This is a genomic window from Tumebacillus sp. BK434, assembly GCF_004340785.1.
Taxonomy (GTDB): Bacteria; Bacillota; Bacilli; order Tumebacillales; family Tumebacillaceae; genus Tumebacillus_A.
Map to the genome: position 1 here is coordinate 143944 of NZ_SLXS01000003.1, position 115051 is coordinate 258994.

Sequence of the window (115051 nt, forward strand, 5' to 3'; positions counted from 1 at the left end):
ATTGAACCACTGCGATGTGCGTCTTGGAGTGTCTGAACAAGGTCATGAGCTGACGTGAAGTAGACCGTCTTTCGTCGGCTGATTGCTTCCATGGCCAAAGCTACCGCTAGGTGAGTCTTCCCTACACCGGGTGGACCCAGAAGTATGACATTCTCCTGATGCTCCACAAACCGTAAGGTAGCCAGATCCCGAATTCGCCGTTCATCAATGGATGGTTGAAATTCGAAATCAAACTGATCCAATGTCTTATGGTAAGGCAGTTTCGCTAAGCGTGTCCTAGTCTTAAGATATCGCTCGTGTTTCGCCGCTAACTCCTCTTGAAGAAGCTTGTCTAGAAACTCTAAATACGTTAGATTGTGTTTAGCTGCTTCTTCCGCATGGGCATGGAGGGTGTCGGGAATCCGTACCCATCCAAACTGTTGAAAGGCAGCCTGCAGGCGCTCTTGTATGATCATGAGCGCATCACTCCCTCGTCCATAAGCTGATCATAGGCGGCGAGAGGGCGTACAGCCACTTCAGGTATTGGATTGGACATAAGTCGAGGTGATGGTTGGCCGACCGGTTTCTCGACGCTGTCTTTTCGAATTCCGTTGAAGTGGTTTTTATTTTGTACAACTTCTCGGTGTCCTGTAGCCTTTCTGTGCTCAGCGATGACTTTACCTTCGTGATAGATATGAATGCCGCCGCGACGATCATCCTTGATACTTACCAGATGACCTACAAGGCGAATTGGAACCGAGTAGCGATTTCCTTCGTAGGAAATGAGCGTGTCTGACGACACTTTACGAACCTGATAATCCACGTAGTCAAAAGGTTCAACTGCGGGCGATTTCAAATGCTCACGGATGAGACGGTCAACAGGTCGTTCTTGCGTGGTGCCGTGCAGGCGCACATTGGAAACTGTATTCAGCCACTTGATCGCTTGTTCATTGAGATTCTGGAGATCCGTGAATGTCTGAACCCTCTGCCAGAAGTTTTTTCGTACATAGCCCACTCCGTTCTCTACCTTTCCCTTCGTTCTAGCCCGATAGGGGCGACAGCGGCGCAACAAGAAACCATGATGGGAAGCGAACCGAGCGAAACGATCATTCCAAACAACTTCCCCTTGATCGTCAGTCCCCGAAACGACCGTTTTCATGTTGTCGTAGAGGCACGTTTCAGTAATGCCGCCAAAGTATCTCATCGCCCTTTCATGGCAACCGATTAAAGTCTCAAGACGCTGATCCTCCGTAAACTCCACGTACATCATTCGAGAGTAACCCAACACCATAACAAACGCATAAAGACGTTTCTTCTTACCGTGCCAATCTACACGAAACTCGCCCCAGTCCACTTGTGCTTGTCTTCCAGGCGGGGTTTCAAATCGAACCGTTGCCTTTGAAGCAACTTGGGGTCGAAGTGGTCGCATAAAATCTCGAAGAATGGTAATGCCACCGGTATAGCCTGCGGCTCGAATCTCGTCCAGAATAACAACCGCATTCAAACACCCTTCTTCCATCCTCTTTCGAACGTAAGCTTTGAAAGGTGCTAACTTCTCAGGCATTACTGTTGTCCGCTGGTAAGTTTCAGGGTACTCCTCGCGTAACCACCTACGTATCGTCTTACGATCACGGCCAAGCTCTTTCGCAATGGCCGTGATGCTCATTCCTCGTTGTTTCATCTCTTTGATCACAAAAAATTCCCCGTTCTTGACCATAATTTCTCTCCTCTCGGAGAGATTGTCCGTTGGAAGTGGGGAATTTTCAACCGTTTATATTGGGTATTTTACAACCGTTGCTCACAAAATCGAAAAGGCAACCCTTCAGGTTGCCCATTTGTTCCCTAAAGAGCAGGAGCCGATTTAAATATAATTTCAATAAGCAATAAATAAAATGACCAGTTTCATACCTTCTCAGCCCTTCACATTTGCCTTGTATTAAGTTTATATATCGGCGAGGTACATCTGTGAACCCTTTGATCATAAATTGAAAACAGCGCCAAAATTGGATAATTTCCATCTACTCTGCTGGCAATTTGTTTTGACAGTTGAGACTTTTCTCTAGGTAATCATTCATCATTGTACCTATATATATTAACCTATCTATGAATTCTTCAGTTATTTCGTTGATAATTAAATCCATCAGCACCGATGGATATATCTCTTCTCCATATTCAAATCCACGAAAGGAGATCCCAAAGATGTTTTCATCTCTTTTATCAAATTGCAATTTAACATACGCCTCTACCATTTTCCTGTGTTTCAAAACATTCACAAACCCTGCAACGAAGCGAAATTCATCAGAGTTTTTCATTTGTTGAATTGCATCAATTACTTGATGAACCTTATTCTCATGATTGATCCTTCGTGACACCTTGCTAAGCGTAACCGCATCTTCAGGGAATTTTTCACTCAGAGCAACAGAATTAATTATTTGAGCCATTATATCCGCCATTGAATACAAAGAGTAAAGAGATGATTCGACATGTGATTCGTAAGCGAATATAGCTTCTCCAAAAGACTCCTCACTGAATTTGATCTTACCGTTCTTAGAGAGATAATAATCTTTCCATACATCTTTAGCTAATCTACCATAGAATCTTGTTCTTCTATTTTTCAATTCTAACGAAGATAAAAATACAGATGTATCCGGTAGATCAAGTCGAACACAATGTTGTCGAAATGCTTCTACATTCCATTCCATGTTAGTTCCCCCTAAGTTTTTCACAAGTTACATTCTACTGTTCACTTTGTCACTTGCTATCGATCTTGGCCACAAATTGACGAACTTGTTTGACCGCGTAAAATACATAAGAGAATGGCATATTGCCACTCCCTGATTTTTCGGCATGCTATACAACCTTTATCGCATATGGTTTTGCGGAGCATGGTCTATCTCTCTTGTATAAAATATATAATAATATTGTTTCCTTTATTTCTCATCAAATCTATAGTTCTATATCGAAGTAGTCTAGGGTTTTTACTACCTACAATAGTATATAGGTAGTAAAAACCCTGTGGTACATTGATAGACTCAGTGCATTAAAAAGACCTTCGATCAGTATAAATTGTACGCTTTTGATATGAACCATTGCTGCTTTCAAGAAATACGCTGTTCCCTACCCTAACCATCAACAACACCCTCTCAACCCTTCATATTTGACCTGTATTGCGTTTTTGAGTGGAGGGTGTTACCTTGGTTCAGGCTTGAATCTAAAAATCTGATACAGAGCAATAATGGTTATTTTTGATACATATTGCTGCTAGTCGCTTTGTCCGTCTGCTGACAATCTTGACCGTTGCTGTCGATTCAACATGACAGTGGTCCCCAACTATAGAAAAAGGAGTAGCACAATGCTACTCCAATAAAAAAAGGGAAGAGATTCCCCCTCCCTCACATGTCCAGTGCTGTACTGAGCTCCTTACAGTACCGTAATGGTCTTATAACGGATTATGATCTTTCCCTCTTGCGTCAATTTCAAGATTTTTGGATGCTTCAAATAGTCTGAGAAATGTGGCTGATCTATTCCATTTGCTTCTCGGATCGACTTCTTGCTGTATTCACCCATTGGCAAACCCTTAAGGTAATTCGCAAGTTCAGTAGCGCGTAAACTTCGGGTTTCCGTTCTTTCCTCATCCTGCTTTACCTTGAAATCAAAATGTAGGACTTCTCTATTGATTGAGTTTTTAAAGCTGCTTAGCACCTTTGTCACAATCTCATCATTATTGAGGACAAGGTTGAACTCACCGTGTGGTACCGATACACGCTGTATCCGCTTTAGAGCTTGGTAAATTTCTGCAGAGACAAAGCCAAGCTGTACACTATGAAATGTATCATTCGTAAACCGTCCAGCGTGAAGTGCCAGCCCCTTCTTCCCCCAATTAATATTCGAATATTGAAGATAATGTAACAAGTAATGCTCAAAAGGGAGATTTGGTGTCCCAATCAGCCAGCATTTGTTGAATAGGCTGTAATCGTTTTTTCCCACAAGGTTTCCGTACCAATTGATGACTATCTGTTCCCCTCCGTACTCTTTTTCCTTTTCATGAACTAGAACGTCATCAAGCCCGACTTCATGCAAGTACCGATTCAGTTTTTCGGCATTTTCCTTATGACAGATCAGAAGGATACGGTCTTCAGCTTGCAAGTTTAGTTGAATTTTTTGCACAACTTCAGCTAACATGTGTTCCTGATTTTTACGGATGTTGCTCTTACTAGAATTGAATTGATAGATATTGAAGATGCAGTTGCTGTGATCAATTACATTTCCTTGATTGATAATCCTAAACTTGTTTTTATCAAGCTTATAGGCACCATCAATGTTGGCTGAAGCGTCCAAAATGATGTTATTGTACATTCCCCAATGCTTGTACCTTGGGTCGGAGCCGGAGATGTTCCCGCTGTTGAATGCGCATTTAGTCCCGTACCAAATGTCTATACCTTGTAAAAAATGATCAACCTCTTGGCGCTCCTTAATCGCTAGCGAGGACAAGTATGGCTCGACGATACTTTTAAAGTTTGAAATTGTTGCAGGGTGTATATTTGCCTTAACGCGATTACATTGGTTTTTTTGATCTTCGAGCTTGTCGAGCCAATGTAACAACGGATCGCAGACTTTATCATACTCTTTCTGGAGAGGTCGCGGAAAATAAGCTCTAATTTTATCGTACTTCGCTTTGTTGAAAGTATGGATTGGGAAAACAACTTTTTCATCAATGATTAAAACGTGTCTACCTTCCATGAAATACTTCCGATCATCGCTTAGACAGAGTTTTATGTATCGTTCGTGGCTAATAAATATCACGCGAACATTTTTTAAAGAATCTGGTTTTTTTGCCCACTCAGAAGTCCAATTCTCAGAGGTGAGCCCAACAACCGAAAAATGTCCGCGACCAGTCAAATAATTTGCTGATTTCTCAATCTCTTTGTTGAACTTTTTCACTATAAGGAAATTCATTTTACTCTCGTCCTGTGAGAGGTAACGGTCTAACACTCGCAAAATGTGAAGCGACTTTCCCAATCCTCCCTCAAAATTGAGGACATTAAAACATTCATTACCTGTCTCATAGTTGAGCATAACATGTTCAAGATATTGCATTTTTGCAACATATGCTGAGCCATATTCTAAAGCATATTCATCATTAGTAAATTCATCTGGCAGCATACCGTCCATAGACGCTGATCCCCCCTCGCGTAGCTCATATTGTAACGGCTGATAAGTCAATCAAAGATGAAAACGTCGTTTTCATTTGATGCAGAATGCGTACGCGCATTTCGCGTGTTGTTCTTCTTCTACTTCATTTCACTTCTTCAATTATATTATATAGTAATAATCGTGAGATCGTAGATAAACGTTGAAAAATAAGGCGAGAGAATCAGTATTCTCGAAAAAGTTAGACCATAGTTTTGTGATTAATGAACATAGAAAGAGCAGATCGAATTGACCTGCTCTTTTGATTCTTATATGGGGAATCTTGATTATCTCTTTGCACGAGCCCTTTTTGACATTAGTGACAGAATAGGGCTATGCTGTGCATGCTTCATTCGTAAATCTTCAGTGTTTAATTGAATATACTTTCTCACCATGTGAAGTGTCGAATGACCTAAGATTCTCTGTAAAGAGAACGCATCTCCTCCACTCAAAATGTACATTTTGGCGAACGTATGTCTAAAGGTATGTGGAGATACTCTCGCGTCGTCAATGCCTGCTTTTGCACCGTACTTACTGATATTTGAGTAGGCAGTAAAGTAACTCATTGGATTCCCGTCACTTGATACAAAAACAAGATCAATCGAAAAATGTTGCTTCGTCTCACATACTAACTCATGGAGCAGTTTTGCGGTGTGTTTTGTTATTGGAATTACTCGTGCGCGTTTGTTTTTACTTTTCCCTCCCTCAATCGTAATTTGACGTTGCGCGAAATCCATATTTTTTACCTCTAGCGACAGAACTTCATTGATGCGTATTCCCGTGTCTAGCATCAAAGTCATCATGACATAATCACGAAATCCATAAAAAGTACGTTGGTCAGGCTGTGCAAGCAATGAAGTGACCTGTTCTTCTGAAAAAGCCCCTATCGTATCCTCTGGCTCTCGAACTTTGCGAATTCTTTGAAGAGGATTTGTTGGCAGCAGTCCTTCCTCAAACAGAAAGTTGAACATCGTTTTGATTGTAGTCAATCGTGTATTGACTGTAACTGGAGAATATTTGTCAGACATATAGGCGATGTAAATACGAAATATGTTCACATCCAATTCGTAAGGTGTCATGTGATCCCGCTCCGTTGTTTCGAGCCAAAGGATGAAATACCTGTAATGGTCATGATAATCCTGAATCGTGCGGCTAGACGACCCCTCAGCTTTTTTGGAGGCAATAAACAAGTCAAACAACTGTTGGAGCGAAAATTTCTTCTGCGTGATTCCTGTTACTTCTTGTGTTGCACCCTTGCGTAAAGTGACACGTTTTTTGGACATAAGAAAAACCCCCTGTGTTTTGGCATCAGGAGGTTATGACTCTCGAATCACCACAACGAACTAGCATTTTCGTCAAACCGAACTCAACATTTTCCTGTCTAGTTCGTTGTAGAAAAGCTCTCTACGCGCCCCACAAACAAGCACTACGCCTGCTTCTGCAACTCACTCTCATCATACACCGCAACCCAGCCATCTTTGCTTTCAAAGATACGGATCGCCTTCACCTTGCCCAGCTCGGTCAGCGTGAACCAGTGACGGGTATTGGTCGGCACGGAGATCAGGTCGCCCGGGTATAGGAACACGTCATAGTACGTGTCATCGTTCGGCCCTTTCAGGGTGAAGATCGCTTCGCCGTCGACGATAAAACGCACTTCGTCTTCGGTGTGGTGGTGCTCATCTTTAAACTTGGTGAGCAGGTCTTCCAGATTCGGGGTCTGGTCGGACAGTACCACGATGTCGGAAGACTTGTAGCCGCGCTTCTCAGACAGGGCATCGATCTCCGGGCGGAAGGTTTTCAGAATCGCTTCTTGCAGCTCCGGAGTAACTTGATAGTCTTCTTTCAATTGCTGCGGGAGCTTGGAAATATCCCAGTGCTCATAGACGATGCCTTGGGTCTTGAGGTACTCGGACACTTGCTCCAGCCCTTCGATGCGTTCGTTGGTTTCGACAAAACGGATGGACGGCATGATAATTCCTCCTCGAGATCAGTAATCGGTTCGATGCTCTGCTTCTAGTTTAACGCAAATTTCCAACAACTGCAGGCTCAACACCGGCGGAACGCTGGAACTGCAGGTACTTGAACAGGTACTCAAACATGAACTCGAACGCCTGCACATGGCGTTTCGCAGCGGCCACGCTGTCGCCCCAGGCGTAGATGCCATGCTTGCGAATCAGCACACCGGGCACGCGCGGGTCGAGGCGCTTGCCGATCTCGGCTGCCAGCTTCGGGATGTCCGCGAAGTTCTCCACGATCGGCACCTCAATCGTCGCCCCCTCTTCCCAGATGTTCAAGCCTTTGATCAGCTCCATGTCGGAGATGACCACCGAACCCTGCTCAGCGAAGATCTCCGAGATCAGGTTGTTGTAAATCGTGTGCACATGCAGCACCGAACCGGCCTCGGCCCCGATGCGCTTGTACACTTCCGCATGCACCAGCGTCTCGGCGGACGGCTTCAACTGCGTGCTTTCCAGCGCTTTCGAATCTCCGTCAACGAACAAGATGTCGTGGATGGTGAGGTACTCTTTGTCTTTGCCGCTTGCGGTGACGCCAAACGTCAGTGGCTCATGGCTCAGCTTGACCGACAGGTTGCCGCTCGTCGCCGGGAACCAGCCTTTGTTCGCGAAGTTTTGGGATACGTTGACAAGTTGCTCCGCGATGCGGTAGCGCTCTTCTTGCAAGAATGTTTGGCTCATGACAGAACCTCCCCCTTTTGTTCGTTAATGAGTGTTTTCAGTGCTGTGATGCAGTCGTAAAACGTCGCAAATTCAGCGTGCTGAAGTCCCAGCTCCTGACACTGCTTCAGCAAAAACGCTCTCGCCAGAACGAAATCGGCCTGCTTCGCCGCCTGCAAGTCGGTGATCGAATCGCCGATCACGACTTTGTACACCTCTTCATCCGGGAACTTGCGCATCACCGATGGCTTGCACATCCCGCAGCCGTTGGTGCAGTGCTCGTCACACGCGTTCGGCCAGAGGATTTCGATCTGCTCACCGGTAAAGGAGCTGGCGTTGCTGTAGATCGGGTTGTTGATCCCGAACGGGGCGAGCAGCGGGTGGACGAAGAAGTCGATCCCGCCGCTGGTGACCCAAAAGTCGATGTTTTGCTCTTCACAAAACGTAAGGAACTCTGCAAACCCGGCGCGGATCACCGCGACCTCCTGTGCGAAGGCCACGATGTCGTCCCGCTTGTCAGAAGAAATCCCGGCGAAAAGCTGGCCGACGCCGGTCTGGATCGCGATCTCTTGGCCGAGAATCTGATCCTTGATCCTCTCCCATCCCGGAGCGCCGAACCGCTCCATGATCGTGATGATCATATCGCGCTCTGTTATCGTGCCGTCAAAATCACAGAAGATCGTGATGCGTTTGCTCATGGCTGCCTGTCTCCTTTTATCCAAACTCTATTTGTTCCACAGCTCCAACGCTGTTTTCAATTCCGGGGCATGCTCCGCCGCTTCGGCCAAAGTCTTGCCTGCCACCACCGCGTCGATCGCCGCGACGAACGCGCGTCCGCCCGCTGCCGATCCGCCCGGGTGGCCGTGTACGCCGCCGCCCGCGTTGATGATCTGGTCGTTGCCGAGATCTGCATACAACTTGGTGACCAGACCCGGATGGATGCCGGCCGACGGGACCGGGAAGGAGCGGTTGAGGCCGCTGTGTTCGGTGCGCAGCGCTTCGGCGATCTTCAAAGTCTCACCGCGCTCCATCGCGACCGAGCCGTACGCCGACGGGTAGAGCACGAAGTCGGCGCCTGCGATGCGCATCAGCTTGCCGAGCAGGACCGGCGCTGCGATGCCGTACTGTTCAGACGGATACATCGCGCCGGCCATCGCCGGGTGTGCCATGATCGGCACGGTGATCTTCGGGTCGGCTGCCAGGCGATGCAGCACGTCGTAGCCGTAGGTCAGCACGTTCAGCAGCAGGGCGTTGGCGCCAGCATCGACCGCACGGTGCGCTTTGTCGAAAATCTCGGTGACCGGTCCGGTCAGGTTGGCCGCGTAGAGCGTGAATTTGCCGGTCTGCTCTTTCGCGCGCTCCGCTGACAGGCGGCATGCTTCGATGCGCTTTTCGAACGGCGCGTACGTTTCGTCAAAGAAGATTTCGTCATCTTTGACCAGATCTACGCCGCCGAGCGCTTGCTGGTAGAACGCTTCGGCCAGCGCGTCGATGTCATAGCCGATCACCGATTTGAAAATGCTCATCAACAGCGGCCGGTTCTCGATGCCGAGCTGTTGGCGGATGCCGTCGATGCCGTATTTCGGACCCGGGAATTTGCTTTGGAATGCCGGGGGCAATTCGATGTCGACGAGGCGGATTTTGCCGTCCATCGACAGCTTGCCGAACACGGAGGTGAGCAGCGCCGGAATGTCCGGGGTGAAGTTGATCGTCGGATAGGCGACGGTGAGCAACGCTTGGCTCAGGCCGTGTGCGTCCTGCCCGATCTCCTCAGCTCGCACCGCGTGGCCGAGGTGTTTTTGCATCGCGTCTTTGCGCGCTTCCGGAAGGTCGGTCCAGGAGCCGACGGTCAGACCGACAGCGATGCCTTGTGCTTTCTTCTGCCAATCGGTACCCGGCTTGCCGTGCGCCAGGTAGGTAACGTGGACGAATTCTTGTGTAGTCACAGGGCGGATGCTCCTTTGCTGATCGTTAAAATATAAAAAGCCTCTTTCTACTTAAAGAAAGAGGCGACAGAATGTCTGGGTTCGCCTCTTATCTCTCAGGATATTTCCTGTAGGAATTAGCACCGTGTGATCATCATCTGTGAAAACCGGTTGCCGGGCATCGTAGGGCCAGTCCCTCCGCCTGCTCTGGATAAGAGTTGTCTCATATGTGTGAAAAGTTCTGTAGACGATATTACAACCAACAGGGGTGTGTGTCAATCACTTTGCCGGAAGTTTTTAAATGGAAATCTTGCACATCCGGTCGACCGCTTCCTGCAAGCGCTCTTCGCTGGTCAGGAGCCCGACGCGGACATACCCTTCCCCGCTCGGGCCAAAGCCGACACCCGGCGCGACCATCACGTGCGCCTGTTCGAGCAGCGTGTTCGAGAACTCGACCGAGGTGAAGCCTTTCGGAACGGGCACCCAGGTGAAGAAGGAGCCTTTCGGGTTCAGCACGTCCCAGCCCGCTTGGCGCAGTCCGCCGACAAACACGTCGCGGCGGCGCTGATAGGTGGCCGCCAGCTCATGCACGCAGTCTTGCGGCGAGGTCAGCGCCGTGACGGAAGCGCGCTGGATGAAAGCCGGCAAGGAGACGTAGTAGTGGTCTTGGATCAGGTTGATCAAAGAGATGACGTCTTTGTTGCCGAGCGCAAAGCCGACGCGCCAACCGGCCATGTTGTACGTTTTGGACAAGGTGTAGAACTCGACGCCGACTTCTTTCGCGCCCGGCGTCTGCAGGAACGAGACCGGCTTCTCCCCGTCGAATCCGATCGCGCCATACGCGAAGTCGGAGGCAACGACGATGTTGTGCTGTTCGGCAAAACGGACGGTGTCCTCGTAGAAGGAGGCCGGCGCGGTCGCCGAAGTCGGGTTGTTCGGGTAGTTGAGGAACATCAGCTTGGCTTTGGCCAGCTTGTCCGCCGGGATCTGGCTGTAGTCGGGCAGGAAGGCGTTGTCGCGCAGCAGCGGCATCATCGTCATCTCCGCGCCGGACAGCGCGACGCCCGACCAGTAATCCGGGTAGCCCGGGTCCGGCACGAGGCAGACATCGCCCGGGTTGAGCAGGCATTGCGAGATCTCGACGAGGCCGGTCTTGCCGCCAAAGAGGATCGCGACTTCGGTCGCCGGGTCAAGGTCGACGTTGAACTCCGTTTTGTACCAAGTGGCGATCGCCTGTTTCAGCTCGAACAGGCCGGAGAACGGCGGGTATTTGTGCGTCACCGGGTCGAGCACTTCGTGGCGCAGGGATTCGACGATGTGCGGCGGCGTCGGCAAGTCCGGGTTGCCTTGGCCGAGGTTGATCACATCATGCCCGGCGGCAATGTAGGAGTTGACTTTTGCGACCATCGTGGAGAAAAACTGCGTGGGCAGCCCCTGCAGACGGTCAGCCGATTTTATGTTCATGGGTAAAGACCCCTTTCATAAAAAATAACGATAGCAATCACTAAGTAAATACTATACAGCCAATTGAAATCGAAAGACAAGTCAAAAAAGACACTCCGCAGAGTGTCTTTTGATTTTCGCATATGCAAATTAAGACGGCATCGGCGTCGGGGTCGGTTTCGCGTAGCCTTCTTTGTACTTGTTGTCGATGATGGTGCGGATCTCTTTTACCGTCTTGCCCTCTTTTTTCAGCTCGGCCGATTCCAGCGCGATGTTCATGCAGGTATCGCAGCGGGTGCCGTGGTCGTCCCAGACCACTTCGCCGTTGGCGCGCACGTCTTTGACGAAGCATTCTGCATTGCTCTTGTGGCCGGCATGGTCACCGCAGCCGCAGTAGCACGGCATGTTTTTCAGCACGTCGAGGTTGTCGATCGCCGCCGCGTACGACTGCTTGATCTTGGTGTTTGTTTTAATCAGGAACTGCGGGTAGGACTTGGCGCCCGCCGTCACTTCCTGGATGTCGCCGATCGCGGTCAATTTGACCGATTCGCCGACTTTCAGCGCTTTGTAAGCTTCTGCTTGTGCACCGGCGGGGTGCTGGCCTTTGACCGGGCCGGTTTGCCCGTGGTCGGAATGACCCGCGTGTTCATCGGACGTCGCGGTGTCGGCCCTGCCGCAGCCGGTGGCGAGGGTCATCGCCATCAGGCCGGCAAATACAATCTTGGTCATCTTCTTCATTCGTTGCTGCCTCCCTCTCTGATTGTGGTTAACGTTGTTTGATCAGTCTCATGCCGTTTAAGATGACGAGCAGCGCCGCTCCTGTGTCTGCAAACACCGCCATCCAGAGATTGGACAGACCGGCGACGGTCAGGAGCAGGAACGCCAGTTTGACAAGCAGTGAGAACCAGATGTTTTGCTTGATGATGCGCAGCGCTTTGCGGCTGAGGCGGACGATAAACGGCAGTTTGCCGATGTCATCCGACATGAGCACGATGTCTGCAGTCTCCAGTGCGATGTCCGTTCCGGCGCCGCCCATGGCGATCCCGATGTCGGACGCGGCGAGGGCGGGCGAGTCGTTGATGCCGTCCCCGACCATGGCGACCAGGCGGTGACGCTGTTTCAGTTCGGTGATGCGAGCGAGCTTTTGCTCAGGGAGCAAGTCGCCGTGGTACTCGCCGATGCCCGTCTGCTGGGCGATCGACTTGGCGATGCGGGCGTGGTCTCCGGTCAACATCACTGTATATGCGATGCCCGCCTGTTTCAGTCTGGTAATCGTGATTTCGCTGTCTTCTCGCACCGTGTCGGCGACGGCGATCAGGCCGATCACTTGGCGCTCATCGGCGATCAGCATCACGGTACGGCCCTGTTCGTGTTGCACAGACAGGACGGTCTTGAGCTTCTCGGTGCCTGCGTAGCCGAGCTCCTGCATCCAGGACGGCTTGCCGATGCGGTAGAGGCTGCCGTCGATCTGGCCTTGCGCGCCTTTGCCGGCGACGGCCTGGAACTGCTGCACGGGCAGCTGGCGGATGCCTTGTTCCGCGCTGAGCTTGGTGATCGCGCGGGCCAGCGGATGCTCGGAGCGCGCTTCGATCGAAGCGGCGAGGGTGAGCAGGCGCGCTTTGTCGGTGCCTTGGAACGGCTCGACAAAGACGACGACCGGCTTGCCTTGGGTCAACGTGCCCGTCTTGTCGAACGCGATGGCGCGAATCCGTCCCATCAGTTCGAGAAAGGCGCCGCCTTTGATCAGCACGCCTTGCTTGGCCGCGTTGCCGATGGCGGCGACGATGGCGACAGGCGTGGAGATGACAAGAGCGCACGGGCAGGCGATGACGAGCAGGGCAAGCGCCCGGTAGATCCATTCGCTGAACGGGTCGCCGGTAAACAGCGGTGGCAATACGGCGATCAGCAGGGCGAGCAGCACGACGATCGGGGTGTAATAGGTGGCAAAGCGGTCGACAAACTGCTGCGACGGCGCTTTCTGTTCTTGTGCTTCTTCCACCAAGTATATCATGCGGCTGAGGGTGGAATCTTGAACTTTTTTGGTCACTATCACTTCCAGACCGCCCGTTTCATTGAGCGTGCCTGCGAATACTTCGTCTCCCTGCTGTTTCAGCACGGGGATCGATTCGCCGGTAACGGGCGCCTGATTGACGGTCGAGGAACCCGCCTGCACGGTGCCGTCCATCGGGATGCGCTCGCCGGGGCGGACGAGGATCAGGTCGCCGATCCGGAGGTCGTCGACGGGGATGGTGCGTTCGGCGCCGTCTCGTCTGACCAGCGCTTCTTTCGGGGCAAAGCCGATCAGGGAGCGGATCGAGCGGCGTGTGCGCTCCATCGTGCTCGCCTGTAGCCAGTTGCCGACGGAGAAGAGAAAGACGACGGTGGCGCCTTCCGACCACTCGCCGATCGCTGCCGCTCCGATGGCGGCGACGGTCATCAGGAAGTTCATGTCGAGCGTAAATGATTTCAAGGCATAAAATCCGGCCCGGGCAGCGTAGAAGCCGCCGGTGAGGATGGCGATCGTATAGAAGATGATCGAAAGCAGTTCTGACCACGATGCGTATTCTGTGAGCAGGCCGGCCCCGAGGAACAGGCCGGAGACGGCGGTGAGGATGGCGCGCTTGTTGCGCTCCCAGTAGGAAGGCTGTGCGGTGTCGCCATTTGCTTGAACGGGGACGCCCGGGTCTTGCAGGGTCGTGTCGAGCACGGTGGCGCGGTAGCCGACATCGCTGACCGTTTTTTGGATCGCGTCGAGGGCAGCGGTGTGAACGACTGTCATTTTCGTCGTGTTGAAGCTGACCGCCACTTCGCGGACGCCGTCCAGCTTGTGCATCACGCGCTGCACCGTGCGCGCGCACTCCCCGCAGTCCATGCCGTCCACCCGAAACACAGAGCGCGCTTCGCCCGGCTGCAAATCGCCGGCAGAAGGCGCTTCCAGCGGAGCATCGGCGAGCATCGTCACCTCTTCAAAGTCAGACCCATGCCCGCAGCAGGCATCCCCTTCTGCCGAGCAGCAGCTCGACGCAGTGTCCGAGAGCATGATAAGTTCATCAGTTCCGTGCGCATGCCCATGTGAGCCAGCGTGATCATGAGGAACTGCATGGCTGTGTCCATTGGCATGGTCTTGACAGCATGCATGATCGTGCCCGCCTGCATGGTCATGTCCGCTTTCATGGCGGTGTCCATCTGCAGGATCATGGTCACCCGAGTCACCCGAAAAGCCCTTTTTATGATCTTCCCTGTGTTGGTCCGGCATATGTGTGCGGTCCTCCTCTCATTCGGTGCGGCTATCGATGGGAGACATGCTCGAGACCGGTTTTGAAGAGTGTCAGGATGTGGTGGTCGTCGATGCTGTAGTAGGCCACGCGGCCTTCTTTGCGGCGCTTGATGATGCGCAGATTGCGCAAGGTGCGCAGTTGGTGGGAGATCGCCGACTGGGTCATGCCGAGCACGGCGGCCAGGTCGCAGACGCACATCTCCGACTGGACCAGCGCATGGATGATCCGCACACGCGTCGTATCCCCCAGCGCCTGAAAGATCGTCGCCAGCTCCGACACCTGCTCCTCCGGCAGCTCCGCCGCCTTGACTTTGTCCACAGTATCCTCGTGGATCACATTGCAGCACGCTTCCGTCTTGGCTTCCACGCGAGAATTCCTCCTTTGTCCAACCACTATATGACGATATATGAGCAAGTGTTCATGTATTTGCCCTAAACATATCGCACCCTTCTCAATCTGTCAATGATTTGCCTATTTTTACAAATCTCACTGCAAAATCAGCAGACGCGGAATGCTTGTCAAATGCACTTTTCGTAAAATGTCGTAAAAGCATAAAGGAGGTACTGCTATGGCAATCACGTATAGTCACGCACGCGGCTATCTCGGCAAAACGGTTGTCGCTCAATGTCGCGACGGCCGTCACGTCGGTGTGGTGCGCAATGTCACACGCGACGGCATCTGGCTGCAGCGCACGGGTGGACAGGTCTCGGCCGAACCCGGCATGCTGAACGTCGAAACGGCCGACCGCGCTTCGCAAGTGGACGCCCAAGAGGTGTTCTGGCCGCTGCTGTTCCTGCCGTTCTTCACGCTGCTCGCCCTCGCCCCTTGGTATCGCTATGGCTATGGCTACCCCGGCTACTACTGGTAATCCCGGTGCCTAGCAACAAAGACCAACGCGCTCTGACGCGTTGGTCTTTTTCTAGGTTTTACTCCGACTTGTTCCCCGCCTTCGGGTCCGGCACAAAGGAAGGCTGGTAGCCCTCATACTTCACCGTGGTCATCATCCCCGCCGCCGCATGGTGCAGGTCGTGGCAGTGGAACATCCAGTTGCCGTCATTGTCGGCGACAAACGCCACGACGTACGTCTCGCCCGGCTTCACGTTCAGCGTGTCTTTCAGCAGCGGATTACCTTCCAGCGGACGGCCGTCTTTTTGCAAGACCTGGAAGAAGTGCCCGTGCAGATGCATCGGGTGGTCGCTTGTGCCTTCGTTTGTCATCGTGACTTTCACCTGCTGCCCTTTTTTCACCTGCAAAGGCGGAATGTCCGGGTGGATGTTGCCGTTGATCGTGTAGACTTCCTGCGCCGCGCCGTCTTTCTGAATCACTTTGTTGTTGAGCAGCAGGGTCGTCTCCACATCGTAGTTGACGTTTATGTTGACCGGCGCTGCTTTGCCGTACGCTGTGATGTCGAGCGGCGACAGTTCCACGGCCGGCGCTGCATAGTCGTGGCTGTCGTTGCCATCCACCTCGACGTGCACGGCCATGTCGCCTTTCGCTTGCGAATCGTTGGCACAAAGGATGCCAAAATTCGCCCCGGCGGTCAGCTCCACATCATAGCGCTCTCCCGGCGCGATGGCGAGCAGAGAACCGCTGACATCCGGGCTGCTCTGCAAGGCCTGCCCGTCGATGTGGGTGATCTTGAACGTCTGGTTGGTCAGGTTGAGCTGATGCGTCTGGTACCCGGCATTGATCAGCCGGAGCTTGATCTTCTCGCCCTTTTTCACCTGCAGCGGCTCGACTTCGCTGCCCGCCTTGCCGTTGACGGTGAAGATGCTGTACATCTGCTTCATCATCTTATCGTGGCTGATCACCGGGGTGGATGCGCCGCCGTTGTCGCCACTATGTGCGCTGTGATCCGTTCCGGCATGACTCCCACTGCCTTGCTTGCCAGAATCGTCTCCTTTACTGCCCCCGCCGCCATGCCCGCCGTGATCGGTACCCGCACCACTCGCCGCGAACATCTCCGGCGACCACTCATCGAGCAGCAGCGTAAACTCGCGGTCGTACTTCACCTTCTGCTCTTTTGGCTCGACGACCAGCGCACCGTAGAGACCGCGGTCAACTTGGTTCGCGCTGTCCTGATGCGAGTGGTACCAGTAGGTCCCCGGCTCCGACGCTGTGAACTCATACGTGAACGACGCACCGGGCTGCACCGCGTTTTGCGTCACGCCGGGGATGCCGTCCATCGCGTTTGGCACCGGGTAGCCGTGCCAATGGATGCTCACCGGCTGCTGCAGCTTGTTTTTCAAGACGACTTTCACCCGCTTCCCTTCCTGCACGCGGATCTCCGACCCCGGCACCGCCCCGTTAAACGTCCACGCTGTGATCTCCGCGCCCGCTTTCAACTCCCAGTTCGCTTCCCGCGCCTCGACCACATATTCTTGAAATGCGCCTTTCTCATCTTGCTTCTCCACGCCCTGCAGCACTTCGCTGCTCGGCTGCCCGTTCCACAACCCATAACCTCCATACGCCGCCGCAATGACAGCAAGCCCGCTGAACAGCGAGAGCATGACCGTTTTTCGCATTTTATTCATCCTGAAGCCTCCATTTCCCGTGATCTTCTGCCTCTAGCATATCCGGCAATTGTGTTGAAATCGTGTACATTTCGGTCATGCAGCACGAAAAGATACCGTATACATAAAGCACTTCTCACGGTGAAGGGGGACACAACGTATGGTCATTCCCAAGATCATCATCCAACTCTGCCTGATGCTCGTGATCGCCCGCTGCGGCTATGTCGGTTTCCAACTGATCAATCACGCCAAGAAAAAATGGCTGGAGATCCTGTTCCACTTCGCCGTCGCCATCATCGCGCTCGACATTCTCTTATAAACACAGAAAATGCCGAATCCAACTGCGCGGATTCGGCATTATTTCCCCGGAAATCTTCTTCATTCGACAGACGAACGACTCGAAGCCAAGGGCACAGTGAAGAAAAACGACGTGCCCTTGCCCGCTTCGCTCCCCACCCAGATCTGGCCGCCATGGCGGTCGATGATCCCTTTCACGATTGACAAACCCAAGCCCATCCCGCCATTCGCCCGGTTGCGGGATTTGTCGACCCGGTAAAAGCGGTCAAACACATGCGGCAGATCCCGGGCCGGAATGCCGATGCCCGTATCCTGTACCCGCACTCGCAGATCGTCCCCGTCCGCCTCATACTGCACCCGGACAAGCCCGCCCTGCGGCGTGTACTGGATGGCGTTGGTCAGCAGATTGAACAGCACCTGCTCCAGCCGGTCCGGATCACCGATCACAAAAAGCGCTCCTTGCTGCCCCCGTTCGATCCGCAACTCAATCCCTTTTTCCTGGGCGGCCGGCACGAGCTTGGCATACGCCTCCCGGACCACTTTTTGAAAATCTGTGCGGATCAGCACCACCTTCATCCCTTCCCCTTGCGCTCCGGACAGGTCGGTCAACTCACTGACCAGCCGCTGCAGGCGCTGCGATTCGCGGACGATCAGGGCGAGGTATTTCTGGCGCTCCGCTTCGTCCTGCACCCAATTCTCCGCCAAGACCTGACTGTAGCCTTGGATATAGGACAGCGGCGTGCGCAGCTCATGCGTCACGTCGGCCAGAAATTCCTGCTGCTGCTCCTCATGATGCTGCAGACGGCTGGCCAACTCGTTGATCGACTGGGCCAGTTGCCCGACTTCATCCTCCCCGCTGGCCACCACCCGCGCTTCGTAGTTGCGGTTGGCGAGCGAGCGAGTGACGTCTTTCATCTTCAAGAGCGGCGCGACCATCTGCCCGGCCATCGTATAGAGCAGCCAGCCGGCCAGCACCAACGCACCCGCCGACAGCGTGGTGATCATCACGCGAAACTTGTCCACCGCCGCATGGACCGGCTCCATCGAAGCGAACAGCAGCAAGGCGCCGTGAATCTCTCCTGCCGTCCCATGAATCGGCCGGGCGGTGAAATAAAACAGCTCCTCTTGCCCGGACGGAGCCTGCCTGCTGTTGCCCACGGCGCCGCGCAGCACGTTTTGCACCATCTCCCGTCCGAGCAGGTCCTGCGTCGTCAAGGAGGACAGCGTGGAGATCACCACCTGCCCGTCTGCGTCGAGCAGCAGGTAGTCGCGAATCGACACTTCACTCAGCGACTGGATGATGCTTTGCAGATGGTGCTGCCGATCATCATCGGGCAGTTGGCTGAGCTTGTCGCTCTCCTCGTTCAGTTCATCGATCAAATGTTCCATATACAGGTCGCGCACCTGCTGATCGACCAGCAGCGTCAGCGGGATCAGCACGGCCAAAAAGATGGCGAACTGCATCAGCATCACTTTGTAGCGGATGTTCATGTGGCTGCACCTTCAAATTTGTAGCCGAAGCCCCACACCGTCGCGACCCAGTTGCCGTCGCCGCCCGCCTCGCGCAGCTTGAGGCGCACCTTTTTGATGTGCGTGTCGACCGCCCGCAGCTCGCCCGTGTAATCGTAGCCCCAGAGCCGGTCGACCAACTGCTCGCGGGAAAACACCTGGCCGGGATGCAGCGCCAGGAATTCCAGCAGCTCATACTCTTTTGGCGTCAACTCCAGCAACTGCTCTTCCACCCGCACTTCTTTCGAGGTGCGGTCGAGCACGAGGCTGCCGCGGCGGAGCAGTTCTTTGCTCTCCTGGCGGCGCAACAGCGCCTGCACGCGGGCGATCAGCTCGCGCATGTCGAACGGCTTGAGCAGGTAGTCGCTCGCGCCGAGGTTCAGCCCTTTCACGCGGTCTTCCACCGCGCCGCGCGCCGACAAGATCAGCGTCGGCGTCTTGCCGCGCACTTCCTGCAGCACCTGCCAGCCGTCGACCTCCGGCATCATCAAGTCCAAGATCAGCACATCGACCGCTTCCCGCCGCAGCAGGTCGATCACCCGCGCGCCGTTTTCCGCTGCCAGCACCTCATAGCCCTGACTCTTCAGCGCAATCGTCAGCAGCGTCCGCATGTCCGCTTCATCATCGGCGATCAAGATTCGCTCCGCCACACGTCTTCCTCCTAAAAAAGGCTGCCTCAGGCAGCCTTCTCCGATTTATTCAAAAGACCAACCGCCGTCAGCAAGAGCCAGAGCCACTGCACAGACGCCAAACCGAACTGCGTGTGGGGATGCACTTGCAAGAGCGACAGCAAGAGCAGCCCGCCGCCAAGCAGCCCCAGCGACAGATAACCGCTTCGGCGCAGGGCGAGGATGAGCAGCGCCAGCAGCGCCTGATACAGATTGAGCGGGTGATACGTGCTCTCGCCGAGCGTGACCGCCCAAGGAAGCGAAGTCTGCATGCCTGCTTCCGCGTAACACAAGGCATACACGACGAATCCGCAGACAAAAGCCTTGGCGACCGCCTCCCCTGCTGCCCACAGCGGAAACCGGTGCTTGCGCTGCCACCACACGCCGGCCAGCAGCGCAGCCGTCGCGCCGAGCCAGCCGCCGTATGGCACTTCGCCGTTCACCAGCGTCAGGATCGGATGCGCAAACGACTCGGCCGGCGCATAGAGAAACGACAGCAGGCGCGGTGTGAACACCCACGCCGCCCCCATCCAGCACAAGGCGTCGGTCAGCTTGTCGCCGTCGCCGCCCCGCTTGGCGAACTCCCGCTTCCCCACATAAAGAAACACAACAAAAGCCAGCAGAATGCCGAGCGGGCCCGAATCATCGAGCGCGATCGGTCCGATGTGCCAGCCAACCGGCAAGATCGACATCGGCCGCCCCTACTGCTTGGCGCCAGCGACGAGGCGCTGCAGCATACCGTCCATGACCACTTTGTTGATCTGGCCTTTGTGAATCTCGCTGATGATGCCGTTCTGGTCGACCGCGTAGGTCATCGGGATCGAGAACGTGCGGTAGTTCTGTGCCGTCTTCTCGTCGCTGTCCATCAGGCTCGGGAAAGTCACGCCCATCTCGCCCATGAACTTTTTCGCGTTCTCCAGATTGTCCTGCGAGGTCAGGTTCACGCCGTAAAAATGCACCTGGTCGCCGTACTTCTTGTGCATCTCCTCCAGGTCGGGCATCTCATTGCGGCACGGACCGCACCACGACGCCCAGAAGTTCAGCACGACAGGCTTGCCCTGCAGGTCGGCGAGCTTGACCGTCTTGCCGTCAAACGTCTGCAGTTCAAACGACGGCGCGCGGTGCCCGACGGCCGCCATCTCGGCGATGTCTTGCTGGCCGGCCTTGCCGCCTTGGTTCGCTTCGTCGACCGGGGTGCCGCCCATGTTGCTCAAGTATGCCGCTCCGGCGAGCACGCCGATCACGGCGACGCCAAGCAGCAGTTTCGAAGTGCGATTCAATGGTCTCTGCCTCCTTAGAAGCCGGTGAAGCCGCCGAACAGCGGAATCAGCCAGGTGGTGATCTTGGTCAGCGAGTCGGTCAGCAGCAGCACGCCCATCAGGATCATGCCGATGCCGCCGATCTTCGAGATCGTGTTCGCATATTTCATCAGCCAGCGCACCGAGCCGAGCGTATAGGCCATGATCAAGAACGGAATGGCGAACCCGATCGAGTAGAACAGCATCAGGCTCATCCCGCTCACCGGGTTGGAAGCGGCGATCAGCAGCACGGAAGCGAGGATCGGCCCGATGCACGGGGTCCAGCCCGCCGCAAAGGAAATGCCGACGATCACCGCGCCGAGGTAGCCGGCCGGCCGCCATTTCAGCTGCAACTGCTTCGTCGAAAGCAGGGCGCCAATCTTGAGGAACCCGGCCAAAAACAGACCCATGACGATGATCAGAATCCCGCCGATCTGGCGGATCAGATCCCCATAGTTGGAAAACAAAGCGCCGATCGTGCTCGCCGACATGCCGAGCACCACAAAGATCAGCGAAAAGCCCAGCACGAAAAACAGCGAATAGGTCAGCGCCCGGCGGCGCACGGCGCGCTGGTCACGGTGCTCGTACATCTCCTGATACGATACGCCTGTGATGTAAGTTAAGTAAGACGGATACAGCGGCAGACAGCACGGGGATACGAACGACAACAGCCCCGCGAAAAAGGCCACGATAAACGTCGGATTGGCCGCATCTAACACTCGCGTCTCCTCCTTTATGTTCACCTTCTATCATACAACACCTGTCCCTGAGAACGCACGTCAGCCACCTTACAAAATCGACACTCTTGTGTCAGACCCGCATGTACGCTTTCCGCTTGTGGCAAGGTAAGGAGGAGGTGATCCCACCATGGCAATCCTGCCAAAGCTCGGACGCGCCATCTATGTACTGCTGGGCGGCATTTTGTTCACCCATCTCGGGTCGTACATGCTGCTGCCGTTTTTCGCGATCATCCTGTCCACCGAAAAAGGGCTGTCGCTCGGCGCGACAGGGCTCGTGCTCGGCGCCGGCTCGATCGCATTTTTGACCGGAAGTCTGCTCGGCGGCTTTCTGTCCGACCGCTTCGGGCGGCGGATGACGATGGTCAGCGGCCTGTTGATCCGCGGGGCCGGGCTGCTTGGCTTCATCTGGGGAGCGTCTTTTTCCTCGCTGTTTCTGACCAACCTCGTGGCCGGGGTCGGCGGCGGCATTTACGCGCCGGGCGCGAAAGCGGGCATCGCGGCGCTGGCCTCGCAAGGCACGAAGACGACCGCCTTCTCCTACCGCGGGGTGGCGGCGAACATCGGGGTAACGATGGGCCCGCTGCTCGGGACGTATCTGCACACGAAGAGCTCCACGCTGCTCTTTGGCGGCTCGGCGGTCGTCTATTTTGTCTTGGCCCTGTCACACCTGCTGCTCTTGGAGCGCGACTGCCGCGGGGAAGATTGCCCGAAAGTCGACCGCCAAGGCATCAAGCAGATCTTGACCGACCGGCCGTTCTTGTATTTTTCGGTGGTGACGATCTTTGTCTGGGCGCTGTTCACGCAGTTCGCCTTGTCGCTGCCTCTGCGCGCCGCCCAGATCGATAGCGCACGCAACATCGGCCTGCTCTTCACCGCGTCGGCGGTGCTGGTCATCTTGCTGCAGGGCACGGTGACGCGCTTTTTCACGAAACACCTCCACCCGTTGGGGACGATGGCGATCGGCATCTTGTTGATCGGCACCGGGCTTGGCTCGGTGGCGCTGTCCACCTCGTTCTGGCATCTGGTCGCGAGCGCAGTCGTCGTCACATTCGGCCAGATGTTTGTGATGCCGACGTCTGACGCCATCGTCGCCGACCTGGCCAAGCCGGAGCAGATCGGGAGCTATTTTGGCGTGGCGGCGTTCGTCTTTGGCGCAGGGGAGGCGCTCGGCAACATCGCAGGCGGCCAACTGATGGAACTGGCGGTAGCGATCGATTATCTGGCCCTGCCCTGGCTGCTCTACGGTGCGGTCGGGCTGCTGCTCGGCGGGACGTATTACCTGCTCCGGTTGTGGCAGCCGCTGGCCCGGCCGCTCGCACCCGTGACGGAAGAGCGGACGGAACACAACACGGGCCGCTGGCGACCGAAACAAAAAACGTAGCATGCACTGGCACAGTCGACGCAAACGAGACTGTGCCACTTTTTTCAAAACATGATATGCTGATGGTAAAGATAGAAAGGAGTGACTTATGAAACCGAATCGTTTGCTTATTTTGTTCTTATCAATCAACATCATCAACTATGTCGACCGCCAGATCTTGTCCGGCGTGTTCCCGCTCTTGAAGGATCATTTTCTGCTGTCTGACGCAGCGCTCGGCCTGCTCGGTTCGGCGTTTATGATCACCTACTCCCTCACCTCGATCCCGTTTGGCAAATGGGCCGACCGCTGGCTGCCGCACAAGGTCGCGGCGATCGGCGTCGCCGTTTGGAGCTTGGCGACCGTGTCGTCGGCGCTGGCCTGGTCGTTTGCCTCCCTGTTCGTGTTCCGCGCGCTGGTCGGCATCGGCGAAGCGGCGTACGTCTCGACGGCCGGCACGATCCTGTCGAACGCCTACCCGGAGCGCAAGCGTTCGGCGATCCTCGGGCTGTTCAACCTCGGCATGCCGATCGGCGGCGCGCTGGGCGTGGTGCTCGGCGGCTGGCTGGGCGCAAAATTCGGCTGGCAGTGGGCGTTTTTCATCGTCGGGGTGCCAGGCTTGCTGCTCGCCTACCGGGCATGGAAACTGCCGCTGCGCAAGCAGGCGGTGACAGAGCAGCAGCCGAGGTTCGGCATGGATGACCTGATCCGTCTGTTTTCGAAAAACCGGCCGTTCCTGTACACCTGCCTCGGCTACGCAGGCATCTCCTTTGCTTTTGGCGCGATCGTGCTGTTCGTGCCGACGTTCTTCGAGCGCTCGTTCGGCTACTCGCTGGAAAAAGCGACGCTGCTCGCCGGCGGCCTGCAAGTCGGCGCGGGCCTGCTCGGAGCGCCGCTCGGCGGTTGGATCGCCGACCTCTGGCTGAAGCGCACGGGGCGAGGACGAGCCTACACGCTGGTCATCTCGATGCTGCTCTCCGCCGTCTTCTTGTGGGTCGGGCTGTTTATGGAAAGCTTCCTCGCGTTCTTCCTCTCCGCGTTCTTCATGCTCTGGCATGTCGGCGTGGCGACGGCGCTGGTGTTCGACGTGACCGACAAAGCGATCTGGAACACGGCCGCTGCGGCGGCGATGTTCGTGATGCACTTCCTCGGCGACATCCCAAGCCCGTATCTGGTCGGCCTGATCTCCGACCACACGTCGCTCCTGTTCGCCTTCTCGCTGCTGCCGATCCCGATGCTGCTCGCCTCGTTCTGCTTCTGGAAAGCGGGCACGTACCTGCAGCGGAGACCTGCCTGAAAAGCCAACTCCTCATGAGTTGGCTTTTTTGTGCGATCTTGTAACTTTTGCTCCAATCATTTCGACTACTTGGCAGAAACGAAAACGAAAAGGAAGGAGGGGCTCGGTTGGAAGAAGAGATTCAGGAGATCTACCGACTGCATTTTGAAGATGTTTATCACTTTCTGCTCTATTTCACAGGGGATGTCAACGATGCGGAAGATTTGACGCAAGAGGTGTTTTTGCGGCTGCTCAAGTCGCTGCAGACGTTCGACCACCGCTCGACGCTGAAAACGTGGATCTTGTCGGTCGCCAAGCATGTCGCCCTCGATCACTACCGCAAGAAACGGCTCACCTCGTGGTTCCCCGATCTGTTGCTGCACCGGCTGCAAGCACAAGACGGACTGCCGGAGGAACTGCTGTCCACGAAAGAGGAGCGCCGCGAGTTGATGCAGGCGATCACCCGGCTCAAGCCTGCCTACCGCTCGGTGATCATTTTGCGGGCGATCAAGGAACTGAGCATCAAAGAGACGGCCGAGATCCTCGGCTGCAAAGAATCGAAAGTCAAAGTCGATTACCACCGCGCGCTGAAGCTCCTGCAGCAAACTCTCAGCACGACGCCTGAAGGAGGGCTGCACTGTGTACCGGAATGAAGAAGAGCTTGTCCAAGAGCTGCAGCAACTCGCCCATGCCAAGCCCCGCGCCGAGTTCGCCCGCGCGTTGGAAGCTCGTTTGCGCAAGGAGGCACCGGCGCGGAAACGGCCTCGCTATCGTCTGATCGGCGGCGTCGCGGTCGCGATGCTGGCTCTCACGCTCACCGCCACAATGAGCAGCATGTTTGAAGTGCGCGGTACGCCGGCACCCGACGCCCACACCGGGCTGATCGCGTATACCGTCTCGCAAAATCAGCAGAATGTGCTTCATTTGGCCGACCCCCAGACCCTGCAAACGAAGAAGACGATCGACCTCGGCAAGATCGCCAGCACCAAAATTTTTGAAGCTCCCGACGGCCGGCTGTGGATTCCGCTGAACCGATTTGGGTCGCACACCGAAAGAACGGTTGTGGTGGTCGATCCAACGAACGGCAGCAAACAAACGCTGTCCTTCGATCAAGCGCCTGACTCCGTCTTTTTCCAAGGGGATACCGCCTACATCGTCTCCTTGACCAAGCCGAGGACGATCTTAATCTATCAAGTGAAAAAAGATATGGAGCCGAAACTGGTGAAATCAGTCCCGATAAACGGCACCATCGTCGAACCTGCTTACTACAACGCACAGTTTCGATTTACCGTCCTAAATTCGGAGATTCAAACGCTGATCGTTCCGCTGGCCGGCGAGCCGATCTATCTGTCGCTCGACGCCAAAGAGGTACCGATTCCACATGTGCTGACGACCGATCAGAATGTGCTGATGCTCCTGCAAGACGGCACCCAATCCAAACTGGCCGAATACGCAATCCCGTCGATGGAGCGGCTCGGACTGATCGATCTGCATGCTGTCGACAAGCCCTTGGAGATCTCCCACTATGAACAGAAAGCATCGGTGCCCGATCAGCAAAAAATGGCGTTCATCGGCATCCCCAAAGGCCAGGACCGCACGTACGTGATGATCTACGACACGGTCACCGGCGACCTCGTGCGCAGTTTCCCGACCCAACACTCTGCCACGAGCCTGAAATACGACAAAGACAGCAACCGCTGGTATGTGATGTCCAAAGACACGGTGGAAGTCTTTACGTTCGAAGGACAGCCTGTCGCGACATTGCAGACAGACGGACTCCTCTCCAACTTTGTGCTCAACTAAACTCAACTAAATAAAGCAGAAGACCACCGGCCGCAATGGGACGGGTGGTCTTCTGCTACATTTGCTTCCACACGATAAAGGCGAGGAAGATCATGCCCATGGTGATCCAGTAGGAGAGTTTCACCCATTCCTGCTTCTCAAGAGACAGGCGCTCCAGCGTCACCTCATGCACAGGCTGGCCGATCTTGGGCTCGTTTTTCAGGTAGATGCGCTCCCAGTTCGGCAGGTGGCGGTAGAGAACGCCCGTCACCATCGCAAACAGGGCGATCTGCTCGGACAGCACCTGCGGAGTGAAGAGGAACACCAGCAAGGCGCCGACGATAACGAGGGTGGTTGCGATGACGATATAACGGATGAGCAAGAGCAATATCACATAGCTCACCACCACGATCAGCAAAGGCACCGGATGCAGGAACAGCAGCGCCCCGCCGGCCGTCGCCAGCGCTTTGCCGCCGCGAAACTTGGTGTACAGGGAAAACACGTGCCCGAGCACCGCCCCCGCTGCCGTCCAGAAAGCGAGCGTCTGATCGCCCGTCACCAGACCGGTCAGCATCGTCGGCACGAAGCCTTTCAGCAAGTCGAGCAGAAGCACCACTCCGGCCGCACGCTTGCCAAACAGGGTCAACGTGTTGGTCGCGCCAGGATTGCCGCTGCCCTCTGTAAAGATGTTAGCGCCTTTGCGCTTACCCAGCAAAAATGCAAATGGCGTCGATCCCACAAGATAGCCAAACAAAAGAGCGATCACAACCGATACGATCATCAAAGGTTATCACCTCAAAACAGACTATGTACAAGATTGCAAAAAATGAGCGGATGCAAAAGGATACGCGCACAGGCATACGCCCTTCCGCTCGAGCATGACCGTTGTCACCGATCGCGCCCTCGATTCGCCAGCGTTACGCCTGCAAATGCCCGATACGTTTTGAATCGCGTGGGCAAGCAGACGGGGACTGCGCGTTTACCGCAGCCCCATCTCCTGCATCACCTTGACCACGCGGTCGGGATAGTCGCTGCAGATGCCGTCGACGCCCCATTCGAGCAGTCGGCGGATGTCCGCCTCCTCATTGATCGTCCAAACGTGGACTTTTACTCCGTGCTCATGCGCGATCCGCAGCATCTTCGGCGTCACCACGCGCACGCCGAAGCCTTGCTCCGGCACTTGAAAGGCATCGACCGGCGGTTTGTAAAACTTGTGCAGCCCGCTGCGCCAGTAACAGACGAACTCCACCATCTCCCGCGTGTTCGCCCCCGTCGCGATGCGCTTCGAGGCCAGCTTGCGAAACCGCTTCATCGTGCTCGTGTGAAACGACGCGATCAGCACGCGGTCCTCCGCTCTGCACTTCTTGATCGTTTCGACCAGCGCCAGTTCCATCGGCGGCGTGGTCTGCTTGATGTCCATGTTGATGCGCATTCCCGGAAACGCGGTCAGCACTTCTTCCAAGGTCGGGATGGTCACGCCTTTTCCCCGGTACGGAAACGTCTTGCCCCCGTCCGGCGTGAACTTGTACCCGAAATCGATCTCCTTCAGTTCGGCCAGCGTCTTTTGTTTGATGAACCCGCTGCCGTCGGTCAGCCGGTTCACCGTGTCGTCATGGCTGACCACCACATGCCCGTCCCGCGTCATGTGCACGTCCGTCTCAAACGCATCGGCGCCCATCTCCACGGCGAGGGCAAACGCCTCCAGCGTGTTCGACGGCGCATAGGCGGATGCGCCTTGATGCGCGAGCACCATCGGCCGCGGCAGATCCAAATAAGGTTTGACCCCCATATCTCTCCCCCAACTCTCCTACTTCTTGTGTTCGGTGATCCCCAGCGCGTCAAAGATCAGCTGGCGGCGCGCCGCAAACGCTGCTTCGGACAGCACCGGCTCGAGGTCGGTATCGACGATCGGCTGCTGCAGCGTGATCCACGACTTGCACCCGAGATACCCCTCCGCTACCGGGATCGTCTTCGGCACGGTCAGTTTGTAAGCCCGCACCGTCAGGATATGCAGCGGCTTGTCGTTTCTCCATTGCAAGCGTTCTGCGGCATAATCATGGGTCATGATGTGAAACGGATCCAGCCGTTTCAAGTCTTGTTCGGCCAGCACCGTGATATCATCGACCACATGCGCCGCATGGGTGATCACCACCTCTTGGGGCGGCACGGTGACGCCTTGCATCGTCGCCTCCACCCGCGCCTGATACTGCGGTTTGATCAGTTGCGATCTCTGATGCTCATAGGTCGGGTAGAGATAAAACGAAGTCTCCTCCAGGCGGAACTCCCGCGTCTCCTCCGTGATCCCGCCTTTGCGGATCAGCACCAGCTGCTCCCCTTTCGCGATCGCATCGATGCAGACCGCCCATTCCTTCAAGGCTACCTCTTTGATCGGCAAATGCGGGCTGTGCAGCTCCAGCGAAAACGAACGCAATCCGATACCCATCGACCATCACTCCTCCTGTTCCCTCGTCTTGTTTTCATCTGCTTTTCCCCGGCGGCGGGAGATCGTCCGCCAGACCAGCGGCGTCACAAACGAGACGACGACCACGGCCAGAATCCAGAAGCGATACGGATACAGCACCTTTTCCAGATGGTGCAGCTGGTTGCTGAACAGATGACCGAGCAACAAGAACGTCACCGTCCAAAACAGCGCACCGAGGTAGGCGAACGGCGCGAAAATGCGAAATTTCATCTGGCCGAACCCGGCAGACAATGCGGTCAGATGACGCAGCCCCGGCACAAAATAGCCAAAAAACAGGGCAAGCCCCCCGTAGCGTTCCATATAGTGTTCCACACGAAGCAGTCTCTCTTCCGTCAAATGCAAAAAGCGTCCGAAGCGCGCCACCACTTCTTTGCCTAACAGCCGCCCCAGCAGAAACGACAGCGTGATCCCCACGACGCTCCCCAAAAACGCGGCCGCAAGCGCCCCGGCGAAATGCATGCGCCCCTGCGAAATCTGATATCCCGCAAACGTCAGCAGCGCCTCATCGGGCAGCGGCAGGCCGACGATGCCCAGCACCAGCAGACCGAACAACCCCCAGTACCCGTACTGGTCGAGCAAATTCATCATTCCATGATCGATCATCCTCACCCCATCCCAAAAGAACTGCTTTTCAGCAGATGATTCTGTGTTATAGTGTTACTAAACTTTCGTGACTCGAAGGAGATGAGTCGGTCCTATGAAACTATCGGAGAGTCTCCCTCGCTGGTCAACGCCGATCTGGGCGTTGCAACTGACCATTTTTTTCTCAAATCTAGGCTTCTTTATGATCGTACCACTGCTGGGCACACATTTCACGGATAATTTGGGATTGACCGCCACGGTGGCCGGCACGATGCTCGGTGCCCGGATTCTGGCACAGCAAAGCTCGATGCTGTTCGGCGGGTATCTCGCCGACCGCTTCGGCTACCGCGAGATGATGCTGCTCGGATCGCTGCTGCGGGCGCTCGGCTTTGCGCTGTTCGGGCTGCTGACAAGCGTGCCGGGCATCCTGCTCGCCTCGCTGTTCGCAGGCGCGGGCGGCGCTCTGATCTTTCCGGCCAACCAAGCTGCGTTCGTCGCCCTCTCCGCGCCGGAAAAGCGCAAAGAGCTGTTCGACTGGCGCAACATCATCGGCAATGCCGGGATGACGCTGGGCCCGGTCGTCGGGGTGCTCTTGATCTCGTTCGAATTCCAGATCGTGAGCTATGTATCCGCACTGGTGTTTCTGATCTTAGGTCTGATCTCGTATATTCTGGTGCCGAAGCTCAAGCCGGAAGCGCAAGCCCGGCAGAGCCTCTTGAAAAATGTGCGCACGATCATGCACAACCGCACCTTCCTTTGGCTCCTGTTCTGGATGATGGGCCTGAACATGCTGTTCCAGCAGCTCTATATGACGATTCCTTATATCGCCAAAGCCAACGGGCAGAGCAGCCTCGTCTTCTGGCTGTTCACCCTCGTCTCGCTGCAAGTGATCTTCCTGCAGTTGCCGATTTCGAAGTGGCTGGCCAAGCGCAACTGGTCACAGCTGCAGATCATCGCCTTTGGCGTGCTGATCAACGGGCTGGGCTTCGCCCCGCTGATGTTCGATGTCAGCCTCTGGTCGCTCGTCATCGTCACCACCGGCATCGCGCTCGGACAGTTGATCGTCAACCCGACGTTCCAAGTGTTCACGACGGAGATCGCCGAGAAAGCGCTCGTCGCGTCCTACTTCGGATTCTCCGGCCTGTCGCTGGCGATCGGCGGTTCGTTTGGCAACACGTTTGGCGGCTTCCTGCTCGATCTCGCCGCCAAGACCGGCCTGCCGTGGCTACCCTGGTTTACGCTGACCATGATCGGCGTGGTCTGCGCGCTGGGCATTCGCCAGACGGCAACCCGCCAAACAAAAGTGCCGGTTCACTCAGGAATCAGCGTGTCGAACCAGACACCAGCCAAGTAGACCAACAGCACAGACACGACGGAGAGAACGATGACCCAGACAAACTGGCGCATTTCGGCTCCTCCTTTCGTAGTAGCAAGAGAAAAAGCATGCAGAGCTTCTGCATGCTTTTTTAGCGTTCCCACTTTTTAGTTTGCCACACTCTCCAGAGCCGGACCTGCGATCAGCTTGGACTCGACGCCGTTTTCGCCCCACTCTTTGATCAAGGTGTCGGCCGTCTCTTGCGCCAGCGGATACACTTGGATCACAGTCAGCATATCGATCATCGCCTTTTGCTCGTTTTTGCGAGCGCGGGACAGCACATCGGCAATCAGATCCATCTCATCCGGCAACAGGCCGTTTTCAGCGGCGCGGATGTTGATCACCGTTTCGCCGAATGCGACTTGGTACACGTTGTCCTGCTCCGACGGCATCGGAAACTCGCGGCCTTTGAAGCGGTTGGACAACGTCATCTTTTGAACCGGATTGAGCTTGGTGCGCTTGAGCGCAGATTTGAAATCGAACATTTCCACAGTCATGAATATAGCCTCCAACAAAGCGTAGTAGAACCAGTATACCGAATATCTTGCAATTTTTTAAGAGACTGTTGGCTCAAAAGGGAGCCAGATCGAAACGATTGTGCCATGGTCGACGGCGCTTTCCACTTCCATGTCGCCGCCGTGCGCTTCGATGATCGATTTGGCGTTAGACAGCCCGAGCCCGGTGCCGCGGCTTTTCGTCGTGTAAAACGGCTCAAAGACGTCGGCGAGGCGATCTTCCGGAATCCCCTGCCCGGTGTCGGAGATGACGATCTGCACGAACTCCGGCTCCGCTTCGTCGCGGCGCACCCGCACGTCGATCGTGCCGCCGCTTGGCGTGGCGTCGATCGCGTTGTTCAGCAGATTTAAAAACACTTGCTGCAGCTGGTCGCAGTCGGCAATGATCGGACCGATCTCTTCATAGTGTTCGACCAAATGCAGATTTCCTTGCAAAAAGGACGTTTGCATCAGATTGCAGGTGTCGCGCAGCGTCTCGACGATGTAGCAGGACCCAAAGGAAGGCGTTTGCGGCTTGGAGATATTTAAAAAGTGGTTGACAAGATCTTCAATTCTACGCAACTCGGAGAGGATCATTTTCCCTTTTTTCTCCGATTTTTCGGAAAATTCTTCCTGTTTTAGCATGAGCTGCATCGCCAGCTTGATCACCGCCACCGGGTTGCGAATCTCGTGGGCGATCTGGGCGGCAAACTTGCCCATCGTGGACAGGCGTTCCCCCTGCTTGCTGCTCCGTTCGAGGCGGACGAACTTCGTCATGTCGCGGCCAACGAGCAGCAAGGTCGACGTGGCGTTCGTGTCATCTTCGATCCAGTGCGCGTCCCAGAAGATGTGATGGATGTCGCCTGTGGAGGATTTGACCTCTTCGACAAAGTCGGTCAGCTGCTTACGCCCCTGCAACGCGACGAGCGCGGCGCTTTTTTCGCAGAACATCTCCTGCAGGAGCTGCGGCGCATCGTCCTTTTGGACAAGCAGGCTTTTCGCGGCCTCGTTCAAGTGAATGATCGTGCCGTCCTCAGCGGTGACGAGGATCAGGTTGTTCGAAGTCTCGGCGATCTTCTCCTGCAGGAGCAGGGTGCGGTAGTGTTCCGACTTTAAGATCATCGCCTTGTCGATGGCATGGCCGATCGACAGGACGGTGCCGAGCATATACGGGCTGTGCTCTCGTTTATAGGCGGCGATGGCGAGCCCGCCGACGAGGTTGCCCTGCGGATCGTGCAGCGGCGTGGCGGCGCAGGACATGCCGTGAAGTTCCTGGTTGTAATGCTGGTCTCCGACCATGTGCACCGGGCGGTCTTCCGCCAGCGCCGTGCCTAACGCATTGGCGCCGTACACGTTTTCATGCCAGCTCATCCCCGGGGTGGTGTGGTGCTGCAGCAGTTTGTCCGGCAGGCGTTCACCGCGCGTGGCGAGCAGATAGCCGTCCGCATCGCAGATCGCGACGATGCATTCGCTCTCCACGGTGCTGTACAGCTGATCAACGTAAGGGAGCGCGGACTCGAGCAGCAGCCGGTTGCTGTAGATGCGCGCCGACAGCTCCTGCGCCCCCAGCGGGGTGAGTTCAGGAAGCTTTTCCGGGTCTACCCCATATGCTCTCGACCGTTTCCATGCTTCGGCATAGACGTTCGATTGGTTGTATGCTCTCCTCATGAATGACTCCTTCCTGGCCGCGTGACATCCTCACAGACGTTTCGTATTGCCTTATTATAGAGCAACGCACGAAAAGAATCCATGTCTTGAGCGGCAAGCAGAGCGGTGCAGCCCGGCCGGATCAAGACTGCAAAAAGGTTTTCCGCCCTTAGTGCCGAAGTTGTAAGGAGATGTACAGGTACTGGAGGAAGCGCATGAAGTTAGAAAGACACCGACCTGATTTTGTGCTGTTCGTTGTGGTCATTTTGTTGGCGTTGTTTGGTCTGATCTGCATTTACAGCGCCTCGCAGATGGTGGCGCTCGAAGAGACCGGCATGCAAAGCACCGACAAGTATTTTTTCAAGCAGCTGCAATGGGTGCTGCTCGGGATGCTGGTGATGCTGTTTACGATGAATGTGCAGTTTCTCAGATGGTTTAAGCTGTCCAAGCTGATGCTGCTCGGTTCGTACATCTTGCTGGCGCTGGTCTTTATGCCCGGCATCGGCGTTCACGTCGAAGGGGCGAATCGCTGGGTCAACCTCGGGGTGCAGTTTCAGCCGTCCGACCTGGCGATGCTGGCGATCATCATCCACATCGCGGCACTCTTGTCCAAGAAGCAGGACCGCATCCAAGATCCGAAAGCTTCGTATTGGCCGCCGATGATCCTGATCGGCATCGGCTTTTTGCTGATCATTCTCGAGCCGGACATGGACACCGCCGTCACGTTTGCGCTCTGTCCGTTTGTGATCATGTTTGCGGCGGGCATCCCGTGGAAATATGTGCGCAACACGATCATCGTCGGGCTGGTCGCGCTCGTGCCACTCGCCTTGATGAGCTACCGCGGCGACCGCGTCGCGACTTACCTCAACCCGTTTGCAGGGGGCGTCAACGATGGCAACCTGCAGATCGTGCAGTCCCTGTTCGCGATCGCGACGGGCGGCTGGACCGGGCGGGGTCTCGGGCACTCGATCGAAAAATTTTCCTACCTGCCGATGCCGCACACCGACTTTATCTTCGCGATCTTGTCGGAGGAGTGGGGCTTTATCGGCGGACTGGTACTGGTCGCCTTGTACGCCGTGCTGATCTGGCGCGGGATCTACATCGCGCTGCGCGTGCCGAACCGCTTCGCTTCGCTGGTCGCGATCGGCTTGACAACGCTGATCGGTTTCGCCGTGTTTTTGAACATCGGCTCCGTGTCGGGGCTCTTGCCTGTCATCGGCGTGCCGCTGCCGTTTATCTCGTATGGCGGCACCTCGCTGCTGGTCAAAATGTTCTCGATGGGCATACTGCTGAACATTTCGCGGTATACTGCGCAGGTTCCGCTAAAAGAGGATGCGCCGCGAACGCGGGCCGACTCGAACGTCGCACCGCTTCGCCCGACGCGTTTTGATGCGTAAAGGAAGGTGTCAACCATGCAAGTGTATGTACAGGATCTCGGTCACGATGTGTCGCTGATCGACCTGATGGAACAAGGGGAGCGCGGGCGCTCGGCGTGCTATGTAGTGCGCGGCGCGAAGCTCGCGATCATCGAGACGGGCTCTTCACTGTCCGCCCCGTACATTCTGGCCGGGCTGAAGGAGCTCGGCGTGGCGCCGGAGCAGGTGGAGTATGTGATCGTCACTCACATCCATCTCGACCATTCCGGCGGCGTCGGCTACATCCTGCCCCATTTCCCCAATGCGACAGTTGTCGCGCACCCGCGCGCGGGCCGGCACCTGATCGACCCCTCCCGCCTGATCGAAGGCGCGAAGGCGGTCTACGGCGCCGATGAGTTGGCCCGCCTGTACGGAGAGATTCTGCCCGTTCCGGCCGAGCGGGTGCTGATCCGCGACGAAGGCGAGCAACTCGACCTCGGCAACGGGCACCTGCTCACCTTTTATGACACGCCGGGTCATGCGAAACACCACTTCTCGATCCACGACCCGGCCGCACGGGCGATCTTCTCCGGCGACACGGTGGGCGTGCGCTATGTGCAGGCGCTGACCGGGTGGGATTTCGAATGCATCTATCCCTCGACGTCCCCGACCGATTTTGACCGCGAGGCGGTGATGAACTCGGTCGCCAAGCTGGAGCGATTGCCCGATGTTGACCGCATCTTCCACACCCACTTCGGCCCGACCGCCCCGGCGTCTGTCGCCTTCGCGCGCACCCGCCAGACGGTGGCCGACTTCGACCGCCTGTCCCGCGACCTGTTCCGACCGGGGCTGGACTACCAGATCCTCGCCGAAGCGATCCGCGACTACATCCGCGCCGACCTGGCGAAAGAAGGTCACATCGTGCAGGAGCTTGGCGGGATCGAGTTCGATATCGAGCTGAATGCGAAAGGTATGCTGTATGTGTTGGAAAAGGAGCAGGCCGGTAAATAACGGAACGTGATATTTTCTGGTCGAATGGAGCTCGAAACAATAAAAAGAGAGTCGGCAGATCAACTGCCGACTCTCTTTTTTGCGAATGGAAACGTATGTCGTACCGGATACTGCGGCCCTTCAGGGCCAGCTGACACCGACTCGTACAAGTGCAGCGCCGTCACGTCCCACTCCGCCCCCTGCAGCAGGTCGGCCACGTCCGGCGGCTGCCAGTGCGGGTCGGTGGAGCGCAGGCGGCCGAGAGTGATGTGCGGGCGGAACTGGTCGTGGGCGAAACGGCCGGCGCCGAGCGTGTTCAAAGGCTCAGCCAGCACAGCGTACAGCGCCTGCAAAGGCGCCACGTCGCCGCTCACGCCGCACCAGACGACCTTGGCACGCGGGAACCAACCCGCGTGGTCAATGCGCAGCTGAAACGGCTGCTGCGCGGCCATGTGCGGCGTGACCAGCTCGATCACGCGCTGCACCTGCCCCGCGTCCAAGTCCCCGAGAAAATGTGTCGTGATGTGAAACTGCTCCGAGCGGTACCACTTCTTCACGTCGAGGAGCGGTTCCAGCCGCTCCTCCACCTTGATCAGCGTCCTCCCACACGGTTCCTGCGGCACTTCGAGGCCAAGAAAATACCGTCCCATGCACGAGATCCTCCCTGTGGCGAGAGATTTATCCGAAAATCTGCTCCGCGCGCGCCAGATCGTTGTTATCGTCCACTTCCACCCAGCGCAAGTCGCCGACGTCGACGACTTTCAGCTTCCAGCCTTCGCGGATCAGCTCTTGGAAAGCACGTTCATAGTATTCGTTCTCCTCGCCCTGTTCAACCAGCTTCGCGAGATGGTCGACGACGCCTTGCGCGTCCGCCGCGTTGATCTTGCACAGGCCGATCGATTCGCCCAAGCCCCGCTCGACGGAGATCTCCTTGGACAACTCGGTGACATAGCCGCTCGCATCGAGCACGAATTTCATCGCTTCTTCATCCAGCTTCATCTGCATGTCGACCGCGAGATGCGAGTCGGCCGCACCGGCCACGCGGCTCAAGATGCCGTCTTCCAGCAGCAGGTCGCCATCGGTCAGCACAAAGCCGTCCAGCAGGAAGTCTTTCGCGCAGAGGAGCGTGTAGCCGTTGTTCGTCACATCGTAACGCTCATTTTGCACGAGGCGCACCGGCAGCTCGTTCGTCTGCTGCCATTCGTTGACTGCAGCTTCGATCTGCGGATGACGATAGCCGGTGATCAGCACGACCTCCTGGAAGGCGTTTGTTGCCACCGCTTGCTTCAAGAAACGGTCGAGGATCGTCTGCCCGCCGACTTCGACGAGGCATTTCGGGCGATCATCGGTCAGCGGGCGCAAACGCGACCCGACACCTGCTACAAGAATTACCAATCTCATCTTCTACACTCCTTATTGAGTTACAGAGGCTGTGGTTGCCGTCATTTTAAAGCCGCGCTCCATCATGTCGAGGAACGACAGCACATGCTCTTCGCGGACATGGCCGATGTTGGCGATCTGGAACGCCTTGCCAAGGAACGGGCCTTTGCCGCGGTAGATGACATAGTTGTGTTGCTTCACCCAATCGTGGAACGCTTCCACGTCGATGTCTTCCGGGTAGTAGACGGTGGTCAAAACGCGGGACATCTCCGCTTCGTCGATCACGAAGGACAGGCTTAGCTTCTTCAGGCGGTTGCGCACGAGGCTGGCCAGATAGCCGTAGTGTTTCATCCGCGCCGCCACCGTATCCTGCAGCAGTTCATCGAGCGCCACTTCTAGCGCATAAAACAAGGAGACGGCCGGCGTGTTCGGCGTCTGGTAGGAGAGCGCTTCGAACTCGTAATGCTTGTACAGGTCGAGGTAGCGCGTGCGCGCCTTCTGCCCTTTCAGCGCCTGGAAGGCCGACTTTTTACCGCAGACGAACGCCAGACCCGGCAGCGAGGCCAGCGCTTTGTTCGCCGATGCGGTGCAGAACGTGATGTTCGCCGCTTCTACAGACAGAGCTTCTGCGCCGATCGAGGAGACCGCGTCGACGAGGAAGTCGACATTGTGCTTCTTCATCAGCGCGCCGATCTCGTTGATCGGGTTGAGCATCCCGCAGGAAGTCTCGTGGTGCACGACCATCAGCGCGTCATAAGCGCCGGTTGCGACCAGCTCCTCGACTTTTGCGAGGTCGATCTTGTTCGCCCAGCCAAACTCCAGCGACGTGTAATCGAGCTCATGGCAGCGTGCCAGGTCGATCAGGCGGTTGCCGAACTCGCCGTTGGAGAGGATGAGCAGCTTCTTGCCCGGACCGTAGGAAGAGAGCAGCGCTTCGTTCGCCGAGGTGCCGGAGCCGGTGATGATCACGTTGGTGTAGTCTTTGCCGGTCACGCCGTACGCTTGGTTCAGCTTGGCGCGGCAACGGGTGAGGATCTCGATAAACTCCGTCTCGCGGTGGCCGATGTCTGCGTGCAAGAGCGCCGATTTTACTTTTTTCGAGACCATGACCGGACCTGGGCAGAGCAGCACCTGCTCGGAGATCAGCGGGGTGACCGCATCACGCTTCTCCGTGAACAGGCGCACCGCCTGCAGATAGTCGGTGACAAAATCGATCTCGATCCACGAGCCTTCGACCAGCGTTTCCAGCGCAAACGGGAACTCCGCAGCGATCTCGTTCAGCGCCACTTCGTAGTACACATCCTGCGACACCTTGGTCAAGGCAGCAAAAAACGCTGCGCTGGCATCTGCAGACACGCGCGCGAGGCCGGCAAATTCGCCGAGCGCGTGCTCGTCATCGATCGTCTTACTCAGGAAGACCGCATCGCCTTGGCGGGAGACTTTCATCTCCTCCGGCGAAGAGATCGACTTCTCCTGATAGAGCAGGACGTTGCCGTCGAGCGCCGCCATTTTTTCAAACACATAGCCGTCTGCCACCACATCGCCGTCGAGCAGGTAGAACGATTCGCCGCTGACGAATTCCGCAGCGAGCAGGGCGGAGTACGCGGTCGAAGTGGCCTTGAACGCCGGGTTCTCGATCAGGTGGACGGCGCAGGGCGGGTTGGACGCCGCCAGATGTTCGCGGATCGCTTCCCCTTCATAGCCGATGACAACATAAACATCCTCCACACCGTGCTCCGCCAGTTGGCGGATCTGCCGGGAGAGGATGGTTTCCGAACCGATGGGCAACAGCGCTTTCGGCAACGTTTGAGTAATCGGAGCCAGACGTTCCCCGGCTCCTGCAGCTAAGATGACAGCTTTCATGCCAGAATCCCTCAATTCGTTCTAAAATAGCGAAGCCAAGCTTTCAGCGGTTTGTAGACTGCGAACAGCAAGCCGAGCAGCGTGACGCCGATCAGCGTTCCTTTCGCTCCGGCGAGCACGGCGAACAGGCAGACAACAGCATACTGCTCGTCGATCGAGAAGTCGATGACGAACTTCTTGCGCCCTGCTGTCGGACGGCCCAGCTGCGGCTTGGCCGGAGCTTCGGCAGCAGCCGCTTCCTGCGCCGCTTTCGAAGCCGGGATCGCGCGGTTCATCTGGCCGTAATATTCGAGCAGGAAGAGCACGAACAACGCGCCCATCGCCCAGTAAAACACGGTCACATCTTCGGTCAGCCGATACGCGCCGACAGCGAGCGTCGACACGTACAGAAACTCCTTGATCCGGTCGCACATCTGGTCCAGCCAGCCGCCAAACGGGCTCATCTTGCCCGTGAAGCGCGCGAGCTGGCCGTCACACCAGTCCAGCACGTACGACACATACAAAATCACAGCGCCGATGATCAGAGACGTGCGGTCCCCGACAAGAAACAGACTGCATGCCGCAAGCCCCAGTACCAGCGAAATCAACGTCATCGCATTCGGGTGCAGCCCCATGCGCGCCGCGAGTTCCGTAATCGGCGTCGACAGCCACGTATAGCAGCGGCCGAGATAGTAGTTGCTATACTTCGTGACCGACTCGATCTGCCGGTAACGTTCCGTAAGATTCATCTCTTATTCCTCCATCAACTCTTTACAAAATCTATGTCGAAAGATACTAGATCATAGATACCCGTCTACAAGAATACACCCAAACCAGACCCCAGCACAATAAGCAGTCATAAAAAAACAAAACAGGAGCTCCCGCCCAGCGGAACTCCTGTTTTCAAAGGCATGATGACTCGCTTACAGGTGGCGTACAAGTGCCTCTACGAACTGTTCCAGATACTTTTGATCCAGTTCGTCGAAGCGGTTCTGAATCGGGCTGTCGATGTCGAGCACGCCAAGCAGTTCGCCGTTGACGAGAATCGGCACCACAATCTCCGATTGGGACGCCGCATCGCAGGCGATATGACCCGGGAACTCGTGCACGTATGCCACGAGTACCGTTTCGCGGCGTTCAGCAGCCGTCCCGCATACTCCTTTGCCGATCGGAATACGCACGCAGGCGGGAAGACCTTGGAACGGCCCGAGCACCAATTCCCCATCTTTCATCAAGTAGAACCCCACCCAGTTGATCGTTTCTAAAAATTGATTCAGCAGGGCGGATGCATTGGCGAGATTGGCGATCAGGTCGTTTTCACCATCGAATAGAGCTTCTGCTTGGCGAATCACGACTTCATAATTTTCTTCACGAGTACCGGTATAGCTGCTGGCAGAGAACAAGACTTTCCCTCATTTCCTCATCGTTTGCCTACAGTATACGACATAGACCCCGCGAACGGGAGGCTCTTAAATTCGTTTCTCGATTTCCCATTTGATTCAAGGCACTTCCCAGAATCGGCAATTGTACCATTTCCGATGGAATTATGTTATTATTTCGGGGGATTCTATTGGATAAAACAACCTAAAGGAGTTTCTGTGATATGCTTACTCGGCATTCTCGAACTGAACTAGTCATCGGCCCTGAGGGCGTTGAAAAGCTGCAAGGCAGCACCGTCGTCGTGCTCGGCATGGGCGGCGTCGGATCGTTCACTGTGGAAGCGCTGGCCCGCGCCGGCGTCGGACGCCTCGTGCTCGTCGACAAAGACGATGTGGACATCACCAACATCAACCGCCAGATTCCGGCGCTGACCTCGACGGTCGGCCAGGAAAAAGTCGACGTGATGATGCAGCGCGTGCATGAGATCTCGCCCGACATCGAAGTGATTCCGCTTCGCATGTTCTATTTAGAAGAAAGCAAAGATGAGATCTTCAAATACAACCCCGACTTCGTCGTTGATGCGATCGACACGATCTCGGCAAAAATCCTGCTGATCGTCGAGTGCCACAAGCGCGGCATTCCGATCGTTGCCTCGATGGGCGCCGCGAACAAAGTCGACCCGACGATGTTCCGCGTGATGGACATCTCCAAGACCAAAGTCGACCCGATCGCCAAGATCATCCGCCGCAAGCTGAAAGACCACGGCATCTACAAAGGCGTCAAAGTCGTCTGCTCGCTCGAACAGCCGGCCAAGCCGCGCGTCGATGTCACCGAAGCGATCGTCCCCGAACACGTCAAAGAAGGCGAAGCGCCGCGCAAAGCGAAGAACCCGCCCGCGTCGATCTCCTTCGTCCCGTCGGTGGCCGGCCTGATTCTGGCCTCGGTCGTCGTGCGCGACCTGGTCGGCATCAAATACAAGATGTAAAACAGAAAGGGAGTGGCTCATCGCCACTCCCTTTTATCATTCTGCCGCCATTTCTCCAACCACACTGCGCTTCTTCGCCGCCGTGTACATGGTCCACACGGTCAACGCAGAGAAGATCAGATTCTGCCAGACGTTCAGCTCCGTCTGGTAAAACAAGTGTGACGTCAGGTCGGACACGACCAGCGAAAGGAACAGGACACCGCCCCAAAAGTAAACGGAGACGCGGGAATCATCGCTTTTTTTGTAAAAGGCAAAACGAACCATAATCATAAGGGCAAAAAAGATGTAAGCACTGAAGGTCACCCACTGAAACACTTCCAACGACACTTGAATCAACACCTTTCTCTGCTCTTCTATCTTTGCATCTGTCTCTCTATGAGTATTAGACGCGGCGCGTCCAAAAAAGTTACATTGGAAATTGTGACTAAATCATTATAAATATTCGCAATCCGGAAAAAAATAAGCCCGTCAAACGACGGACTTTTGCGTTACATTTTGATGACATCTATCAGTTACAGATCCAATGCGCTAATGAATTTCTGATATTCGTTCGACCGCACGCCGCCTGCCGGCACCAGCACGTCGAGCGAGTTGGTGTTTTTCAGGCCGAGAATCTGCGCCACATGCCCGATGTCGATCCCCTGTTCGATCATGTGGGCAGCCAAAGAGCGGCGCAGCGACTGCAAGGCGATATGTCCTTCGATCTTGGCGTCTTTGGCCGTCTCGACAAACAAAACCTGCAGTTTCGCCTGCCGGATCGGGCCTTTTTCGTCGACAAAGACGTTCGGCAGTTTGCTCTTGCTGGCGCGGATGTATTTTTTCAACAAATCCTTCAGCTTGCGGGAGAAAAAGACCAGCCGGTCGCGCTCCCCAGCCTTGTTTTTGACGACCAAAAACAGGTCATCCCAGTTGATGTCGTCCTGCTGCAAGCGGGCGAGTTCGTCCGGACGCAGCCCGGTCTCGTACATCGTCGTGAAGATCGCCCGGCGCTTGATGTCGCCGCAGGCGATGATAAAGCGCTTCATCTCGTCGATCGTCAACGGACGCGGCAAAGAGAAGATGTACGCTTTGCTCTCCGAGATCGTCTCATCCATATCGCCGGACTGTCCTTGGTTTTCGAGGAACTTGTAAAAAGATTTGATCGCCTTGAACTTGCGGTGAATCAGTTTCTCCGACTTGCCGCCGTCCCGCAGTTCGCTGCCGAAATCATTGGCGTCATCTTCGGTCAGCTCCCCGAATGCTTTTTCGCGTTTGGCCATGAAATCGGCAAACTGTCCCAGATCGAGCAATACCCCTTGCACCGTTCCTGGCGACTTTTTCTTCTCTTCCAGGTAATTTCCGAACGCCTGGATCTGTGCTTCGTGTTCAGCAGTACCTGCCATCGGTTCCCCTCCACTTTCAATCTTACCTTCGTTATTGTGAACCAAACTCGCCAGAGAATGCAATCCTCTTGCCGTACTGTTAAGTATAAGAATCAAAACCGCGGGTCAGAACCGCAAGTTTCAGACACACTACAGATACTGCCGATTTTCCAGTGACGAACCGGCCTGCTTTTTGTTATAGTGGTTGTTGAATCTATTTTTAGGCACCTATTTTAGACTGAGGAGACGAAGACCACGATGACGAAACAACCTTATCACAACCGGGAAGTGTCTGTGACTAAGATCTTTACGTTCGACTCGGCTCATCGTTTGGATGACTATATCGGCAAGTGCGCAAACTTGCACGGCCACACTTATAAATTGGAAGTCACCATCAAAGGCCGCACCGACCACCGCGGCATCGTCGTCGACTTTGGAGACATCAAAAAGATCGTCAACGAGCAGATCATCGGCGTGTACGATCACCGTTTCCTGAACGACCTGATGGCGTTCAACACGACGGCTGAAAACATGGTCTTCCACTTTTTCGAGATCATCGACACCTACTTGCGCAAAATCGCCGACGACACCCCCTGCCGCCTGCTGCGCGTCCGTTTGTGGGAAACGCCGACCGCCTATGCGGAACTGACCCGGGAGGATTACGATGCGGCTGAATGAACTGTTCCTCTCCATTCAAGGTGAAACGTCGTCGGCCGGCCTGCCGACGATCTTTGTGCGCTTTACCGGCTGCAACCTGCGCTGCACGTACTGCGACACGAAATATTCCTACTACGAAGGCGACACGATCACTCCGGACGAAGTGATGGACAAGATCCGCGCCTTGAAGTGCAAACGCGTCTGTCTGACCGGCGGCGAACCGCTGATCCAGCCCCGCGCGGAGATGCAAGACCTGCTGGACAAGCTGGCCGAAGAAGGGTATGAAGTCTCGATTGAGACGGACGGTTCGATCGACGTCTCCAAATTCAAGCTGCATCCGAAGCAGCGCTTTATCGTGGACATGAAAGTGCCTTCCTCCGGGATGAGTGCGAAGATGCACCTGCCGAACCTGCAGCACATCGTAGCCGAGCGCGACGAAGTGAAATTTGTCGTTGGCAGCCGCGCAGACTATGAGTGGTGCACGCAGCTGATCCGCGAGCAGGGGATTCATCCGAAAGACGGCTATCAGTTGATCTTCTCCCCGGTGTTCCGCGAGATCGAGCTGGAGGATCTCGTCAACTGGATTCTGGAAGACGAGCTCGATGCGCGCTTCCAAGTGCAGCTGCACAAGATCGTCTGGGACCCAGACAAGCGAGGAGTGTAATCTGATGAGTAAAAAAGCGGTCATCATCCTCTCCGGCGGCCTCGACTCCACCACCTGCATGGCGGCGGCAAAGGACGCTGGGTATGAGCTGTACCCGCTGTCGTTCCATTATGGGCAGAAGGCAGCGATTGAGCTGGAGTCGGCGAAGAAAGTTGCCGAGTATTACGGTGTGTCAGATCGCCATTTTATCGCCGATTTGAAAGGCCTGATCCGCGGGTCGGCGCTGACCGATGCGGATAAAGAGATTCCGAAGCACCGCACGGGCGAGGAGACGGACATCCCGGTGACGTACGTGCCGGCGCGAAACATCATCTTCCTGTCGATCGCCCTGTCGTACTCGGAAGCGATCGGTGCCGAGGCGATGTACATCGGCGTCAACGCGCTCGACTACTCCGGCTACCCGGACTGCCGCGCCGATTTTATCGCGGCGTTCCAAGACGTGATCAACAAAGGCACCGCGGCTGGCGTGTCGGGGCATCCGATCCAGATCGAGACCCCGCTGCAAATGCTGTCCAAGGCGGGTATCGTGCAGCTCGGGACCGAACTGGGTGCGCCGCTGCACCTGAGCCACTCCTGCTATTTCGGCACCGACCCGTCCTGCGGCGAATGCGAATCCTGCACGCTGCGGATTCGCGGGTTTAAGGAAGCGGGCGTGAAAGACCCGATTCCTTATGCGGTGGAGATCGATTGGGAAGCGAAATAGGAAGAACCCCCATCTGGAGAGATGGGGGTTCTGTGCGTCCTAATGCCTACTAGCCAGCGCCTTGAAGTTACGGCTAAGCGAAAATATCCGCTGCCATCCCATCCTGGGCACAAAGTCAGCACATTGACGACGCACAAATTGAAGAGACGTAGGCGTCCTTACCCGGCTCGACTTGACGGTCGTATGCTCCATATAGACCGAGTACAAGCACACCTAGTTTTAAAGCCAGTTGGGGTCTGCGACAGACTTCAGCCTATGGGGAACAGGGCTTTCTACTATCCTTGAAGACTCGAGGAGTGCGTGGTGTTTGTTTTCGAATATTGGTATACCGCAATCATTTGGACAATCGCGGTAACGGCCAGTCCCACCGACGCAATCCAATACGCACCATGAAGGCCGAAGAGATGAAGAAACCCCCCTGAAATGACAGTTCCAAGAGGAAGGATCCCACCGACTACTGTTGTCAACATGCCGATAACACGCCCGTGCAGTTTGCTCGGAACGATTTTTTGCAAAATAGTAAAAAAGAAATTGCCGGCTACTGCACTTCCAAGTCCCATAACAAACAAAAGCAGCATGTTGACATAGAGATTTGTTATCGCCGGGTAGAGCACAATGACGATTTGAAGTCCTGAGAAAAGCACAAATCCTTGTTCAAGCGAAATCTTTTTGCTCACCCAACTCGACAGTATGTAACCTGCTACTGCACCGGCACCGATCGATAATTCGAGCAAGCTGTATCCTCTGGCTCCTGCATGCAAAACAACATCAGACCAAGCGGCCGCAAGAATCATATACGGGATATACAGCACATTCTCTAAAATGAAGATGGGAATGAGCAAACGCAGAATTTTTAATTCCCAAGTGAATCGAAATCCTTGTACCAAGCTGTTCCACCAGCTCAACTGTTCATTCGTTGACCCATCATGCGGATCGGTCGAAGCGGAGGAATCATCGGCAGCTCTATTTCTCAAGATGGCAAACAGCGTCAATAAAGACAGCAAAATGAGAAAACTGTAGAATCCGAAAATTACAGATACCGGAACAAAACTAAGCAATACGGCGCAAGTGGATGCGGCGATGACACCGGCAAACCGTCTCACGCCCTGAATGAGCCCATTCCCTGAAGCCCAATCAGACTCGGGCAAGATCTCAGGCACTAACGCTTGTGAAGCAGGTGAGGAAAGATTCCCAATTACGTTCATCAACAGATAGAGACTCGCAATCACCCAAAAATTACCACCCTTTACCCCTACATAAATCGCAAGGATCAACACTAAGAGAAAGCGGATCGACTCAAAACGTATCATCACTTTCAAACGGTCTCCACGATCCGCGATCACACCGCCAAAAACGCTGATCAGTTGGGGAATCGACATCATGAGCCCTAACCAGAGCAAATACTGTGGATCATTGGTGCTGTCTTGTACAAACCAATACAAAGCAAATGCAAATAAGTTCATTCCGATTGCGGTTCCCGACTGACCAAGAAATAGAAAACGGAAATTGCGATGAAGCAGTGCACTTTTAATAACAATCACCACCGTTCAAAAGGTTATTTTCATGTGTTTCATATTTTTAACACCGTAACCAGATACTCGCATTATACTCATTCTACATCCAGTTTTTCAACATTTATCCCTGGCGTAAGGTTAGTTCTCGCAAAACTCTAAGCGCAAGAGCCAACAATTGCGCTTCTTTATCCCCACCGCCAATGAGCCTATTGATATGCAAATGCAGAAACGTCTCCGCCACGCGCTCAAGAAATGTTTCATTTCCTAGCCGAACAATGACCTTCCGATAATCAAAAATCTTGTTTCGGCGCTCCTCCATGATCCTCGCGATTTCCCCATGAATCCAATCTTCTTTCTCTTCTGCAAGCCGTATCAGTTGACTTCTTTTTTTGGCATATCCTTCGCGAGACGGTTTCATGGTAACAATCGATTCTAACCAACTCAATTGATCATTCCTGTCCGGAAAGAAGCACGTCATCATGTCCAAAACGGAGAAGACTCCCAAAGTCTCAAGATCAGCAGATTTACTATTCTTTGAAGAGAAGTCATGCAGAAAAACAGCAAGTCGGCTATCAGCTGCAAAGATTTTTTCAGCAGATTCAACCGCCTCGAGTCCCCCGAAACGTTCAATTTCGCGTTCATAGGTGTCATACGACAGACGAAGCAATATCCCCTTTTGTTGCAGCGTGGATGCCCACTGAGCAAGGAGGGGGATGAGTTGATGGACCAGCAGTGAAGACTGACCATGGAATCGGAGACGAAGATGAGGTTCGGGTTCATCGAAACGAATGTAGTAAAACTCTTCGAACAATGCTTTGCTGAGGGCTTGTTCGCAAAATGCTTTTAGGTGTTTCCTCAGAAATTCATTCTGCTGACGATGCGGAATATAGAGCTTTGCGTAAAGCCACTCACTGCCTGTGAAAAAGGTTCTGTCTTTGATCTCACAGTCCGGCAGATATGTGCCCCACCTCAACTCCCTTGCTTCGGTCACGGCAGCAGCATCTGCTTTTTTTAGAAATGGAAAAACAAATTCGGTTGCATGACGCCCAACAGGCCCCTGACACCAAGACCCTTGCGGATCATAACAACATTCGGTCAAGGTGAGATACTGATGTTCTGTAAGTTTGTTGAACGCGTTCTGCAAAAGAGCGAAGTGGAGCTCATTATCCAAATCAAGCATCATCCGCTGATCTTCCTCAACAAGATAGAGATAACGAGGTACCTTCCATTCCTCTCTCCAAGTTTGAAGATTCGAGAACTTTGACAGCCTCCATTGGGCCGGGGCGATCACGATCCTTTTGTATCGGAGGCGTGGCAGGAATGGCGCCTGTTTCATATTCCCCCAATTCATGGGTTCCCACTGTTTAGATCGTTCGGTTGCTAGTTCCAACAGAAATCGATACACATTTGGCACACCCACCAGATTCAACATGTGGTTGGTAACAGGAATTACTTCCCGATTGAGTGATCTTGATTTCAGGTAGAAAAATTCACCTGTACAACCGACCAGCAAATCTTCTAATGAAATCACGCGTTGATCCTGGTCCGAATGAAAGACACCTAACAGGATCTGGAAATCCCTTGAAGCCTGTGTAATGGTTAAGTTGGCATCGCGGTCTGTACATGGGAGAAAGATTACCTCGGCAAATATTGCTTCTGGCCGATGTGACTGTTCGGCCTGATGAATTTGCAGAAACTGTTCTTGCAAATTCAATTGTTCCGTCAGACTGAATCGCCCGAAACTTTTCCCCGCACCAAAAGAGCCGCTGTTTTCATTCAGCCATATCAAATAATCTCCACTGTTCAACGCTTCGACAGACTGCGCTTCAACAGAAGCATACAATTCCATGGAAAGCGGTGAGTGTGCAAACTTTGGCGGTACAGATTCAAGATTCGCTAATGTATCGTCAGTGAGTTCGACTTCCAACTGCCGTTTTGCCACAGCCTGCATCGCCAAAGTCGTTACATACGTCTCCCGCATCCGGGATTGAGTTGCTGGCTTGGGATCGTATTCGCGATGGCCGGCAGGAAATTTGTAGAGTGCAGGAGAACCTAACCCCACCTCATCGTCCAGCAATTCTAGCAATGGCACTTCACGATCTCGACCATATCGCTCCAAAAAATCATTTCGAAACCCTTGGAGATGCGGATTGCCAACCTGTCGGCAGGACAATCTCCAGATGATCTCGGCCGCGGCCTCCAGTTCTTTTTTGATCGATCCCGGCAGAGCGACCTCACATCCGTTTAACATGACATCCACTTGCAAAGGATGCTTCACATCTGCGAGGTCTTTCATCGATTTGCTTAGTTCCAAATATGTTGCTGTTCCTGTTCCCATTGGAATGTGATGATAGCTGGCAAGATCTCTGGAGACTGCCGCAAGCTTTTCCGTAATCTCGTCAATCCCTTCGAGCGATACCAAAAGGTCCATCAAACGTGTGAACGGATGCTTGTTCGACAGTGAAGAACGCAATTCTGAGATCAAATATTCACGTTGAAGAAGATCCTCTAGAAATCTGCGGACTTCCTTAAGATTGGCTTGTGTAAAACGGGCAGCTATTCGTTCCGTTAATGTTTCAAACGCGATCGGCTCTCCAGCTTCTTGTAGCGCAAATTCAACAGTTTGAGAACGATGCAGAGAACTTCTCATCAATGCGTGATGTTGCTCAGCTCTGCCGTACCTGTTCACATAGGGGAGTCTGATCTTATTCCCCGCTAGATAGACGGCCGGGTTTGTTTGCACTCGTAATTGACGAATCAGTTCCGGCCGCGATTCAAGTTCCCTGATCAATCTCAATGTCCATTCCATATCCGGCCTGGCATGCTTCTGATAAGAATCGAGCTGGGAGAACTGGAAAGCAGCCTGTTCCCTGTATCCGCCAACAGCGACCCCGGCAAACAGCCCATAGGGAGTGGGGCGTGTCGTCATCCTGATCAGATATCGAAGCAGGCTGTTTTCAATCTGGCTTCTTTTTCGGGGCTTGATTTCTTGTGATAGGCAGGATAGAGAGTCATATAGTGAAGGACTTGCTGCGGCCAGCGCCTCGAGAACCGGTTTCTCTTCGAATGCACGATAAAGGTCCGCTGCCTTAACCGTATTCTCCCATACTTCTACTGGGAAAACGTTTGCCCGCACCAAATAAAAATCAGCAAGTCCGTATCGTCCGGCATTCCCCCAAGAAGTCTCGTTCATATGACGTTACGCCTCCGTTTTATGAAAAGTGGCTTGACGGTATCGCAAGCTCACATAATCTTCGAGTTTGCTTTTCAGCGGAGGACAGGGCCGAGCGCTTTCCTGTTCAATCCGCACCAGTGGGCAGTATGCGCCATGGCAGATCGGGTGCAATTTGCACGATTGACACACTTTGTCGGAAAGTCCGTCCACCGACACCCACTGACTAAACTTCATCTGATCAAGCTCCAACACACCGTCTGCATGCAGTTGCCCGACTTGATTGACCGGATTATTAAAAGCGACTGTACACTTGTAGATCATACCGTCAGAACCGATGACTAGAGAATTCGGTTTCGCTGCGTAACAGACGTTGTGATTTAGCAATGCATCCGAATACTTCTCTGAGTGAAGTCCCTGTTCGAGCCCGTACCATGTTTCTTCCAATGCGATCAGGTTTGCATCTTTTGCTGTGCAAACAGGCAGGACTTCATCATTTTTACCGCCCCATTTCCCAACCGCATGCAAGTCAAATGTAAAGCGTGCGTCTGTTCCAAACGTCGTGACCAATTCATCCAGAAACACTCTGATATTCGGGGCATTTTCACTGGTAAAATTCATACGAATTTTGATTTGTACGTCCAAATCAGAATCTCGGATGGAGATCAGGTTCGTCATGATTTGTTGATACGTGCCTTGCCCTCCCATTAAAATCCTGGTCTGGTCATGATATTCTTCCGTACCGTCCACTGTAATTTGATACTTTGATACTCCCAGTTCAAACAATCTGCGAGCGCGATCGACCGTCAGCAAATATCCGTTTGTCGTCATGGTACCTAGAAAAGCTACACCGTTTGCAGTACAAATGTCATACAGTTTTTGGGATACATTCTCCACGACATCATACGCAACCAACGGCTCTCCCCCAAACCAACCTACCGTTAGAAAATCCCACTTCTCGATATTTCGTTGCACCCACTGAACCAAACTGCTTTGCAACTCTTCAGACATTTTCCCTTTCAAAAATTCCTCGTAGCAGTAAACACAGCGAAAGTTGCACTGCTCCGTAGGCATGATGATCAGTTGCTGTGAGGTTCCTTTATTGAACAACTCCTGATACTCGTGGCGGGTATAGGCCAGCTCATTCAGATAACTCGGAACCAGAAATCCCAAATCAAATAATTTGGCGTGAGTATCCTGCAACGGGACGGCTGATTCGTAGTGATTTTGCAAGGCTGTAAAAGAAGCCGGTGACGTGATCATCTTGCCCGATGCGGTATTGTAGAGTAGGAACTTCCCTTTCGTATAATCATTCGGTTGGATTTCCACGTTATACATCGACCACTTCACCTGATCCAAAATTGTCGTGCTTACTGCTTGGTTTTTGAGCATAGGTGCACCCCTTCTAATAGTCTTGTAAAGAGGAGAGGGGCCGGAAGTTACACTTCCAAGCCCCCAAAAATTCATAGAATCAACCGCACCCGCAGTTATTGATCGTGTTGGTTTTGTTTCGATCAGCCGGGATCTCGTTGATCTCTTCGACTTCTTCAAATACAACGAATTGCGCCTCCATTCGTCTCCCTCCTTCTCGTTAGTTTGAAGCAGTTATTGCGATCTGCTGATGCAAGTATATATCCGATTATTTTTATAAATCAATGAAAAATTTCCATTTTTATAATAGAAAGCTATTAATACCCAAATATACCCCTCCTTATCAAGGACGGGGTGTTATCGAGAACTTTTATTTCACTCCAACGCACTCTTTCGCAAACTCCAACGTAAGCTCGATGATCACGTGCATCTTCTCGTCGTCCGCCAGAATGTCAAAAACATACGAGCCGCCTGAGCCGCCCCAGAAGACGCATTGGGCGAAGTCTTTGGCGTCTTTCAGCTTGGCCGTGGATGAAGAGGACGGTGGGACGCAGTTCAATTTCGCCTTCGTAGTAGATCGGCAAGTTGTACAGGCAGATTTTTTTCTCCTACTTGTCGACGGCCGCTTCTTCGCCGCTGCATCCGGCGAGTGCGCCCAGCCTCGGCCCCAGCACAAAACCGAAGTTTACCGACCAACTGTAAACTCATCGCCCGCACGATCGTCGTGATGATCGTCCCAAACAGCAGCGTGTAGCGAATCGGGTGAAATCCGCCAAAATAGCCATTCTTCAAACGTTCCAACATCAGATGCACACATACAACGAATTAATTGAAATTTTTACTAGTTTTGATTCTACCAGTAGCAATGACATTTTCAACAACAACATAAAAACGGACTCGGGCACCCGCCCGAATCCGTTTCCCGCCGCCATTTCTTACCTTCCCCTTACACCGCCTGCGTCTCTTCTGCCAACCGGTTGCTTTCCAACTTCCCTTTCAGCCACAGCATCAGCCCGGCGGCCGACACCACGCAGATCGCGGCCAGCATCCAGCCGCCGATCGCGCTGGGAATGAAGCCGCCGATCGCCGAGAACAGCGGGAGCGAGATCCCGTAGGCCAAACGCGACATCGACAGCCAGGTCGCGACGACGCGGCCGCGCAGCTCCGGCTTGGAGTAGGTCATCAGCGAGGTCTCGGTGATCACGTTGACCTTCGACTGGAAAATGTTCGCGAGCAGCATCACCGCGAAGAACAGATACCAGTTGTGGATGATAAACATACAGCCAAGACCGATCCCGTAGAGCATGTTCGACGGGAAGTAGATCTTGAAATACGAGCTGTCATCAAACTTGCGTTTCTTAAAGTACTGTTTGAGCAGGAAGGCCCCGATTACATACGCCACCGCCGTCACCGAATAGCCGATCCCGACGCCGGCATCGCCCGCTTTCAACTCATTGAGCACATACAGCGGGAAGAGGATGTAGATGAAGCCGAGGCAAAAATCGCGGAAGAACTGCAGCCAGAAAACGCCGACCAGCTGCGGGCATTTTTTCACAAAATCGATGCCTTCTTTCACCTGCTTCAGGTACGGCGGGCGCACCACCGCTGGCTTAGCGAGCGGCTGATACTTGATCAGCGCAATGAAAACCGCCGACACCACATAGGAGAACGCATCGAAATACAGGATGTTCACCGCTCCGATCCACTGTGCCAAAAACCCGCCCAAAGCGCTCGCCAGCACCATCGTGGTCGAGTTGAGCAGCGCGAACGACGAAGTCGCCGCGATCAGGTTCTGCTCTTTGAGAATCTCCGGGATCATCGACGTTCTCGCCGGCTGAAACGCTGCCGACGCAAACGCGCCAAACGCGATGCAGACGTAGATCACCCAGATGTTTTCGATCATCACCCCGGCGATGATCCCAAGCGTCGAGAACACGCGCAGGATGTCAATCCAGATCATCAGGTGCTTCTTGTTCCAGCGGTCGACGAACGGACCCATGACGATGCCGCCGAACAGCACCGGCAGGACGCTGGCGATAAACAGGCCGCCGATCGAAGCCGCATGGGGCACGATCGCATAGATGACGGAGATCAGCGCGATCGTTTTAAACCAGTCGCCAAACAGCGAAATCATCTGTCCGAAATAAAGCATGGTAAAATTGCGGTTTTTAAACGGAGACGGCAATTTCTCCGCAGTCGCAGTGGACATGTCCAGCCCCCCTTTTCCCCAAGCCTGACGGGATCAGCAACAAGCAAAGACCAGCATGAAGCATCGGGCATCTTCATGCTGGTAAACGCTTATTGGATGATCGCAAGCTCGGTGTTTTCGTAGAAGTCTTTGTCCTTTTGCATCACGTCGACATAGGCGTCGTACGTTTTCTTCTGCGCTTCCGGCAGCAGGTCGATCATGACGTGCATGTACCAGATCTTGCCGAGCTCGGTCAGCTTCAGCAAACCGTCTTCGCGCACGACCAGCCCCATTTTTTCGTGCTTCTCGATCTTCTCCCAGTACTCGGACGGCAGGTCGTGCTGACGCAGGTACTCGAGGCTGACTTTCATATGTTTCGGGAAGTAGATCAGGCCTTTTTCTTTCGCCTGGTATTCTTTCGCGCGCATGACCGGCAAGGTGCCGTTTTCAACGGCGCGGATGTACTCGTCGGTCTTCACGCTGTTCATGTGCGACATGCCGCTCAGGTAGGAAGCGGCCGCCTGGCCGCAGCCGATGTATTCGTCTTCGTAGCGGCCGTAGATCGTCGCGCCGAATTTGAAGTCTTTGTACGCCGCATCGCCTTTGGCAAAGGTGTAGATGTGCGTCTGCTCATAGCCGTGGTTGAGCAGGTAGGAGTTGACGAATTGATGCTGGAGCACTTTGTCGTCCGCTTTCGGCGGCTCCGGCACTTTGCCGTCTTTGATCATGTTCAGGAAGCCTTTCGAGGTCACAAGGTACTCTAGCGGATAAACGTCAACGGTGGTGGTGGACAGCTGACGCACGTTTTCGAGGTCCTCGTGCAGTTGCTCGATCGTCTGGCCCGGCAGTTGATACAGCAGGTCCATGTTGTACGCTTTGAAGTACTTGTCGGCGAGGTCGCGGGTGCGCTTGATCTCGTCGAGCGATGCGGTCAGGTTGAACAGTTTGCGGTAGTACGGGTTAAACGTCTGCACACCGAAGGAGATCCGGTTGACACCGTTCGCCGCCATCGCTTTCAGTTTGTCTTCCGTAGCGCTCTTCGCTTCGACCTCGAAGCTCCACTCGATGTCGTCCTTGAGCGTAAAGTTCTCCTGGATCGTCGTGCAGAGATCTTCGATCATCTTCGGGGACAAGACGGAAGGCGTACCGCCGCCGACATAGACTGCATCAAGCTTCAGCTGCTTGACGTACGGCGTGCTGGCGATGGCTTTCAACTCTTTCAGCAGCGCATCCACGTAAGGCTGCAGTTTGTCTTGGTAGTTCGTGGAGCGGATGAACGGACAGAACGTGCAAATCGTGTCACAGAACGGAATGTGGACATAGAGCGATTTCGTTCCGGGCAGCGGCGTGCGCGCCGAGTTCAAAAATTGACGAACGGTCTCCACCGGTTCCGGCCCTTCTTGAATGAACGGGTAGAGATAGTTCCACATGTTAGGCAGCTTTTTGTAGGGCAATGCGTTATGCTGCGACATCTTTGTAAGTACCCCCTTTTCGTGATCAGGGGCTGACAGGGGTCGCCCCCTGTCAGCCGGTATGTGAACTGCCGGGCCCTGCTATGTTAAGCAGCTACGATGATCCACTCGCGCATGGTTGCTCCCCCTCTCCGTCCTTACGGTTCGACGCAGCAAAACGGGATTTGCAGGAAGCCGGATTACGCTTCCACCACAACGACAGAAATCCACTCCGCTACCGGAAGCCATTTTTGCATCATCGGCACCCCCTTCTGGAATCATTTTCGACGCTTTGATGAAACACAGAAGGAACTACTCAGCCGCGACGACGATCCATTGTTTCATTCCGCGCACCTCCTCGTTTCGCTTACGTTATATCTCTATTTAAGGGTAAAGCAAATTATTACACGCGTTTTCAATGATTAACTGAAAATTATTTTGTTTTGTCCACCTAAATGCTTGATGTAAATAAACATTAAAAAACCGGACTGCACGCAGTCCGGTGGCTTTCTTCTTATTAAGCAAAGACGATCAGCTCGTCGTCGAACGTAAATTCTGCCCGTTCGTTCAGCGTGGCGGAGATCGTATCGTGCAGGTGTTTCGTGCGCTCCGGCAGCATTTCGATCATCATGTTCATGTACCACGGCTGGCCTTCGCGGGTCAGCTTGAGCAGATTGCCGTCGCGGACGATCAGGCCTTTTGCTTCAAACTCATCGAGCTTCTCGTAGTAGCGGGCATCGAGCGCCAAGCGGTCGATGTCGTCGATGTCGATCGACATCCGCTTCGGGAAGTAGATCAGTCCTTTTTCGATCGCGTGGTACTCATTGACGATATCCGCGCCGAAGCCCGTCTCTTCGACCGCTCGGATGTAAGGTTCCACCTGATCGAAGTTGCGGTAGACGAGGCCGGCCTGATACGAGAACGCCGAGAGCCCGGCACCGATGCACTCATCTTCGTAGTGGCCATACAAGGTCTCGCCAAAGACGAAACGCTTGTGCTCCGCATTCTGGCGGATAAACGTATAGATGAACTCCTGGCCGTAGCCGTGCTCGATGAGGAAGTTCGTCACCACTTCCTGCTGGGCGACTTTCTCATAGGCGTTCGGCGGTTTCGGCAGGCGTTCTTTTTTGATCGACTGCAGGAAGCCTTTGGAGGTGATCGTGTAATCGAGCGGGTAGGCGTCGATCGAGGTCGTGTTCAGATCGACCGCATGCTGCAGGTCTTCCAGAATCTCATCGATCGACTGGCCCGGCAACTGGTACAGCAGGTCCATGTTAAACCCTTTGAAGTACTTCCCGGCCAGTTCGCGGGTGCGCTTGATCTCGTCGTGCGAGGCGGTCAGGTTAAACATCTTGCGGTATTTCGGATTGAAGGTCTGCACACCGAACGACATCCGGTTGACGCCGATCTCATGCATCGCTTTCAGTTTGTCTTCGGTCGCGCTTTTCGCCTCGACTTCGAACGTCCACTCGTAGCCTTCTTTCAGCTTGAAGTTGCTGTGGATCGTCTCGCCGATCTGGTGAATCTGCTCCGGCGAAAGCACGGAAGGCGTGCCGCCGCCGACAAAGATCGCATCGAGCGCAACGCCTTGCATGCGCGGGGTGCCGGCGATCGACTTCAGCTCTTTGACCAGCGCGTCGACGTACGGCTGAAGCTTGTCCTGATAGTTGGTGGAGCGGACAAACGGGCAGAACGTGCAGATCGTGTCACAGAACGGCACGTGCATGTACAGCGTCTTCTTGCCACGGTTCGGCGCCGGCTGCTGCAAAAACTGGCGCACATGTTCGACCGACAGCTCGCCGCGCGAAAGATACGGATACAGGTAGACCCACATCTTCGGCAGGCTGGAAAAAGGCAATTCTTTCGATCCGGAATGGGACATGTGGATAACGCCTCCTCTTTTTGAACTTTCTGAAAGTTGTGTGTTCATGCGTCATGTATGTGATAACTCAATGAGTTCGAACGCCGTTAAGGAAAGACGGAGCGAGAACCGCGGTTCCCCCTCCGTCGACGAGAGATTCGATCCCCGCCATTACGCCGCTACGATGATCCAGTTGCGCTCTTGCACAACGATCCAGTTGCGTTCAACCGCAATGATCCAGTTCTTTTCCATGACTTACACCTCCCGTCGTTGATTAATTATTTAATGCTTGAAGTAATTATATTTCTTAGAAACTATCTTTTCAATAGTTAGTTTCTATTTTAATTTTTATCAACAAAGTTCGACAAAGCAAGAAAAGAAAAGAACCCTGATCGAATCAGGGTTCTTACGCTTGCAATGTCGTTTTTTCTTTCATCTGGCTGGTGAGCCTTGCTTTCAGCCACGGATAGACGCACAAGGCTGAAATCACGCAGACGGCAGTCAAGAGGTAGCCGCCGACAGCGATCGGGATGTAGCCGCCGATCACCGAAAACAGCGGGAGCGAGATCGCATAGGCCAGGCGCGACGCAGTCAGCCACGAGGCGACGACGCGGCCGCGATTGTCCGCCCGCGAGTAAGTCATCAGCGAGGTTTCGGCGATGATGTTGACGCCTTGCGAGAAAATGTAGGTCACGACCAGCGCGACGAGGAACCAGTACCAGCCCGTCATCGAAAACATGACGCCGAGCCCCACGCCGTAGATGATGTGGCAGGGCAGGAAAATTTTGAAAAAGGCGCTTTCCTCAAACGGCTTGCTTTTGAAATACCACCTGATCAGCCACGCCCCGATCAGATAGGCCACCGCGGTCATCGAATAGCCGATGCCCATGCCGGTATTGCCCGTCTGCACCACTTCGAGGATGAAGACGGCGAACAGGATGTAGACATAGCCGAGCACAAAGTCACGGGCAGCGGTGATCCAAAAGACGGCGACCAGCTGCGGCGTGGCTCTGACATAGTCATAGCCTTCCTTCACCTGCTGCCAGTACGGCAGGCGCTGCTTGACCTCTTTTTGCAGCGGCTGGTAGCGCATCAGCCAGATGCAGAAGGCGGCGAACAGATAGGAGAACGCATCGAACAGCATGATCGGGTACGGTCCGACCCAATCGGCGACAAAACCGCCCAAAGCGCTGGCGACGACCATCGTCACCGAGTTCAAGATCGCGAACGACGACGTCGCTTTGACGATCTGGTTCTCTTGCACGATCTCCGGAATCACCGCCGTGCGCGCCGGCTGGAAGGCGGCAGAAATGATGCTGGAGATCACCATCAGGCCGTAGATCACCCAGATGTCCGCCAGATAGACGCCCCAGACGATCCCAAGGGTCAGCACGAAGCGCAGCAGGTTGGTCCAGATCATGATCTTCTTTTTGTTCCAGCGGTCGACCAGCGGGCCGACGAAGATGCTGCCAAACAGCGAAGGCAGAATCGTGGCGATAAACATGCCGCCGACCGTCGAGGCGGAGGGATGCAGATCGTAGAGCACGACGATCATCACCACGCCGCGGAACCAGTCGCCAAACAGCGAGACGAGCTGGCCGAGGTAGAGCATCGTATAATTGCGATTGCGGAACAGGGAAGGCTCTTTGGCTACCGCTTTGGGACTGCTCATGAGAATTCCTCCTTTATCAGGTACGCGAAAAGCCAGCACACAGGGGGTTCCCGCGTGCTGGATGCCGCTTATGAAAGCATGATCAATTCGTCGTCAAACGTGAAACCGGTGCGCTCGTCCAGCTTCTCCGTGCCGAGGTCATGCAAGGCGCGTATCCGCTCCGGAAGCATCTCGATCATCATGTTCATGTACCACGGCTGGCCTTCGCGGATCAGCTTGACCTTGCCGTCTTTCCGCTTGATCAGGCCTTTCGCTTCGAACTCGACGAGCTTCTCGTAGTAGCGCACGTCGAGCTCTTGGCGGTCGATGTCGGCGATGTCCATCTCCAGCCGTCTGGCGAATGCAGCGGGACTCGTGTCCCCCGATCCGCCCACTTCCCGCGGCTCGATAACCCAGGAGTTGCGTTCCATTACTCCCGTCTCCTGATATTAAATATTTTAGTAGTAATAGTGTTAGTATAGTCTGTATACTCCAAATAGGCAACCATATTTTCCCATAAAATAAGCGGCCTTGAATTTGCATTCAAGGCCGCTTCGATGTTGCATGATCTTTTATTTGGGCAAGACGATGGAAACGGTGAGCATCTCCGGCACGAGATGTTCACGCAGCCGCTGATTGACCTGCTCCAGCGTCAAGTTCTCCATCACGTCGATGATGTCAAAGAAATCGGCGTTGCGGAACGTGTAGGTCGTGAAATGACGGGCGATGGCGCGCGCCGAATCGAGCGTCGAGACCATCTGGCCGATCATCTTGTTGCGGGCGCGGTTGAAGTCGGCTTCGGAGATGCCGTTTTGCAGCGCCTCGGCGAACGCTGCTTCGACCACCTGCAGCACGCGGTCCGGGTCCTTGGAGTTGCCGCCAAACAACGAATGGGCAAAACGCGGGGTCGCGTCGTACGACCAGCCAAAGCGCTTGTCGACGATGCCTTCCTCGTACATTTTGTTGAACAGAGCCGAGCTTTTGCCGATCAGCGCTTCGAGGCCGATCGATGTGGCGTACTCGTTGATGATCATGTCCTTGCCGGTCGGGCGGCTCATGTCCTTATAGCCGAATTGCAGCTTCGGCATCGAGATCAGCATGCGCTCTTCGTGGCGGGCCCGGCGCACCGGGGTCGGTTCATCCGGGAAGATGCGCTCGATCTCCGGCTGGCGCTGGAACTTCTTGCCGGCCTGGTTCTCACGGATCAGGGCATGCACGTGCGCCGGGTCGCAGTCGCCGACCACGACGACCGACATGTTGCTCGGATGATAGAAGGTGTTGTAGCACTTGTACAGCGTATCTTTGTCGATCTGCTGAATCGTCTCCACGGTGCCTGCGATGTCGATCGCGATCGGATGCACCTGATACATGCCTTCGATCAGGTTGAAGTAGACGCGCCAGTTCGGGTCGTCATCGTACATGCGGATCTCCTGCTCGATGATCCCTTTTTCTTTTTCGACGTTTTCGTCGGTAAAAAACGGCTCCTGCACGTAGTTGAGCAGCGTGGTCAGGTTCTCATCCAGGAAGTCGGTCGACGAGAACAGGTAGGCGGTGGTGTCAAACGACGTGAACGCGTTCGACATCGCTCCGTAACGGGCAAACGTCTTGAACACGTCTTCCCCATTCTCCTGCTCGAACATCTTGTGCTCGAGGAAATGCGCGATGCCGTCCGGCACGATCGTCGGCTCCGACTCGCCGGGCACGACAAACTCGCGGTCGATCGAGCCGTATTTGGTGGAGAACATCGCGTACGTCTGCTTGAATCCTTCCCGTGGAATCACGTATACGTCGAGTCCGTTGTCAAGTTGATCGTGAAACGCGGATAATTTCAGCTGCTCATTGCGAATTTCACGCACCGTGGTTCCCCTCCTCATTGCGAAGCGTATAGATCGTGTCAAACTGCAGGCCTTGGGCGACGCGGACGACATCTTCGACCGTCACGCTTTGGAACGCATCGATCATTTCTTCGCGCGTGCGGATGCGGCCGGCGAGCAGACCGTTCAGATGGAAATCGGCGATCGAAGTCGGATTGTCCATCGCCGTCTTGTACGCGTTGACAAGTCCGGCCTTGGTGAACTCCATCTCCTCTTCGCTGATCTCGCCGTTTTTGAGCACGTCAAACTGCTCGCGGATGATCTCCAGCGCCTGGTCGATCTTGTCGAATTCCACGCCGGAGAACACGCTGATGATCCCTTTGTGACCGTCGAGACGGGACATGCAATAATAAGCCAGCGAGTGCTTCTCGCGGACGTTGACGAACAGTTTGGAATGCGGGAATGCGCCGAGCACGCCGTTGCAGACCTGCATCGCCGCATAGTCATCAGACGCCCAGGCCACGTTCGACCAGACGCCGACGTTCAGTTTGCCTTGGTTGACGTCCATGTGGTCGACGACCTCTTTGACGGAGCTGGTCTCGTGCCGGATCTGCACCGGTGCGAATTCACCCTGCGGCTCGCGCTCCATGTTGAAGACGCGGAAGATCTCCGCCGCCACCGCATCGGTGTCCACGTCGCCGACGACGTAGATGTTGATCGGCGCCGTCTTCAGGAGACGCTGGTAGACGTCATAAAGCGACTGCGGATTGATCTCGTCGATCTTGTTTTCGAAGCCGAGGCGCGGGATGGCGTAGGGCTCGCCTTTCGTCATCTCTTCGTTGCAGCGCTCGAGCGAGTAGTTCATCTTGTCGTCGATCACCGCCGCGATGCGCTTCTTGTGCTGCTCTTTCTCCGCTTCCACATATTCGGGCAGAAACGCGCCGTCCTGCAAGAGCGGGCGGAGCATCACATCGGAGAGGATGCCGAGCGCCTTTTGGAACAGGCCTTCGCCTTGTTTGAGGAACTTCTCATTGGGCACGTTCATCGAGAAATCGACGACCTGACGCTCCCCTTTTTTGTCGACCGTCGCCGACATCGAGGCGCCGTACAGCTCGTCGAGCGCAAGTTGCAGCTGCTCCGGGGTCGGGTATTGCTCCGAGCCGCGGTTCATCAGATAGGGAAGCAAGGCCAATGGCGTCGCCGTGTCTTCGCGCAGCTCCTGCGTAAAGGTGGCGACGATCGTGTTCATCCGGAACTTATCGGTGGGCAATACGTGAACGTAGATGCCGCGTTCCTCACGGGTTTGAAACTGATTCATCGGTCTATTCATCCTTTCGTATTCCGAGCCTTTGGGCATACTATATTTGCTAGTATGTTCTTATAGTACTCGGAAAAGTATTCCAAAGCAAAAGTTCCCGGAATGCAAAAATCCCCTGCACAGACGTTCTCTCAAAGGGGTGCAAGGGGGATCTTATGTAAGCGGATGCGCTCTAGGAGCGCCGGACCATGTTCCGCGCCGCCGCCTGTGCTACATCGAAATCTACTTTTGAGATGATGGTGGACTCTTTAATCCAGTTTTGTACTTCCCGACTCATCGTGGGGGTCACGTATTTCGGGGCCCCGAAGTTGTCAATCAGTTCCTTCTTTGTCATGCCGTGAGCTCTTACACAATGGTTATTGGTTAAGATCTCCATCAATTCTCCACACGCAGGACACTGAAACATAGACACAACCTCCTAGTTCGAGCACGCACAGAAACGATCCGGCGAGGCACTCGTAGTCAGGGTTCGGTCACACGATGACCGGACAAGCAGTCAGTCATTTGTCAGAAAAGATTTTCTATTTTATTATACTTTCCAGTCTACACCGCTTGACCATCTTTCTCATGGGACTAAAGTCTTATTTTACAGTTTTTCCTATGTAAAAAGCACCTTGCCCAATCGAGCAAAGTGCTTATGGCCATTTACAATTTGCTCTTGATGCCCAGCAAGAGCTTCCAGATCACGCCGATCCCAGTCAGATAGAACAGCACGAGCAAGATCCAGCCACCCGTGGGATCGATGTCCGTTTTGTTCAGGCTCGCGAGAATCAAGAGCGGAAAGACATAGGTCATGACGCCGCCGAGGAAGTCGGACAGTTGACCAAGGGAGCAAGAATTGCTCTTCATGCTCTTGTAGACGCCCATCAACAGGTCGAGCGTCATCAGCCCGAGCACCGCCCACATGGTGTACATCATCCAGCCGGTCAGTACGAAAGACATTTGGATTCACCCCTTCACTACAGGTTCAATCATCCTTGTACTTACAGCGTATGAACCGGGTGTGAGCAGAGCGCTGGGCTTGTGCGGATTTATGAAAAAAGCCCCTCGCGAGAGGGGCTGAATCGATTATACTCGTTTGAACTTGGCGAGGATTTCCGCGCGTTCTTCTTCCGTGCCGCTGAAGTTCGCCGGAGAGAAGCGCTGTTCCGCCCAGCGTTGCATCTCTTGGCGGGAGGTAAAGTCGTAGGTCAGTTCACCTTCGACCGAAGAGATCTCGGAGACCACATAACGGCGTCCGTGCTGGTGGATGTTCATCTGGTTCCAGTTGTCATCTTTATAGACGTTCAATTTCTTGCCGCCTTGTTGGCTCATTGCAGGGACCGCCTCCGTAAACTAGGACTTGAGCAGGGCGCCGATCTTCGCCAGGTAGCGGTACTTGGACGCGTCTTTCACGCGATACGCAAGCCACCCCTTCGCTTTCATCTTGCTGCCGAGCGAGCCGATCGCTTCTTTGCGGCCGAGGGACGCCACTGCACCGAGCAGCACCGGATCGAACTTTTCTTTCTTGATGTGCTTCATCGAGGAGTAGATGTTCACCGCAGCGTTTTCCCCCATCTGGGTGGAGATCTGCGCAGTCGGCGGGTACGGACGGCCGTTCGGCGCCAGCACGAAGCAGGAGTCACCGATGATCCACGTATCTTCGTTGCCGACAGCACGCAGGTACTCGTCCACTTTCGCACGGCCGCGCGGCTCGGTTTCGAAGCCCGCTTCCGCCACGACCGGAACGCCGCGCACGCCGCCCGTCCAGATCATCGTCTCGGTCGGGATGGTGTCGCCCGACTTGAGGTGCACCACGCCCGGCTCGACTTGGACGACCGGAGTGCCAATGATGAACTGCACGCCGCGCCCTTCCAAGGACTTCTTGGCGATCGAGACCAGCTCTTCATCAAAGCCCGGCAGGATCATCGGCGCTGCCTCGACGTTGATCAGCTTGATCTTGTCTTTCGGCACGTTGTGCTTCGCCGCCAGCACCGGCAGCATGTCGGCCAGTTCACCAACCAGCTCGATGCCGGTGAAGCCTGCACCGCCGACGACGAACGTCAGCTTGCTGTCTTTTTTGTCCTGATTGTATGTTTTCAAGCAGTTCTCGATGTGTTCGCGAATGCGGTTCGCCTGGTTGACAGACTTCAAGGTGAAGCTGTACTCTTTCAGGCCCGGAATGCCGAAGTACTCTGTCTCGGAACCCAGTGCAACGACCAGGTAATCGTAGGACAGCTTGCTGTTCTCCAGCGTGACTTCTTTCGCCTCTTTGTCGATCGACACGACCATGTCCTTGACGAACTTGATCTTCTTCCCGCCAAGGATCGAGTTGATCGAAAGCGTGACATCTTTTTCTGCTTTGGCGCCGACTGCCGGTTCGTGCAGCTGGGTCACCAATTGATGATATTCATGTTTATTGACAAGGATAATCTCTACTTCTTGTGCCGTCGTCAACTTGTTCAGTTCAAGTGCACAGACGAGACCAGCGTAGCCGGCTCCTAGAATTACGACTTTTTTCGCCATGATTCCCCACCCTAATTGTGTCGAATTTCACATACTTGATTCTCATTCTAGCAAATCTGTGACATTCGTCAATGAAATTTGTTACTTTTTTATGAATTTCATTGTCTGACAATTGCAAAAGCTTCTGGATATGTGGTATCATATAGCGGGTTTGCCACGTGCGACGCGCATCGTGTCGAGACTTGTCGAACCACTGACTCTACAGCAGGTTGCAGCAGGTTGTATCAAAATTGTTCCCGCTTTTGACATCGCTCACACTGGAAAAATAAAGCGTCCCTGCCGCGGCGGGGACGCTTTTTGGTTCTATCAGGTCTTAGACCGGCCACTCTTCCATCCGGTACGCCATCTCCCAGAACATCCATTCATAGCGGCTGCCGGTCAGATACAGCTCGGTCAGGCGGCGGCGCTCTGCGTCTGAAAAATCGACGGCGATGTCGTCGAGCCAGCCGCGCAGCCAGTCGGACAGCGACTTGAACTCATCGGACGCGTACATCGCGATCCATTCGGTATAGAGCGATCCGCTCTCCAGTCCGCCCTGTTCCTTCAGGCGCACGGCGATCTCGTGATAGCCCCATTGGCAGGGCAGGATCGCGGTGACCATCTCGGCGATCGTGCCCGTTTGCACGGTATGCAGCAGATGGCGCGAATAGGCGTGAGTGGTCGGTGCGATGCGCGCCGTCTCCAGATCGCGCGGCGTCAGGCCGAATTTGGCGGCGTACTGGCGGTGCAGGTCCATCTCCACATGGAGCGTGGCGTGCAGCAGTTCCGCAAATTTGCCCATCGTCTGCAGATCTTCGCTTTTCGACGCCGCGAGCGCAAACAGCCGGCTAAATTCGATCAGGTACAGGTAATCCTGCACCATGTAATAGGCGAAACGCTCGCTCTCAAGCGTTCCGTCCCCCATTCCGACGACAAACGGGTGCGCATGGATCTGCTCCCAGATCCCCGCCCCCGTCGCGCGGAGCTGTTCGGAAAACGTGTTCATAAAATCCTCTCCTCTGCCCGCAAGTGTGGGCTGCTCTAGTCTGCACAAGGATGTTACGAACTTAATTTTGCACGAGATGCAGCGCGTAGGCAAGCTTGGAAACGGCGCTTTGCTCCACCTGGCTGCTATGCTTAGCACGAAACGCGGCGGTCAGCTCCAGCAGGCGCGCTTCGTCTCCCGATACGAGCTCGAACTCGATCTCGTACAGCGGGTAGTCGCGCCCGTTGCCGGTGATCACAACGTCGTCGAAGCACACTTCGATCTGCACCGTCGGCTCCTCGATCAGGTACACATAGCGCTTGGTCGTCATCGCCACATGTGGCACGATGTCTTCATAGCGACAGCCGATCTCGGCGAGCAGATTCTGCAGAATGAGGCTGTCTTGCGGCAAGGAATCCAGCGTGCCTTCGTACGCCTCCTCGATCTCCTCGCGCTTGTGCGACTCTTTCGTGTCGCGCTTGATGTTGACGATCGAGCGCCCTTTGACCAGGCGCAGACGCAGACCGATCTTGCGGCGGTCGAGCTCGCCGTCGCGAGTGTTGAAATACTGGTTGGTCTGCTCCTCGATGTGGTCGAGCTTGTATGTACCCTCAAAATCTTCCCGGATCTTCTGCCAGGAATCTGCGTCGGTGCGAAATTTGACTTCCGTTTCGATTGCCATGTTGGGGCTCCTCTCGTCTGGCCTTTCTTCCTTCTCGTAGCCTTATAGTAGCATAGAAAAGCCAGTCGGGCAGTGCCCGGCTGGCTTAGGTCATCGATCCGGTAGCCTAACGCTTGATGAACTGCTGCGTCCAGTACACTTTGTACGAACCGCCAAACGCCACGCCGCAGCCGATCTCCGCGTATTCGGCCTTGAGGATGTTTTCGCGGTGGCCCGGGCTCTTCATCCACGAAGCGACGACCGCTTCCGGCGTCTGCTGTCCGGCGGCGATGTTCTCACCCGCCGTGGAATAGGTGATGCCGAAGCTTTTCATCATCGTAAACGGCGAACCGTAGGACGGTGAGTTGTGCGAAAAATAGTTGCGGTTGCGCATGTCTTCCGATTTCACGCGGGCGCAGCGCTGCAGCTCCCAGTTCATTTTCAAGGGGCGCAGGCCGAGTTTGGCGCGCTCGGCGTTGGTCAGTTGCACGACGCGGTTCTGGAACTGCACGACTTTCGGGTCGAGTTGCGGGATGATCAGCTTCTGGCCCGGATAGATCAGACTCGGATTCTTCAGATTGTTGGCGCCGACGATGTCCGACACCCCGATCTGATATTTCACCGCGATCTTCCAGACGCTGTCGCCCGGCTGCACGGTGTAGGAAACGGCCGCTTCCGCTTCCGCTGTCTGGGTGAAGGACGGCAGGACGATCGTCGAAGCCAGCATCAGAGCAGCCACTGTGGTCTTGATCCATTTTTTCACGTTCTCGACTCCTCCTTCTCCTGTAACTTGCACAGGTAGTGTGCGCAGAGGAAGGCTCATTGCGCCACGTAAACTCTGGTACAATAGGAGGAGAGGACCAGAAGGGGGCCTTTTAGTGATCAACACGCATTTGCAAGTGTTTGCGATGGTCGCGGAGAAGAAGAGCTTCTCCCGGGCGGCCGAAGCGCTGCGCCTGACCCAGCCGGCGATCTCGCAGCAGATTCATACATTGGAAGAGTATTATGGCACCAAACTGTTTGAACGCACCAGCAAGCGGGTCGAGCTGACCGCCGCCGGCGAAACCCTGCTTCCCTATGCCAAGCAGATTCTCGACCTCTCCGCGAAAAGCAAAGGGGCGCTCGATGACCTGATGGGGCGGGTGACCGGGAAGCTGACGATCGGCGCGACCTTTACGATCGGAGAATACATCCTGCCGCAAGTGCTCGCCGAATACACGCAGCGCTTTCCGGAAGTTGAACTCAACATGCTGATCCACAACACGGAAGAGATCGGCGAGATGATGCTCGATTACAGCATCGATGCCGGGGTGGTCGAAGGACGGCTGCAGCATCGCCATCTGACCTTGACCCCTTTTCTGGATGACGAAGTGGTGCTGTTTGCGCCGCCTTCCCATCCGCTGGCCCGTTCTGCAGCTGTGCGCGCCGAACAGTTGGAAGAGCACGCGTTCATCCTGCGCGAAGCAGGTTCCGGCACGCGGGCGACCGCAGAAGATTATTTGCAAAAAATCGGGGTCGAGCCCCGCAAAGTGATCTCGATCGGCAGCACGCAAGGCATCAAAGAAGCGGTCGAAGCGGGGATGGGTCTGGCCATCCTCTCCCAATGGTGCGTCCGCCGCGAGCTGCAGACGGGCAGCCTGAAGCGCCTGACCGTGGACGCCTTTCGCTACTCCCGTCCGCTGTCTGTGCTGGAGCGGGCCGGCCGGTTTCAGTCGCGGGCGGCTTCTGAATTTGTCAGCCTGGTGCAGCACTATGCATATCCGAAAGCCTAGCGGAACACCCTAAGCGGAAACGATGGCTGGAGGTGAGCGGGATGCTTGCCAACATCGGCGTGCCGGGCATGATCTTGATCCTCGTGCTCGCCCTGATCGTGTTTGGTCCGAGCAAACTGCCAGAGGCAGGGCGCGCGCTCGGCAAAGGGCTGCGCGAGTTTAAAGAAGGAATGCGGGATGTTGTGAAGGAGCAGGAAGACGACAGGTAAGACGAAACCACTGTCCGATCGCGGGCGGTGGTTTTTTGCTGGACCTGCTTCTGTGATGTGTCGAGTAAGTCCTTTCCCCGCCGGGTACGCTACAAGGGAACTCTACGCCTGAGGGGAGGTCCGGCCAGATGGATCAACGCGAACTGCAGCTCAACATCGAGACTTATGTCCTGCAGCAACTGCAAGCAGGAAACAGCATCGAGTCGGTGGTCGATGTCGCCAACCAGCTCGACGTGCCGGTGACGATGGTCGACCGCGCGATGCGCAACCTGACCGCGCAAGGCTATCCCGGTCTGCCGTACAGCAACGCGACCGAATACTAAGCGAAAGAGGTCGTGTCCCAGGAGACACGACCTCTTTTTATTTCCAAATGTCGGTGATGTGGTCGGCTGCCGCATGCGCCGTCTCATCAAGATCGCCTTTGACCGCTTGTCCGGCATAGCGTTGAAATTTCTTCACATGGTCGGCGCTGTTCGTAATATGCACCGTCCCGATGTTCTTATCCATCGCACGGATCTTCGCGGCGATCCGCTCCTGAATCGGCTGCGGGATGTCGCCTTCCGTTTTGACATCGATCCGCTCGTTGGCTTCACGGGGCGCTTTGACCATTTTGGCTTTGACTTTCCGGTCTTCGTTCAGCGCGACAAACGCATGGCCCTTCTCATCGACCAGCACGATCGCTTCGACGACGCCTTCCAGCTTGGACACTTCGGCCGACATGTTGCCGCTGTGGCGCAGTTGCACCGCTTTGGCCGGCTTCTCGGCCTCCGCCTCGCCTTTGACCTTCGCCCGCTCTGCCTCCTTCTTCACGCCGGGCCGGAGCCCTTCCAGACGATCTTTGGCGCCAGGGAGGACATAGAGCAGCCCTTGGCCCTTTAAGCGCTCTTTACGCTGACCCAGGCTCTCCGACTCGCCCGCTTTCTTCTCACCCTCTTTTTTCTCCTTGGCGATCTGCGGGTCTTCCTTCTTCTTGCCGGCCGTTTTGGCGCCTCCACCACCGCCTTCTCCACCGCCGCCGCCGGCATCGGCCGCCTGCTCCTTGTTCGGCTTCTTGGCCGTGCCGCCGTTCTCCTGAATCTTTTGCCGCTCATACGGTGTCCGCAAGATCCCGCAGGCGGTCGTTGCGGTGGACGCGAGCGCCATCGCCAGCGTCAATGCCACCCATTTGCTCGCACGCATCGTAACACCTCTTTCTAGTTGTCGTTCAACACCGAGTGATGGCGGGAATAGAGAAAATACACGATCAGCCCGATCGAAAGCCAGATCACAAATGCGATCCACGTCAGCGCTTTCAACTGTGTCATCAAGGTCAGGCAAAAGAGGATCGACAACATCGGCACGACCGGAACGCCCGGCACTTTAAACACGCGCGGCAGGTCCGGCTGCGTTTGGCGCAAGACGAGGATCGCCACCGAGACGAGCGTAAAGGCGGCCAGCGTCCCGATGTTGGTCAACTCCGCCAACTGCCCGAGCGGCACGAACCCGCCGACCAGCGACGAAACGATGCCGACCATCCACGTCGACCCGAGCGGCGTCTGAAACTTCGGATGGACGGTGGAAAACATCCGCGGGAGCAGCCCGTCGCGCGACATCGCGAAAAAGATCCGCGTCTGCCCGTACGTCATCACGATCAGCACGGTGGTCATGCCGAGGATCGCCCCCAAGTCGATAAAGCCGGCCACCCAGTTCTGTCCCGCCACTTGCAGAGCCAGCGACACCGGATGCGCGATCCCTTCAAAGCGCGGATACTCCACGATCCCGGTCATCACCGCCGAGACGACCACATAGAACAGGGTGCAGACCACAAGAGAGTAGATGATGCCGCGCGGCAGGTCGCGCCTCGGGTCGCGCGCCTCTTCCGCTGCCGACGCCACCGCGTCAAAGCCGATGTAAGCGAAAAACACCAGCGCCGATGCCTCGAGCACCCCTTTGAATCCGAAAGGCAGAAACGGCGTCCAGTTCGCCGGTTTCACATAGCCGACCCCGACGACGATAAACAAGAGCACCACCGCCACCTTGATCAAGACCATGATGTTGTTCACCCGCGTCGACTCTTTGATGCCTACCGACAGCAACGTGGTGACAAGCAGGATGATCACAAAGGCGGGCAGGTTGAAATAGGTGGTGACGCCTTTCACCGCGCCCGGCGCTGCGCTCAGCACCGTCGGCAAATGCAGACCGAAGCCTGCCGCCAGCGACTGCGCATAGCCGGACCAGCCTGCCGAGACGGCCGAAGTGGCCAACGCGTACTCCAAGATCAGATCCCAGCCGATCAGCCAGGCGATAAACTCGCCGAGCGTGGCATAGCTGTAGGTGTAGACCGACCCGGACACCGGGACCAGCGACGCGAATTCGGCGTAGCAGAGCGCCGCAAACGCACAGACGATGCCGGAGATGATAAACGACAAGATCAGACCGGGACCGGCGGTCAGCGCCCCTTCCCCGGTCAGCACGAAGATGCCCGTCCCGATGATCGCTCCGACCCCCAGCATCGTCAGGTCCCACGTGCCCAGCGTTTTTTTCAGCGTTTTGCCCTCTTGAGAGGTGCGGATCAGTTCTTGGATGCTTTTCGTTCGAAACAACGACATGGCTGTATCTCCCTTAGGCTGCACGGAATAAAAAAACGGCGGTTTCCGAAATGGAATCCACCGTTAGGTTTTGTTGCTGTCCGCTTTCTCATTCAGTTGGTTTGCCGTGCAGACCTGTTCCAGCACCTGCGGGTCGCTGCGCCCCAGCCGCACGACCAGCGCCAACGCGTCGTCCTGTCCTGTGGAGAACAGTTCGATCACGTCAAGTGCTGTCCGCTCCGGCGGGCGATGCCAGATCTCCAGGTGCGCGCGCAGATTGCCCTGCACCCCGTCGGTGTGCAGCAGCAGCCGGTCACCTTCCAGATAGGGAAAGGAGAACTGCAGCGGCGCAATTTCACGATACCCGAGAATGCCGCTGACCATCCGCTTCGATGAGATCGCTCCGATGCGGGCGTTAATGTGCCAAAAAGCGATGTTGCCGATCCCGCTGTAGGTGACGATCTTGGCGGCCCGGTCGAGCAAAAGCGCCGCCACCGCCGCGCCGCGCGTCTGGCGCATCTGCTTGTGACTCCACAACAGCAGGTCGGGCAAAGGCATTAGCGGCGCTGCTTGAATCAGACTGCACAAAGTATCCACCGCTTCAAAGGCGCGCAGCCCATGACCCAGCCCGTCGGCGACGACGATCAGCGTCTTGCCGCCGTAGTCGCGCACCATATACCCGTCTCCGCTGTTCGGCTCGAGTGGGGAGATCGCTACTCCGATTCTGATCGTCGCCCACTCCTCTCTAATAGCTGCGGTTGTGCAACCATTTACGAATGGTGATCCGCGTGCCCGCACCCGGTGCGGTATCGATTCGAAACTCGTCCATCAAACGCTTGGTCCCAGGCAGCCCCATGCCCAGACCGTTCGACGTGGAGAATCCGTCCAGCAGCGCAAGGTTGAGATCTGCAATCCCAGGCCCTTTATCGGCCGCCAACACCTCGATTCCCACATCCCCGTGTTCGCCATGCATCGCCGTCACTTCCACGACGCCAGAGCCCGCATACAGGATGATGTTCCGTGCGAGCTCCGATATGCTGATCGCGATTCGCGTCTGATCCACCACTGAGAACCCCAACTGCCGCGCGATTTCACGGCCTCTCTGGCGGGCGACAATCGCATCCGTTTCGCTGAGAATCTGTATTGTGTCCTGCATCTGCTACGCTCCCGTGTTCGGATTTCTGAGCCATTCGAATCCTTTTTCGACCGTTAGTGCCGTATATACACCTTGGAACTTCAAGCCGAGTTCGATCATCGTGATGGCGACTTGCGGACTCATCCCCGTAATGGCGGTGCGGGAGCCCATCAGCTTTGCCATCTCTGCGATCTCGTTGAGGATTCTGCCCATAAAACTGTCGATGAGATCGACGACCGAGATGTCGATGAGCAGACCCTGGCATTCTGTTTCCTTGATCTTCACGAGTATGTTGTGCTTGATGGCGATCGCTTCATCATCGGTGATGCCATTGCCGAGCGTGACGATGAGTACATCGTTCATTTTCAAGATCGGTACCTGCATCAGATAACACTCTCTTCCACTTGAAGTCTGTCCGGTTCACGCGTCTTCAAAATGTGAGCGAGACCTGCCTGCAGCGTTGCTTTGGTGACGATGTCGCCAAGCGATACGCCAAGCATGACCAGCGTCTGCGCCACCTCCGGACGAATCCCGGTCAGGATGCACTCCGCACCGACCAGACGTCCCGCTTCGACCGTTTTGATCAGGCGCTCGGCGACACCGGTGTCGACGATCGGCACGCCCGTGATGTCGATGATCACATGCGGGCACTTGGTGCACACGATCTCTTCGAGCAGGTTCTCCATGATACCTTTCGCGCGCTGAGTGTCGATCGTCCCGATCAGCGGCAGGGCGAGGACGCCTTCCCAGACCTGGATCACCGGCGCAGACAGCTCCTGGATCGCCAGCGCCTGGGCTTTGATCACCTGTTCGCGGCGGTTGATATATTCTTCATAGTAAAAATGCGACATTTTGCTAAACATGCGGTCCAGTTGGCCGATCACGGCGTAGATCACGCTGAGTTCCGCGCCTTGCATCGCCTGCAGCCGGTGGAAGATCACTTCTTTGAGCGTCAAAGCGTATGGCATGAAGGATTTCGGGCTCGACCCGGCCTGCGTGCCGAGCAGCGACAGTTCCTGCAGCAAACGGTTAGCACCTTCCCGCTCATCCACGCGGTTGTTATCGGACTGCTCATCAAGCAATTTGATCAGACTGCCGAGAAAGCGTTCACTTTGCTGTGTCAGATATTCTCTGCCAAACCGATCCAGCATGTCCGAGCCTTGTTCGGCCAGCAGATGCATCCATTCTTCTAAGACTCCTTGTTGATCCGCTATGAGTATGCGGAGAGTTTCGATCGAGCGCATCTCCATCCTCCGTTTCCAATCCAACCCTCTTGAAATAAAAAGCTCCGTTACACACGGAGCTTTCATTTTTAAAGCGTAAACTACGATCTATCACTTCGTCAAGGTACGTCTGTTAATCGTTGCTTGAGAAGTTCGATTTTTTCGACAGGTGTCGGATCGAGGCCGTACAGCACCGCCAGATAGGAGGACGCATAATCGCCGACATAGAGCAGCGAAAACATCTGCGCCAGGTCGCTTTCGCCCAGCGCCTTCAGTTCGGTCTGCCCGCAGGCAGCGTCGGCCAGCACTTCGCCGCCGGTAATCTCGATCCGCTTCTGGACGCGCGAATGATGACGGCTGCAGGTCAGCGTGATGATCTCCAGCTTTTCGATCAGTTCCTGCGGCACATCAAAGCCGACGATCTCATTGTGATTGAGCTCCGGATAGCAGTGCGCAAACGCAGGGGTCTGCGCATTCTCATTGAGCTGCGTCTTCCATCTGTATGCGATCGCTTCGGTCAATCCGGCCGCGCCGTGGATCAGCGGTATCTTGCCGTAGAGCTTGCGGGCGATCTGCTTGGCGAGGTTCTGCTCGGTCTGCGCTTGCGGCGCCAGCAGTTTGCGCATCTCGCGGAGCAGGCGCAGGGTCTCCTCGATCTCCGCCGTCGCGTTCGGCAACAGACCGGCCTGCTGCAGCAAGATCAGCTGCGGGATGAACAGGTAGCCGGCCGCCGCCCGCGGCTGCAAGCCCCCCGGCACGGTGATCACAGGATGGCCGTCCCGCCAAGCCTGCTTTTTCAAATGTCCCCCTGCGGTGATGGCGACGATCTGCGCCCCGCGCGCTTTGGCGTCCGCGTAGGCGGACAGCGTCTCTTCCGTGTTGCCCGAATAGGAGACGGCGATGACCAGCGTGTCTTTTCCCACATAGGAAGGCAAGGTATAGCTGCGATTGACGAGAATCGGCACCGGGCACTTGTCGCCGGCATAGGTGCGCAGCATATCGCCGCCGACCGCCGAGCCGCCGAGTCCCGTGATGACGATCGTCTGCACGAGAGACGCATCAAATATAGCACCCGTGTGTTTCATCAGGCGCACCGCTTCCTCCAGCTGTTCCGGCAGCCCGTAGAGTGCTCCGAACATCTCGGACGGGTCGTGTGCGGCCAGCAGCGTATCATCATCCAGGTCGAAAGGTTCCACAGTCGCTTCCCCCTTTACGGCGTTTCTCCAGCTCCCTTACCTAAACAGTAGTCCTGCGGTCCGTCGATTATGACAGAAAACCCCCTTTGGGAATCATCCCAAAGGGGGCAGCCATACAGGTTAACGCCAGCCGGCGCGCTTCCAATAGCGGTATACGTCGAACAGCAGATGCCAGAGCACGGTGATGACCAGCGTCAGCAGCAGCCCGAAGATCGGCAGCTGCACGATCGGCATCAGGCAGAAGATGATCGCCTGGCTCTCGATGACCGAAAACGGCGTGACGATCGTGAATTTGCGGTACAGGCGGGCTTGGAACGGCGTCATCGACATCCCGTTGATCACGATCGGCTCCGGAGCGGCGCTGCTGTCTGCCGCTGTGGTGTCCGCTTTGGCGGCGGCGCTGTTTTCGATCGTCTCTTTGATCAGCAGGTCGCCTTTGGAGAAGGCGCGGGTATAGATGTAGAGACCGGCCAGCACCCAGGATGCGGTGAGCATCCAGCCGTCGAGCTCCCCGACGCGCTGCTGGCCGTAGACGAGGGCGAGCACGAGCAGGGCGAGTTTCAGCTCATCCAAAATATGATCGAGCCAAAAGCCGAAATTGGAAGACTGCTTCGTCTTGCGGGCCACATAGCCGTCGCAGCAGTCCAAAATGTAGGACAGTTGATAGAGCAGGCCGCCGAGCACCAGCATCCACGGCGTGCCGAGCGCAAAACACCACACGGCAAACAGGGCGATGACAAAAGAGATCACGGTGATCTGATTCGGCGTGATCTTCGTTTTGCAAAACGCTTCGGAGATCGGCACCGACAGAGGCAATGTCGCATACGCATCCCACGGGGACGGATAGCGCACATACGGGTTGTCGCGCAGTTTGAACAAAGGAAGCATCCTTTCTCTAAAACAAATCTGGTCTCGAAGACACATCTGGAAAAGCGAATCCGGAAAGCAAATTCTAACCTCTAACTTACCCATATCCCGGGTGTTTGTAAAGATCGTGCCCTTCTATGGTAGACTACCTGTATTGGCTGGAAAGGACTGATCGTTATCGCTACTCTGTTTCATGACCTTGCGGAAATCTTCCGCGGGCAGGTCGGCGCGCCGTTCGTGCTCGATTACAGCGAAGAGAGCCTGAAGGACGCCGACCGCCTGCTCTCCCTGATCACCGAGCCTGGCCAGACGCCTGAGGAGACGCTGGTGCTGTCGGTCGGCGCCTATCTGGGCGAGACGACGCTGCAGCTGCTCGGCGGCGAATGGCGCCTCGATGAGGAGGTGCTGACCGACTCGTCTGTGCTGATCGGCGGCTGTGAGCTGTGGCCGTTCCGCCGCGTGCGCCAGCGCATCTACTACGGTACCGCCAACCCGCTGTACGCGTGGTTCGAAATGGCGCGCGCCGGTGCGCAGCAGGAAGTAAAAAAGCTCCTGCACGGGCAGGAGCAGGCGACGCTGATCCGCCCGACCGGGCAAGATCCACTGGTGATCAAGATCACAAAATCTCCTCGCAATCGGTGATCATCAAGGTCAGATCCTGCGAGAGATCCACTTCGTGCGGATGCTGCAGGTCACGGCCTTCAGCATCTTTCAGCACGCGCAGGATCGGCCGGTGCGGGTACTTGGTGTTGATGTCGACGACCACCGCCGTCTCGCCCGAGTTGAGCGTCACCGTCAGCCCCAGCGGGTACAGCGCCACGTTGTCGCGGAACTTGCGGATCAGGTCGCCGTCGAACTGACCGGTCGAAGCAAACAGAATCTCCAGCGCTTCGTGCGGCAGGTACGCTTTGCGATAGACGCGGTTGGATGTCAAGGCGTCGTACACATCGGCGATGCCGACGATCTGTCCGTAGAGATGGATCCCATCGCCTTGCAAGGAACGCGGATAGCCGGAGCCGTCCAGCCGCTCATGGTGCTGCAGGGCGCAGTGTGCAGAGATCAGCGGGATGTCGTCATGCTCTTTCAAAATCTCATAGCCCCAAAAGGCATGCTGCTTCATCAGCGCGTACTCTTCGTCGGTCAGCTTGCCCGGCTTCATCAGGATCTCCATCGGCACCATCGTCTTGCCGATGTCGTGCAGCAACGCCCCGATGCCGAGGTCGATCAGCGCATCGCGCTTCAGCCCGAGCGCCATGCCAAGCGCCGCCGAGTAGATGCCGACGTTGACCGAGTGGCTGTACAGGTAGTTGTCGGTCGTATAGATGCCGGTCAATTGCAGCATGACCTGCTTTTTCGATTGCAGATCATACAAGATGTCTTCAAAGACGCCGCGAAACTCCCGCCCCAGGCGCGGGTTGGCGATCGAGCGCATCCATTTGCGCGACTCGATCATCTGCGAGAAGGTCTCGTACACCACTTTCACCGCGCGGCTGCGCGTCGGTTCGGAGATCGCGTCCTCGATGATCAGATCGCTCGTTCTGGGATCGTCTATGTAAACCTGTGTCACGTTCAGGTCGAGCAGCCGTTGAATCATACTCTGGCTCAGCTCTTTCCCTGCTGCTAAAAGCACGCTGCCGTTGCTGCTGTAGATTGGTTTGGCCAGCTTCGCTCCCGGCTGTAACGCGTCGGTCGAAGTCATATGCATGGCGATATCACCCCTTAGTACATCTGAGGATATTCGACAAGTTTCGCGTTTTACCTGCTTTCCTTCCGAATCGCAAAAATTCAATATGTAAATGCTATCAATTGATGTAGGAAAATTGTATACTTAAAAAAAGCATAATTCCCAGGGAGGGTTCATTCCACATGTACATACAGGAAGTCTTTGAGTTGCATGCACATACACCGACGCTGGTCGATTTAGAAGATCTCGCAGCCCGCGAAGACGCCCATCTGGAACTGCACGGCACCAAGCCGATGCGCTTCTCGATCTACGTGTCCCCGGAGCGTTTGGAGCACGTCTCGGCACTGTTTATCGAACAAGGCTGCAAGCGTATCCATTCCACCGAGCTCAAAATGGAACCGGCGCCGAAAGACGGCGTGGTGCCGGACGATTTTCATGCCACTTCCAATAAACCGACCTTTATCTTCCGCGACGGCAACTGGATTCCGGTCACCCGTTTGCGCATGGACGGCGTGATCACGTTTGACGAAAACAACACACCGTTTTGCAACCTGATGCGCGACGTCATCGCAGGCGAAGACATCGTCGTCGGCCACGGCGGCATCCGCATCGCCTTCCTCGACCTGCCGACGAAAAATGAAGAGGAGTTCGGCTTCATGCAAGGGGACGTTTCTTCGGAGCGCCAGAATCCGGTGATCATCCGCAAGATCGCCCGCGATATGAAAGCGATCCGCGACCGCGGCGGCCGCATCGTCTTCGTGGCAGGCCCCGGCGTGATTCACACCGGCGGCATGGCTCCGTTCTGCGGCCTGATCGAAAAAGGCTATGTACAGGCAGTCCTGTCGGGCAACGCGCTGGCGACGCATGACATCGAAAACGCGCTGTACTCGACCTCGCTTGGCATCAGCACGAAGACGGCCGACGTCGTCTCCGGCGGCCACCGCCACCACTTGTCGGCGATCAACCGCATGCGCTTCCACGGCTCGATCGAAAACGCCGTGCGGGCGGGCGAGCTGCGCTCCGGCATCATGTACACGCTGGTCCAGCACAACGTGCCGTTCTCTCTGGCCGGCTCGATCCGCGATGACGGACCGCTGCCGGACACCGAGATGGACCTGTGCAAGGCACAGGCGCGCTACTCCGAGCTGGTGCAAGGCACCGATATGGTGATCATCATCTCGACGATGCTCCATGCGATCGGCACGGCGAACATGATTCCGGCGACCTGCAAGACGATCTGCGTCGACATCAACCCGGCGGTCGTCTCTAAGCTTGCCGACCGCGGTTCCACGCAGACGATCGGGATCGTCACCGACGCCGGCCTGTTCGTCGAACAGCTCAACCGCGAACTCGATCTGTTTGAAGTCTAAGAATCGCTGCCAACCGACCCGGCATTAGATGCCGGGTTTTCTTTTTTACGTTATACTAACGGAAGAGAGATGCAGATAGGAGGAACTATTCTTGTTGTCACTGCTTGGACGATTGATGTTCCGCTCACAGGAGTCAATCCAACTGCTGTTGCAAAAGCCCAATGCGAATCTGACAAGCCGCCTGGCCAACGTCGTCATTGTGCTGCTGATGATCAACATGGCGTTTTACTTCGCCATCGACCCCTTTTTCGAATCGCAATTTGGCAATTACAAATGGATTTTCGTGCTGCTGTTGCCGCCGGTGCAATTTATCGTGCAGCGCTTTTTGTTTGTGCTGACCTCGCGTCTTGGCCTGTTGATGTTTGCGTCCGACCGTCTGCCGGTCGACAAGATCGAACGCCAGTCGAAATGGAACCTGTTGAAAAAATACTATCCGTACACCTTTTATCCGACCGCCGTGCTAAGCGTGCTCGCCGCACCGCTGAGCGCCTCCTTTTTCCTGATCTTCCTCGTCTTCCTGGGGCTGATCTACATGTACCTGCTGCGCGTACAGCTGCTCAAAGAAGTGTTTGGCGTCTCCGGCGCGGTCGCCTTCTGGGGTCCGCTGCTCGTCGAACTGCTGATCTCCTTTGTGATCACCATGATCGTGTTTCTGCTCACCTTCATCGCGATCTCTGTGTTCAACATCCCGCTGGCTCCTTAATTGATTCGAAAGACAGCAAAAAGCGACTCTCCTTGCGAAGGGTCGCTTTTTTGTGTGTCTTACATGTTGCGGCGGTATTGTCCGCCCACTTCGTACAGAGCTTGGGTGATCTGGCCGAGGGAGCAGGTCTTGACCGTCTCCATCAGCTCGGCGAAGATGTTGCCACCGTTCATCGCCGTCGCTTTCAGCGACTTCAATGCTGCGGCCGACTCCGCTGCGTTTTCCGTCTGGAAGGCGCGCAGGTTGGCGATCTGCAGCTCTTTTTCTTCTTTCGTCGCGCGGGCCAGTTCGATCTCCGGCGCTTCATAGTCGTCGCCTTGGGTCTTCGGGTTGAGGTAGGTGTTCACTCCGATGATCGGCAGGGAGCCGTCATGTTTCTTGTGCTCATAGTACATCGATTCCTCTTGGATCTTGCCGCGCTGGTACTGCGTCTCCATCGCGCCGAGCACGCCGCCGCGGTCGGAGATGCGCTGGAACTCCTGAAGTACCGCTTCTTCGACAAGGTCGGTCAGCTCTTCGACGATGAACGCGCCTTGCACCGGGTTTTCGTTCTTCAAGAGGCCAAACTCTTTGGTCAGGATCATCTGGATCGCCATCGCGCGGCGCACCGATTCTTCGGTCGGCGTGGTGATCGCTTCGTCGTAGGCGTTGGTGTGCAGGGAATTGCAGTTGTCCTGCAGCGCCAGCAGCGCTTGCAGCGTGGTGCGGATGTCGTTGAAGTCGATCTCCTGCGCATGCAGGGAGCGGCCGGACGTCTGCACGTGGTACTTCAGCTTCTGCGAGCGGTCGTTGCCACCGTATTTGTTCTTGATCGCCGTCGCCCAGATCCGGCGCGCCACGCGGCCGATGACGGTGTATTCCGGGTCCATGCCGTTCGAGAAGAAGAACGACAGGTTCGGCGCAAAATCGTCGATGTTCATGCCGCGGCTCAAGTAGTACTCCACGTAGGTGAACGCGTTCGCCAGCGTGAAGGCCAGCTGCGAGATCGGGTTGGCGCCCGCTTCGGCGATGTGGTAGCCGGAGATGGACACCGAGTAGTAGTTGCGCACTTTGTGGTCGATAAAATACTGCTGGATGTCGCCCATCATGCGCAGGGCAAATTCGGTCGAGAAGATGCAGGTGTTCTGACCCTGGTCTTCCTTGAGAATGTCAGCTTGCACGGTGCCGCGCACGGTCGACAAGGTGTAAGCGCGGATCTTTGCCGCTTCTTCCTCGGTCGGTTGGCGGCCGTTGTCCGCTTCGAACTTCGCCAGCTGCTGGGTGATCGCCGTGTTCATGTACATCGCGAGGATCATCGGCGCCGGGCCGTTGATCGTCATCGACACAGAGGTCGACGGCGCGCAGAGGTCAAAGCCCGCATACAGTTTCTTCATGTCTTCCAAGGTGCAGATCGAAACGCCCGATTCCCCGATCTTGCCGTAGATGTCCGGGCGGTAGTCCGGATCTTCACCGTACAGGGTGACCGAGTCAAACGCGGTGGACAGGCGCTTCGCATCGTCGTTTTTGGACAGGTAATGGAAGCGGCGGTTGGTACGCTCCGGCGTCCCTTCACCGGCGAACTGGCGCTTCGGGTCTTCGCCTTCGCGCTTGAACGGGAATACGCCGGCGGTGTACGGGAACTCGCCCGGCACGTTTTCGTTCATCAGCCACTTCAGCAGGTCGCCCCAGTCTTCGTACTTCGGCAAGGCGACTTTCGGAATCTTGGTGCCGGAGAGCGACTCGGTGAACAGGATGGTGCGGATTTCTTTGTCACGGATCTTGGTGACAAATTCATCGGCGGTATACAGCTCTTTCAACTTCGGCCAGTTTTCGATCAGGCGCTTCGCTTCCGGATGCAGCTGTCCTTCGAAGTTGTCGATCTGCGCATCGAGCGCCGCCAGCATGTCCGTTTGGCCGTTGAACAGTTCACGCACGCCTTTCAGTTGGAACAGCTTGCGGGCGATCGCCGCCTGGGCGTTGATGAACTTCTTGTAGTCGCGGACCGAGCTGACGATCTCGCCGAGGTACTGGGTGCGCTCCGGCGGGATGATGTAGTTCTTCTTGGAGATGCTCTCTTTGACATCGAGCTGGGACTCCCAATTCAGGCCCTTTTTCTCGTTGATCTTGTCGATCAGGGCGCGGTAGAGGACGTTGGTGCCCGGGTCGTTGAACTGGCTGGCGATCGTGCCGTAGACCGGCATGTTGTCAGCGTTTTGCTCCCACAGGTTGTGGTTGCGCTGATATTGCTTCTTGACGTCGCGCAACGCGTCCTGCGAGCCTTTGCGCTCAAACTTGTTGATCGCGACGAGGTCGGCAAAATCGAGCATGTCGATCTTCTCCAACTGCGACGGCGCGCCAAACTCGGACGTCATCACGTACAAGGAGAGGTCGGTGACTTTGGTGATCTCCGCGTCGCCTTGGCCGATGCCCGACGTTTCAACGATGATCAGGTCATAGCCTGCCACTTTCACCACGTCGATCGCTTCTTTGATCGCCGCCGACAGCTCGGAGCGGGATTCGCGGGTCGCCAGCGACCGCATGTAGACGCGGGAGTTGTTGATCGCGTTCATGCGGATGCGGTCGCCGAGCAGCGCGCCGCCGGTCTTCTGCTTCGACGGGTCGACGGAGAGGATGGCGATCGTCTTGTCGGTGAAATCGTTCAGGAAACGGCGCACCAGTTCGTCGGTCAAGGACGATTTGCCCGCGCCGCCGGTGCCGGTGATGCCGATGACCGGCACGTTCTGCACCGAATCGCGGATCTCGGTGAGCAGCTTTTGGTGCTGTTCATCATTTTGGTAGACCGCTTCTTCCGCCACGGTGATCAGCTTGGCGATCGCCAGGGCATTTTTCTCTTTCAGCTTGGCCAGTTCCGCTTCCGCCTGCTTGGCGGTCGGGAAGTCGGAGCTCTCCAGCATGTGGTTGATCATGCCCTGCAGGCCCATCTTGCGGCCGTCTTCCGGCGAGTAGATCTTGGCGATGCCGTAGTTTTCCAGATCGCGGATCTCTTCCGGGACGATGACGCCGCCGCCGCCGCCGAAGATCTTGATGTGCGTCGCGCCGCGCTCTTGCAGCAGGTCGTAGATGTATTTGAAAAACTCGACGTGGCCGCCTTGGTAAGACGAGATCGCGATGCCTTGCGCGTCTTCCTGCACCGCCGCGTTGACGATCTCTTCGGCGGAGCGGTTGTGGCCAAGGTGGATGACTTCTGCGCCCGACGACTGCAGAATGCGGCGCATGATGTTGATCGATGCGTCATGGCCGTCAAACAGCGCGGAGGACGTAACAAAGCGAACCTTATGTTTCGGACGATAGATGGTGGTCTCCATGTATCAGGTTTCCCCTTTCCCGTGGCCCGGTCTTGATGAAGCCGGGCAGATTTCCTGCAGCAGCAAAGATGTTTGCTTTTCCGTGTACTGCTCAAGGGTATAAATGCGATGCAGTGCCCAGCGGCGGAATGTCCACATCTGGCCGAGCACAACAATGTTGTGTGCGAATAGCTTGACGCTGTCGGCGGAGAGCAGCAGCGTGCCGTCGGAGCGTCCACGCTCGAGAATGCCGGCGAACAGGCCGGTGATCTCAGCTTCCTGGCGCAGCACCAGCTTCAAACGGTCGTCGGACAGCGATTTCGTTTCCTGATAGATGAGCAGCACATAGTCTTGCAATTCGTCGACACAGGCAAAAAAGTGCCGGATCGATGCGACCAGCAAGTCCCGGCCCGGCGCAGTGCCGTGCAGCACTTCGTCGAGACGCCGTTTCACCTCGCTGTGAATGTAAGCGCAGACCAGATAGAGCACATCTTCTTTGGACTCAACATATTCGTAGAGCGTTCCGATGCCAAGCCCGCTGGCTTTGGCAATCTCGCGCGTCGTCGTCTTGTGAAAGCCTTTCTCCACAAACAGGTCGACAGCCGCCTTGACGATCTGCCGGCGCCGCTGCTCGACCAGCTGCGGATCGGCGACGCGGGAGGGAATCGGTCTGGAGTTGTCTGTCATCTCACACCTCCCCTCCAACCGACTGAGCGCTCGCTCGGTTATGATTCTCTTTCAGTGTATTCGGTTTCAGGGCGGTTCGTCAATGCAAAAAGTACGGGAACATACAAAAGAGAGCGGATCGAAATCCGCTCTCTTGTAATCCGTAACGTATCGGATGGTATAAGTTAAATTACTTAGCCAAAGTGCCTTCTTTGTTGATCACTTTGTAGGAGTTGCCGTCTTTCTTGACGGTGTAGGTGAGGCCTTTGTAGGTCAAAGCGTAGTTGCCGTCTTTAGCTTCGACTTTTGCATCTTCGTATTTAGCGGTCGCGGACAGCGCGTTTGCGCGGATCGCTTCAGCTTTTGCAATTTCGGTCTCAGCTTTGAAGTCTTTTTTGTTCTTCTTCGCGAGAGCTTCGATTGCTTTGTTCGCTTGGTCGAGCAGAGCCTTGTCGCCGAGGAGTGCGGAGTATTCCTTGTCAGCCAGTGCGGAATCCCAGTAGGTGCCCAGGAATTTCAGAGCTTCGTCTTTGGACTTAGCCGGCTTGGAGAAGGTTACTTCTTTGTCGCCTTCCAGACCTTTGACGGTGGAGAACTGAGATTGCAATTTTTCTTCCGCGATTACTGCAGCTGCGAATACAGCCTTGTAAGTTTTTTCTGCGTCTTCTTTTTTCGGAGCTTCAGCAGCCGGCTTGTCGGTGGTAGCTTCGCTACCGCAACCTACGCCAGCAACAACGGTCGTTGCGAACGCTGCAGCCAGAAGAAGTTTCGAGAACTTTTTCATAACTAAAATTCCCCCTTTTCAGGCACGAGTGTATCACAGAAAACTCACAATTGGGAATAGCACTTTAAAATTTCGCAATGTTCAAAATAGTGTTATTTATGCGCAAAATTGAATAATTATTCATATTTTATTCACCCTTTTCAGGGGGAATCTGGTGTTTAATGCGTTATCCTGCTAAACCGCTCCTTGGCAGCATGCCCAATTCTCAATATTTGTAAAAGAATAGCGGAATACCTGCTAATTTGCAGACTGAATATTCCTCGCATGATTTTTTCCAAAAATTATCGTTTTCCGGGACCGCCTTGGTCGAGTTCGGTATAGGCGCGGCGCAACGCCAGTTTGAATTTGGTGTAGTCTTCCGTGTCGAGATGCTTGTCTTCGTAAAGGTCATCCAGTTCCAGATCCATCAGCACGATGTCGTCGATCTGGCTGCCGGTGTAGATGATGATGGCAAATCGTTTGAGAAACTCGCGCACTTTCAGCACGTCACGATGGGTGTTGAGATCCATGGTTCCCCTCCTCTCAATCTCGCAGGCAAGCGGCTTCGATCTGCTGCCACAGCGTCTCGCCGAACGTGTTGCAGAGGATCTCCTTCATCTCTTGCCACGCCGGCCGGTAGCGCTCCGGCGCAAAGGCGTCTGCCGCCAGCTCCCGCCGCACGTTCGGGGAGATCTCCGCCGCCCGCGGCGTCCGCTCCGCCTGCAGGCGCAAAGGCAGGTTGGCGCAGACAAAATCGTCAAGGTACAGGCTGCCCCAGCGGGAGAAGCGGGCCGTCTCGGCTGTCAGCGCCGTGACCAGCACGCGCCCGTCCTCGCCTGTGATCAGCTCAAGTGGAAACAAGGAGCAGGAAAACGGTTTCATCTGCTCGGGTGCCAGTCCCTCCTCCAGCGCATAGCGGTGAGCGGCGCAGGCCGGCCCCGTCCCTTCGACCGCGCAGAGCAGGCAGTTGCCTTCGTGCGTGGCGATCGTCGGCAGTCCCTCCGTCTCGGCGTGCTGCTGCCAGAGCCCGTTTTGCCGGATCTGCTCCCGTTTCTCGTCAGGCAGGTGTCTCGCCGCGATCACCGGCAGATGCTGTTCGAGGAGCGGCACTTGCCTGACCGCGGGCGGAAACGGATAGCCGCCTTCGCAGCACGATTCGTGATGCGCGCGGTGACAGTGGCGGCAGTCGAGCTGAACGGGCGTATTCAAGGCGGGCAGATCGAGGTCATAGCCTGCCCACGCTTCGATCGCGCCGCTCTTGCGCCCCTTTTTCCAATACTTCTGCAGGTGGTACGCTTCGCGTTCCGTAAGCGTCAGCGGCGTGCCGACATAACGGTAGCGGGGCTTCATTCCGGCTGCGGCACCGGGTGCTTGATCTTGCCGATCTCGCGGATCTTCTGAATCTCTTCGACATCGATCTGGTTGGACAGCACGGCGGTGCGGAAGACGATGCCGGCGCGGCCTTCGTATTCGATGCCGTACAGGTCGAGCACGACGCCGGTCAGCATGTATTCTTCGTCGCCGAGGTAAACGGCGTTGATCAGCCCGAGGACCGCTTCGACGATCTTCTCCGGCCCTTGGTCGCGCAGGCCCTCGCTCACTTCGTCGAGGTAGCAGAGCAGGTCGACAAGGCCGACGTTCTTCCCTTCCACCTCGTACTGGTAGGCGCCGTCCACTTGGTGCGGGGTGAGGCGGCTCGGCGCCCACATCGCTTTCATCAGTTCATCGGTAAAGACGATCTGTCCGTTCTCAAACGTTACTTCTACATGTATTTGATCGCTCATCACGTGTCACTCCGCTCTCTGGGTTCGTAAAAGCCGAAAGTAATTATACCATAAAAATGCCGCCTGCTCCCAGAACGGGAAACAAGCGGCTCTTGAACCAGCGCCCGCTCAGTCGTTTTTGACGACCGCGTGGCCGCCGAATTCGTTGCGAATCCGCCGGACGCTGCGGTTGTCCGCCCAGATGATCACGCGGGTCAGCGGCTTGTGATCGTCTCCCAACGCGATCACCGAGTGCATCGCCGTGCTCATGCCGATCGCCACGGCCCGACTTGCGCAGCGCCCCGCGCAGGCCGAAGACCACCGCTTTGGTCGAGGTGGTGCCAATATCAAGTCCGATCACGACTTGCGTTTCTTTCATCCCCAATCCCACCTTTTGGCTAAGGAGTTCCGTTTGGGTAGTGTTTCCTGATGCGGAAAAAGTATCACTTCCGGCGAACCTAATATTGGAATCCTGCCGATTCCATAGTATAGTTAGACTCATAGAGAACCAGAGGCGAGCGGGGGAAGAACTGTGTACCAGACGGGAGACTTTGGACAGCTGATCGTGTTGTTTTTGCTGATGATGCCGGTGCTATTGTTTTTGGGGTACCATCTGGCCAAACTTGCCTACGGGGACCGGGAGCATGCGGAGCCGACAGACGTTGTGGTCATGCCGCATGATCTGGCGTGGATGCAATATACGAGCGACATCAACATCATCACCGAGATCTCCCGCGTCGTCATCCGGCTGCGACAAGAGCCGCCCGTGACGTATGAACAGATCAAGCCGCTGCTCGAAACGTATGAAGCGCACAAGGTCGCCCAGGCGGTCGGGGTGTTCCACGTCTACCGGGAACAGGCGATTCGCGACTACCTGCGCACCGTTCAAACGACGAAAGCGGGCGCTCAACTGCGCCCGCACCTATAGCCCGGCCACACCATGACCGTACCGAAACAGAAAGGAACGAAACGATGCCTGCGAACGCCAAAGTGACCCGACCTTCTCAACTGCAAATCTGGCTTCGCGCCGTACGCGCTCCTTCTTTGATCTCCACGCTGATCCCCGTCCTGCTCGGCGGCGGACTGGCCCTGATCGACCGCGGCTTTGAAGGCTGGACGTTTCTGGCGATCATCATCGCCGTCATGCTCGTCCAGGCGGGAAGCAACCTCTTTAACGACTATTTCGACTACCACAAAGGCGCGGATGACGAATCGTCGCTCACCGCGCCCAATCCGCTGCGCCAAGGCTGGCTGTCCCTGTCGAGCGTCTATCGCGGCGGCTGGATCTGCTACCTCTCCGCAGCGCTGATCGGCGGCTACCTCCTCTCCGTCGGCGACTGGCTTGTGCTGGTCTTCGGCGTGATCGGACTGCTGCTCGGCTACCTGTACACCGGCACCCGCTATGCCCTCGCTTATCACGGGCTTGGCGAGCTGACCGTGTTTGTCGTGATGGGTCCGCTGATCGTGCTCGGCACCTACTACGCGATGGTGAAGATCCTCTACGGCCACGTGATCTTGAACGCGCTGCCGTTCGGCCTGCTCTCCGCCGCCGTGCTGCATGCGAAAAATGTCCGCGATCTGCGCCACGACCGCGCGATCGGCAAGCGGACCTTGGCGACGATCCTCGGCGAGCGCAAATCCAAGTGGGAGCTGTACGTGCTGCTGGCACTGAGCTACGCGATGATGGTGCTGATCTGGCTGCTCGGCTATACGCCGGTCTCTTCGCTGCTCGTGCTGATCACCTTGCCCTTGGCTTGGAAGACGGTGCAGATCGTCGCCCGGACGGACGATCCGATGGAGTTAAACCTCGGACTCGGGCTGTCGATGCTCTTGCAGTTGCTGTTTGGCATCTTGAATGTGTTTGGGATTTTCCTGTATTACTTTTTGCAGATCTAAAAAGCCATCTTCCCACTCAGGGGAAGATGGCTTTTTCGATGAGGATGGCGATCACTGTGCCCAGCACAGCGCCGAACGTCACATCGGACGGGTAGTGCAGGCCGACATAGACGCGGGAGACGGCGAGCACAGCCGCCATGAGCAGCATGCAGGCGCCGACGAGCGGCATGAGCAGCCAGACGGCCGCGGCGAGCGCAAACCCACAGGCGGCGTGGTTGCTCGGAAACGAGGCGCTGGGGCGGTGCTTGAGCAGCGGCGTGAATCCTTCTCTGACAAACGGGCGCACCCGAAAGCAGATGCGTCCGACCAGCTCGTTCACCCCGCGGGTGACGGTGGCGGCGAGGACGGCGAGCAGTGCGGCGAGGCGCTCCGTCCGGCCGCCGGGAATGGCGAGCAGGCCCAGCACGGCGAAGAACCAGAGCGGGCCGTATTTAGCGATATGCACCATCGTGCGGTCCAGCAGGCGGGAGCGTCCCACATAGCGGCGAATGGATTGCATCATCAGTTTGTCCATGGTACCCCCTGCATTTCAAAAGACCCTGCTCCGTCGAGGAACAAGGTCTTTTCTGTTACGTTGATTATCTTCTCGCTTCAATATACCCGTAATTCGAAGCTGTGTCGATATGGAATTGGACGCTGGAAGCGCCCGGGTAGACGCCGTTCCAATAGATGTCACGGCCGCTCTTGCTCGACGGGTTCGCTTTCGACATCCCGGCGACGATGCGCATGAACTCTTCATAGTACGCCATGCTCTCCCCTTGCGGAGTGAGCCGTTCGAAGCGCATGTTGATGGCGGTCGCCGTGTCGCCGCTGAAGGTGACTTCGACGATCGATGCCCCGCGCAGGTAGACGAGCTTCCCGCCGGAACCGCCGAGCGACTGGTTGAACTGGAAGAACGACTGCACGTCGGCGCGCGAGGCGCCCAGCACGGAGCTCAACACGCCACCGTCAATCAGCGCCGGAGTCTCCACCGGGGCAGGTGTCGGTTCCGGCTGCGGAGTTGGCGCAGGTGTCGGAGTCGGCTGCGGTGCAGGCGTCGGCTTCGGAGTGGGCGTCGGTGCCGGGGTCGGCTTGGTCGTCGACGGAGGCTGCTGCGGCGTGGTCGACGGCTGTTGGCCCGCCGCACCGCCCGGCAGATTGCCCGGCTTGCTCTGGCCTGCGTCCACCTTGCTGCCGGAGCCGGTCGTGCTGCCCTGCTGCGGCTGGTAGGATTGGAATGGATTCGGAGCGCCAGAAGCGACCTTCGTGCCGTTCGTCGGCTTGTTCGGCACCGGCTGCAAAATCGGCTTCGGCGCGTTATTTTCTTGCGAGACTTGCGTCAGACTCGCCCCGCCATCCGGCAGCAAGGCCAGATATTCGGGCGGGATTGGCTTGTTGTTTTTAATCAGATCGAGCACGATCACCAGAAAGGACAGGTCGTCAGCCTCGCTGTGCACCGCGCTGTCGTCAGAAGAGGACGGAGCCGGTGTCGATGTGCCCTTGGCCGGGTCGGCCGTGGCAGACAGTTCTTTGGACTGGTGTGCCTCTTTCCCTGTCTGGTCTTCCATCGCTTCGACAGGCGGCATGAACATCTGGAGCAGCAGCAAAAAGCCGCAGAGCGCGACCGACAGGAACGAGAACATCGCCCACGTTTTGCCGTACTTCCCCTTGTTCAGCACATTGCCTATCATCATTGCGATGGAGAACACAGCGATCACACCGAGCGCGATCAACCCAAGTGTCAGCAACATGCGTTCACCACCTTATCACCCATTGCTTATTCTTTTCCCCACATTTCGACATCGATCGTAAAAACTCCTGTTCACTTTTTAAAAAAGCGGCTGAAAGATACATATTATACATTATAGTTTACAAAGTTGTTTTTGTGGCCTATACTGAAGCCATAACCGATACAAATGTTGGGAACGCACCCAAGAACGAGGTGATTGTGATGTTTCGAGGATTTGACCGCAGCATTTGGATTCGCTTCTCCGGCGTCACCCTGTTATCGATTGGCAATTTTATGATCAAGCCGTTTCTGGCTTTATATCTGGCAACCACGCTTGGCGCTTCGATCGGCGTGCCAAGGCCGGCGCCTTGCTGTACGCGCTGGGCCTGCTGCTCGTCGCGCTCACCGCCAACGCCTGGCTGCTTCTGGCAGGCTTTGTGATCTTCACCGTCGGCGAGGTCACCGTCACGGCGGTGAGAAGCGATCCTCGCCGACATCTCGCCTGACGACATGCGCGCCCGCTATCAAAGCGCCGGGTCGCTTGCCTGGACGGCAGCCGCGACCGGCGGCCCGCTGATCGGCGGCTTGGTGATGGAGCAGTTCGGCGGCCACGCGCTGTTTGTCACCTTCGCCTGCGTGATGGCGAGCGCGGTGTTCTTCTACCGCTTGATGGAAGTGAAAAAAACGGGGAAGCGGCATTCCCTGGCTCACTAAAAAGAAAAGAGGACTTCGCGCGAAGTCCTCTTTTCTCTGGCCAGAATCATCAGTCGAGCGTGACGACTTTCGTGCCGCCTTTGCCGACCAAGCGCTGCGGGGTGTAGACGTGGCGCACTTGCAGGATGATCAGCGTCGCGACGACCGCTTTGGCGAGGTCGCCCGGCCAGAACGGGTAGAAACCGCCGACCAGCGCTTTGTTCCACGAGAGGTCCGCGACGACTTTCAGCCACGGCACCCCGCCCAGATACAAGGTCAGCGAGCCGAGGATGAATGTGACGAACAGCATCTGGATGTGTGCCGCCACGCCGCGCCCTTTGATGGAGTTCGCCGCCCAGCCGACGAGGAATGCAGCGACCGGATACATGACGATAAAGCCGCCGGTCGGGCCGGCGACGAGACCGATCCCGCCTTGGCCGTGCCACATCGGCAGGCCGATCAGGGTCAGGATGACGACGAGCGCCATCGAGAAAAAGCCGTAAAACGGGCCGAGCAGCGCTCCGGCCAGCAGGATGGTCATGTTGCTGAGCGTGATCGGTACGAGAGAGAAACCAAGGTTGATGTTGACGTAGCTGAGGACGACCAGCAAAGCGGCAAACAAGGCGCTGAACACCACACCGCGCACGGAAAATTGTACCCCCATTGATAAGCCTCCAAATCTTTGTTAACTTGAGTATGTCAGGAAGATGACAATCCGCATTTTAGCACAGTTCGAAACCATGTGAAAAGCATAATTTGGAGGAACCATGAAAAAGAAACTGACCCTTTCCGGCGTGAGTGTCGCCTTTGCCGCGCCGGACGGTGTGCATACCGTGTTGACGGAGATTGATTTGACGATCGCACAAGGCGAGTGGGTCGCCTTGATCGGGCAGAATGGCAGCGGGAAAAGCACGCTGGCCAAAGTGCTCTGCGGGCTGTGTCCCGTGTCGAAAGGCTTGGCCGAACAGGAGGAGTTGCAGGTGCAGATGGTGTTTCAGAATCCGGAAGCGCAGATCGTCGGCGAAACGGTTTACGAAGACGTCTGTTTCGGCATGGAGAACTGCGCCGTGCCCCCGGACGAGATGCCGGAGCGGGCGCTTGCGGCGCTGGAAAAAGTGGGTCTGGCGCCGCTGATCGAGCAGGCGGTCACAACGCTGTCCGGCGGGCAGAAACAGCTGCTCGGCATCGCCGGGTGTCTGGCGGTGGAGGCGGATGTGATCGTGTTTGACGAGTGTACGGCGATGCTCGACCCGGCATCGCGGGAGATGGTGCTTCGCGTGGCGCAGGAGCTGCAGCGCCAAGGCAAGACGCTGATCTGGATCACGCAGTGGATGGAAGAGCTGGCCTGTGCCGACCGGGTGGTGGCGCTGTCCGGGGGCCGTGTGGCGTATGACGGGACGGCACGGGCTTTCTTCTATGACGGAGTCTGTGCAGCGCTCGGCTTTGTGCCCCCGTACGCGGTGCAGGTGGCGGAGCAACTGCAGGCGAAAGGCGTCGTGCTGGCCGGGCAGCCGCTTACGCCCCAAGAGCTGAGTGCAGCGGTAGGTGCAAGATGCCAATAATCGTGGATCGTGTTGCGCTGGGAAGTATTCTTCAGGATGTGTCGTTTGAGTTGGAAGAAGGGACGATCACGCTGCTGATCGGGCAGACGGGGGCGGGGAAGTCGAGCCTGCTCGATGTGCTGACCGGGCTGAACCGCTTTGATCATGGGTCGGTGCTGTATGACGGTAGACCGCTGTGGGACGGCAAGCAGGTACAGGCGGAGGTGCTGCAGGAGATCGGGGTGGTGTTCCAGTTTCCGGAGCACCAGCTGTTTGCGCGGACGGTGCAGGGGGAGTTCGATTATTCGCTGAAGCCGCTCCGCCTGGCAAAACCGGAAGCGCAGGCACGGACGCTTACAGCGCTGCGGGAAGTCGGGCTGCCGGAGGAGATGACCACACAGTCCCCGCTGGTGCTCAGCGGCGGGCAAAAACGGCGCGTGGCGCTGGCGACGACCTTTGCGACGATGCCAAAGTGGCTGTTTCTCGACGAGCCGACCGCCGGCCTCGACCCGCTGGCGGTGCAGCATCTGGTCGAGTTCCTGCAGAGCTGCAAGGGGCAGACCACAGGCGGCATCGTCATCGCCACCCATGACCTCGACGCCTTCTTCCCGATCGCCGACCGCGTCCTGCTCCTCGACCACGGACGCCTCGCCGCCTCGACCACGCCGCAAGCGCTGTGCGAAGACCCGCACCTGCTGCGCCAGGCGAGAGTCGGGGTGCCGAGCAGCACGGCGTTGGCGCATGCTTTTGCCGCGCAAGGAATCAGGCTCACACCACACCCCTTGCCGCCCGAGCAGATGGCCGATGAGATTTTGGAAAGTTGGAACGTGTTGCCTTCGGCAATGTCTCATGCTGAATCCTCTCCGTCTGCTACCGCTCAAACGGTGCACCAGTCTGCAGTAGCGGTACAGGCTGAATTCAGGCACTCGGCTCCTGCGCAGCAGGAATCGAAACAACAGCCCCCAACAGGGGTTTTCAGTCTTAGCGCGGTGATCCGTCAGTTGGACCCGCGCGCCAAGTGGGCGTTTTACCTGCTGGTGTCTCTGGGCGTGCTGGTGCAGGCCAGCTGGGCGGGCCTTACCATCGCTACGGCGGTGACAGCTCTGTGCATGTGGACAGCCGGGATGTGGAAACGGGATGTGTGGCGGATGATGAAGCCATTTCTGTTCTTCATTCTGTTTTCGGTGGTGCTCTCCGGCCTGCGCTTTGGCGACGGGATCGGCTATGAGTGGGCGGCCGCCGAGCGGACGCTGGGGCAGCTGTACAAGTTTTTGCTGCTGATGCTGCTCGGAATGTGGCTGTCGGCGACGACGAGCCAGCTGATGATGAAACAGGGCCTCGAGACCGCGCTGGCGCCGCTGAAGAAACTCAAGCTGCCCGTGGAGGCGTTTGCGCTTGCCACCTCGCTGATGCTGCGCTTCGTGCCGGTCATCCTTCAGGAGTTGCGCCGCTTCTCCCGCATCACCAAAGCGCGTGGCAAATCGGTCAAAGGCAATTTCCGCCTGCGCGACACCAGCGCCATCGTCGTGCCGTTGCTGCTTTCCGTCCTCCGCCTCGGCGAAGACCTCTCCGTCGCGATGGAAGCGCGCGGTTACGCCAAGTTCGGCAACCGGCGTACCTCGGCGGTCAAACTGCGCATCGTGCGCCATGACCGGGTCATCCTGCTCGCCGGTGGTGTGCTGTTCGCCGTGCTGCTTTGCGCCCGCTATTTGTAGCCAACAAAAAGAGCCGTTCCTCCCGCTGAGGAACGGCTCTTTCGCTTTCATTCGAGCTCAGGCCGTTAGCAAACGTAGCCCTCTTGGTCTACGATCGTGTTCGCCAGTTCGCGCTTGATCGCGATGGTGTTTTGCGGGGTGTAGCGGGTCAGCTTTTTCAGGACCGACAGCTGCGTGCGGAGCATGTCGCCCTCTTCCATCGCGGCAAGGGTTTCGCGGGCGAGCAGTTCGATCTTGCCGAAGGTGTCGTTGACATACACCTTGGTCATGTTGATCTTGTGCTGCGCTTTCTCTTCGCCGTCTTTCGCGATCTGCTTCTTCGCGCGGAGCAGGCAGGACTCCATCGCATAGATCTCGATCATGATGTCAGCCATGTTGTGCAGGATCTCCTGATGCTGCTCCAGCGTGGTCATGTACTTCTGCACGCCGTAGCCGCCGACCATCAGGAAGATCTTCTTCGCCTTTTCGATCAGGTCCGATTCAACGGCGAGGGTTTCGCTTTCGTCGATCACAGACGGCATCATCATCATCAGTTCGCCTTGCAGCGCCTGCGCAGCTTGCAGGAGCGGCAGTTTGCCTTTCATCGCGTTCTTGACGAGCGTGCCCGGAATCAGCAGGCGGTTGACTTCGTTGGTGCCTTCGAAGATGCGGTTGATGCGGGAGTCTCGGTACATCGTCTCGATCGGGTATTCGTTGATGAAGCCGTAGCCGCCGTGGATCTGGACGCCTTCGTCGACCACGAAGTCGAACGCTTCAGAAGCGAAGACTTTCGAGATCGAGCACTCGATCGCATACTCCGCGATGGCGTCTGCCACCGCTTTGCCCGATTTCTGCTCGCCGGTCAGCGCCGCGTCGATCAGGCCGCCGATGCGGTAGACCATCGACTCGGTCGCGTAGGTGCGGATGTTCATTTCGGCAAGCTTTTCGCGGATCAGCGGGAAGTTCGCGATCGGCTGGCCGAACTGCTTGCGCTCGTTCGCATACTTCGAGGAGAGCTCGATCGCATGCTTCGAGGAGCCGATGCAGCCTGCTGCCAGCTTGTAACGCCCGATGTTCAGGATGTTGAACGCGATCACGTGGCCGCGGCCGACTTCGCCGAGCAGGTTTTCCACCGGAACGGCAACGTCTTCGAGGATCAGCGGACGGGTCGAAGATGCCTTGATGCCCATCTTCTTCTCTTCCGGACCGGTCGAGACGCCCGGGTAGTCTTTTTCCACGATAAACGCGGAGAACTTGTCGCCGTCCACTTTCGCGTAGACCACAAACACGTCGGCAAAACCGGCGTTGGTGATGAACTGCTTGGTGCCGTTCAGGACGTAGTGGGTGCCTTCTGCGTTCAGAACGGCGGTCGCTTTCGCGCCCAGCGCGTCAGAGCCGGAACCCGGCTCGGTCAGGCAGTACGCCGCGAATTTCGCTCCGCTCGCCAGGTCGGGCAGATATTTCGCCTTCTGCTCTTCGTTGCCGAAGAACACGATCGGCAAGGTGCCGATGCCGACGTGCGCGCCGTGGGACAGCGCGAAGGAGCCGCCGCGGGTGATGTACTCGGTGATCAGCGTCGACGAGATCTTGTCGAGTTCCAGACCCTCGTTCGCTTCCGGGACGTCGGCAGCCAGCAAGCCGAGTTCGCCCGCCTGCTTGAGCAGTTTGACGGTCAGTTCGATGTCGAGCTTTTCGAGGTGCTCGCGATGCGGAACCACTTCGCCTTCGATAAAGTCAGCGGTGGTCTTCGCGATCATCTTCTGCTCGTCCGTGAAGTCTTCCGGGGTGAACACGTCTTGGGCTTCCGTCTGGGTGATGACAAAAGAACCGCCGCGCACAATGTCTTTCAAATCGCTCATCGTGATTGCCTCCTCAAGGGTTGTTGTTATACCAGTTCGAACACGCCTGCTGCTCCCATGCCGCCGCCGATGCACATCGACACGACACCGTAGCGCCCGCCACGGCGGCGCAGTTCGCTTAAGATCGAAACGGTCAGCTTGGTGCCGGTGCAGCCCAGCGGGTGGCCGAGCGCGATCGCACCGCCGTTGACATTGACTTTCTCCGGGTCGAGACCCAGCTGCTGGGTCACATAGAACGCCTGGGAAGCAAACGCCTCGTTGATCTCAAACAGGTCGATGTCGTCGATCGACAGGCCGGCCAGCTTCAGCGCTTTTGGAATCGCCACGACCGGACCGACGCCCATGATGTCCGGGTCGACCCCGCCCACAGCGAAGGAGCGGAACACGGCGAGCGGCTGAGCGCCGATCTGCGCCGCTTTTTCAGCAGACATCAGCACGGTCGCCGCCGCGCCGTCAGACGTTTGCGACGAGTTGCCGGCGGTGACGGAGCCTTGCACGTGGAACGCCGGGCGGAGTTTGCCGAGCACTTCCAGCGTGGTGTCGGGGCGCACGCCTTCGTCGGTGTCAAAGATGAACTCCGACACTTTCTGCTTGTTGTTCGCGTCGACCGTCACGTTGCGCACGGTGACCGGAACGATCTCGTCTTTGAATTTGCCCGCTGCGATCGCCGCCGCGGCGCGCTGGTGCGAGCGGACGGCAAATTCGTCCTGCTGTGCACGGGTGATGCCGAAGCGCTGCGCCACTTGCTCGGCGGTGTGGCCCATGCTCATGTACACTTCCGGCATGTTGTCGACCAGCCACGGGTTCGGAGCCAACTTGTAGCCGACCATCGGCACCATCGACATGCTCTCCACGCCGCCTGCGACCACCACGTCAGCTGCGCCGAGCATGATGTTCTGCGCGCCGAGGGCGATCGTCTGCAGACCGGACGAGCAGAAACGGTTGACCGTCATGCCCGATACGTTGGTCGGGAGCCCGGCGCGCATCGCGACGATGCGGCCGAGGTTCATCCCTTGTTCACCTTCCGGGATTGCACACCCGATGATGACGTCTTCAATCTCTTTCGGGTCGAGCCCGCCGACCCGGTTGATCGCTTCCTGCACGACCAGACCGCCAAGGTCTTCCGGGCGCGTGTTTGTAAGCGACCCTTTATGTGAGCGGCCTACAGCCGTTCTGACTCCCGATACGATCACTGCTTCACGCATTCTGGGTTCCCTCCTCTATCCAATCATCCCCGCGAACTAGTTGCGGAGCGGTTTGCCTTTGGTCAGCATGTGCTGCATGCGCTGCTGTGTGAGCGGTTCGCCGCACAGGGACAGGAACGCTTCACGCTCGAGATCGAGCAGGTATTGTTCTGTCACCTCGGTGCCCGCTGCGATGCGTCCGCCGGAGAGCACGGTCGCGATTTTTTCTGCGATCTTCACATCATGCGCCGATGCATAGCCGCTCAACTGCAGCTGTTTCGCGCCCAGCTTCAGCACGGAGAAGCCCGCTTCGCCGACGACTTTGATCTTCTTCTGCACCGGCGCGCGGTAGTTCTCCGCCATCGCCAGCACCGATTGTTTCGCATCGTACAGCAGGTAGTCGTTGTTGACCGTCATCTCATCCGACTTGCGGAAGTAGCCGAGCTCCTGGCCTTCGCGGAACGAGGTGGAGACTTTCGCCATCGCGATCGTTTCGAACGCGCGGTTGACCATCGGCTGCAGGTCGGTGCCCGGCGCTGCGTTTTCGATGTTGCGCAGCAGCAGCTCCTTGTTGCCGCCGCCGCCCGGAAGCAGGCCGACGCCGACTTCGACGAGGCCAAAATAGGACTCGGCCGCGCCTTGGATCTTGTCGGCCGGGAAGCAGACTTCCGCGCCGCCGCCGAGCGTCATCGAGAACGGAGCCGCCACGACCGGCTTGTCGAGGTATTTCAGCGCCATCGTCGCATTTTGGAACTGGCGCACGATCAGATCGATCTCTTCCCAGTTGTCGTCTTGCGCTTCCATCAGGATCATCATCAGGTTCGCGCCGACGCAGAAGTTTTTCGCCTGGTTGCCGATCACCAGGCCCTTGTAGTTCTTGGAGACCTCTTCTGCCGCGTAGAACATCATCTGGATGATGTCCGCGCCGATCGCCTGGTTCAGGGAGTGGAACTCCAGTGCGGCCACGCCGTCGCCGAGGTCGATCAGCGAAGCGCCGGTGTTTTTCTTAATCACTTTGTTCTGCTCTTTCAGAGCGGCCAGCGAGATGATCTCTTTCTTCTCTTCGATGCCTTGGAAGTCGCCGTGCAAAGTGTAGAACGACTTGTGGCCGGCCGCTTCTTCATAGAAAGATTTCTTGCCGGATGCGAGCAGGTTCTTCACCCAAGCCGGGACGGTATCGCCTTCCGCCTCCATGCGCTCCACCGATTTTGCCACGCCGAGCAGGTCCCACGTTTCGAACGGGCCGGTTTCCCAGTTGAAGCCCCATTTCAGCGCTTTGTCGATGTTCACGATGTCGTCGGCGATCTCTTCGGCGCGCTCTGCGGTGTAGAGCAAGGTGCGCTTCAGGACGCTCCAGAGGAACTCGGAGGCCGCGTCTTTGCCGTAGACGAGGGCGCGGACTTTGTCCTTCAAAGTCTTTTGCAGTTTCGCCGCTTCCAGTGAAGCCGATTTCAGCTTCTGGCGCGGGCGGTATTCGAGCGTCTCGTAGTCGAGCGCGAGGATTTCTTTGCCTTCTTTTTTGAAGAAGCCTTGCTTCGTTTTTTGGCCGAGCATGCCGCGTTCGACCATCTGCTGCAGGAAGTCCGGGATGACGAACGTCGCTTGTTCCGCAACGTCTGTCACCGAGTCGTGGCAGTTGTTCGCCACGTGCACGAACGTGTCGAGGCCGACGACGTCGAGGGTGCGGAACGTGGCAGATTTCGGGCGGCCGATCACCGGACCGGTCAGCGCATCGACTTCATCGACGCCAAGGCCGCGCTTGATCATCTCCTGCACGGTGACCATCAGGCCGTACGTGCCGATGCGGTTGGCGATGAAGTTGACGGTGTCTTTCGCAAACACGACGCCTTTGCCGAGACGCTTTTCGGCAAACGCTGCCATGAAATCGAGCACGTCTTGCTTCGTGTCCGGGCCCGGGATGATCTCGAGCAGTTTCATGTAGCGCGGCGGGTTGAAGAAGTGCGTGCCGAGGAAGTGTTCGCGGAACGCCTGGCTTCTGCCTTCGACCATCGCGGCGATCGACAGGCCGGACGTGTTCGAGGACACGATCGTGCCCGGGCGAACGACTCCTTCCAGCTTTTCGAACAGGCTTTGTTTGATCGCGAGGTTCTCGACGACAACTTCGATGATCCAGTCGACGTCCGCCAGGCGATGCAAGTCGTCTTCCAGGTTGCCCACCTCAATCAAGGCGAGGTTGTGCGGGCTATAGAGTGCAGCCGGCTTTTGCTTCAGCAAGCCGTCGCGGCCGCGTTTTGCGAGTGCGTTACGGTCTTCTGCCCCTTGGGGCACGATGTCGAGGAGCAGGCTCGGCACCCCTACGTTGGCCAGATGTGCTGCGATCCCTGCGCCCATGACGCCGGAGCCGATCACGGCCACCTTGCGAATCTTACGTTCCATCTTCCATGCCTCCTTCGTCTCGTCCGTTGCTTCTTATAGAAATGTATGGATCGGACGCTGCAATTATCTCTGTTCGCAGAGCGTTTCCTCGCTCCCGACCAAACGGTCGGTCGAACCGAGACAAAAAAATTTAAGCAATCAAAATTGACTGTTCAGTCAAAACTCTCTTTGATCTTATTCTATTCCATCTTGCGAAATCCTTCTACCCCCAAAGTGATATTTCCGGCGGGAAATTTTCGCTAATTCCGAAAGTTTTTGCAGTACTAGGTTTATAGACTTCCAATGCTGGCAAATCTGGTGAACAGGAAATCAAAAATTCGAATGTTGAACGGAGGTCACAATCATGATGAACAGGAATCGCACGATGATCGCAATGGTGATGAGTCTCATTTTCTACTTCACAATGATGATCAGCCCGGTAGCTGCCGGATATGAACCGCCGGTTTTCGCGGTGGCGACCGATAAGGATGGACAGACGGTGGTCTACGGCCCGCCGATCCCGAAACTTCCGCCGCTCGCTTCCCGCTCCGGCTCGAACATGTTGAAAGATGTGCTCACCTTGACCCCGAAGACGCTGGCCTATACGGTCAAGTCAGGAGATTCGCTGTATGAGATCGCCAGAGTGTTCGGCACCTCGACCAAAGAGCTGTCCAGTTTGAATGATATTGAGAATCCGAATCTTCTGTCGGTTGGCCAGGAGCTGCAAGTTCCGAACGTAGCCAACGAAGCGATCGCGACCGACTATACGATCAAGCAAGTGCTCAACGCCGACCTGACCGCCTACACGGCCGGACCGGAGTCGACCGGCAAAGCGCCGGGCCACCCGGCGTACGGCATCACCGCCAGCGGCAAGTACGTCAAAGACCAGCATACGATCGCCACCGACCCGTCTGTCATCCCGCTCGGCACCAAAGTCTATATTGAAGGAATCGGCATCCGCACCGCCGAAGACACCGGCGGCGCAATCATCGGCAACCGCATCGACGTCTACATGAGCGACCTGTCTGCCGCCATCCAATTCGGCGTCAAACGCAACATCAAAGTCTACATCCTCGAAGACACCGAAGCAGCCTCCGCATAACGCACACTCAGGCGAAGGGATACGCGCGCATCCCTCCGCCTTTTTGGCATGAATCTATGAAAGCCTCAGGCAATGCCCGTCAGAGCGCGACCCTTTTGCTCGTGAGGACACGTTTCCCGTTAGAATGAATCCTGCATGTCACAAAAATGTCCTTCAGACTGCGATCTTTTGTACGTAGGACACGTTTCCCTTTGGAAAAATATCCTTTGCATACTCGTAGATCTTATTTGTTAGGTTGCCGCTTTGGCGTTCGACAATTTCCTAGGAAATATTTAGGGAGATGGTGTCGATTCGACGCGTACCGCAAACAGGTCGTGGGTGAGGACGCGGATGCGGTCCTGCGGGTGCAGGCCTTGGAGGAGTTTGCCCGGAAAGTAGTAGCGGGAGGGTTGCCCGGCTACGTTGAGCGTCACATGGTAGAGCTGGCCGATATACGGAAGGCGCACATGTCGCACCTCTTCGATCGTGCCGGTGATCAATTCCATCTCCTCCGATTTTTCCAAAAAGTGCAAACATGCGTTATAGTACATGGCGACCAGCATCGTGTTCGCATACGCGGAAAGCCCAAATAGAAACGTTGCCAGCCCCGCGATGCCGAGCAGCGATGCGGCCAGCCAATTCATCTCAGTGCCCGTTGCCGTCTTCCAGATCATCACAGCAGCGACAGCCAGCACGACAACCCCCGACCCGAACACGACACGTTTGACGCGGTCGCGTTTCGCTTGCCATTCGACAGCCCGGCGTTTCATGTCACGGATCAAGTGCGTTCACCTCTCTCTATGCCCATATCACTTCTCCATTATGACACGAACCACGCCGCTTTTCCGTGCAAAAATCTTGCCAGCCGCCGAAACTTGACCGACCGGTCGTTCGAATTATAAGATGGAAAGACAAGAGGAGGTTGTCGATGATGGACCTGGAAGTATTGTCGAAGTTCCGTTTTGTTTCGCCGGCCAAAGTGCGCTTTGCCGAAACGGATGCGAACGGACATATGAACCACGTGTCGGTGGTGATCTACATGGAGCAGGCGCGGACCGACTATATGACCGCGCTCGGGCTGTTCAATCCGGAAGAGATGGCGCGGGCAGGCAAAACGTTCGTCCTGGCCCGCCAAGCGGTCGACTACAAATCGCAAGCCTATTTCAATGACACGGTCGACACGTACGCCCGTGTGTCGCGCTACGGCAACTCGTCGCTCGACATCGATTATGTGCTGATCAATCGTGCCACCCGCGCGATCGTCGCCGTCGCGACCAGCACCGTGGTCTATTTTGATGCCCGCGCACAAAAAAGCATCCCGCTGCCGAGCGACCTGCAAGCTCGCGTCGAACAACTGGATGCTTCCTTCCCTCCGATCACGCTGTAAAGCGGATCGGAGTTTATTCTATCGGGAATCGGAAAAAGAAAAAGCCCCTTTCGGCATCGTTCGCGAAAGGGACCACCTCCAATTTGGGGCTTCAACCCAACCGTTTTTTGTTACTTAAGTACTTCGATCGGACCTTCCATACCGCGCTTCAGCATTTTGTCAAAAATGCGCTCCGGCTTGAAAATCTCCAACAGGTAGTCGATCGCAACTTGAGGATCCACAGTATCACCACAGGTGTAACAATCCAACGCAGCAAAACCTTTTTCCGGATACGTATGAATCGACAGATGAGATTCGGACAACAATACGAGCACAGTTGCGCCTTGCGGATCGAACTGTTTGTACTGCACCGAAAGAACGGTCGCGCCGCTCTTCTCAGCTGCTTCCACCATACGATCTTTCAAAAATTCGCCATCGTTCAGGATGTCAAAATTTACACCCCATGTGTCAACTGCAACGTGTCTGCCGAAAGTAGAATATTCTTCCATCTACTTCGTCCCCCTTCCCTATCAAACAATAGTTCGGTCATTGTTCGCTAGGACCTGCGTCATTCACTACAGGGGGAGGTTAGTCCGATGAGGTCCCAACCCTTTCAAGTGAATCCTGGTTCCTATTGTTTATTTGACTCAACAGCAAAGAGAATATCATGTTTCACGATGAACTTCAATAGGATTCGCCTAAGTTTTTTGATACAGCTGAATCTATTTTTTAGGGTGGCTGTATGTTTATGGTGCTTTGTCGGTTTTTGGCGAATAATTATACATTCTGTTGAAAGGTACATTGCAAGATTTCACGGCTATCATATGTACGGATCGCTTGTTTTGACTGTGTTTTGGACAAATTGTTACGAAATTTTTACCTTTGGGATATGCATGCGCCTTCTGTGGAGATAATACGGAGGAAAATGAGCCACACGATGACAAAGGAGGAGTTTAGCGTGGAACATGTGACTCCGAACAGCGGGGAAATTGAGCAATCGGTCGATGCGTTCTGCCAATACATCTGGGATCATTACGAGGAGAATCCGGGTATTTTGCCTTGTGAAGTGACCCTGAACAATGTTGGCACCGGCATCTTTGCCAAAGCGGATGAAGAAGGGCTGTATTTTGAAGCGAACGGCGAAGAGTTTGACATGGAAGAGTTCTTTATGATGAACAATCTGCGTTCTGACACGCTGGGGTTGAAACCGCATTCTTCATAAAAAGAGGCAGTCTCCGGAGCGGAGGCTGCCTGTTTTCATTTGATGAGGTTAGCTGCGGTCGACCGCGAGGCGGTTCAGCTTCATGAACAGTGTCGGTCCGGCCGCTTTGACCGTTTCGATCAGTTCGTCGGTGATCTCAGTGCCTTGGGCGGCCAGCAGTTCTCCGGTGTCGGTGACGAGGTCGCCGCTGAGTACCTTGCCGGCGAGATAGCTGGGTACGGCTGCAGGCGGCGCGGGCGATTCTGCGGTTGCGGCCGTCTCCGCAGCAACGTCAGCGTCCGCGACCAGGGTGAGCGCAGCAGGCGCTGTTGCCTGTTCTTCGAGAGTTGAGGTGATCTCCGCTTCGTCGCGGATGACGATCACGTCGCGGCCGAATGTCATGATGTTAGCCCGGCGGAAGTATTTGACTGCAGACGGGTTGCCCTGCTCGACGAAGGAGCAGGCGGTGATGTCGCCCGTTTCTACCTCAACATAATATTCATCGACGGTGCCGAGCAGTTGCCCTTTGCGTGACAGGACGCGGGTGCCGATGACGCCGTAGCCGCGGAGGACGAGCTCGCGGGCGCCTTCGATCTGGGCGAGTTCCTGGATCGAGGCGGGCGATTCGACGGTCACGGCAAAATCTCCCACGCCGATGACGTTGGAGTAGGGCAATGCGTAGATACTGACGGCGATGCTGTCATTTTCAACGAGGAAAAGAAAGACTTTCCCGGTCTCAGGCTGAAGGATCAGCTGTCTGACCGTCCCGATCTGTGCGCCGTCGATGAGGCTGAAGATGGGCAGGCCTTGGATTTCGATGCTTTTTTTCATTGTGGATACGCTCCTTGCTAGGTAGATCGGATCAGTATGTATTAAGATGCATGCCGTACGTTCGTTTGTTCAGTTGCCGGAAGCTGAGCCAGACAGACTTGTAATTCCTCGTCCAGCATCCCTTTCAGCTCCCGATCCGCACACACCGCCACCGCCGCCTCAAACGCAGCAGCAGCCACTTCCCACAGACCGTTCCCCTTCGCCTCATACCCCTCCGAGATCCGAATGTTCAGCCACGCTGCCATCTCCTCGGTGAGTACTGCTGCCGGTGCAGGCTCGGTAAAAGTCACCTCTGTAGATACAGACTCCTCTGCAAGTACGATCTCTTCTGCAAGAACGATCTCTTCTGCAAGAACGATCTCTTCTGCAAGTACGATCTCTTCTGCAAGTACGATCTCTTCTGCAAGATCGGATTCTTCAAGAAGCGCAGACTCTTCTGCAGGGTGATGCTTTTCTTGTGCTAGAAGCGGAGCTATTTCTACTGGAGTGTTTATCGTTTCCACCGGGTGGTGGTAGCCGCGGAGGCTGAGGGCGAGAGTGAGACAGGAGCAGGCGGCGGCGACCGGGAGCGGGCCGGCGAGGGCGGCGATGATCGGGGCGGTCCCCAGGGCACCGACCGTCAGGATGAGACTCCCCCACAGTTTTCTGCGAATCTGCCAGTTGCGCTGACCTGCCCATTCTAGAAACAGCCCGAGCAGCGCCACCGCACAGCCGATCGACAAGGCGTACGTGATGAACATTCTCATGCCTCCTTCGCTCGCGAAACATACAAACTACTTTTAGATAAATGTAATCATGACTTATACGACTCTATTATATTTCGAACTCTTCCCTTTTCGCGTAAGACAAAAGACATAAATTCTGACAACTTCGACATGCCAGAAGTCCCATTTTGGCACGCAAAAAAGCACTCTGAACGAATCAGAGTGCTTCTTCTAACTCAAGAAGAGTAAGCCTTACGCCATGCCGGCTTTCTTAGCCCATTCTTTGAGTTGATCAGCCATGGTGTTGAACGGTTCGGTAGAAACGTCCGAGTGAGCGATGGTAGTAGCCGGGCCGCCAGCTTTGCGAGCGCCGCCCTTGTTGCCACCTTTCGCGTTGTTGGAACGGCCACCGCCGTTGCCACCGCGGCGCGGACGGTCGGAACCTTCCGGCTTCGGTTGAGTTTCCTTGATCGACAAGGAGATCTTGCCGCTATCTTCCACGTTCAGTACCTTAACTTGAACAACATCGCCGACGTTCAGAACATCGTTGATATCATTGATAAAGGTATGAGAAACTTGGGAGATGTGGACAAGACCGGTCTTGCCCTCTGCCAGCTCTACAAACGCACCAAACGATTTAATACCTGTGACTTTGCCTTCGACGACGGAACCAACTTCAATAGACAAATTACAACGCTCCTTTTATCAACACAAAAGATAGATACTATTATACCGTTTTTCCTACAAAATCACCACTAAAAAATTACTTTCCCCTAAAAAAGCCCCCCGCAGAGCGAGGAGCCCTTCGATTAGCGCTGCCCGGCCCACCAAAGATAGGCGTCCGTAAGCGTCGGCGTGACTTGGCTGACTTCTTCCACCGGCACAAAATCGGCGATCTCGCGCACATAGACGCCGTCTTCCAACATTTTCACTGCCGTGACGATCCGGCCGCTTTTGGCAGCCGGCAGCTGCGGCGCCACGTATTCCCACACTTTTCCTTCCACCCAGGAGTAGGCGGTGTTCGCGCTGACATGCACCGTCTCTTTCTCCGGGTGCAGCATGCAGACCGTGTCGAGCAGCCCTTCCAGCGAATCGCCGACGTTGCTCGCCACCACCACCACACGCTCTTTTGCCGCTTCGCCCATCGCGTAGCCGATCATCATCCGCTCCTGCTCGCTCAGGCCGGACAGGACTTCATCTAGCAGCAGCACCTGCGATTCGCTGAGCAGCGCTTTTGCCACCAGCGCCTTGCTTTTCATCACTTTCGACAATTGGCCAATCGATTGGTTCGCGTAGCGATTCAAATACATCATCTCTATGCTGTCATTCACCTTGCGGGTTACGTATTCTCTTGGGATCGCCTTGTCACCGGCCATATAGCAGAGGTATTCTTTGACCGTCAGTTCATGGAAAGCTTCCATTTCCCGCGATACATAACAGGACAGCTGGCTGTTCGCGCCCTCTTCTGTCTGGGCCATCTTCTTTAACAGCCGGGTCTTGCCCGCACCGCGCGGTCCTAACACCCCGTTGTAGCCTGTGCCGAATTGCAAACCATCTACTTGAATCTTCATGGTCGATCCCTCCCGTTTCACGCTCTATAGGATTAGTCGAAGAAGTCAGTTATTTGGTTTCATGATCCGACAACTTTTTGCAAAATTTTTTTGACCCCGCTTTTTAACGCTCTGTCCTCGAACTTTATAGAAAGGAGGATGGACGATGAATTTGACCAGCGCATTTTCGAACAAACGGGACATCTCCCAATTAAAAATGGAAGAACTTGAAGACCTTGAATTCCACTTGCAAAACAGGGAAAAAAGCTTGCGATTGAAGGTGGAGCAACTGCGCCGCGATCTGGCCGACATCGAGACAGACCGGGCAAAAGTTAAGACGGAACTCAGCAAACGCTGATCGATAAAAGACGCAGCCTCCGGGTTGCGTCTTCTTCATTTTAATAAAAAATAATTCCTCATCCAACGAAAGTATTTTATAATAAAATAGAATCCATCATGTAAATGGAAGGAGGTGCAGTGATGCTGCGTATTTCAAAAATGTTTTATTTTTTGTTAATCGCACTGATGCTCTTGACCGGTTGTCAGTTATACCGCCCGGTCCCCGGCTATCTCTACCTCTGCCTGTTTTTGCTGCTGCTCCTGTTCGCGCTGCGCCTGCAAAGCGACCGGTCGGCACGAATCATGCAGCGGGAACTGGAACTGGCGTTGCGCCGCACCGAGCAGTTGGAGACCGTCTCCCAGATGGCGGCGTCTGTCGCGCATGAAGTGCGCAATCCGATGACCAGCGTGCAGGGCTTTCTGCAGCTGATGAGCCGGGATATCCCTTCCGAGCACGCGCACGCGATGTATCTGAAAGTGATGGAGGAAGACCTCAAGCGCATCTCCACGATCATCACCGAATACCTGAACGTCTCCCGCATCAGCGGCGGCATGCTCGAAGAAGTGGAGCTCGGTGAGCTTTTGCAAAACACTTGCGCCCTGCTGCAGAGTGAAGCAAACCTGCGCGGCATCGCGCTCACCCTCGACCTGCCCGCAGACAGCCTGCGCCTGACGCTGGAGCCAGGCGGACTGAAACAGGTGCTGATCAACCTCGCCCGCAACGCCATGGAAGCGATCGGCGAGTCGAGCGGCACCGTCACCCTCGCGCTGGAAGACCGCGGCAACACCGTCTGTCTGAAGGTCAAAGATACCGGACCCGGCATTCACGCGCGCGACCTGCCTCGCATCTTCAACCCGTTCTATACCACGAAAGCGACCGGCACCGGCCTTGGCCTCGCCATCTCCAAGCGCATTATCGAAGAACAAGGGGGCTCGCTTGCCGTGCAAACAGAAGAAGGCAAAGGCACCACCTTTTTCCTTCACCTCCCGAAACACCCCTTCCCGCCTTCCGACTCCGTTCGACGCTCTGTCGAAAAATGACCACCCTTGCTAACTTTTAACAGGATTCCCAGTCCCTAAAGCGAAGTAACTACATAACCGAACTGAAAACTGTTAAAGGGGGAATTCGATGCAACAGCACCGCCGGTCCGCGAAATTGCGGACCCCGCTTGCGCTGCTCACCGTGTTTTTGTTGCTTCTGACCTTGCTGCCGATCCTGCCGGCCCAACAGGCCGTGGCGGACGGAGATCTCACACTCTCCAACTCCATCTTCCCCGCCGGATACAGCAACACGCGGATCTACATCACCGGGGGCAGCCTGTTTCCGTTTCACAGCAAGACGCAGGTCATGCTCTACGACGCGAGCGGGAAACAGGTTAACAAGCTGCGGGAATTCTCGTACGCGGATGACCGCCACATCTCGATCGAGCTGATCGCAGGCCTCCCGCAGGGGCGCTATCAGCTGCTCGTCATGTCCTATGAAACGGCGATCGCCGAGATCCAGGTGATGAGCAACTACGACCCGGCGAACGTGCAGATCACGCCGGGCACCGACCGCGACATTCGCATCGACTGGAAAGATCCCGGCGCGATCGACCTGCGCGAGATCGTCATCCAGTACGGGCTGATCGACTCGACCAGCTACCAACGGTCTTTCGTCGTCCCGCGCACCCAGCAGTCCTATACGCTGCGGGACTTGGAGCATAACAAGAAATACCGGATTAAACTATTCGGGCGCAAAGTGGACGGTTCGTCCTCGCCCGGCACCGAATTCACCAACGGCGGCGCCGGCTACCTCGCCACCGACAGCACGCCGCCGGGCGAGTTGACCAATCTCGTCGTCCGCGCGATCCCAAACGGATTTGACTTGAGCTGGAGCGACCCGCTCGATTCCGACTTGAGCATGATCACCGTGCAGTACGCGGAGCACGGCACGACCCGCTGGATGGACGGCTTTGTCGTCGCCAAAGGGGTCGGACACGGCCTGCTGAGCCAGATGAACATGTCGAAGCGCTACGATTTCCGCTTTACGAAGACGGATCTCCTCGGCAACTTCTCGCAGCAGACGGCCACTAACAATGGCTACGGGTACACGTTTGACACCACTCCGCCGTCCAATGTCAGCGGGCTGAACGTCTCCGTGCAGTCCAAGTCGGAAGCGCTGCTGACCTGGCAGGACCCAAGCGATGCTGCCAGCACCGATTTTCATCATGTAAACGTCTACATCAAATCATCACTGACCGACTGGATCTCCGTCGGGCGGGTGGAAAAAGGCGTCCGGCAGCTGACCTTGAGCGGACTGGCCGGCAATATCGACTATACGTTCAAAGTCGTGTCGGTCGACAGCTTCGGCAACGAGGCGAGCGGTGCGCTCACCACGCGCCAAGTCGATACCTATTCGCTGACCGACCTGCGGAAGGTGACCGTCGCTCAGGAACCGGAAGGCGGGCTGCAACTGCAGTGGCCGGATAGCGTCGATGCGATCAACTTCAACCTGTTCAAAGTCTATTACGCACCGACCGGCACCACCGACTTCCGCGAGACGGCGCTGAGCAACAAAGGCACCCGTTCCGCCCTGCTGCGCGATTTGCCGCGCGGCACGTACGACCTGCAATTCCGTCTGTTTGACCGCCACGGGGTGGAGAAAGATTTCCACCTGATGACCAACAACGGCTACGGTTATTTTGCCGCCGGCAAATCGGGCGGCAACTTCCCGGTCGAGCTCGGCGATGTGCGCATTCAGCCGTACAGCACCAAAAGCATGCTGATCACGTGGAACCCCGCTTCCACCGACGGCACGCATGTGGAGATTTACACGGCGGAGCGCTCCGTCTCCCCCGCTTGGCGACTTGCCGCTCAGGTGGACAAGCGCACACAGCGCTATGAAGTGCTGAACCTCGCGGAAGACAAGGACTACTTTTTCAAGCTCGTCGTGGTCGACACGGTCAAAAATACCCGCACCTACGGGGTGATCTACGACAACTCGGGCTACGGCTTCAACCTGTCGGGCGGCGACCGCTATCCGCCGCGGGAAGTGACCAATGCCGGCGCCAACGTCATCGGCGGCGGGATCACCGTCACCTACTTCGAACCGACCGATTCCGATTTTGACAAGGTGACGATCTACGCAGAGCGCGTCGGCACATCAGACGTGAAGCGCTTTGATGTCGCGCGCGGCGCAAACGGCACGACGATCCGCGACCTGCTGCCCGGCGCGACCTACCGCCTGCGCATCACCACCGTCGACACTTACGGCAATGAGTCGCAGGGGATCATCCTGAACAACAACGGACCGGGCTACACGATCCCGACTTCGGCCGGGTCCGGCCAAAACGAAGTGAACAACGCGCTGCTGATCCCGGAAACGAACAAGCTGACCGTTCGCTTCCAGGACCCGCTGGCTGCCGATTACAGCCGCGCGGTGATCTCGATCAAGAAGAACAGCAGCACAAGCTACACGACCAGCAAGACGGTCTACAAAGGCACCAATGAAGTGACGTTTGACGGTCTCGATGCCAACTCGTTCTACCATGTGCGCATCGTGACGGTGAACAGCACGAACAAGGAGTCGGCCGGCCTCTACCTCGGCGGCACGACCGGCATCGGCCTGCAGCCGGTGACCAAAGTCACCAACGGCAATGTCACCGAAAGTAAAGGCCAGCTGATCGTCACCTGGATCGACCCGACCGGTATCAACCCGTCCGGGGTGATGGTGGAAGTGCAGGCGCGCGGCTCCAGCCTCTGGAGCGACCCGCTGATCGTGCAGCCTGGCACCCAGCGTGCCGTTTTCTCCGGTCTCAGCGATGCGGAGTACTACAAAGTCCGCCTGACTACGCTGCTGACTCCTGTCGCGTCGGCGCCCGTGCTGCTCGACAACGGCACGGTCGGTTATCGCCCGGAGCGGTCGCAGCTGATCGCCACGCCATCGCAGATCGCGTACCATGAGTCGGCGACGCAGCGCATCACCTTGACCGGGGTGAACACGCGCCTGCCCTACAGCGCGAATGAGATCCGCGCCAAGCTGTACACCTCGGGCGGCACCGACATCTCAGAAGCGATCACCGCGCAGAGCACCTACTCCTCGACCCGCTACGATGTGACGCTGCGCCGCTCCTTGCAGCCGGGCTTGTACAAGCTGGTCGTCACGACGAAAGAGGACGGCGAGTTCAGCTCGTGGATCAAAGTGGCGTCGAGCGCGCCGCTCGTGCAGGCGATCGCCCTCGACCAAGGAGCTGTCGCCTACGGCTACAGCGCATTTACCGTCAAACTGACCGGCAGCGGCTTCAAGACGGGCGCGAAAGTGCAGATCGACAACGCCCAGGAAGTGACGCCGTTCTCGATCTCCGGGGAGCAGCTCAGCTTCACGATGCCGAGCGGTCTGATGCCGGGCGTGCACAAAGTGTCGGTGAAGACGAGCGACGGCACGTCGCTTCCGGTCGGCTTTACGGTACACCCGTTCAGCAGCAAAGTGGTCTACACCCCGGCCACCACGCGCACCGGCCTGCACAAAGCGGAACTGCAGATCAAGAACCATGACAGCCACGTGCGCTCAGGCAAAGTGCTCGTGCAGATTCGCAAGAACGGCAAATTGATCGAAATCCGCGAGTTGGAAGGCACGTTCAGCGCCTACGAAACGCTCACCTTCAAGCTCGACTTGGGCGGTGTGAACTCCGTCTATGCGGACGGCCCGCTGAGCTCGCTGTCGATCCAGGCCTTTGTGGTCGATCCGTACACCTACACGCCGCTGGCCGAGCCGGTCACGCATGCTCGAACGCTCAATCTCTAACAAGGAGGACTCGCGATGAACTGGAAACGCTGCGCCCTGATCGGGTGTTTGACGGCGGGCCTCCTGCTTGGCCCGCTTCCGCTGGCTCCGTCTGCGTCTGCCGAGACGACGATCGCCGTCAAAACGTACGGCTCAGGCCTGACGGTGGAAGGGTTGTACCTCAGCCAAGGGGTGTCGCTCGGCGGCACTCCGGTGCTGTTGACCGTGGAGTTCCTGAACGGCGACACCCTGTCTTACGATCAAACGACAACCGATGAACACGGCACCTACCGTTTTGACATGACCTTGCCCCACGATCTGGACAGCGGCGTGCTGCGCGCGATCATCAGCGTGCAAGGCGAGCAGAAAAGCGCCACGTTCAACTATTCCAGATCGACCGGCGACGGCGTGATCTCGCCGATCGACATGGGGCCGTACCGCTTTACCGGCGAGTTGAACGGCGGTCAGAAACAAGCGGTGCTCTACGACACCGCGACCGGAGTCAACTTGTCCCGCAGCGGCGGACTGGCCACTGTGACGCTGAATGAAAGCAAAGCGTTGAGCGCTGTACGAAGCGCTGAGAGCGGCACCAAGTACCTGACGATCTCCGTCCCGGCCAATGACCCGTCGGCAGAAGTGACGGTGCCCCGCACGGTGATCCAAGAGATGATCACCAGACTTGGCAGCGACGCGCACCTGCTGATCGCCGCCGAAAAAGGCAGCTATGACCTGCCCTTGGATGCGATCAACCCGCTCCTGATGAAACAGGTGCTGGACAGCAGCCGCGGCGGTCTGTCCTTTCGGATCGCGGCGGTCGGCAACGCGGAGAGCTCCGCGGTCGCGCAAAAGCTGCAGCGCCAAAAGATGCCCGACCCGCTGGTCACTCCGGTCTCGTTTGCTGTGCAGGCGATCTTGGACAGCTCCACCGTTCAGTTGCTCGACTACGGCAGCCGTTTTGCGCAGATGTCGATCGACCTGACCGGCTCTACGCTCGCTGCCAACCGCACGGTTTCCGCCCTGCTCCAGCACGCGCAAGTGGAGAATCTGACGCCGACCCCGTCCAAAGTCTTCCGTGACGCGGTCGGACACGGCAAACTGGTGATCAAGCGCTCCGGAAACGGCATCTACGTGCCGATCCAGGATGCGCGGTCGTTCTCCGACCTGCAGTACACCTCGCAGAAAGACAAGATCCAGCAACTGGCCAACCGCCACATCATCAACGGGCGGACGACCACGTCTTTCGCCCCGCAAGGCGACATCACGCGCGCCGAGTTTGCGACGTTGATGATGCTGTCGCTCGGCCTGAGCGACAAGCAGGGCACGAGCCTGTTCCGCGATGTGCCGGCCAACCAGTGGTATACCAAGCCGGTCGCGATCGGTTCGACCTTGGGCCTGATCAGCGGCCACGATGCGCGGACGTTCGCGCCGCACAATCCGATCACCCGCGAGGAGATCGCGTCGCTGATGGTGCGCTGTCTGAGCTATGTCGAGCAGCGTCCGTACGTCGATACGACCCGCATTCTGGGTCAGGTCCAAGACCGCAGCAACATCTCCTCCTGGGCCCGGGAAGACATCGCCTTGGCGATCTCGACCGGCATCCTCGACAAGAATACCAGCTTCGTCGAGCCGCGCCGCTCCGCTACCCGTGCGGAAAGTGCCGAGATGCTCTACAACCTGCTGACCTACCTCAAGATGATCTAGGGCGTCAGGCACAACAAAAAGGCACCAACCTCCTCTGCCGGACGGTTGGTGCCTTTTAATTTGGATGTTCCATGTGTTTGAACCAAAACTGAACGTTGATCCGATCGAAAGACTTCCTCTCGCTGTCACGCTCCTTTACGAAAAGATCACCTGAGCCCATCTCGTTGTCATCTTCCTGTATCGCGCTCCTTTCGGGTGATAGTTAAAGTGAAGAACGCTTGCTCGGAACTTGTCGTTCGTTTCGGTAGAGCCTCCTTTCCTCGACCCGCTGTGTGTGGGAGCGGGTTGTTGTTGAACCTATTGTAAAACAATTATCTGATTATTTGAAATACATAGACAAGTCATATGAAGCGATTGAGCTCGATTAGAAATCATTTTCGCTCGCATCCGCCGCCATTCGCATGATTTCTACAAAAAAAACAGGAGCCGGCGCCGGCTCCTGTCGAGTGGTGGTGATTATTTCTTGCCTTCGATCTTGACGTTCTTCAGGTCGTAGTCGATGCCGTACGGCAGGGTGACCAGACCTTTGACGTATTCTTTGGTTGCGAACGCTTTGCCGCGGAAGAAGACCGGACCGATCGGCATGTCCTTCATCAGGAGCTTCTCAGCTTCGACGAGGTACTGAGCGCGCTTCTTGGTGTCCGCTTCAGCTTTTGCCTTGTTGATCAGTTCGTCATACTTCGGGTTCTTGTACTTGACTTTGTTGAACTCGCCATCTGCGAGGAACAGGTCAAGGAAGGTCATCGGGTCGTTGTAGTCAGCGCCCCACAGGGAGAGGCCGATCTGGTATTGCATGTTCTTTTCTTTCTCCAGACGCAGCTTGAACGGCACCGATTGTACATTAATGGTGATGCCAAGCTTGGAGCGCCATTGCTCTTGGAGCAGCTCGGACGATTTTTTCGCCACGTCGGAGTCGTCGACGAGCAGTTCGAGTTTCAGGTCGGAAGCTTTCAAGCCGGCTTCTTTCAAGCCTTCTTCAAAGATCGCCTTCACTTCAGCGTCGGTCTTCTTGGTCAACGTGTCGCCAGCCGTTTTGCGGAAGTCGCCGCCCGCAGAGTCGGAGGTGCCGTTCGGAACGAAACCGGTCGCGCCGACGGTGCCGTTGTGGTACACGATGTCAGCATACATGTCGCGGTCGATCGCCCAAGTAATCGCGGTGCGGATCTTCGCGTTGTCGAGGCCTTTGATTGCCGGGTTGAAGATGATGTACCCGTTGGTCAGCTCCGGCTTCAGGGAGTATTCTGCCGAATCCTTGTAGCGGTCTACATGGTCACGCACGAGGCCGACGCGGTCGAGTTGGCCCGCTTCGTACATGTTCACCGCTGCGGTCGAGTCCTTGATCACCTGGTAGTTGACCGTGCCCAGTGCAACTTTGGACGCATCCCAGTAGTCGGCGTTCTTTTCGAGGGTGACAGAAGTGTCATGCTCCCACGCGGTCATCTTGAACGGACCGTTGGAGAGAATGGTGTCGAACGAAGTGCCGTATTTGTCGCCTTTTTCTTCGACAAACTTCTGGTTTTGTGCGAAGAAGATCGGGAAGGACATTTGGTTCAGGAAGAACGGAGTCGGGTTGTTCAAGGTGACTTCCAGCGTCTTGTCGTCGATCGCTTTCACGCCGACTTCATCTGCAGAGCCTTTGCCTTGGTTGTATTCGGTTGCGCCTTTTACCCAGTACAGCATGAAGGAGTACTGAGAGCCGGTGTCCGGGTTCAAGGTGCGCTTCCAGGAGTAAACGAAGTCGTTCGCGCTCACCGCGTCGCCGTTTGCCCATTTTGCGTCACGCAGTTTGAAGGTGTAAGTCTTGCTGTCCGGGGAGATCTCCCAGGATTCTGCGAGGCCCGGCTGTGCGTTGCCAGTTGCGTCGAGGCGCACCAGACCTTCCATCGTGTTCGCCATCATCAGGAACGAGTAAGCGTCGGTCGCTTTCGATACGTCCATGTTCGGGAGGTCGTCGCCGATGTACAGGTTCAGAACCTGCTCATCTGCATTTTTGCCGGTCGCAGCGTCATCGCCGCAGCCAACGAGCACAGTACCCATCATCACAGCAGCCATCCCAATGCCAAACCATTTCTTTTGCATGTCTGTGTTCCCCCATTCTCTATAAGTAAAAAATCATCTCAGCTTCGCTTCGAAGGTATTCAGAGTTGCCATACTGGTTATGATAAAGGAGGCAGGGACGAAAAGTCAATATATTGACCAATAGTCTCAACCTTATGAAGACTTACACTACTTCCACTACTCATAAGTTTTGGAATTGAGGGATCGAAAAATAAAAAAGAAGCCGGGAGCATAAGTCTCCACGGCTTCTTTTGCTGTTTACTTTTAGGCGCGGCTGCGCTTGTATTCCGGGTTGTGTTCCACGCGGACGTTGGTGTAGATGCCGCCGCGGACGTTAAATTCGCCTTCGACTTGCATCCAGCGCGGTTCGAGCGATGCCACGAGGTCGTTCAGGATGATGTTGGTCACGTCTTCGTGGAAATGGCCTTCATCGCGGAACGCCCAGAGGTACAGCTTGAGCGACTTCAGCTCAATGATGTGCGGGCCCGGCACATAGCGGACGGTGATCGTCGCGAAATCAGGCTGGCCGGTCTTCGGGCAGAGCGCGGTGAATTCCGGGCAGCGGATTTCTACTTCATATTCACGCTCCGGGTGCGGGTTTGGCACCGGATCGAGCGTTTTCGTCGGTTTTGTCGACATATGTATACCCTCCAAAGGTGTAAAATCTAAAATTTACTATATCCCACCGTGTCCGACTTTTCAACCACAAGCCATAAAAAGCCTGCGAAAGCGGTCCGCAGGCTGATGAGCGGTCGGGCTATTGCTGGCGCTGCACCGGATCGTTATACGGAGGGTTCATCTGCTGAGCGTTGTAGTTGTTCGGATGGAAGCGGTCCAGGTTGAACGACTGCGCAATGTTCTGCACCTGCTTGTTCATGCGGTCCGCCAAGCTGCGCATCTCGTTGTACTGCTCCATCGCGCGGCGTTCTTCGTTGAACAGCTGCGGCGGCACCGGCATGTTTGTGCTGGGCTGCATGTTTGAACTGGACTGCCTTCTTGTGTTGGACTGCATGCTTTGCTGGCCGCTCATGTACGAGCCTTGCCCGCCTTGACCTGCGCCGCCCGTCATGCCTATCTGACCGGAGCGCTGACCGCCTTGGCCCGTGCTGCTGTACTGGGTCGGGTCGACCGCACCGCCATAGTTATTGTTCGGATTCGGGTGGTACACGCCTTGCTGAGACCCTTGTGCACCTTGGGCGGTGCTGTAATACATCCCTTGTTGGCTCGTTCCTTGCGTGCTTTGGCTGGAAGTGCCGAACGCCCCTTGTTGACCCGTTCCTTGTGCGCCTTGGCTGGAGCTGCCGTACATTCCCTGCTGGCTCGTTCCTTGCGCGCCTTGGCTGGAACTGCCGTACATCCCCTGCTGGCTCGTTCCTTGCGTGCTTTGGCTGGAAGTGCCATATATCCCTTGTTGACCCGCACCTTGCGTGCTTTGGCTGGAGCTGCCGTACGTCCCCTGCTGACTTGTTCCTAGCGCGCTTTGGCTGGAACTGCCGTACATCCCCTGCTGGCTCGTTCCTTGCGCGCTTTGGCTGGAGCTGCCGTACATCCCTTGCTGGCTCGTTCCTTGCGCGCTTTGGCTGGAGCTGCCGTACATCCCTTGCTGGCTCGTTCCTTGCGCGCCTTGGCTGGAACTGCCGTACGTCCCTTGCTGGCTCGTTCCTTGCGCACCTTGGCTGGGGCTGTTGTTCATGCCCTGTTGACCGGAGCGCTGTGCGCTTTGACCTTGGCCGGGGTAGCTGGTCGGGTCGACGGCACCGCCGTAGTTGTTGTTGGGGTTCGCGTGGTAGAGGTTCTGCTGGCCTTGGTTCATGCTGTACACCATTTGGTCTTGATTGGCGCTGCCGTACTGGCCTTGACCAGAGCTGCCTTGCCCTTGAGCGTTCTGGAAGGTGCTCGGGTCGAGCGCGCCGCCGTATGCAGCGCCGCCTTGCTGGCCTGCGGTGTTGAACTGACTCTGGGAACTTCCTTGCACGCCTTCTTGCACGCCTTCTTGCACGCCTTGGCCTTGCATGCCTTGGCCCTGCATGCCGGGCTGGCGCGAAAGCATTTGCACCGTTTGCTCTTCGGTGCGGATCAGCGAACCGATCATCTGGCTGACCTGGCGCAGTTCGATCTGCACGCGGGTGATCTCCGTTTCGAGTTGCTGCATGTGTCGTCTGTTATGTGGCATGATGGAATCTCCTCCTGCAAATGTTCATTCCATCATTACAATGTCCTTTTCTGCCCTTTTTTATAAACCGGCGCATATTTCTTCCTGCACAAGGTGCAAGATAGAGACAGCAAACTTGTTCCAGCACGAAGGAGGAAGAGAGATGCAACAAAGTATCGAACGCATGTCCGGCCAAGTGCAGGATCTGCAGCAGGAAGTCAGCCAACTGGCGCAGCTCGCCCAGCAATTGGCGCAGCAGAACATGAACCAATATCAGCAAATGCAAAACAGCGCCACGCAAGATACGCACCGCACCTACTATCAGGCGGCATACCAGGAACATCAGGCTGGCCGTCTGCTGCATGAAATTGCGAACGTCTGCAATGAGATGAACAACCATATCCGCACGATCTCCCAACAGCTGCAAGATCAGGGCATGATCGGCAACAACCAGAATACGCAGGACTCGCAAGGCGTGCAGTCCCAGCGGATGACCTACTCGATGAAGCAGCAGCAGTCCCAACAGCAATCCCAGCAGCAAAACAGTATGGCACAGGCAGGGCCGATCGCCACCGATACCACACACTATCATAAAACGCAGTCTCCGGGCTGGGAGCAATCCCGCACCACGTCGAGCACCGACGGCTCCAACATGCTGAACAGCCAGTCCAGCACCGGCGGTACCACCGGCACGAGCTCGCAGCTCTCGATGAGCACCGGTTCGAACAACTCATCCGCCATGGGCAGTTCCGCTCAATCGCGCACTTCGATGAACAGCACGTCCATGAACAGTTCGTCGAGTTACGGCGCCGCCGGTCAAAGTGCCTCTGGTCAAAGTGCCTCTGGTCAAAGT

113 protein-coding genes, 1 pseudogene and 1 riboswitch (2 of these 115 running past the window's edge) are annotated in these 115051 nt (G+C 56.2%); of the genes and pseudogenes, 33 read left to right on the top strand and 81 right to left on the bottom strand.

Annotated features, from left to right (window positions below):
* From istB to EV586_RS08985, 13 genes are all read right to left on the bottom strand, one after another.
* Nucleotides 1-455: the 5' portion of an IS21-like element helper ATPase IstB gene (gene istB, locus EV586_RS08925; protein ID WP_132944750.1), read on the bottom strand. 325 nt of this gene lie to the left of the window's left edge; the window shows 455 of its 780 coding nt (coding positions 1-455); the start codon lies at nucleotides 453-455; its stop codon lies beyond the left edge, outside the window.
* A complete protein-coding gene (gene istA, locus EV586_RS08930) occupies nucleotides 452-1696 on the bottom strand; it encodes an IS21 family transposase (protein ID WP_132944751.1) in 1245 nt (414 codons plus the stop codon). The genes istB and istA overlap by 4 nt, the downstream gene beginning before the upstream one ends.
* Nucleotides 1697-1997: 301 nt before the next feature.
* Nucleotides 1998-2681, bottom strand: coding sequence for a hypothetical protein (locus EV586_RS08935; protein WP_132944752.1), 684 nt, complete (start codon nucleotides 2679-2681; stop codon nucleotides 1998-2000).
* Nucleotides 2682-3399: 718 nt separating this feature from the next.
* On the bottom strand, nucleotides 3400-5151 hold the full coding sequence (locus EV586_RS08940) for a hypothetical protein (RefSeq protein ID WP_132944753.1): 1752 nt from the start codon (nucleotides 5149-5151) through the stop codon (nucleotides 3400-3402).
* A 305-nt stretch (nucleotides 5152-5456) separates the two neighbouring features.
* The gene (locus EV586_RS08945) at nucleotides 5457-6452 is read right to left on the bottom strand and encodes a tyrosine-type recombinase/integrase (RefSeq protein WP_132944754.1); all 996 of its coding nucleotides are present in this window, start codon (nucleotides 6450-6452) and stop codon (nucleotides 5457-5459) included.
* A gap of 143 nt (nucleotides 6453-6595) precedes the next feature.
* On the bottom strand, nucleotides 6596-7138 hold the full coding sequence (locus tag EV586_RS08950) for a 1,2-dihydroxy-3-keto-5-methylthiopentene dioxygenase (protein ID WP_132944755.1): 543 nt from the start codon (nucleotides 7136-7138) through the stop codon (nucleotides 6596-6598).
* Between the two features lie 49 nt (nucleotides 7139-7187).
* A complete protein-coding gene (mtnB, locus tag EV586_RS08955; RefSeq protein WP_132944756.1) occupies nucleotides 7188-7865 on the bottom strand; it encodes a methylthioribulose 1-phosphate dehydratase in 678 nt (225 codons plus the stop codon).
* On the bottom strand, nucleotides 7862-8542 hold the full coding sequence (locus EV586_RS08960; protein ID WP_132944757.1) for a 2-hydroxy-3-keto-5-methylthiopentenyl-1-phosphate phosphatase: 681 nt from the start codon (nucleotides 8540-8542) through the stop codon (nucleotides 7862-7864). The genes mtnB and EV586_RS08960 overlap by 4 nt, the downstream gene beginning before the upstream one ends.
* Nucleotides 8543-8569: 27 nt before the next feature.
* Entirely contained in the window at nucleotides 8570-9790 is a 1221-nt protein-coding gene (locus EV586_RS08965; RefSeq protein ID WP_132944758.1) for a 2,3-diketo-5-methylthiopentyl-1-phosphate enolase, read from the bottom strand.
* Between the two features lie 85 nt (nucleotides 9791-9875).
* Nucleotides 9876-9987, bottom strand: a riboswitch (SAM riboswitch).
* 79 nt (nucleotides 9988-10066) lie between these two features.
* Nucleotides 10067-11233, bottom strand: a complete 1167-nt coding sequence (locus EV586_RS08970; RefSeq protein ID WP_132944759.1) for a pyridoxal phosphate-dependent aminotransferase — start codon at nucleotides 11231-11233, stop codon at nucleotides 10067-10069.
* A 129-nt stretch (nucleotides 11234-11362) separates the two neighbouring features.
* On the bottom strand, nucleotides 11363-11950 hold the full coding sequence (locus tag EV586_RS08975) for a PCYCGC motif-containing (lipo)protein (RefSeq protein ID WP_132944760.1): 588 nt from the start codon (nucleotides 11948-11950) through the stop codon (nucleotides 11363-11365).
* Nucleotides 11951-11978: 28 nt separating this feature from the next.
* Entirely contained in the window at nucleotides 11979-14252 is a 2274-nt protein-coding gene (locus EV586_RS08980; protein WP_132944761.1) for a heavy metal translocating P-type ATPase, read from the bottom strand.
* Between the two features lie 247 nt (nucleotides 14253-14499).
* Nucleotides 14500-14883, bottom strand: coding sequence for an ArsR/SmtB family transcription factor (locus EV586_RS08985; protein ID WP_207893879.1), 384 nt, complete (start codon nucleotides 14881-14883; stop codon nucleotides 14500-14502).
* Between the two features lie 175 nt (nucleotides 14884-15058).
* On the opposite strand from EV586_RS08985, the gene EV586_RS08990 reads away from it, so the two are divergent.
* Nucleotides 15059-15358 carry a hypothetical protein gene (locus EV586_RS08990; RefSeq protein ID WP_132944763.1) on the top strand — a complete coding sequence of 100 codons (300 nt, stop codon included), beginning with the start codon at nucleotides 15059-15061 and terminating at the stop codon, nucleotides 15356-15358.
* Nucleotides 15359-15416: 58 nt separating this feature from the next.
* Here EV586_RS08990 and EV586_RS08995 read toward each other — a convergent pair whose 3' ends face one another.
* Nucleotides 15417-17024, bottom strand: a complete 1608-nt coding sequence (locus tag EV586_RS08995; RefSeq protein ID WP_132944764.1) for a multicopper oxidase family protein — start codon at nucleotides 17022-17024, stop codon at nucleotides 15417-15419.
* 139 nt (nucleotides 17025-17163) lie between these two features.
* Here EV586_RS08995 and EV586_RS21080 point away from each other — a divergent pair, with 139 nt between their 5' ends.
* The gene (locus tag EV586_RS21080; RefSeq protein WP_165898458.1) at nucleotides 17164-17322 is read left to right on the top strand and encodes a hypothetical protein; all 159 of its coding nucleotides are present in this window, start codon (nucleotides 17164-17166) and stop codon (nucleotides 17320-17322) included.
* Between the two features lie 59 nt (nucleotides 17323-17381).
* On the opposite strand, the gene EV586_RS09000 is transcribed toward EV586_RS21080, so the two are convergent.
* From EV586_RS09000 to EV586_RS09020, 5 genes are read right to left on the bottom strand one after another with little or no spacing between them, the layout of a single operon-like run.
* Nucleotides 17382-18791: a sensor histidine kinase gene (locus tag EV586_RS09000; protein ID WP_132944765.1), complete on the bottom strand. Its 1410-nt coding sequence runs from the start codon at nucleotides 18789-18791 to the stop codon at nucleotides 17382-17384.
* Nucleotides 18788-19459 (bottom strand): response regulator transcription factor, encoded by a 672-nt coding sequence (locus EV586_RS09005; protein WP_243652993.1) that lies wholly within the window; start codon nucleotides 19457-19459, stop codon nucleotides 18788-18790. Before EV586_RS09005 ends, EV586_RS09000 begins: the two co-directional genes overlap by 4 nt.
* Before the next feature lie 26 nt (nucleotides 19460-19485).
* The gene (locus tag EV586_RS09010; protein WP_132944766.1) at nucleotides 19486-20169 is read right to left on the bottom strand and encodes a prolipoprotein diacylglyceryl transferase family protein; all 684 of its coding nucleotides are present in this window, start codon (nucleotides 20167-20169) and stop codon (nucleotides 19486-19488) included.
* Nucleotides 20170-20178: 9 nt separating this feature from the next.
* Nucleotides 20179-20757 (bottom strand): TlpA family protein disulfide reductase, encoded by a 579-nt coding sequence (locus EV586_RS09015; protein WP_132944767.1) that lies wholly within the window; start codon nucleotides 20755-20757, stop codon nucleotides 20179-20181.
* Nucleotides 20758-20771: 14 nt separating this feature from the next.
* Nucleotides 20772-21494, bottom strand: a complete 723-nt coding sequence (locus EV586_RS09020) for a cytochrome c biogenesis CcdA family protein (protein ID WP_132944768.1) — start codon at nucleotides 21492-21494, stop codon at nucleotides 20772-20774.
* A 148-nt stretch (nucleotides 21495-21642) separates the two neighbouring features.
* Between EV586_RS09020 and EV586_RS09025 the strand changes: the two genes are divergently transcribed.
* The 4 genes from EV586_RS09025 to EV586_RS09040 all read left to right on the top strand — a co-directional run bounded on the left by EV586_RS09025 (nucleotide 21643) and on the right by EV586_RS09040 (nucleotide 25951).
* Nucleotides 21643-22896 (top strand): MDR family MFS transporter, encoded by a 1254-nt coding sequence (locus EV586_RS09025; protein ID WP_132944769.1) that lies wholly within the window; start codon nucleotides 21643-21645, stop codon nucleotides 22894-22896.
* Between the two features lie 88 nt (nucleotides 22897-22984).
* Nucleotides 22985-24169 (top strand): spinster family MFS transporter, encoded by a 1185-nt coding sequence (locus EV586_RS09030; protein ID WP_132944770.1) that lies wholly within the window; start codon nucleotides 22985-22987, stop codon nucleotides 24167-24169.
* A gap of 107 nt (nucleotides 24170-24276) precedes the next feature.
* The gene (locus EV586_RS09035; RefSeq protein WP_132944771.1) at nucleotides 24277-24801 is read left to right on the top strand and encodes an RNA polymerase sigma factor; all 525 of its coding nucleotides are present in this window, start codon (nucleotides 24277-24279) and stop codon (nucleotides 24799-24801) included.
* The gene (locus EV586_RS09040) at nucleotides 24788-25951 is read left to right on the top strand and encodes a hypothetical protein (protein ID WP_132944772.1); all 1164 of its coding nucleotides are present in this window, start codon (nucleotides 24788-24790) and stop codon (nucleotides 25949-25951) included. Before EV586_RS09035 ends, EV586_RS09040 begins: the two co-directional genes overlap by 14 nt.
* A gap of 55 nt (nucleotides 25952-26006) precedes the next feature.
* On the opposite strand, the gene plsY is transcribed toward EV586_RS09040, so the two are convergent.
* From plsY to EV586_RS09060, 4 genes are all read right to left on the bottom strand, one after another.
* A complete protein-coding gene (plsY, locus tag EV586_RS09045) occupies nucleotides 26007-26711 on the bottom strand; it encodes a glycerol-3-phosphate 1-O-acyltransferase PlsY (protein WP_132944773.1) in 705 nt (234 codons plus the stop codon).
* Nucleotides 26712-26909: 198 nt separating this feature from the next.
* Nucleotides 26910-27719, bottom strand: coding sequence for a glycerophosphodiester phosphodiesterase family protein (locus EV586_RS09050; RefSeq protein WP_132944774.1), 810 nt, complete (start codon nucleotides 27717-27719; stop codon nucleotides 26910-26912).
* An 18-nt stretch (nucleotides 27720-27737) separates the two neighbouring features.
* The gene (locus tag EV586_RS09055; protein ID WP_132944775.1) at nucleotides 27738-28373 is read right to left on the bottom strand and encodes a DUF1802 family protein; all 636 of its coding nucleotides are present in this window, start codon (nucleotides 28371-28373) and stop codon (nucleotides 27738-27740) included.
* A 6-nt stretch (nucleotides 28374-28379) separates the two neighbouring features.
* Nucleotides 28380-29015, bottom strand: coding sequence for a DedA family protein (locus EV586_RS09060; RefSeq protein ID WP_132944776.1), 636 nt, complete (start codon nucleotides 29013-29015; stop codon nucleotides 28380-28382).
* A gap of 94 nt (nucleotides 29016-29109) precedes the next feature.
* Between EV586_RS09060 and EV586_RS09065 the strand changes: the two genes are divergently transcribed.
* Nucleotides 29110-30348 carry an MDR family MFS transporter gene (locus tag EV586_RS09065; RefSeq protein ID WP_132944777.1) on the top strand — a complete coding sequence of 413 codons (1239 nt, stop codon included), beginning with the start codon at nucleotides 29110-29112 and terminating at the stop codon, nucleotides 30346-30348.
* Nucleotides 30349-30476: 128 nt separating this feature from the next.
* On the opposite strand, the gene EV586_RS09070 is transcribed toward EV586_RS09065, so the two are convergent.
* Together EV586_RS09070 and EV586_RS09075 are read right to left on the bottom strand one after the other, a co-directional pair.
* Nucleotides 30477-30866: a hypothetical protein gene (locus EV586_RS09070; protein ID WP_132944778.1), complete on the bottom strand. Its 390-nt coding sequence runs from the start codon at nucleotides 30864-30866 to the stop codon at nucleotides 30477-30479.
* A 57-nt stretch (nucleotides 30867-30923) separates the two neighbouring features.
* On the bottom strand, nucleotides 30924-32531 hold the full coding sequence (locus tag EV586_RS09075; RefSeq protein WP_132944779.1) for an ATP-binding protein: 1608 nt from the start codon (nucleotides 32529-32531) through the stop codon (nucleotides 30924-30926).
* Between the two features lie 194 nt (nucleotides 32532-32725).
* Here EV586_RS09075 and ftsW point away from each other — a divergent pair, with 194 nt between their 5' ends.
* Both ftsW and EV586_RS09085 read left to right on the top strand, forming a co-directional pair.
* Entirely contained in the window at nucleotides 32726-33907 is a 1182-nt protein-coding gene (gene ftsW, locus EV586_RS09080) for a putative lipid II flippase FtsW (RefSeq protein ID WP_132944780.1), read from the top strand.
* Nucleotides 33908-33922: 15 nt separating this feature from the next.
* Entirely contained in the window at nucleotides 33923-34876 is a 954-nt protein-coding gene (locus EV586_RS09085; protein ID WP_132944781.1) for an MBL fold metallo-hydrolase, read from the top strand.
* 59 nt (nucleotides 34877-34935) lie between these two features.
* Here the strand turns inward: EV586_RS09085 and thpR are convergent, their stop codons facing one another.
* The 5 genes from thpR to EV586_RS09110 form a co-directional block, all read right to left on the bottom strand.
* On the bottom strand, nucleotides 34936-35505 hold the full coding sequence (gene thpR, locus EV586_RS09090; RefSeq protein ID WP_132944782.1) for an RNA 2',3'-cyclic phosphodiesterase: 570 nt from the start codon (nucleotides 35503-35505) through the stop codon (nucleotides 34936-34938).
* A gap of 28 nt (nucleotides 35506-35533) precedes the next feature.
* Nucleotides 35534-36256, bottom strand: a complete 723-nt coding sequence (locus EV586_RS09095; RefSeq protein WP_132944783.1) for a phosphocholine cytidylyltransferase family protein — start codon at nucleotides 36254-36256, stop codon at nucleotides 35534-35536.
* Between the two features lie 12 nt (nucleotides 36257-36268).
* A complete protein-coding gene (locus EV586_RS09100; protein WP_132944784.1) occupies nucleotides 36269-38098 on the bottom strand; it encodes an aminotransferase class V-fold PLP-dependent enzyme in 1830 nt (609 codons plus the stop codon).
* An 11-nt stretch (nucleotides 38099-38109) separates the two neighbouring features.
* Nucleotides 38110-38826 (bottom strand): CDP-alcohol phosphatidyltransferase family protein, encoded by a 717-nt coding sequence (locus EV586_RS09105; protein ID WP_132944785.1) that lies wholly within the window; start codon nucleotides 38824-38826, stop codon nucleotides 38110-38112.
* Nucleotides 38827-39000: 174 nt separating this feature from the next.
* The gene (locus tag EV586_RS09110) at nucleotides 39001-39480 is read right to left on the bottom strand and encodes a GAF domain-containing protein (protein WP_132944786.1); all 480 of its coding nucleotides are present in this window, start codon (nucleotides 39478-39480) and stop codon (nucleotides 39001-39003) included.
* 200 nt (nucleotides 39481-39680) lie between these two features.
* Between EV586_RS09110 and EV586_RS09115 the strand changes: the two genes are divergently transcribed.
* Nucleotides 39681-40442 carry a tRNA threonylcarbamoyladenosine dehydratase gene (locus EV586_RS09115; protein WP_132944787.1) on the top strand — a complete coding sequence of 254 codons (762 nt, stop codon included), beginning with the start codon at nucleotides 39681-39683 and terminating at the stop codon, nucleotides 40440-40442.
* A 36-nt stretch (nucleotides 40443-40478) separates the two neighbouring features.
* On the opposite strand, the gene EV586_RS09120 is transcribed toward EV586_RS09115, so the two are convergent.
* Together EV586_RS09120 and EV586_RS09125 are read right to left on the bottom strand one after the other, a co-directional pair.
* Nucleotides 40479-40781: a hypothetical protein gene (locus tag EV586_RS09120; protein WP_132944788.1), complete on the bottom strand. Its 303-nt coding sequence runs from the start codon at nucleotides 40779-40781 to the stop codon at nucleotides 40479-40481.
* Nucleotides 40782-40954: 173 nt separating this feature from the next.
* Nucleotides 40955-41824 (bottom strand): tyrosine-type recombinase/integrase, encoded by an 870-nt coding sequence (locus EV586_RS09125; RefSeq protein WP_132944789.1) that lies wholly within the window; start codon nucleotides 41822-41824, stop codon nucleotides 40955-40957.
* A gap of 237 nt (nucleotides 41825-42061) precedes the next feature.
* Between EV586_RS09125 and queD the strand changes: the two genes are divergently transcribed.
* The 3 genes from queD to queC are packed head-to-tail and all read left to right on the top strand — an operon-like array spanning nucleotide 42062 to nucleotide 43827.
* The gene (queD, locus tag EV586_RS09130; protein ID WP_207893880.1) at nucleotides 42062-42481 is read left to right on the top strand and encodes a 6-carboxytetrahydropterin synthase QueD; all 420 of its coding nucleotides are present in this window, start codon (nucleotides 42062-42064) and stop codon (nucleotides 42479-42481) included.
* A complete protein-coding gene (locus EV586_RS09135; protein WP_132944790.1) occupies nucleotides 42468-43124 on the top strand; it encodes a radical SAM protein in 657 nt (218 codons plus the stop codon). Before queD ends, EV586_RS09135 begins: the two co-directional genes overlap by 14 nt.
* Before the next feature lie 4 nt (nucleotides 43125-43128).
* The gene (gene queC / locus EV586_RS09140; protein WP_132944791.1) at nucleotides 43129-43827 is read left to right on the top strand and encodes a 7-cyano-7-deazaguanine synthase QueC; all 699 of its coding nucleotides are present in this window, start codon (nucleotides 43129-43131) and stop codon (nucleotides 43825-43827) included.
* Between the two features lie 275 nt (nucleotides 43828-44102).
* Here the strand turns inward: queC and EV586_RS09145 are convergent, their stop codons facing one another.
* From EV586_RS09145 to EV586_RS09235, 18 genes are all read right to left on the bottom strand, one after another.
* The gene (locus EV586_RS09145; protein ID WP_132944792.1) at nucleotides 44103-45371 is read right to left on the bottom strand and encodes an MFS transporter; all 1269 of its coding nucleotides are present in this window, start codon (nucleotides 45369-45371) and stop codon (nucleotides 44103-44105) included.
* Between the two features lie 91 nt (nucleotides 45372-45462).
* Nucleotides 45463-48534 (bottom strand): lantibiotic dehydratase, encoded by a 3072-nt coding sequence (locus EV586_RS09150; protein WP_132944793.1) that lies wholly within the window; start codon nucleotides 48532-48534, stop codon nucleotides 45463-45465.
* A 6-nt stretch (nucleotides 48535-48540) separates the two neighbouring features.
* Nucleotides 48541-49905: a radical SAM/SPASM domain-containing protein gene (locus EV586_RS09155; RefSeq protein ID WP_165898461.1), complete on the bottom strand. Its 1365-nt coding sequence runs from the start codon at nucleotides 49903-49905 to the stop codon at nucleotides 48541-48543.
* 349 nt (nucleotides 49906-50254) lie between these two features.
* Complete coding sequence (locus EV586_RS09160; RefSeq protein ID WP_132944795.1) at nucleotides 50255-50443, bottom strand: hypothetical protein; 189 nt, start codon at nucleotides 50441-50443, stop codon at nucleotides 50255-50257.
* 387 nt (nucleotides 50444-50830) lie between these two features.
* The gene (locus EV586_RS09170) at nucleotides 50831-52093 is read right to left on the bottom strand and encodes an MFS transporter (protein ID WP_132944797.1); all 1263 of its coding nucleotides are present in this window, start codon (nucleotides 52091-52093) and stop codon (nucleotides 50831-50833) included.
* Nucleotides 52094-52182: 89 nt separating this feature from the next.
* The gene (locus tag EV586_RS09175) at nucleotides 52183-53544 is read right to left on the bottom strand and encodes a coproporphyrinogen-III oxidase family protein (RefSeq protein ID WP_132944798.1); all 1362 of its coding nucleotides are present in this window, start codon (nucleotides 53542-53544) and stop codon (nucleotides 52183-52185) included.
* A 496-nt stretch (nucleotides 53545-54040) separates the two neighbouring features.
* Nucleotides 54041-55405, bottom strand: a complete 1365-nt coding sequence (locus EV586_RS09180; protein WP_165898463.1) for a coproporphyrinogen-III oxidase family protein — start codon at nucleotides 55403-55405, stop codon at nucleotides 54041-54043.
* A gap of 385 nt (nucleotides 55406-55790) precedes the next feature.
* On the bottom strand, nucleotides 55791-57056 hold the full coding sequence (locus EV586_RS09185; protein WP_132944800.1) for an MFS transporter: 1266 nt from the start codon (nucleotides 57054-57056) through the stop codon (nucleotides 55791-55793).
* Between the two features lie 68 nt (nucleotides 57057-57124).
* A complete protein-coding gene (locus tag EV586_RS09190) occupies nucleotides 57125-57466 on the bottom strand; it encodes a hypothetical protein (RefSeq protein WP_132944801.1) in 342 nt (113 codons plus the stop codon).
* Between the two features lie 141 nt (nucleotides 57467-57607).
* The gene (yfmH, locus tag EV586_RS09195) at nucleotides 57608-58891 is read right to left on the bottom strand and encodes a M16 family metallopeptidase (RefSeq protein ID WP_481937759.1); all 1284 of its coding nucleotides are present in this window, start codon (nucleotides 58889-58891) and stop codon (nucleotides 57608-57610) included.
* Complete coding sequence (gene yfmF / locus EV586_RS09200; protein ID WP_165898465.1) at nucleotides 58884-60167, bottom strand: EF-P 5-aminopentanol modification-associated protein YfmF; 1284 nt, start codon at nucleotides 60165-60167, stop codon at nucleotides 58884-58886. The genes yfmH and yfmF overlap by 8 nt, the downstream gene beginning before the upstream one ends.
* A 172-nt stretch (nucleotides 60168-60339) precedes the next feature.
* Nucleotides 60340-60573: a hypothetical protein gene (locus EV586_RS09205; protein WP_087457126.1), complete on the bottom strand. Its 234-nt coding sequence runs from the start codon at nucleotides 60571-60573 to the stop codon at nucleotides 60340-60342.
* Nucleotides 60574-60812: 239 nt separating this feature from the next.
* On the bottom strand, nucleotides 60813-61109 hold the full coding sequence (locus tag EV586_RS09210) for a hypothetical protein (protein ID WP_132944804.1): 297 nt from the start codon (nucleotides 61107-61109) through the stop codon (nucleotides 60813-60815).
* A 126-nt stretch (nucleotides 61110-61235) separates the two neighbouring features.
* On the bottom strand, nucleotides 61236-61481 hold the full coding sequence (locus EV586_RS09215; protein WP_132944805.1) for a hypothetical protein: 246 nt from the start codon (nucleotides 61479-61481) through the stop codon (nucleotides 61236-61238).
* A gap of 21 nt (nucleotides 61482-61502) precedes the next feature.
* Nucleotides 61503-62672, bottom strand: a complete 1170-nt coding sequence (locus tag EV586_RS09220) for an NAD(P)/FAD-dependent oxidoreductase (RefSeq protein WP_132944806.1) — start codon at nucleotides 62670-62672, stop codon at nucleotides 61503-61505.
* Nucleotides 62673-62985: 313 nt separating this feature from the next.
* Entirely contained in the window at nucleotides 62986-63657 is a 672-nt protein-coding gene (gene tenA / locus EV586_RS09225; RefSeq protein WP_132944807.1) for a thiaminase II, read from the bottom strand.
* A 61-nt stretch (nucleotides 63658-63718) separates the two neighbouring features.
* A complete protein-coding gene (locus tag EV586_RS09230) occupies nucleotides 63719-64318 on the bottom strand; it encodes a CYTH domain-containing protein (protein ID WP_132944808.1) in 600 nt (199 codons plus the stop codon).
* Between the two features lie 106 nt (nucleotides 64319-64424).
* Entirely contained in the window at nucleotides 64425-65060 is a 636-nt protein-coding gene (locus EV586_RS09235; protein WP_243652995.1) for a CAP domain-containing protein, read from the bottom strand.
* A gap of 115 nt (nucleotides 65061-65175) precedes the next feature.
* Between EV586_RS09235 and EV586_RS09240 the strand changes: the two genes are divergently transcribed.
* From EV586_RS09240 to EV586_RS09250, 3 genes are all read left to right on the top strand, one after another.
* Complete coding sequence (locus EV586_RS09240; RefSeq protein ID WP_132944809.1) at nucleotides 65176-66069, top strand: LysR family transcriptional regulator; 894 nt, start codon at nucleotides 65176-65178, stop codon at nucleotides 66067-66069.
* Nucleotides 66070-66110: 41 nt separating this feature from the next.
* Nucleotides 66111-66278, top strand: coding sequence for a twin-arginine translocase TatA/TatE family subunit (locus EV586_RS09245; RefSeq protein WP_132944810.1), 168 nt, complete (start codon nucleotides 66111-66113; stop codon nucleotides 66276-66278).
* 128 nt (nucleotides 66279-66406) lie between these two features.
* Nucleotides 66407-66601: a hypothetical protein gene (locus EV586_RS09250; RefSeq protein ID WP_132944811.1), complete on the top strand. Its 195-nt coding sequence runs from the start codon at nucleotides 66407-66409 to the stop codon at nucleotides 66599-66601.
* 37 nt (nucleotides 66602-66638) lie between these two features.
* On the opposite strand, the gene EV586_RS09255 is transcribed toward EV586_RS09250, so the two are convergent.
* From EV586_RS09255 to EV586_RS09290, 8 genes are all read right to left on the bottom strand, one after another.
* Nucleotides 66639-67457, bottom strand: coding sequence for a hypothetical protein (locus tag EV586_RS09255; protein WP_132944812.1), 819 nt, complete (start codon nucleotides 67455-67457; stop codon nucleotides 66639-66641).
* 14 nt (nucleotides 67458-67471) lie between these two features.
* Complete coding sequence (gene bcaP / locus EV586_RS09260) at nucleotides 67472-68866, bottom strand: branched-chain amino acid transporter BcaP (protein ID WP_132944813.1); 1395 nt, start codon at nucleotides 68864-68866, stop codon at nucleotides 67472-67474.
* A 63-nt stretch (nucleotides 68867-68929) separates the two neighbouring features.
* The gene (locus tag EV586_RS09265; protein WP_132944814.1) at nucleotides 68930-69520 is read right to left on the bottom strand and encodes a SpoIIE family protein phosphatase; all 591 of its coding nucleotides are present in this window, start codon (nucleotides 69518-69520) and stop codon (nucleotides 68930-68932) included.
* 70 nt (nucleotides 69521-69590) lie between these two features.
* Nucleotides 69591-70001 carry an anti-sigma regulatory factor gene (locus EV586_RS09270; protein ID WP_132944815.1) on the bottom strand — a complete coding sequence of 137 codons (411 nt, stop codon included), beginning with the start codon at nucleotides 69999-70001 and terminating at the stop codon, nucleotides 69591-69593.
* A 3-nt stretch (nucleotides 70002-70004) separates the two neighbouring features.
* Nucleotides 70005-70364 (bottom strand): STAS domain-containing protein, encoded by a 360-nt coding sequence (locus EV586_RS09275; protein ID WP_132944816.1) that lies wholly within the window; start codon nucleotides 70362-70364, stop codon nucleotides 70005-70007.
* Entirely contained in the window at nucleotides 70364-71161 is a 798-nt protein-coding gene (locus EV586_RS09280) for an STAS domain-containing protein (RefSeq protein WP_165898467.1), read from the bottom strand. The genes EV586_RS09275 and EV586_RS09280 overlap by 1 nt, the downstream gene beginning before the upstream one ends.
* Nucleotides 71162-71322: 161 nt before the next feature.
* Complete coding sequence (locus tag EV586_RS09285; protein ID WP_207893881.1) at nucleotides 71323-72399, bottom strand: bifunctional phosphoglucose/phosphomannose isomerase; 1077 nt, start codon at nucleotides 72397-72399, stop codon at nucleotides 71323-71325.
* A 120-nt stretch (nucleotides 72400-72519) separates the two neighbouring features.
* Nucleotides 72520-73278, bottom strand: coding sequence for a CDP-alcohol phosphatidyltransferase family protein (locus EV586_RS09290; protein WP_165898469.1), 759 nt, complete (start codon nucleotides 73276-73278; stop codon nucleotides 72520-72522).
* 225 nt (nucleotides 73279-73503) lie between these two features.
* Here EV586_RS09290 and EV586_RS09295 point away from each other — a divergent pair, with 225 nt between their 5' ends.
* Nucleotides 73504-73908 carry a hypothetical protein gene (locus EV586_RS09295; protein ID WP_132944819.1) on the top strand — a complete coding sequence of 135 codons (405 nt, stop codon included), beginning with the start codon at nucleotides 73504-73506 and terminating at the stop codon, nucleotides 73906-73908.
* Here EV586_RS09295 and EV586_RS09300 read toward each other — a convergent pair.
* A complete protein-coding gene (locus tag EV586_RS09300; RefSeq protein WP_132944820.1) occupies nucleotides 73883-74971 on the bottom strand; it encodes an HD-GYP domain-containing protein in 1089 nt (362 codons plus the stop codon). The two genes, EV586_RS09295 and EV586_RS09300, sit on opposite strands and share 26 nt — an antisense overlap.
* 161 nt (nucleotides 74972-75132) lie before the next feature.
* Between EV586_RS09300 and EV586_RS09305 the strand changes: the two genes are divergently transcribed.
* Both EV586_RS09305 and EV586_RS09310 read left to right on the top strand, forming a co-directional pair.
* Nucleotides 75133-76320: an ornithine cyclodeaminase, nickel-pincer nucleotide-dependent gene (locus EV586_RS09305; protein WP_132944821.1), complete on the top strand. Its 1188-nt coding sequence runs from the start codon at nucleotides 75133-75135 to the stop codon at nucleotides 76318-76320.
* Nucleotides 76321-76411: 91 nt separating this feature from the next.
* On the top strand, nucleotides 76412-77023 hold the full coding sequence (locus EV586_RS09310) for a hypothetical protein (protein ID WP_132944822.1): 612 nt from the start codon (nucleotides 76412-76414) through the stop codon (nucleotides 77021-77023).
* 59 nt (nucleotides 77024-77082) lie between these two features.
* On the opposite strand, the gene icmF is transcribed toward EV586_RS09310, so the two are convergent.
* The 7 genes and pseudogenes from icmF to EV586_RS21710 form a co-directional block, all read right to left on the bottom strand.
* Nucleotides 77083-80328, bottom strand: coding sequence for a fused isobutyryl-CoA mutase/GTPase IcmF (gene icmF / locus EV586_RS09315; protein ID WP_132944823.1), 3246 nt, complete (start codon nucleotides 80326-80328; stop codon nucleotides 77083-77085).
* A 3-nt stretch (nucleotides 80329-80331) separates the two neighbouring features.
* Complete coding sequence (locus EV586_RS09320; RefSeq protein ID WP_132944824.1) at nucleotides 80332-80994, bottom strand: TetR/AcrR family transcriptional regulator; 663 nt, start codon at nucleotides 80992-80994, stop codon at nucleotides 80332-80334.
* Nucleotides 80995-81163: 169 nt separating this feature from the next.
* Nucleotides 81164-81757 carry a hypothetical protein gene (locus tag EV586_RS09325; protein ID WP_132944825.1) on the bottom strand — a complete coding sequence of 198 codons (594 nt, stop codon included), beginning with the start codon at nucleotides 81755-81757 and terminating at the stop codon, nucleotides 81164-81166.
* Nucleotides 81758-82038: 281 nt separating this feature from the next.
* Nucleotides 82039-82266 (bottom strand): YqgQ family protein, encoded by a 228-nt coding sequence (locus EV586_RS09330; protein WP_132944826.1) that lies wholly within the window; start codon nucleotides 82264-82266, stop codon nucleotides 82039-82041.
* Nucleotides 82267-82279: 13 nt separating this feature from the next.
* Entirely contained in the window at nucleotides 82280-83086 is an 807-nt protein-coding gene (locus tag EV586_RS09335) for a DUF3109 family protein (RefSeq protein ID WP_132944827.1), read from the bottom strand.
* Nucleotides 83083-83520: a hypothetical protein gene (locus EV586_RS09340; RefSeq protein WP_132944828.1), complete on the bottom strand. Its 438-nt coding sequence runs from the start codon at nucleotides 83518-83520 to the stop codon at nucleotides 83083-83085. Before EV586_RS09340 ends, EV586_RS09335 begins: the two co-directional genes overlap by 4 nt.
* Before the next feature lie 117 nt (nucleotides 83521-83637).
* Nucleotides 83638-83878, bottom strand: a pseudogene (locus EV586_RS21710) (gluconate kinase); the annotation flags it as partial.
* Nucleotides 83879-84031: 153 nt separating this feature from the next.
* Between EV586_RS21710 and EV586_RS09350 the strand changes: the two are divergent.
* Together EV586_RS09350 and menA are read left to right on the top strand one after the other, a co-directional pair.
* Nucleotides 84032-84427: a hypothetical protein gene (locus EV586_RS09350; protein ID WP_132944829.1), complete on the top strand. Its 396-nt coding sequence runs from the start codon at nucleotides 84032-84034 to the stop codon at nucleotides 84425-84427.
* Nucleotides 84428-84471: 44 nt separating this feature from the next.
* The gene (gene menA / locus EV586_RS09355) at nucleotides 84472-85395 is read left to right on the top strand and encodes a 1,4-dihydroxy-2-naphthoate octaprenyltransferase (protein ID WP_132944830.1); all 924 of its coding nucleotides are present in this window, start codon (nucleotides 84472-84474) and stop codon (nucleotides 85393-85395) included.
* 16 nt (nucleotides 85396-85411) lie between these two features.
* On the opposite strand, the gene EV586_RS09360 is transcribed toward menA, so the two are convergent.
* On the bottom strand, nucleotides 85412-85909 hold the full coding sequence (locus tag EV586_RS09360) for a phosphatase PAP2 family protein (RefSeq protein WP_132944831.1): 498 nt from the start codon (nucleotides 85907-85909) through the stop codon (nucleotides 85412-85414).
* Between the two features lie 64 nt (nucleotides 85910-85973).
* On the bottom strand, nucleotides 85974-87125 hold the full coding sequence (locus tag EV586_RS21310; protein ID WP_132944832.1) for a hypothetical protein: 1152 nt from the start codon (nucleotides 87123-87125) through the stop codon (nucleotides 85974-85976).
* Between the two features lie 226 nt (nucleotides 87126-87351).
* On the opposite strand from EV586_RS21310, the gene EV586_RS09370 reads away from it, so the two are divergent.
* Together EV586_RS09370 and EV586_RS09375 are read left to right on the top strand one after the other, a co-directional pair.
* A complete protein-coding gene (locus EV586_RS09370; protein ID WP_132944833.1) occupies nucleotides 87352-87609 on the top strand; it encodes a hypothetical protein in 258 nt (85 codons plus the stop codon).
* A 4-nt stretch (nucleotides 87610-87613) separates the two neighbouring features.
* Nucleotides 87614-87817 carry a hypothetical protein gene (locus EV586_RS09375; protein ID WP_132944834.1) on the top strand — a complete coding sequence of 68 codons (204 nt, stop codon included), beginning with the start codon at nucleotides 87614-87616 and terminating at the stop codon, nucleotides 87815-87817.
* Between the two features lie 49 nt (nucleotides 87818-87866).
* Here EV586_RS09375 and EV586_RS09380 read toward each other — a convergent pair whose 3' ends face one another.
* Nucleotides 87867-88460, bottom strand: a complete 594-nt coding sequence (locus tag EV586_RS09380; RefSeq protein ID WP_132944835.1) for a biotin transporter BioY — start codon at nucleotides 88458-88460, stop codon at nucleotides 87867-87869.
* 103 nt (nucleotides 88461-88563) lie between these two features.
* Here EV586_RS09380 and EV586_RS09385 point away from each other — a divergent pair, with 103 nt between their 5' ends.
* Together EV586_RS09385 and EV586_RS09390 are read left to right on the top strand one after the other, a co-directional pair.
* Entirely contained in the window at nucleotides 88564-89358 is a 795-nt protein-coding gene (locus EV586_RS09385) for an ATP-binding cassette domain-containing protein (RefSeq protein ID WP_132944836.1), read from the top strand.
* 2 nt (nucleotides 89359-89360) lie between these two features.
* On the top strand, nucleotides 89361-91052 hold the full coding sequence (locus EV586_RS09390) for an ATP-binding cassette domain-containing protein (RefSeq protein WP_165898471.1): 1692 nt from the start codon (nucleotides 89361-89363) through the stop codon (nucleotides 91050-91052).
* A 65-nt stretch (nucleotides 91053-91117) separates the two neighbouring features.
* On the opposite strand, the gene EV586_RS09395 is transcribed toward EV586_RS09390, so the two are convergent.
* From EV586_RS09395 to EV586_RS09405, 3 genes are read right to left on the bottom strand one after another with little or no spacing between them, the layout of a single operon-like run.
* Nucleotides 91118-92890: an acyl-CoA dehydrogenase family protein gene (locus EV586_RS09395; protein ID WP_132944838.1), complete on the bottom strand. Its 1773-nt coding sequence runs from the start codon at nucleotides 92888-92890 to the stop codon at nucleotides 91118-91120.
* Nucleotides 92891-92916: 26 nt separating this feature from the next.
* A complete protein-coding gene (locus EV586_RS09400) occupies nucleotides 92917-94095 on the bottom strand; it encodes an acetyl-CoA C-acyltransferase (RefSeq protein WP_132944839.1) in 1179 nt (392 codons plus the stop codon).
* 36 nt (nucleotides 94096-94131) lie between these two features.
* A complete protein-coding gene (locus tag EV586_RS09405) occupies nucleotides 94132-96471 on the bottom strand; it encodes a 3-hydroxyacyl-CoA dehydrogenase/enoyl-CoA hydratase family protein (protein WP_132944840.1) in 2340 nt (779 codons plus the stop codon).
* A 343-nt stretch (nucleotides 96472-96814) separates the two neighbouring features.
* On the opposite strand from EV586_RS09405, the gene EV586_RS21595 reads away from it, so the two are divergent.
* A complete protein-coding gene (locus EV586_RS21595) occupies nucleotides 96815-97552 on the top strand; it encodes a 3D domain-containing protein (protein ID WP_132944841.1) in 738 nt (245 codons plus the stop codon).
* A gap of 272 nt (nucleotides 97553-97824) precedes the next feature.
* Here EV586_RS21595 and EV586_RS09415 read toward each other — a convergent pair whose 3' ends face one another.
* Nucleotides 97825-98313: a hypothetical protein gene (locus EV586_RS09415; RefSeq protein ID WP_132944842.1), complete on the bottom strand. Its 489-nt coding sequence runs from the start codon at nucleotides 98311-98313 to the stop codon at nucleotides 97825-97827.
* Between the two features lie 149 nt (nucleotides 98314-98462).
* On the opposite strand from EV586_RS09415, the gene EV586_RS09420 reads away from it, so the two are divergent.
* Nucleotides 98463-98918, top strand: a complete 456-nt coding sequence (locus tag EV586_RS09420; RefSeq protein ID WP_165898473.1) for an acyl-CoA thioesterase — start codon at nucleotides 98463-98465, stop codon at nucleotides 98916-98918.
* Between the two features lie 110 nt (nucleotides 98919-99028).
* Here the strand turns inward: EV586_RS09420 and speD are convergent, their stop codons facing one another.
* On the bottom strand, nucleotides 99029-99406 hold the full coding sequence (gene speD, locus EV586_RS09425; protein WP_132944844.1) for an adenosylmethionine decarboxylase: 378 nt from the start codon (nucleotides 99404-99406) through the stop codon (nucleotides 99029-99031).
* Nucleotides 99407-99855: 449 nt separating this feature from the next.
* On the opposite strand from speD, the gene EV586_RS09430 reads away from it, so the two are divergent.
* A complete protein-coding gene (locus EV586_RS09430) occupies nucleotides 99856-100119 on the top strand; it encodes a hypothetical protein (protein WP_132944845.1) in 264 nt (87 codons plus the stop codon).
* A gap of 48 nt (nucleotides 100120-100167) precedes the next feature.
* On the opposite strand, the gene EV586_RS09435 is transcribed toward EV586_RS09430, so the two are convergent.
* From EV586_RS09435 to EV586_RS09450, 4 genes are all read right to left on the bottom strand, one after another.
* The gene (locus EV586_RS09435) at nucleotides 100168-100929 is read right to left on the bottom strand and encodes a PRC-barrel domain-containing protein (protein WP_132944846.1); all 762 of its coding nucleotides are present in this window, start codon (nucleotides 100927-100929) and stop codon (nucleotides 100168-100170) included.
* A gap of 41 nt (nucleotides 100930-100970) precedes the next feature.
* A complete protein-coding gene (locus EV586_RS09440; RefSeq protein WP_132944847.1) occupies nucleotides 100971-101669 on the bottom strand; it encodes a hypothetical protein in 699 nt (232 codons plus the stop codon).
* Nucleotides 101670-101885: 216 nt separating this feature from the next.
* Nucleotides 101886-102320 carry a S1 RNA-binding domain-containing protein gene (locus EV586_RS09445; RefSeq protein ID WP_132944848.1) on the bottom strand — a complete coding sequence of 145 codons (435 nt, stop codon included), beginning with the start codon at nucleotides 102318-102320 and terminating at the stop codon, nucleotides 101886-101888.
* A 122-nt stretch (nucleotides 102321-102442) separates the two neighbouring features.
* Entirely contained in the window at nucleotides 102443-103204 is a 762-nt protein-coding gene (locus EV586_RS09450) for an ATP-binding cassette domain-containing protein (protein WP_132944849.1), read from the bottom strand.
* 145 nt (nucleotides 103205-103349) lie between these two features.
* Between EV586_RS09450 and EV586_RS09455 the strand changes: the two genes are divergently transcribed.
* The 4 genes from EV586_RS09455 to EV586_RS09470 all read left to right on the top strand — a co-directional run bounded on the left by EV586_RS09455 (nucleotide 103350) and on the right by EV586_RS09470 (nucleotide 109988).
* The gene (locus EV586_RS09455; RefSeq protein WP_132944850.1) at nucleotides 103350-103541 is read left to right on the top strand and encodes a hypothetical protein; all 192 of its coding nucleotides are present in this window, start codon (nucleotides 103350-103352) and stop codon (nucleotides 103539-103541) included.
* 122 nt (nucleotides 103542-103663) lie between these two features.
* Complete coding sequence (locus EV586_RS09460) at nucleotides 103664-104563, top strand: ATP-binding protein (RefSeq protein ID WP_165898476.1); 900 nt, start codon at nucleotides 103664-103666, stop codon at nucleotides 104561-104563.
* Nucleotides 104564-104651: 88 nt separating this feature from the next.
* Nucleotides 104652-108308, top strand: coding sequence for a fibronectin type III domain-containing protein (locus EV586_RS09465; protein ID WP_132944852.1), 3657 nt, complete (start codon nucleotides 104652-104654; stop codon nucleotides 108306-108308).
* Between the two features lie 15 nt (nucleotides 108309-108323).
* Nucleotides 108324-109988 carry an S-layer homology domain-containing protein gene (locus EV586_RS09470; protein WP_132944853.1) on the top strand — a complete coding sequence of 555 codons (1665 nt, stop codon included), beginning with the start codon at nucleotides 108324-108326 and terminating at the stop codon, nucleotides 109986-109988.
* Between the two features lie 456 nt (nucleotides 109989-110444).
* Here EV586_RS09470 and EV586_RS09475 read toward each other — a convergent pair whose 3' ends face one another.
* From EV586_RS09475 to EV586_RS09485, 3 genes are all read right to left on the bottom strand, one after another.
* Nucleotides 110445-112067: a peptide ABC transporter substrate-binding protein gene (locus EV586_RS09475; protein WP_132944854.1), complete on the bottom strand. Its 1623-nt coding sequence runs from the start codon at nucleotides 112065-112067 to the stop codon at nucleotides 110445-110447.
* Between the two features lie 243 nt (nucleotides 112068-112310).
* Nucleotides 112311-112685: a preQ(1) synthase gene (gene queF / locus EV586_RS09480; protein ID WP_132944855.1), complete on the bottom strand. Its 375-nt coding sequence runs from the start codon at nucleotides 112683-112685 to the stop codon at nucleotides 112311-112313.
* Between the two features lie 118 nt (nucleotides 112686-112803).
* Nucleotides 112804-114219, bottom strand: coding sequence for a serine-rich family protein (locus tag EV586_RS09485; protein WP_132944856.1), 1416 nt, complete (start codon nucleotides 114217-114219; stop codon nucleotides 112804-112806).
* Between the two features lie 142 nt (nucleotides 114220-114361).
* Between EV586_RS09485 and EV586_RS09490 the strand changes: the two genes are divergently transcribed.
* Nucleotides 114362-115051, top strand: the 5' portion of a protein-coding gene (locus EV586_RS09490) for a hypothetical protein (RefSeq protein ID WP_132944857.1). Its footprint extends 471 nt past the window's final position; only the first 690 of its 1161 coding nucleotides appear in the window; it begins with the start codon at nucleotides 114362-114364; its stop codon lies off the right edge, out of view.

Coding starts and splice junctions, on each gene's coding strand:
- istA (WP_132944751.1), bottom strand. CDS start 1,696: ATGGTCAAGAACGGGGAATTTTTTGTGATCAAAGAGATGAAACAACGA.
- EV586_RS08935 (WP_132944752.1), bottom strand. CDS start 2,681: ATGGAATGGAATGTAGAAGCATTTCGACAACATTGTGTTCGACTTGAT.
- EV586_RS08940 (WP_132944753.1), bottom strand. CDS start 5,151: ATGGACGGTATGCTGCCAGATGAATTTACTAATGATGAATATGCTTTA.
- EV586_RS08945 (WP_132944754.1), bottom strand. CDS start 6,452: ATGTCCAAAAAACGTGTCACTTTACGCAAGGGTGCAACACAAGAAGTA.
- EV586_RS08950 (WP_132944755.1), bottom strand. CDS start 7,138: ATGCCGTCCATCCGTTTTGTCGAAACCAACGAACGCATCGAAGGGCTG.
- mtnB (WP_132944756.1), bottom strand. CDS start 7,865: ATGAGCCAAACATTCTTGCAAGAAGAGCGCTACCGCATCGCGGAGCAA.
- EV586_RS08960 (WP_132944757.1), bottom strand. CDS start 8,542: ATGAGCAAACGCATCACGATCTTCTGTGATTTTGACGGCACGATAACA.
- EV586_RS08970 (WP_132944759.1), bottom strand. CDS start 11,233: ATGAACATAAAATCGGCTGACCGTCTGCAGGGGCTGCCCACGCAGTTT.
- EV586_RS08975 (WP_132944760.1), bottom strand. CDS start 11,950: ATGAAGAAGATGACCAAGATTGTATTTGCCGGCCTGATGGCGATGACC.
- EV586_RS08980 (WP_132944761.1), bottom strand. CDS start 14,252: ATGCTCTCGGACACTGCGTCGAGCTGCTGCTCGGCAGAAGGGGATGCC.
- EV586_RS08990 (WP_132944763.1), top strand. CDS start 15,059: ATGGCAATCACGTATAGTCACGCACGCGGCTATCTCGGCAAAACGGTT.
- EV586_RS08995 (WP_132944764.1), bottom strand. CDS start 17,024: ATGAATAAAATGCGAAAAACGGTCATGCTCTCGCTGTTCAGCGGGCTT.
- EV586_RS21080 (WP_165898458.1), top strand. CDS start 17,164: ATGGTCATTCCCAAGATCATCATCCAACTCTGCCTGATGCTCGTGATC.
- EV586_RS09000 (WP_132944765.1), bottom strand. CDS start 18,791: ATGAACATCCGCTACAAAGTGATGCTGATGCAGTTCGCCATCTTTTTG.
- EV586_RS09010 (WP_132944766.1), bottom strand. CDS start 20,169: ATGTCGATCTTGCCGGTTGGCTGGCACATCGGACCGATCGCGCTCGAT.
- EV586_RS09025 (WP_132944769.1), top strand. CDS start 21,643: ATGGCAATCCTGCCAAAGCTCGGACGCGCCATCTATGTACTGCTGGGC.
- EV586_RS09030 (WP_132944770.1), top strand. CDS start 22,985: ATGAAACCGAATCGTTTGCTTATTTTGTTCTTATCAATCAACATCATC.
- plsY (WP_132944773.1), bottom strand. CDS start 26,711: ATGATCGTATCGGTTGTGATCGCTCTTTTGTTTGGCTATCTTGTGGGA.
- EV586_RS09050 (WP_132944774.1), bottom strand. CDS start 27,719: ATGGGGGTCAAACCTTATTTGGATCTGCCGCGGCCGATGGTGCTCGCG.
- EV586_RS09055 (WP_132944775.1), bottom strand. CDS start 28,373: ATGGGTATCGGATTGCGTTCGTTTTCGCTGGAGCTGCACAGCCCGCAT.
- EV586_RS09060 (WP_132944776.1), bottom strand. CDS start 29,015: ATGATCGATCATGGAATGATGAATTTGCTCGACCAGTACGGGTACTGG.
- EV586_RS09065 (WP_132944777.1), top strand. CDS start 29,110: ATGAAACTATCGGAGAGTCTCCCTCGCTGGTCAACGCCGATCTGGGCG.
- EV586_RS09070 (WP_132944778.1), bottom strand. CDS start 30,866: ATGACTGTGGAAATGTTCGATTTCAAATCTGCGCTCAAGCGCACCAAG.
- EV586_RS09075 (WP_132944779.1), bottom strand. CDS start 32,531: ATGAGGAGAGCATACAACCAATCGAACGTCTATGCCGAAGCATGGAAA.
- ftsW (WP_132944780.1), top strand. CDS start 32,726: ATGAAGTTAGAAAGACACCGACCTGATTTTGTGCTGTTCGTTGTGGTC.
- EV586_RS09085 (WP_132944781.1), top strand. CDS start 33,923: ATGCAAGTGTATGTACAGGATCTCGGTCACGATGTGTCGCTGATCGAC.
- thpR (WP_132944782.1), bottom strand. CDS start 35,505: ATGGGACGGTATTTTCTTGGCCTCGAAGTGCCGCAGGAACCGTGTGGG.
- EV586_RS09095 (WP_132944783.1), bottom strand. CDS start 36,256: ATGAGATTGGTAATTCTTGTAGCAGGTGTCGGGTCGCGTTTGCGCCCG.
- EV586_RS09100 (WP_132944784.1), bottom strand. CDS start 38,098: ATGAAAGCTGTCATCTTAGCTGCAGGAGCCGGGGAACGTCTGGCTCCG.
- EV586_RS09105 (WP_132944785.1), bottom strand. CDS start 38,826: ATGAATCTTACGGAACGTTACCGGCAGATCGAGTCGGTCACGAAGTAT.
- EV586_RS09115 (WP_132944787.1), top strand. CDS start 39,681: ATGCTTACTCGGCATTCTCGAACTGAACTAGTCATCGGCCCTGAGGGC.
- EV586_RS09125 (WP_132944789.1), bottom strand. CDS start 41,824: ATGGCAGGTACTGCTGAACACGAAGCACAGATCCAGGCGTTCGGAAAT.
- queD (WP_207893880.1), top strand. CDS start 42,062: ATGACGAAACAACCTTATCACAACCGGGAAGTGTCTGTGACTAAGATC.
- EV586_RS09135 (WP_132944790.1), top strand. CDS start 42,468: ATGCGGCTGAATGAACTGTTCCTCTCCATTCAAGGTGAAACGTCGTCG.
- queC (WP_132944791.1), top strand. CDS start 43,129: ATGAGTAAAAAAGCGGTCATCATCCTCTCCGGCGGCCTCGACTCCACC.
- EV586_RS09150 (WP_132944793.1), bottom strand. CDS start 48,534: ATGAACGAGACTTCTTGGGGGAATGCCGGACGATACGGACTTGCTGAT.
- EV586_RS09155 (WP_165898461.1), bottom strand. CDS start 49,905: ATGCTCAAAAACCAAGCAGTAAGCACGACAATTTTGGATCAGGTGAAG.
- EV586_RS09170 (WP_132944797.1), bottom strand. CDS start 52,093: ATGTCCACTGCGACTGCGGAGAAATTGCCGTCTCCGTTTAAAAACCGC.
- EV586_RS09175 (WP_132944798.1), bottom strand. CDS start 53,544: ATGTCGCAGCATAACGCATTGCCCTACAAAAAGCTGCCTAACATGTGG.
- EV586_RS09180 (WP_165898463.1), bottom strand. CDS start 55,405: ATGTCCCATTCCGGATCGAAAGAATTGCCTTTTTCCAGCCTGCCGAAG.
- EV586_RS09185 (WP_132944800.1), bottom strand. CDS start 57,056: ATGAGCAGTCCCAAAGCGGTAGCCAAAGAGCCTTCCCTGTTCCGCAAT.
- EV586_RS09190 (WP_132944801.1), bottom strand. CDS start 57,466: ATGGAACGCAACTCCTGGGTTATCGAGCCGCGGGAAGTGGGCGGATCG.
- yfmF (WP_165898465.1), bottom strand. CDS start 60,167: ATGAATCAGTTTCAAACCCGTGAGGAACGCGGCATCTACGTTCACGTA.
- EV586_RS09205 (WP_087457126.1), bottom strand. CDS start 60,573: ATGTTTCAGTGTCCTGCGTGTGGAGAATTGATGGAGATCTTAACCAAT.
- EV586_RS09210 (WP_132944804.1), bottom strand. CDS start 61,109: ATGTCTTTCGTACTGACCGGCTGGATGATGTACACCATGTGGGCGGTG.
- EV586_RS09215 (WP_132944805.1), bottom strand. CDS start 61,481: ATGAGCCAACAAGGCGGCAAGAAATTGAACGTCTATAAAGATGACAAC.
- EV586_RS09220 (WP_132944806.1), bottom strand. CDS start 62,672: ATGGCGAAAAAAGTCGTAATTCTAGGAGCCGGCTACGCTGGTCTCGTC.
- tenA (WP_132944807.1), bottom strand. CDS start 63,657: ATGAACACGTTTTCCGAACAGCTCCGCGCGACGGGGGCGGGGATCTGG.
- EV586_RS09230 (WP_132944808.1), bottom strand. CDS start 64,318: ATGGCAATCGAAACGGAAGTCAAATTTCGCACCGACGCAGATTCCTGG.
- EV586_RS09245 (WP_132944810.1), top strand. CDS start 66,111: ATGCTTGCCAACATCGGCGTGCCGGGCATGATCTTGATCCTCGTGCTC.
- EV586_RS09250 (WP_132944811.1), top strand. CDS start 66,407: ATGGATCAACGCGAACTGCAGCTCAACATCGAGACTTATGTCCTGCAG.
- EV586_RS09255 (WP_132944812.1), bottom strand. CDS start 67,457: ATGCGTGCGAGCAAATGGGTGGCATTGACGCTGGCGATGGCGCTCGCG.
- bcaP (WP_132944813.1), bottom strand. CDS start 68,866: ATGTCGTTGTTTCGAACGAAAAGCATCCAAGAACTGATCCGCACCTCT.
- EV586_RS09265 (WP_132944814.1), bottom strand. CDS start 69,520: ATGGTGCGCGACTACGGCGGCAAGACGCTGATCGTCGTCGCCGACGGG.
- EV586_RS09270 (WP_132944815.1), bottom strand. CDS start 70,001: ATGCAGGACACAATACAGATTCTCAGCGAAACGGATGCGATTGTCGCC.
- EV586_RS09275 (WP_132944816.1), bottom strand. CDS start 70,364: ATGCAGGTACCGATCTTGAAAATGAACGATGTACTCATCGTCACGCTC.
- EV586_RS09280 (WP_165898467.1), bottom strand. CDS start 71,161: ATGCATCTGCTGGCCGAACAAGGCTCGGACATGCTGGATCGGTTTGGC.
- EV586_RS09300 (WP_132944820.1), bottom strand. CDS start 74,971: ATGCATATGACTTCGACCGACGCGTTACAGCCGGGAGCGAAGCTGGCC.
- EV586_RS09305 (WP_132944821.1), top strand. CDS start 75,133: ATGTACATACAGGAAGTCTTTGAGTTGCATGCACATACACCGACGCTG.
- icmF (WP_132944823.1), bottom strand. CDS start 80,328: ATGGAGACCACCATCTATCGTCCGAAACATAAGGTTCGCTTTGTTACG.
- EV586_RS09320 (WP_132944824.1), bottom strand. CDS start 80,994: ATGACAGACAACTCCAGACCGATTCCCTCCCGCGTCGCCGATCCGCAG.
- EV586_RS09325 (WP_132944825.1), bottom strand. CDS start 81,757: ATGAAAAAGTTCTCGAAACTTCTTCTGGCTGCAGCGTTCGCAACGACC.
- EV586_RS09330 (WP_132944826.1), bottom strand. CDS start 82,266: ATGGATCTCAACACCCATCGTGACGTGCTGAAAGTGCGCGAGTTTCTC.
- EV586_RS09335 (WP_132944827.1), bottom strand. CDS start 83,086: ATGAAGCCCCGCTACCGTTATGTCGGCACGCCGCTGACGCTTACGGAA.
- EV586_RS09340 (WP_132944828.1), bottom strand. CDS start 83,520: ATGAGCGATCAAATACATGTAGAAGTAACGTTTGAGAACGGACAGATC.
- menA (WP_132944830.1), top strand. CDS start 84,472: ATGCCTGCGAACGCCAAAGTGACCCGACCTTCTCAACTGCAAATCTGG.
- EV586_RS09360 (WP_132944831.1), bottom strand. CDS start 85,909: ATGGACAAACTGATGATGCAATCCATTCGCCGCTATGTGGGACGCTCC.
- EV586_RS21310 (WP_132944832.1), bottom strand. CDS start 87,125: ATGTTGCTGACACTTGGGTTGATCGCGCTCGGTGTGATCGCTGTGTTC.
- EV586_RS09375 (WP_132944834.1), top strand. CDS start 87,614: ATGCGCGCCCGCTATCAAAGCGCCGGGTCGCTTGCCTGGACGGCAGCC.
- EV586_RS09380 (WP_132944835.1), bottom strand. CDS start 88,460: ATGGGGGTACAATTTTCCGTGCGCGGTGTGGTGTTCAGCGCCTTGTTT.
- EV586_RS09385 (WP_132944836.1), top strand. CDS start 88,564: ATGAAAAAGAAACTGACCCTTTCCGGCGTGAGTGTCGCCTTTGCCGCG.
- EV586_RS09395 (WP_132944838.1), bottom strand. CDS start 92,890: ATGAGCGATTTGAAAGACATTGTGCGCGGCGGTTCTTTTGTCATCACC.
- EV586_RS09400 (WP_132944839.1), bottom strand. CDS start 94,095: ATGCGTGAAGCAGTGATCGTATCGGGAGTCAGAACGGCTGTAGGCCGC.
- EV586_RS09405 (WP_132944840.1), bottom strand. CDS start 96,471: ATGGAACGTAAGATTCGCAAGGTGGCCGTGATCGGCTCCGGCGTCATG.
- EV586_RS21595 (WP_132944841.1), top strand. CDS start 96,815: ATGATGAACAGGAATCGCACGATGATCGCAATGGTGATGAGTCTCATT.
- EV586_RS09420 (WP_165898473.1), top strand. CDS start 98,463: ATGGACCTGGAAGTATTGTCGAAGTTCCGTTTTGTTTCGCCGGCCAAA.
- speD (WP_132944844.1), bottom strand. CDS start 99,406: ATGGAAGAATATTCTACTTTCGGCAGACACGTTGCAGTTGACACATGG.
- EV586_RS09435 (WP_132944846.1), bottom strand. CDS start 100,929: ATGAAAAAAAGCATCGAAATCCAAGGCCTGCCCATCTTCAGCCTCATC.
- EV586_RS09440 (WP_132944847.1), bottom strand. CDS start 101,669: ATGTTCATCACGTACGCCTTGTCGATCGGCTGTGCGGTGGCGCTGCTC.
- EV586_RS09450 (WP_132944849.1), bottom strand. CDS start 103,204: ATGAAGATTCAAGTAGATGGTTTGCAATTCGGCACAGGCTACAACGGG.
- EV586_RS09455 (WP_132944850.1), top strand. CDS start 103,350: ATGAATTTGACCAGCGCATTTTCGAACAAACGGGACATCTCCCAATTA.
- EV586_RS09460 (WP_165898476.1), top strand. CDS start 103,664: ATGCTGCGTATTTCAAAAATGTTTTATTTTTTGTTAATCGCACTGATG.
- EV586_RS09465 (WP_132944852.1), top strand. CDS start 104,652: ATGCAACAGCACCGCCGGTCCGCGAAATTGCGGACCCCGCTTGCGCTG.
- EV586_RS09470 (WP_132944853.1), top strand. CDS start 108,324: ATGAACTGGAAACGCTGCGCCCTGATCGGGTGTTTGACGGCGGGCCTC.
- EV586_RS09475 (WP_132944854.1), bottom strand. CDS start 112,067: ATGCAAAAGAAATGGTTTGGCATTGGGATGGCTGCTGTGATGATGGGT.
- queF (WP_132944855.1), bottom strand. CDS start 112,685: ATGTCGACAAAACCGACGAAAACGCTCGATCCGGTGCCAAACCCGCAC.
- EV586_RS09485 (WP_132944856.1), bottom strand. CDS start 114,219: ATGCCACATAACAGACGACACATGCAGCAACTCGAAACGGAGATCACC.